The organism is Streptomyces sp. NBC_00829 (assembly GCF_045161795.1).
Lineage (GTDB): Bacteria > Actinomycetota > Actinomycetes > Streptomycetales > Streptomycetaceae > Streptomyces.
In genome coordinates, this window is sequence record NZ_CP108867.1 from 1603703 (window position 1) to 1719045 (window position 115343).

Sequence of the window (115343 nt, forward strand, 5' to 3'; positions counted from 1 at the left end):
GCAGTCTGACCGGGAGCGCACACGCACTTCTTTCCCGGAGGACATCTCTCATGACCGATCTGGTCATTCGCGCGCTCGACGAGAGCGACGCGGAACTCTTCGACGCCCTGCCCGATCCGCTCGGCGTGGGCCGCGCGCTGGCCCGGGCCACCCATCGGCCCGAGTGGAAGCGGGTCGCGCTGCGCGACGGCAAGGTCGTCGCGCGGGCCGCCTGGTGGGGCGGTCCGGACGACGAAACCCCCGTCAACATCAACTGGTTCGATGTCGCCGAGGGCGAGGAGGACGCCGGTGCCGAGCTGCTGCGCACCTCCCCGTACCACGTCGAGTACGAACTGATCCTGCCCCCGGGCTGGCGTCAGGACCCGGTCGCCTCGGCGGCCGGCGAGGCGAGGATCCGGGCCGCTCAAGCGGCCGGGATGACGCGCTTCGTAGAGCGATTCCAGTACCGCTGGACGACCGGGTGCGGGCTGCCGCGGCGGCCGGGACGGCTGGAGTTCCGTCCCGACCCCGACGACATGGTGTTCTTCGAGGCGCTGCGCCGCATCCACTCCGTGACGCTCGACGCGCACGCCCTGCACGCCATCGCCGCATCGGGTGTGGACAAGGCCGCTCAGGAGGAGCTGGACTTCTTCCACTGGTGCCCGTCGCCGCGCGAGTGGTGGCAGCTGGCGTACACGCCGGGCGGTGAACTGGTCGGAGTGCACATCCCGGCACACAATCCGTCGGGGCCGTGCGTCGGCTTCATCGGGGTCGTGCCGGAGCAGCGCGGCCACGGCTATGCGTACGACCTGCTCGCGGAGTGCACGCACTTCCTGGCCCGACGGGGCGCGGAGTTCATCGCGGGCGCCACCGATCAGGGCAACTTCCCGATGGCTGCGAACTTCACGAAGGCGGGCCATCGAGTCGTGCAGGAACGGATCCACTTCCGGCCCCGACCCCGGGATTGATCCAGCTCGGGGGGTGTCCGTAAGCTCCGGACACCCCCGAGCTGATGGCGAGCCGCCCATGACGGAACAAGAGCTGCACTCCGGGCCACAGGTCCGTGTCGGCGGTGGCTGGATATCGGGCCTCATGCTCGCCAACCTCGGACTGTTCATGGCGTTTCTCACCCCGGTCCAGGTGTTGCTGGCCGAGCAGATCGACACGATCGCCCCTTCGGGGAAAGAGCTCGCGCTCAGCCTGGCCACCGGTTCGGGGGCTCTGGTCGCCGTGCTCGCCAACCCGCTGGCGGGCGCGCTCTCGGACCGTACCGGCAGCCGCTTCGGCCGCCGTCACCCCTGGATTCTGGGCGGGGCGGCGGCCGGAGCGGCCGGGCTCGTGGTCACTTCGGCGCAGACCACCGTGGTGGGTGTGACGCTCGGCTGGTGTCTGGCGCAGGCGGGCCTGAACGCGATGCTCGCCGGTTCCAACGCGGTCGTGCCCGACCAGGTGCCGGTCGAACAGCGGGCCTCGGTCTCCGGGTTCATCGGCATACCCATGACGCTCGGGCTGGTCGTGGGGGCGCTGCTGGTGACGATGGTCGTGACGGGGACGTCGGCGGGCTATCTGCTGCTGGCCGCGCTCACCGTGCTCTGCGCGCTGCCGTTCGTGCTGATGACGGACGACCCCCACGTCCCGCCGTCCGCACGGGACGCGACGCGGCTCACCGACTTCTGGGTGAGCCCCCGGGCGCACCCGGACTTCGGCTGGGCCTGGGTGACCCGGTTCCTGGTGATGCTCGGCAATTCGATCGGCACGCTCTATCTGCTGTATTTCCTGAAAGACGCGGTGCACTACGCCAATCCCGACGAGGGCGTGCTGATCCTGACGCTGCTCTACACGGCGGGCGTGGTGGTGACGGCGGTCGCGGGCGGGCGGGTGTCGGACCGGTCGGGGCGGCGCAGGGCGCTCGTCTCCGTCGGTTCGGCGGTGATGGCGGCGTCCACTTTGCTGCTCGCGTTCTGGCACACCTGGCCGGTGGCGATGGGAGCCGCGCTGCTGCTGGGGCTCGGCTTCGGGGTGTACATCGCGGTCGACCAGGCGCTGATCACCCAGGTCCTGCCGCGCGCCGGGGACCGCGCGAAGGATCTGGGCGTCATCAACATCGCCAACTCCGCCCCGCAGGTGCTCGGCCCGGTGCTCGCCGCGCCGATCGTGGCGTACGCGGGCGGATACGCCGGGCTCTATCTCACCGCCGCGGCGGTGACCGCCCTGGGCGGCGTGCTGGTGTGGAGGATCCGCTCAGTTCCCTGACTTCTGGGCGGCGATGGCGTCCCGGTACCAGGCGTACGAAGCCTTGGGTGTGCGCTCCAGCGTCTCGTAGTCGACATGGACGAGACCGAAGCGCTGCGACGACCCCTCGACCCACTCGATGTTGTCGGTCAGGGACCAGGTGAAGTAGCCGCGTACATCGACTCCCGCGCCGATCGCCTCGTGCAGGGCGCGCAGATGGCCGTCGAGGAAGTCGATGCGCCGCCGGTCGTCGAGTCCGTCGTACGAGCAGCCGTTCTCGGTGATGAAGACCGGTGGCAGCCGGTCCCCGAACCGTTCCTTCAGCAGCACGAGCTGCTCCCGCAGTCCGTCGGGCACGACCGCCCAGCCGAAGTCGGTCCGCTGTTCGCTCTGTGTCTCGCGCACTCCGAAGGGAAGTTCGGCGGGAAGTCCGACGCCTGCGAAGGTGCCGAGCGCGTCCTGCGAGGGGGCGCCGACGAGCATCGGCTGGTAGTAGTTCACGCCGTACCAGTCGAGCGGAGCGGAGATGACGGCGAGGTCCTCGGCGACGGGGCCGGGCATGAGGGCGGCGAAGTTCTCGTCCGGGTAGCGCCCGGTGAGGATCGGGTCGGCGAACATCCAGTTGGTGATCGTGTCGTACAGCTCGGCGCCGAACCGGTCCTCCTCGCTCGTCCCCGCGGTCCGCACGGGCGAGTGCGAGACGGCCGGCCCGATGTTCGACGCTCCCGCGGCGCGCAGCGCCTGGACCGCCAGACCGTGTGCGAGCAGCTGGTGGTGGGCGGCGGGCAGCGCGTCGAAGAGGAGCTGCTTGCCGGGCGCGTGCTCGCCGAGGGCGTATCCGAGCAGGGTGACCTCGGCCGGTTCGTTGATGGTGATCCACATCGGTACGCGGTCGGCGAGCCGCTCACCGACGACCGCGGCGTACTCGGCGAAGCGGGCCGCGGTGTCCCGGGCGAGCCAGCCGCCGGCGTCGTCCAGCGGCAGCGGCGTGTCCCAGTGGTAGAGGGTGGGCGCGGGTGCGATGCCGTGGGCGCACAGCTCGTCGACGAGGCGGTCGTAGAAGTCGAGCCCGGCGGCGTTGACGGGGCCGCTGCCGCCGGGAATCACCCGCGGCCAGCTGACCGAGAAGCGGAAGGCGTCGGCGCCGAGCCCGGCGAGCAGGGCGACGTCCTCGCGGTAGCGGGCGTGGAAGCCGGTGCCGCGCGAGGCGTCGGCACCGTCCTTGATCCGTCCCTGTGCGGCGAAGGCGTCCCAGCCGGAGGGGCCCTTGCCGTCGGTGTCGGCGGCTCCCTCGGTCTGGAAGGCGGAGGCGGACGCGCCCCAGAGGAAACCGGACGGGAAGGCGGGCAGCGGCGGCAGCGGCGTCGACATGGCTCGTGACTTTAATGGCCCGAGGTGACCGCTTCTAGACCTCGATCTTGCCAGGATGGGGACGGCATCGACGACGCGCATCGACGACGAGGGGACCGCCAGTGCTGTTCGAGGTATGGGCACCGCAGGCCGAGGACCGGGTCACGCTGTGGCTTCAGGACGGGGAGCGGCCCATGAGGCGCGCCGAGGGGCGTCCGGGCTGGTGGAGCGCCGAGGCGGTGGCGGAAGACGGCGCGCGGTACGGCTTCGCGCTGGACGGCGGGCCCGTGCTGCCCGATCCGCGCTCGCGCCGGCAGCCGGACGGGCCGGACGGGACGAGTGCCGTGGTCGACCAGGGCGCGTACACATGGCGGCACGAGTGGGCGGGCCGGGGGCTGCGCGGCGCGGTGTTGTACGAGCTCCATGTCGGCACGTTCACCGACGAGGGCACGCTGGACGCTGCGGCCCGACGGCTGGGCGAGCTGGCCGAGCTGGGGATCACCCATGTCGAACTGATGCCGCTGTGTCCCTTCCCCGGTGTGCACGGATGGGGGTACGAGGGCGTGTCGCTGTGGGCTGTCCATGAGCCGTACGGCGGTCCGGAGGCGCTCAGGCGCTTTGTCGACACGGCACACGGCGAGGGCCTCGGCGTCGTCCTGGACGTGGTCCACAACCACCTCGGCCCGTCCGGGAACCATCTGCCCTCCTTCGGCCCGTACTTCACCGACACCCACCACACGCCCTGGGGCTCCGCGGTCAATCTGGACGCGCCCGGCTCGGACGAGGTGCGCGCGTATCTGCTGGGCAGCGCGCTGGCCTGGCTGCGCGACCACCGACTCGACGGGCTGCGCCTCGACGCCGTGCATGCGCTGGCCGACACCCGGGCGCTGACCTTCCTGGAGGAGCTCTCCGCCGCCGTCGACACACTCTCCGCCGAGCTGGGGCGGCCGCTGTTCCTGATCGCCGAGTCGGATCTGTGCGACCCGCGGACGACCGGACCCCGCGAGGCGGGCGGCCTCGGTCTGCACGCGCAGTGGAACGACGACTTCCACCACGCCCTGCACACCGCGCTGACCGGCGAGTCGCAGGGCTACTACGCCGACTTCGCGGCCGCTCCCGTGGCGGCCGTCGCCAGGACCCTCACCCACGGCTTCTTCCACGACGGCACCTATTCGAGCTTCCGCGGCCGTACGCACGGCCGCCCCCTCGATGTGACGACGACGCCGGCGCACCGCTTCCTCGGCTACGCCCAGACGCACGACCAGATCGGCAACCGCGCGCTCGGCGACCGGCTCTCCGCCACGCTCTCCCCCGGGCTGCTGGCGTGCGCGGCGGCGCTGGTGCTGTGCGGGCCGTTCACGCCGATGCTGTTCATGGGCGAGGAGTGGGGAGCCCGTACCCCCTGGCAGTTCTTCACCGACCACACCGACGCGGAGCTGGCCGAGGCGGTACGCAACGGCAGACGGCGGGAGTTCGCGGCACACGGGTGGGCGGCGGAGGAGATCCCCGACCCGCAGGACCCGGCGACGAGAGGACGTTCGTGTCTGGACCGCTCCGAGCGGGAGCGGGAGCCGCACGCCCGGCTGCTGGCCTGGCACCGCGAGCTGATCGCGCTGCGCCGTACACAGCCCGACCTGGCGGATCCCGACCTCGCCGCGGTGAAGGTGGCATACGACGAGCAGGCGCGCTGGCTGACCTTCCGGCGCGGGGATCTGCGGGTCGCGGTCAATCTGGCGAAGGAACCCGCGGAGATTCCGCTGGGCGGAGGCGGGCGGGTGCTCGCGGCGTGGGAGCCGGTCCAACCGCCGCGGGCGGACGGCGTGTTGCGCCTTCCGCCCGAGTCGTGCGTGGTCCTGACGGACGGCTGACGCACCCGGCTCCGCCCCGGACCCAGCTCCTCGGTCGCCGAAGTGGCGTGACTGGGGCGGGACCCGCTGGGGTCTTTCGTCTGGATCAGGCCGGGCTCGCCGATCCGGCCTGATCCAAACGGAAGACCCTAGTCGACGATCGCCATCGCGCGCGATGTCGTGTTCAGACGGCGCCCTCCGTCCTCGGTAACCGTCACGATGTCCTCGATCCGCACTCCGAACCGGCCCGGCAGATAGATCCCCGGCTCCACCGAGAAGCACATTCCGGGCACCAGAAGCCGCTCCTCGCCCTCGATCATGTAGGGCGGCTCGTGCGTGGTGACGCCGATGCCGTGACCGGTGCGGTGGATGAACAGGTCGCCGTACCCGGCCTCGTCGATGATCTCGCGGGCCGCCCGGTCGATCTCCTGGCAGGCCGCGCCCGGCTTGACCGCCTCCACCCCGGCGCGCTGCGCCTCCTGGACGACGTCGTGGATGTGCTGCTCTGCGGGGGACGGCTCGCCCACATGGACCGTACGGGAGGTGTCCGATCCGTAGCCGTGCTTGAGGCCGCCGAAGTCGAGGACCACCATGTCACCCGGCTCGATGGTGCGTTCGCCGGCCTCGTGGTGGGGGTTGGCGCCGTTGGGCCCCGAGCCGACGACCGTGAAGTCGACCTGGGAGTGACCGAACTGCTTGAGCAGCGCGGCGAGATCGGCCGCGACGTCCGTTTCCCTGCGGCCCGCGAAGCGGACCTTGAGGATCTCCTCGTACGTCGCGTCGGCGGCCTCGCCCGCCGCGGCGAGGCGCTCCAGTTCGGGCGCGTCCTTCACCGCCCGCAGCATGGGCAGTGCCTCGGTCAGCGATACGTACGAGGTCTGCGGGAGCTGTTTCTGGAGGCCGAGCAGATGCATCGCCCAGGCGTTGTCGCTGACACCGAAGCGGCCGGTGATGTCGAGGAGCGGGGCGGCGACGGCGTAGGGGTCCGCGCCGTCGGTCCAGTCCCGCAGGGTGAGCGCGGACCCGCCTGGGGCCTCCTCGGCGTCGGGGGCCTCCAGCTTCGGCACCACGAGGACCGGGTCCCGGCCCGCCGAGAGGAAGAGGAGGGTGAGCCGCTCGGTGACCGCGGGCCGGTAGCCGGTGAGGTACATCAGGTCGGGGCCGGGAGCGACGAGCACTCCCGCGAGTCCGGCGTCGGCGGCGGATTCGGCGGCGCGGGCCATCCTGGCCCGGTAGTCGTCGGCGGTGAAGGGCGCGGGTGTGGTGGCCATGGGCCCATACTGCCCGCGGCCCGGGAGGCGCGCGAGTCAGTTCTCGTCGTCCTCCACGAGCCGCTCCAGCAGCTCCTGGAACTCCTCGCCGACCACGATCCGCAGCCCCTCGCCGTCCTCCTCGTGGTCGCTGAGCTGGGTGAGCGTGCCGTCGCGCCACCAGTAGACATAGGGGCTGATGGCACCGGGGGTGTCTTCGTAGCCGGATGCCGCGAACGAGGCCATCGCGTTGAGTGCCGGGATCACACCGGTGTCGTGAATGGCGTGGAAGGCCAGCTGATGGCGGAAGGGCATGGCCACCAGCGCACCGTCGGCCGGCAGTTGCTCGCCGGTCACCTGGCGTACGACGCTCTCCAGGGCCAGGACCCGGCTTGCGGTGTAGAAGGAGTCGCCGAGGACCACCTCGAAGAGCGTGCCGTCGGCGTCCTTGACGCTTTCGTGTGCCTCGACGGGCAGTCCCCGGAGGTTGTACAGCGCCTGGTCGCGCAGGTATTGGAGGTCGCCCAGGGGTTCCAGGGCCTCGTCGGTGAGCATCATGACGCTCTCGGGGAGGTCGAGCGCGATGATCTCGTACAGGCCGGGGGCGAGGGAGCGGGCGTAGGCGAAGTTCGCCGGGTTGAAGCCGTCGCCCACGACCCTTGGGTAGAGCTGCGCGCGGATCTGCTCGGTCGGCAGGGTGTCCAGCGCGGAGGGGGCGTCCATGGTGCGCAGGACCATCCCGACGTGCTGGTGGACCAGTTCGGGCCAGGCACGCGGCCCGCGGTCGTCGTTGTGGCACACGGCGGCGAGATTGGCCAGTCCGAACTGGCGGCCCGCGCTGTCGGCGACCACGTCCGCGTAGACCGTCACCTCAAGGCCCCGCTCGGCGAAGGCCTCCCGGACCCCGGCGCGGAAGCGGGTGCCCTCGTCGGCCGAGAAGAAGGCGAACTCGGGGTCCCGGGGCGCGTCGCGTCCGTCACGCTTCGGGTCTCGCCGGAACAGCCCCACGTCATCCCGCCTTCCGTCGGTCTGTCCAGGACCATGAGCGTACAGACCATGCCCCGTGTCGACGGCTCGCACTCCGGATGGGGCCGGCCAACTGCCCGGCGGCGCCTCGCGGCATGAGCGGCTACGGCGACTGCGTGACCACGAAGTCGGCGCGGTCGCGTCCGCGGGCGACGAGCCGGGCGTTGCGTTCGTCCGATTCATGGACCCAGCGCTCGGCGTACGGGCGCTGCTTGCCGAACCGCACATGCCGGTCGACCAGTCGGCGGATGCGGACGTCGTCGTCGAGCTCCAGGTACCAGGCCTCGTCGAGGAGCGGCCGGATCCGCGCCCAGGGGCCTTCGTCGTGGAGGAGGTAGTTGCCCTCGGTGACGACGAGGGGGACGCCGGGGTCGACGGGGATGCTGCCGGCCACGGCCTCTTCCAGGGTGCGGTCGAATGCGGGCGCGTAGACCGTCTCTCCCGGCGTGGGCGCACGCAGCCGGGCGAGCAGGCCGGCGTATCCGGCCGCGTCGAAGGTGTCGGGCGCGCCCTTGCGCTGCTCACGGCCGAGGCGCCGGAGCTCGGCCTGAGCGAGGTGGAAGCCGTCCATGGGCACGAGGACGGCGAGCCCGTCGAGGGAGTCGACGAGGTGGGCGGCGAGGGTCGACTTCCCGGCGCCCGGGGCTCCCGCGATGCCCAGGACGAGGCGACGCCCCTGGGCGGCCAGGGCATGGGCGCGGAACAGCAGGTGCGGCGGGTACGTCGGGGGCGGCGGCGCATGCATGGTGCGCATTCTCGCATCACGTTGATCCGCCCGAGTCATACGTATAACTTAATCCCCATGTCGTTCATCGCCCTGGTCACCCTCGTCGTCCGTGACTACGACGAGGCCATCGCCTTCTATACCGACGCCCTCGGATTCGAGCTGGTCGAGGACACCGACCGCGGCGATGGCAGCCGCTGGGTGGTGGTCCGCCCGCGCGGCGCGGACCACGGCACGGCGCTTCTGCTCGCCCGCGCCGCCGACGGGGACCAGCGTGCGAGCGTGGGCGCGCAGACCGGCGGCCGGGTGGGCTTCTTCCTGCACACCGGGGACTTCGCGGCCGACCACGCCCGGATGACGGCGGCGGGCGTGCGCTTCCTGGAGGAGCCGCGGCACGAGACGTATGGCTCGGTGGCGGTCTTCGAGGACCTGTACGGGAACCGGTGGGATCTGCTGCAGCCGAAGTGACCCGCCCACGCCCTTGGGCGCGCCCTCTCGGTATCGCCGAGCCGGCATCGCCGCCGATCTCGCCCGGCCAACCTGCTCTGAGGGTTCTACGATCAGTACAGACAGAAGGCGGGCGGTAGGCCGTCATGTCGACCTGCCGCCGCCTCCGCTGAGAGGAGGCGGACATGAAGACGTCGCTACAGCGGTCCGCGATCTTCACGAGTGCGGCCGTGCTGCTCCTGGCGGCCTTCGGCACGAGTGGCAACGCCACGTCATCGGCCCCGGGGAAGGACGACGACGGCGAGCTCAAGCTGGGTTACGTTCTCCCGGAGACGGGGCAGCTCGCCTTTCTGGGGCCGCCCATGATCCAGTCGACGAATTTCGCGATCAAGACCATCAATGACGCCGGTGGTGTCCTCGGCAAGCCGATCCCGAAGGTGGTCGGTGCTGACGAGGCAGGTCAGGAGGCCGTGGCGGCCCAGTCGGCGGACCGTGTGCTGAACTCGGGTGTCGATGCGCTCATCGGTGCCGCAGCATCCGGAATGTCGCTGGCCATCATCGACCGGGTGACCGGTGAAGGTGTCGTCCAGTGCTCGGGTTCCAATACTGCACCGACCTTCACCGACTACGACGACGGCGGCTTCTACTTCCGCACGGCGCCGAGCGACGCGCTCCAGGGACCCATCCTGGCGAAGACCATCCAGGAGGACGGCCACAAGCGGGTGGCCCTGATCGCGCGTGCCGACGACTACGGAAAGGGGCTGCTGGACTCCACCAAGAAGGCGCTGGAGGACGGCGGCGCCACCGTGACGCTCGCCGAGACGTACGACACGAAGGCCACCAACTACGACCAGATCGTCCAGCGGGCCAAGGACTCGAATCCGGATGCCACCGTGGTGATCGCCTTCGAGGAGGGCGCACAGATCCTCCAAGGCATGATCGAGGCAGGAATCGGGCCCGCGCAGAAGGGTGTGTACGGAGCCGACGGGCTGCGCAGCGAGGAACTGCCCGCCCTCGTCGCCCCGGGCAAGCCCGCCACGCTCGCCGGGATGAAGGGGACGGCTCCGGCATCGGCGTCCAATCCGGAGTACGTGAAGGCGTTGAAGGCCTACGCGCCGACGCTGAAGGAGCTGCAGTTCGCACCGCAGACCTTTGACTGCGTGACGACCATCGCGCTCGCCGCGGAGCAGGCCGGTTCGGACGACCCCGGCAAGTTCGTCGACGAGATGATCGCGGTCACGAAGGACGGCGAGAAGTGCACGACGTTCGCCGCCTGCAAGAAGCTGATCGCCGATGGCAAGGACATCGACTACGACGGAGTGAGCGGAGCGCTCGACTTCACCGACGCCGGTGAGCCCGGCCAGGCGACGATCGAGGTGTACACGTACAACGACAAGGGGCAGCTGCAAACCGTGAAGACCGAGGTGAGCAAGGGTCAGGAGTGAGAGAGGAAACGGGAGTTCAGCGCACGCGGGCGAGGGTCCCGAGATACAACTCGATCACCTTCTCGTCGTGCAGCAGAGCCATACCGGTACCGGTGTGGGCGTTGCGGCCCTGGTCGAGGACGTAGCCACGGGCGCAGATCTGCAGGCACCTGCGGGCGTTCTGCTCGACCATGAGCACGGCGACGCCCGCGCCGTTGATCTCCTTCACCCGCTCGAACACCTGGTCCTGGAAGATCGGGGAGAGCCCCGCCGACGGCTCGTCGAGCAGCAGCACCTCCGGCTCCATCATCAGTGCCCGGGCCATGGCGAGCATCTGCCGCTCACCGCCGGACATCGAGCCTGCCTTCTGCTTCCGGCGGGCGGCCAGCAGGGGGAAGATCTCCTCCACCGCCGCGGTCCGCCGTGCGAATCCCTTGGGCCGCAGGTAGATGCCCATGCGCAGGTTCTCCTCCACGGTCAGCGCGGGGAAGACGTTCTGCAGCTGCGGCACATACCCCACGCCCCGGCGGACCAGCTCGTGCGCGGGCCGGTTGGTGACGTCCTCGCCGTGCAGTCGCACGGTCCCGCCGCGCACGCGCAGCAGGCCGAAGACCGTCTTGATCAGAGTCGACTTGCCGGCGCCGTTGGGGCCGATGACGCCGACCAGCTCGCGGGAACGCACCTCGACGCTGCAGCCGCGCAGCACATCGACGCCCGGTACATATCCGGCGACGATCGCGTCGGCCACCAGTACGGGCCCGTCCACGGGCCCCTTTCCGTTCTCGGGCATGGACTCACGCCTCCTCGCCCCTCGCTTCGGGTTCGTCGTGCCGCTTGCCGAGGTAGGCATCCACGACCGCACGGTTCTTGCCGATCGTGTACGGCGGTCCCTCGGCCACGAGGCGGCCGCCCGCCATGACGGCCACCCAGTCGCTGATGCCCATCACCACGTCCATGTCGTGCTCGACGAAGCACACGGTCAGCCCCTCGTCGCGCAGCTCGGTGATGTGGCCGAGCAGCGACTGGGTCAGTGCCGGGTTCACCCCGGCCATCGGCTCGTCGAGCAGGAGCATGACGGGTCGGGTCATCAACGCGCGGGCCAGTTCGAGCAGTTTGCGCTGGCCGCCGGAGAGGGTGCCCGCGTACTCGTCACGCAGCTTGGTGAGCCGGAAGCGGTTCAACAACTCGTCGGCCCGTGCCTTGATCTCCCGCTCCTGCCCGCGCCACAGCGGCCGCAGCAGGGCGGGCAACAGCCGCTCGCCGCGCTGCTCGGTCGCCGCGAGCAGCATGTTCTCCAGCACGGTGAGCCGGGCGGGGGTCCGGGTGAGCTGGAACGTACGGACCAGTCCGCGCCGGGCGATCCCGTGCGGCGGACGCCCCGCGAGCGGCTGCCCTTCGAACGACCACTCACCGCCGTCGGCCCGGTCGAACCCGCTCACCAGGTTGAACAGCGTTGTCTTGCCTGCCCCGTTGGGCCCGATCAGGGCCGTGATGGTCCCGCGCTGCACCTCCAGATGGTCGACCTCAACGGCGACGAGGCCGCCGAAGGTGCGGGTCACACCGTCCAGGACGAGCAGCGGGTCGGGCTTGCGCACACCGGGCACGGGCTCGGGCTCCGGCACCGATGGCGGCTCGGGCTCAGGCGGGGACGAGGGCGAGGGCGTGTCAGCGTCCACTGAGCAGCATCTCCTTCCGGCTGCCGAGGATCCCCTGCGGTCTGAACGCCATGAGGAGGATCAGTGCGAGCCCGACCAGGGCAAAGCGGACGGCACCGATCTCCGATGTGCTGATGAACGAGATGTGGCCGGCGTCGATGGCCTGGCGCAGTGCGCTGTCGATGAAGGAGAGCACGAACCAGAAGAGGATCGAGCCGACGACCGGGCCGAGGATCGTCCCGGCGCCGCCCAGCACAAGCAGGGTGTAGAGGAAGAAGGTGACAGCCGGATCGAAGCTGTCCGCGCTCACCGACTGCACTTGTATGGCCTGCAGTATTCCGGCGACCGCGCCGAGCACACCGCCCAGCGCGAGGCTCGTCATCTTGTACGCGTACACGTTCTTGCCGAGGCTGCGTGCGGCGGTCTCGTCGTCGCGGATGGAGCGGATGACCCGGCCCCAGGGGCTGTGGATCAGCAGGGCGAGCAGCAACCCGATGATCACCACCAGGCTCCAGGCGATGATCATCACCCACAGGTCCCGGGCGCTGAACTTTACCGTCCAGAAGCCGTACGAGCCCCGCGGGATGGGGTTCAGATCGTAGAAGTCATTGGCGAACCGCTGGAGCCCGTACACACCACCGGTGGTCGGCTCGGCCCAGCTGGACCGGTAGAACAGCCGTAGCGTCTCCCCCGCGGCGATGGTGGTGATCGCGAGATAGTCGGCGCGCAGCCGCAGGGTCGGCAGGCCGAGCAGCAGGGCCAGCACGATCGCGGAGGCCAGTCCGACCAGGATGCCGAGCCACATCGAGCCGCCCCAGGTCGCGACGGTGATCGCGAGCCCGTAGCCGCCGACGAGCATGAAGCCGACCTGGCCGAAGTTCAGCAGCCCGGTGTAGCCGAAGTGCAGGTTGAGGCCCATGGCGGCGATCACGTAGATGGCGGCGATGGGGCCGATGCCGGACCGGATGGCGTCGGAGAGGATCGTGTCGAAGTCCATGGCTCACCACCCCTCAACCGATGCGTTCCCGGTGGCCGAGGATGCCCTGCGGCCGGATGAGCAGAACGATGATGAGCGTGAGCAGCGCCCACGCGTACTGCAGGTCGACGGGGAACCAGAGCGTGGACAGCTGGGCGACGATGCCGATGACGAGGCTGCCCACCATCGCGCCGTACGCGGAGCCGAGGCCGCCGAGGATGACTCCGGCGAACATCAGCAGCAGCAGCTTGAAGCCCATGTCCCAGGTGACGATCTCGACCAGTCCGAAGAACACCCCGCCGAGGCCGGCGAGCGCACCGCCGAGCATCCAGACCACCGACACGACCCGCTGCACATCGATGCCGGAGGCCTCGGCGAGGTCGCGGTTCTCGGAGACGGCCCGGATGGCCGTGCCGATCCGGGTCCGCTGGAGCAGCGCGGCGACACCGAGCAGGGTCGCCACCGCGAGCAGGGTGACGGTGAGATCCCGTGGGGTGATGCCCACCGGGCCGAGGTCGTACGCCTTCTGGATGTCGTACTGGGCAAAGGAACCGGGCCGGGTTCCGTACAGCACGAGCACGATGTGCCGCAGCAGCAGTGACAGTCCGATCGTGACGATGAACATGTTGATCAGACCCGTGCCGCGGGCGCGCAGCGGCCGCCAGAGGCCACGGTCGACGAGGGCGCCCAGCGCGGCTCCGCCTGCCACGGCGATGATCGCGGCGGGCACCAGATGCCAGCCCGGACCGGACGCCGAGACATTCAGGAAGAACGCGAACGTGGCGCCGATCGTCACGAACTCGCCGTGCGCGAAGTTGATCAGGTGGATGGTCCCGAAGATCAGCGAGAGTCCGACCGCGCAGATCGCGATGATGACGCCGAACTGGATTCCGTCGATCAGAGCCTGCAGGAAGCGCGCACCGAACCCCGGGCCGTGCTGTACCTCCTCGTCCTGCGCCGACGCGGATGCCGCAGGCAGCATCACAAGGTACAGGGCGAGTGACGGGACCAACAGCCGCTGATAGCGCATGGCAGATTCCGGTGTCCCGGGCGAGACTTTGTTACTCAGTGTAAGCACAGTCTGGGGTGCCCGGCATGCGCACATCACCAGCTCAGTGAGCGCAGGGAGGAGAAACATCCGATGTCAATTGCCCTCGAAGGGCGCGGATCGCGCCATTACACCTCACCTGGACGACCGCGTCACACCTCACCTGGACGACCGCGTCCTGCGCGAGGTCATCCACCCGGTCCTCACCCGGGCCGTCACGTACTACGCCCGCCATCTCACCGAAGGAGCCGACGGCAGGCTGCATCTGCGCGATGACGCCGAACACCATGCACCGCGAGGGTTCCGGCTTCGCGCTGGAGAGCCCGGTCAGCGCCGCCCAGTCGCTGCTGGACATGCTGAGCCAGAGCCATGGCGGGGTGGTCAAGGTGTTCCCGGCCGTCTCGGGGACCTGGGCGGACGCGTCGGTCTCCAAGCTCCGCACCCAGGGGGCGTTTCTCGTCGACACCTCGCGCAGGGCGGGCCGCACGGAGACGTGCGGACACGACCCAGGCGCGGCGGTCCCTTCCGGCGTCAGCCCTCGTCGGGCGTCAGCCTCAGCGAGATGCTGTTGATGCAGTACCGCTGGTCGGTCGGGGTCGGATACCCCTCGCCCTCGAAGACGTGCCCCAGATGCGATCCGCAGCGCGCACAGCGCACCTCGGTGCGGACCACGCCATGGCTGCGGTCCGCGATCAGTTCGACGGCGTCCGTGTCCTTGGGGTCGTAGAAGGACGGCCAGCCGCAGTGCGACGCGAACTTCGTGTCGGAACGGAAGAGTTCGGCGCCGCACGCCCGGCAGGAGTACACGCCCTCCGTCTTGGTGTCCGTGTACTCACCGACGAAGGCGGGCTCGGTGCCGGCCTGCCGCAGTACCTGGTACTCGGCGTCGGACAGCTCCGCGCGCCACTGCTCGTCCGGCTTTTCGACGTCGTACGACATGGATACCGCTCCCTCAGCTCGACAGGCGGGCCAGGATCGCCGGACCGAGGTCCGTGACGTCGCCCGCGCCCATGGTGAGAACGAGATCACCGGGCTTCGCCATTCCCGCGACGGCGTCGGGGACGGTCGACTTGTCGTGGACCGCCGTGACGTCGGCGCCCGCCGCCTTCGCCGCGTCGATGATCAGGGCGCTGGTGATGCCCGGGATCGGGTCCTCACGGGCGGGGTAGATGTCCAGGACCACGGAGGCGTCGGCGAGCGCCAGGGCCCGGCCCATCTCCTTGCCCAGCTCCTGGGTGCGCGAGAACAGGTGCGGCTGGAAGACGACGAGGAGCCGCGCGTCGGCCGCGGCCCCGCGCATCGCTTCGAGGTCGGCGGTCATCTCGGTCGGGTGATGGGCGTAGGAGTCGATGACCTGGACGCCCGCGGCCTCGCCCTTGAGCTGGAGGCGGCGCTTGACGCCGGTGTACGTGCCGATCGCCGAGGCGAGGTTGTGGGCCGGGATGCCGAGGGCGACGCCCGCGGCGAGCGCGGCCACGGCGTTGTGGGCGTAGTGGCTGCCGGGGACGGAGACCGTGAAGGTCAGGAACCGGCCGTTCAGCAGGACCGTGACCTCGCTGGTCAGACCGCGCGGGGTGACCTTGTGGACGCGGATGTCCGCGTCCTTGGAGTCTCCGTACGTCACGACGTTCAGGGACGAGAGGTCGCGCACGCGCCTGGTGAGCTCCACCGCGCCGGGCTGGTCGGCCGAGATCACCAGGGTGCCGCCGGGGACGACCTTGCCGACGAAGGTCTCGAAGGAGTCGTAGATCTCCTCCATCGAGGCGTAGTTGGCGTGGTGGTCCAGCTCGACGTTGAGAACGATCGCGACCTCGGGGTCGTACTTCTGGAAGCTGCGGTCGCTCTCGTCGGCCTCGGCGACGAAGATCTCGCCCCCGCCGTGGCGGGCGTTGGTCCCCGGCCCTTCGAGATCGCCTCCGATGGCGTACGAGGGATCCAGGCCCAGCTCGGTCAGCGCCACGGCCAGCATGGAGGTGGTGGTCGTCTTGCCGTGGGTGCCGGCCACGGCGATCGAGCGGAGACCGGTCATCAGGGAGGCCAGGGCGTCGGCTCGGTGGACTACGGGGACGGACAGCTCGGCGGCACGGGCCAGTTCGGGGTTGTCCGCGCGGATGGCGCTGGAGACGACGACACAGCTCGCGTCGGAGGCCAGGTGCCCGGCCGCGTGCCCGATGTGGACGGTGGCGCCCAGCTCGCGCAGGGCCTCGGCCGTCAGCGACTCCTTGGCGTCGCTGCCCGCGACCTTCGCGCCGCGCTGGGCGAGGATCTTCGCGATGCCCGACATTCCGGCGCCGCCGATGCCGATGAAGTGCGGGCGGTCCATGGCGCTAGGGACGGCGGGTGCCATGCGTGTGTCTCCCCAAGATGTACGAGTACGTGCGAGGCCCCAGCCTATTCGCTGTGCGCGAAGAGCTTGAGCACCGGGACGCCGACCCTGTGACGGGCCCTGGAGGCCCAGTCCCGGTGGAAGAACTCCTCCACATAGTGCGGCGCGGTCAGCACGATCACCTCGTCGGCGTCCGCCTCGTCCACCGCGGTCTTCAGCCGGTCCAGCGGATGGTCCTCGATGACCTGGCCCTTGGCCTGGCAGCCCGCCGCCCGCAGGGCGGCGAGCGAGTGTTCCAGGGCCAGCCGGGCGGGAGCCTCGGCGTCCTTTCCCTCGGGCTCGTCGCCCTCGCGCACAGCCTCCTTCAGCTCGCCGAGTGCGACGTCGTCGATGGCGCGCAGCAGTACATCGGCCTGGTCCCCGCGAGGCTGCATCAGCACGACGAAGGAGACGCCCTCGGCGCCGTGCAGAGTGGTGACGAATTCCACGTCTTCGGACGTCAGGGGCTTCTCGATCATCAAAACGCTTGTGAACACGGCAGGAGCCCTTCTGCGGAAACCATCCTTCCCCGTGCCCGCACGGGGTCTGCGAGTGTAAGTGTGCCCGTCGGCAGCCAACCGGAACGACACATTCCGCCCATTGTCAGATGCGACGGTAGCGGGTGAAAAGGAACCCTGCCTCCTCCAGCACCGACGCCAGCGCGAACCTTTCCGGAACGGCCAGAGCGGGTCCGCCGGCGATCCTCTGGGCGTCCCCCGCCGTCAGCGTCGGCGACAGGGTCAGACAGAGCTCGTCAAGGACGCCGGCCGCCACGAACTGCCCCAGAAGGCGGGGTCCGCCCTCGGTCAGCAGCCGCGTCATGCCCCGCTCCGCCAGCGCCCGCACCGCCCGGGGCGGCTCCACGCCGGAGCCGTCCCCGGCGATCACCACCTCAGCGCCCGCCTTCTCCGCCTCACGCACCCGGTCCGGGGGCGCCGCCGCCCCGGTCAGCACCAGGGTCGGCACCAGCGGCTCGGCGAACAGCGGCCGCGAGAAGTCCAGGTCGAGGGAGGCACTGACGACGGCGATCGCGGGTGCGGGGCCCTGGCCCGCCGCCCGTCGCCGCTCGGCGAAGACGTCCCGTGCGCGGGCGGGACGGTAGCCCTCGAGCCGGACCGTTTCGGCTCCGACCAGGACCACGTCGGCGAGCCCGCGCAAGGTGCCGAAGATCCGCATGTCCGTGTCGGAGGAGATCGGCTGTGAGCGGCCCTCGTGCTGGGCCGCCCCGTCCAGCGAGGACACCATGTTCGCCCGCAGCCAGGCCCGGCCGGCTCCCCCGGCCCGGTCCGCTCCGGGATCCGCCCCGTCCGCATCACCGCCTCCGGCCGCCGGATACGCATAGGCGTCGGCCAGCTCGTCCAGGGACCACTCGCGGCCCTCGTCGGCTGTCTGGTCGGTCACAGGGAACAGACGTCGCATGCCGTGCAGTCTTCCACGGCCCTTACAGTTGGGAACTGTGTCGACCAGTGCCATAACAGAAGCGGCCCCGCTGTCCCTGTGCGCCCGCGCGCCGCATGTCCCCGCCGACCGGCTGGTCGCGGAGATGGTGCCGCCGCCGCGCTTCGACTCCGTACGCTTCGACACGTACGTCCCCGACCCGAACCAGCCCAGCCAGCGCGAGGCCGTCACGGTCCTCGGCGGCTTCGCGGCGGGCCTCGGCGGCGCGCACGCGAGCGGCTCCGGGCGGCGCAGGTGGTTCGCCAGGAAGCCCGCGGCCCCCGCCGGCCCGCGCGGCGTCTACCTCGACGGCGGTTACGGCGTCGGCAAGACGCATCTGCTCGCCTCCCTGTGGCACGCCACTCCGGCGGAACCCGCGCTCAAGGCCTTCGGCACCTTTGTGGAGCTGACGAATCTGGTCGGCGCCCTCGGCTTCCAGCAGACCGTGCGGACGCTGAGCGGTCACCGACTCCTGTGCATCGACGAATTCGAGCTCGACGACCCGGGCGACACCGTCCTCGTCTCCACGCTCCTCGGAAAGCTGGTCGACGCGGGCGTGGCACTGGCGGCCACGTCCAACACGCTGCCCGGCAAGCTCGGCGAGGGCCGGTTCGCCGCCGCCGACTTCCTCCGCGAGATCCAGGGGCTCTCCGCGCACTTCCGCCCGCTGCGGATCGACGGCGAGGACTACCGCCACCGGGGACTGCCCGAGGCCCCTCCCCCGTACTCCGAGGAGCAGGTCACCAAGGCCGCGTACGCCACCGAGGGCGCGTCCCTCGACGACTTCCCGCGCCTGCTGGAGCATCTCGCCAGGGTGCACCCGAGTCGGTACGGCGCGCTCACGGACGGTCTGCGCGCGGTCTGCCTCACCGATGTCCAGCCCGTCCCGGACCAGTCGACGGCGCTGCGGCTCGTCGTGCTGGCGGACCGGCTGTACGACCGCGAGGTGCCGGTGCTGGCGTCGGGTCTGCCCTTCGACCGGCTGTTCAGCGAAGAAATGCTGAACGGCGGCTACCGCAAGAAGTACTTCCGGGCGATCTCCCGGCTGACTGCCCTGGCCCGGGACGCGAAGGGGCTTGTGGAGCAGTAGGTTTGGGGGTTGCGGGGGCCCAAGGCCCCCTTTAGCCACCAGAAGGGAAACACCATGGCCACCACGCGCACGGCGCACACGGTCTGGGAAGGCGAGCTGCTCAAGGGCTCCGGCACGGTCACGCTCGACTCGTCCGGAATCGGCAGCTACCCCGTCAACTGGCCGTCCCGCGCCGAGCAGGCCAACGGCAAGACCAGCCCGGAGGAGCTCATCGCGGCAGCCCACTCCAGTTGCTTCTCCATGGCGCTCTCGCACGGTCTGGCCGGCGCCGGCACGCCTCCCACCCGGCTGGAGACGAAGGCCGATGTGACCTTCCAGCCCGGTGAGGGCATCACGGGCATCCACCTCACCGTTCAGGGCGAGGTTCCCGGTCTCGACGCGGACGGATTCGCCTCGGCCGCCGAGGATGCCAAGAAGAACTGCCCGGTGAGCCAGGCGCTGACGGGCACGACGATCACCCTGACCGCCACCCTCGTCTGACGAGCCGGCCTGCGCCGTGTCGGACCGGGGCGTCACCACGCGCCGGCGGCTCCACAGCGCGAAGCCCGGCCCCGTCCGCGAGGACGAGGCCGGGCACGCCCGGCGGCCGATGGGGTCCTGAGCCGCCGATTCCTGATCCGACCCGCCGATTCCTGATCCGACCCGCCGATGCGCGGCCGGAGCGGCCGCGGGACCCGACTACTCGATGACGAGCTCGACCGGCAGGTTTCCGCGCGTCGCCTTGGAGTACGGGCAGTAGGCGTGGGTCTTCTCCAGCAGCTCGCGGCCCGCCTCACCCTGGAGGTGGTCGGGAAGCTCGACGCGCATGACGACCGAGAGACCGAAGCCGCCGTCGGTGTCCTTGCCGATGCTGACCTCGGCGGTCACCGAGGCGTCCTTGACGTCGATCTTCTCCTGGCGGCCTATGGCACCCATGGCGCTGGCGAAGCAGGCGGCGTACCCGGCGGCGAAGAGCTGCTCGGGGTTGGTGCCCTGGCCGTTGCCACCGAGGGCCGCGGGGAAGGCGAGCGGCAGGTCGATGTGACCGTCGGAGCTGACGGCACGGCCTTCGCGGCCGTTGGCGGTGGCGACAGCGGTGTAGAGCGCGTCCATGAGTTGCATCCCTCTTCGTCCGTGGGGAACCGATGCCATAACTACAGCACACAATTAAATTGCACACAACTCAGTGATGCGCGGGTATGCTGTCTCCATGGAGAAGAAGACGCTGACCAGCGTGCCGGACGAGGACTTCCTCCGCCTGGACCACCAGATCTGCTTCTCGCTGCACGCCGCGTCCCGCGCCTTCAACGGCGTCTACCGGACGGCGCTGAAGGATCTGAATCTCACCTATCCCCAGTACTTGGTGATGCTGGTGCTCTGGGAGCACGGCGAGCTGCCGGTGAAGCGGATCGGCGAGCATCTGCGCCTGGACTCGGGAACCCTGTCGCCGCTGCTCAAGCGTCTGGAGGCGGCGGGGTACGTGGAGCGCAGGCGCAGTTGTGAGGACGAGCGCTCCGTCACCGCCCGGCCCACCGCCGCGGGCGCCGCGCTTCGCGAACAGGCCCTGGGCGTGCCGCGCCGGATCGCGGAGGCGACCGGGATGCCGCTGGAGCGGATCCGTGAGCTGCGCGCGGACCTTGAGAGGCTGACCGCCACGCTGGACGGCACGGGGCCGGACCCGTCGGACTGCGCCTCCGCCGACGACTGACGGGGGCGCGGGGGCGCCGGGAAACGGCTGAGCCCCGAGCATCCGCCGATGCCCGGGGCTTGGAGCCTGTGCTCTGCGAGCGTCAGGGCTACTGGGCGCCGCCGTAGCCGGCGCCGTCGTCCTGACCGGCACCGGCTGCCGCGCCCGCGCCGTCGTCACCGGCGCCCTGGCCGGCACCGTTGCCATAGCCGCCGCCGTCCTGACCGGCACCGCCGGCCTTGCCGCCGTCGCCCTGACCGGCACCGCCGGCCTTGCCGCCGTCGCCCTGGCCGCCGTTCTCCGCGCCGCCGTTGTACTTGCCGCCGTCGCCCTGGCCGCCGTTCTCCGCGCCGCCGTTGCCCGCGCCGCCGTTCTCCGCGCCGCCGTTCTCCGCGCCGCCGTTCTCCGCGCCGCCGTTCTCCGCGCCGCCGTTCTCCGCGCCGCCGTTCTTCTGGCCGCCGTTCTCCGCGCCGCCGTTGCCCTGGCCGCCGTTCTTCTGGCCGCCGTTCTCAGCGCCGCCGTTCTCAGCGCCGCCATTGCCCGCGCCGCCATTGCCCGCGCCGCCGTCGCCGTCGCCGATCTTGGCATCGACCGCCTTCAGCGCCGTCGTCACCGGCTGGAAGAACGTCACGCCACCCCTGGTGCAGTCGCCGCTGCCGCCGGAGGTGAGACCGAGCGCGCTCCCGTCCTGGGTGAACAGCGGGCCGCCGCTGTCACCGCCCTCCGCGCAGACATCGGTCTGGATGACCCCCGTGACGGAGCCCTCCCGGTAGTTCACGGTGGCGTCGAGCCCGGTGACCTTGCCGCCCTTGACGCCGGTGGTGCTGCCCGTGCGGGAGACCTCCTGGCCGACCGTGGCTTCGGCGGCCTGTTTGATGTCCACCGTCTTCCCGCCCAAGTCGACCGTGCTCGCGACCTGCTTCTTCGGGTCGTCGTACTTGACGAGCGCGAAGTCGCCGTCGCCCGGGAAGGTCGACTTCTCGACCGTGGCGGTGGGCTGGCTGCTCGCGTCCTCGGCCCACTTCTTCTCGTCGACAACGCAGTGGCCCGCGGTCAGGAAGCCGGGGCTGCCGTCCTTGGTGGTCACGTTGAAGCCGAGGGAACAGCGCGGGCGGCGTTGGGCCTCCGGGCTGCCGCCGAAGATGGCCTCGCCGCCCACCGCGAAGGGCTTGAACGTGCCCTCGGACTTCTGGATCCGGGCCATGCCGCCGCCCAGGGACTCCACTGTCGACTCGAGTGTGTCCCAGCGCCCGCCGGTGACCGTACTGTCCGCCGTCACGAGGATCTGGTTGGTCTTGGGGTCGACGGCCCAGGCCGTGCCCGGGATGGTGGCCTTCTCGGCAAGGGTGCCTGCGGCGGCCTTCAGCTCCTTGGTGCTGTTCTCGACGTTGCGTGCCACCGCTCCGGCCTTTTTGACCTCGATGACGTTGTCGTCGTCACCGCCGACGACATTGACGACCAACTGTTGCTTGTCGGCGTCGTAATACGCTCCGCCGTACGAGTCGCCGAGCTTCTCGCCCAGCTCCTGGACGAGTGGCGCCGCCAGCGACGCACTCAACTTCTTGGGGGCCGACCTGGCCTCGGATCCGGATCCGGGCTGGGAAGCGTTGGCGTTCGGCAGCAGGATGGCAGCCGCTGCGACGCCGACCGCTCCGGCTCCCGCAAGGATTGCCTTCCGCTTTGATATTCGCCTGTGACTCAACTCGCCGCCTCCTGTAGGGGGGTATGGAGACCGGTTGCCGACGGAAACCGGGGGACGCGTCCGCCCCTAGGTACGGATGGGGCGCGAGTTGTACTCAACCCCGGACCGGAAAAAGTCTGCGGACGCTCTCCAAGTGAGGTTCCTAAGAGGCCAGTTGGGCGCCGCAACGACTGCAATAACGTGCGGAAACGTCTTCTGCAGGGCGGTCGCAGCCCGGGCAGATCCGGTTGAGGAGACATGCCGCCTCGCCACCTTCGGACCCGGCTGCGCTGCGGATGGCGAGCCCCGGACGGCGGCTGTGAACGGTCACGTACACGAGTCCCTTCTCATCGGCGAACAGTGAACGCCGGGTGCCACGCGGCAGCCAGGCCACATTCCCCGCTTCCAGCGACTGTTGCCCGTCCTCCGTTTCCAGCCGTCCGCCACCGTTCAGCACACACAGAAGGACATCGAGATCGGGTTCCGAATGACTGGCGACCCGGGTGCCGGGCGGTATGCGGATGATGTTCGCGTCGAGCTGCCGCCCACTCTCGGAGAGTCGCCACAGCGCCCCTCCCCGGTCGTCCGGCACATCGTCGAGCAGCTCCGCGACACGGGCGAGCACGCCGGCCGCTGCCGCTGGGGGTTGAGCCATGTCGTTCCTTTCACATGCTTCCCTCACGAAGGACCCGTCCGGCAGGCAGGCGTGCGGTGTTGAGCCGCATCACCGTGCCGGTGCCGCTCCCGAGCAGAGACCCGCAGTCGGCAGGGCCCTCCGCCCGGGCATCATTGCACAGTGCAAAAGATGAAGAGCGGAGATCCGCGGCTCTTCCTCAGAGTCCGCTAGTCGGACTCCGGCCGGAGTCCGGAGACGGAGGCGGCCGGTGCGCCGTCCCTTCCCGCGGAGGCGTCATGACCGGGGTGGTACTGCGGAATTCCCGCGGTCACCTGACTCGTCGTCGGATGGTCACCGCTGCTGCGCAGCACGAGAGCGACGGTGACGGCGGTCGCGGTGAGCACCGCCTTGGCCCACATCGGGGCCCTGGGCCGTGCTGCGCGTCGGACAGAACGCTTGACATCTCCCGGTTTCGGCGTTGTTGAGGTGTTCCTTCGTCTCGCCGGGAGCTGGTTTGTGGCGTCGGCACGGCGCGCAGGTGGAATACGCGGGCCACGGTCCGGGTGTTCAAAGGCGGTCTCGGCCGTGGGGCCGATCGTGGAGCACGGTAGAAAGGGGACATGGACGAGCAGAGGCATCCCGTTGACGGGATGGACGACGTGGAGGCCGTGACCCGTGCGGTTCTCACCGCGTCGCGGCTGCTCGTCGCCTTGTCCGCGCGCTCACTCGGCTCGGTCGAGGACCGGGTGACGCTCCCCCAGTTCCGGCTGCTGGTGGTGCTGTCCACGCACGGCGCCGCCAAGCTCGTCGTGCTCGCGGAGCGGCTCGCGGTGAGCCCGTCGACGGCCATGCGGATGGTGGACCGGCTGATCGGCGTCGGCCTGGTGGACCGCCAGATCAATGAGGAGAACAGGCGCGAGACGGTGCTGCGGCTGACGCCGGAGGGCATACGCATCGTCGACGAGGTGACGGCCAGGCGCCGCCAGGAGGTCGCGGGGATCGTCGAGCGGCTGGCGCCCGAGCAGCGCGCGGCCCTGATCGCGGCGCTGACCGCCTTCACCGAGGCGGGCGGTGAGCCGGACGTCTCGTCCCCGCCGGCGGAACTCCATCCGCTGGGCTGGTCCGGCGGAAGGTAGCCCCGACACGGGAGCGCCGCGCACTGATAGTCGTACTGATCGGATATTTTCCGTCAGTGATCACCTATGTGCGCGGAGTGGCGGTCTCGGCCTTTGCGGGTGCCCTGCTCGTCGGCTGTGCCGACACCCCGGGGGCCGGAAACGGCATCACCGGGTCCGGTCGCGGCACCACCGCCTCCTCCAGCGGGACGGCGGCGGCAGCCGCCCCCAAACCCGGCAAGCCACTGACGGACAAGGTGAACAAGGCCCCCACCGTGGCGCCCGGACCCGGTGGCCTCACCCCCGTCTTCGAGCGCGCCTCCTCGACGGACCGCAGAACGGTCGCGCTCACCTTCGACGCCGACATGACCGCGGATCAGGGTCCGCGGGCCGCGCACGGCGAGCACTTCGACAACCCCGCCCTCATCGACGCCCTGCGCAGGCTGCGGGTCCCGTCGACCGTCTTCATGACCGGCCGCTGGGCGGAGGAGTACCCCGCGCAAGCCAAGGAGATCGGCAACGACCCGCTCTTCGAGATCGCCAACCACTCGTACAGCCACTACGCCTTCGCGTCGCCCTGCTACGGCCTGCCGCTGGTCGGGAGCGACGGCATGCGCGGGGACGTGGACCGCGCGTTCAGCGCGTTCAAGCGGGCGGGGGCGCGCAATGTCGTGCCGTACTTCCGCTTCCCCGGCGGCTGCTACAACGACGCGGCCCTGCGCGCCATCGCGCCGTCGAAGGTGACCGCGGTCCAGTGGGACGTCGTCAGCGGGGACGCCTTCGCGACCGATGCCGACGCGGTCGCCGAGCAGGTGCTCACTCGGGTCGGGCCGGGCTCGCTGGTGGTCATGCACTGCACGCGCAGCGCGGCCCCGGTCACGGAGCAGGCCGTCCGGCGGATCGTTCCGGAACTGCGCAGGCGCGGCTACCGCTTCGTGAAGGTCTCGGAGCTGATGCGGGGCTAGACCCCAGGGATGTCGGATATACCGGAGTTCTGCAGATCCGTAGGCCTGCAGAGCCGTGAACCTGTAGACCTGTCAGTCGCGGGTCCGGTCCCCCCTTGCTAGCCCGAGCAGGCCGCGCGCTGCGCCTCGTGCCATGCGCAGACCGGGCAGAGCGTCACGCCCTTGACCGACTCCGGATACTCCGTCGGCTTCCGGCACAGCACGCACTCGGCGAACGGCGGTCCACCGGCCACCGTCGGAGCGGGGACCGGTGTCGCACGGTACGACTCGTCCATGCGTACGAGACTAGTTGGCCGACGCCTTCTGCGGGGTCAGCTCGCTGGGGCGCACGATCACAAAGCCCTCACCCTGGAGCATCAGCTGGACGGCCTCGCCCGAGCCGCCGCGGATCATCGAGCCGATGGACTGCGAGCGATGCAGCGAGGTGTTGAGCCGGGTACTCCAGCCGACGACGGCGTCGGTGTCGACGTAGACGGGCTGTTGCGCGGTGACGGGTATCACTATCGGGTTGCCCTCACAGATCACGGCGAGCTTGCCGTACCCCGTGAAGACGCTGTTGAAGATGCCGCCGCCGGTCATGCCGGCGCCCTTCACCGTCTTGATCTCGTACGACAGCGAGGAGTCGAAGCAGAGCACATTGCGGCCGTTGATGGTGAGCGCGTCGCCCTGGTCGATGTCGACGATGAAGCAGTTCTGAGCCTCGTGGGCGAACCACGCCTCGCCCTGTCCGCGCACGGCCATGAGCGCGAGCCCCTCGCCGGTGACGGCGCGCTTGAGCATGCCGCCGATGCCCTGGCCCTTGCGCTCGAACTGGAGATTGCCGCGGAAGGCGACCATCGATCCCTGCCGCGCGTGCATCTCGCCGTTGACGGCGTACTTGATCGACTTGGCGTTCTGCAGGGTCATTCCGGGGACGGTTGCCTGCTGTGCCATGTTCTCGGAGGCGAAGAGATCACTTTTCATGGGGTGCATCGTGGCCCGGAGCTATCCGTTCCGCCAAGAATCCGGCCAGGGCGGGACGGAGGAGGCTGGCAGACTGACCGGGTGAGCAGCGAAGAAACCCGTCCCGACAGCCCCTTCGAGCACGAGAGCACCCTGCGCGACGCATCCCCGCAGTACGTCCTGCCGCTGGTGGTCCACATCGAGAAGGCCCAACCTCCGGCCCGTACCGACGCGCTGGAGACCGCGGCACGCGCGGTGCTCCACATCCTGAGCGACGAGCGCTCTCTCGGGGAGGGCGAATGGGCGCAGGCGATGCGGGACTGGCAGGACGCCCGTATCCGCAAGGTGGTCCGCAGGGCGCGCGGCGCGGAGTGGCGCAAGGCCGCGGCCCTGCCGGGGATCACGGTGACGGGCTCGGCGGCCGAGGTCCGGGTGTTTCCGCCCGTCCCGCTCGACGGCTGGCCGAAGGAGCTGGCCAAGCTCCAGGTCTCGGGCACCGATCTGGACGATCCCGAGCCGCCATCAGCACCCGACCTCACGGGTCCGGTTCTGTGGCTGAGCCCGGATCTCGACATGTCGGCGGGCAAGGCCATGGCGCAGGCCGGACACGGCGCGCAGCTGGCGTGGTGGGAGCTGCCGGAGGCGAACCGGAAGGCGTGGCACGACGCGGGTTTTCCGCTCTCCGTGCGCACCGCGGAGCCCGTGGAGTGGAAGAAACTCACGGTCAGCGGCCTGCCGGTGGTCCGGGACGCGGGATTCACGGAGATCGCTCCGGGGTCCTGCACGGTAGTTGCGGATCATCCCTCGCTGCGCGGTTGAACATCCGGGCCCCCGCCTACGTACCTGTCGGTACCGCCGATTAAGTTGAACCTTTCATTCAGTCGGCGGTTGGTGGCGTGTAACGCATCGGCTCTGGAGGCACATTGTTGCGGCGCATCAACGGGACGGCACTCATCATCGCGGCACTCGTCGCCACGGTGGGAGCGCTCGCCTTTCCCGTCTGGTCATATGCGGACCGTTCTGGTACCGGTCAGGACAACCTCAATGCCTCGAGCGTGGCAACCCAGTGGGGCCCGCTCACGGCCACGGACCGGGATTTCCTGGTGAAGGTGCGGCTGGCGGGGCTCTGGGAGCTCCCTGCGGGGCAGCAGGCGATCGAGCGTGCGCCCACCAAGGCGATCAAGGACACGGGTGATCACCTGGTCGTCGGCCACACCGACCTCGACAAGAGGGCACGCGATGTGGCGGCAAAGCTCGGAGTCGAGCTGCCGAACCAGCCCAACGAGATGCAGCAGGGCTGGCTGCAGGAACTGTCGGCGGCGACCGGCAAGGACTACGAGTACAAGTTCGCGAATCTGCTGCGCAACGCGCACGGCAAGGTCTTCGCGCTGATCGCCGAGGTCCGGCACACCACGCGGAACAGCCTGATCCGCCAGCTGGCGACGGACGCGAACCAGACGGTCCTCGACCACATCACCATGCTGGAGGCGACCGGACTGGTCGACTTCGACTCCATTGCGAACGGTGCCGCGAGCGGGGCCACGGCCAGCCCGACCGGCCCGCCGCCGCCGAACGGCAACCTGCCACCGCAGCCGGCGCCGGCGTCGCCGTCCGGGGACCAGTCGTTCACCTCGCAGCCGTCGACGCAGCCCGGAGCACCGACGGCGATCAACACGAACCGTCCGTGACGCGGTTCCGCCGGAGCCCGGCGGAAGCCGGCACAATCCGGCCAGGCCCGGCGGAACCTCAAATCATCCTCTGAACGTCCCCTCCTCTGGATTGACCGCGGTCCGGCGGGGCCATAGGCCCTGCACGCACCGTCACACGGCGCAGAGGAGGGGACCCATGGAACTCGGTATCGGTATCGGCTGGCGCCCGGAGATCGCGGACGCGGTGGAGGAACTGCCAGGCGTCGACTGGGTCGAGGTCGTCGCGGAGAACGTCTGCCCGGGCCATCTGCCCGCCGCGCTCACCCGGCTGCGCTCGCGCGGCACCCGGATCATCCCGCATGGCGTCTCTCTCGGCCTGGGCGGTGCGGACCGCCCCTCGCGGCAGCGCCTCGCCGACCTGGCGGAGCGGGCGACGGCGCTCGGTGCGCCGCTGGTCACGGAGCACATTGCGTTCGTACGGGCCGGAGGCCCGCTCACCGCGTCCCCGCAGCTGGAAGCGGGCCACCTGCTGCCCGTGCCGCGGACCTGGGACGCGCTGAAGGTCCTCTGCGAGAACGTCCGTATCGCGCAGGACTCGCTGCCGGTGCCGCTGGCGCTGGAGAACATAGCGGCGCTGATCTCCTGGCCGGGTGAAGAGCTCACGGAGGGCCAGTTCCTGGCGGAACTGGTCGAACGCACCGGCGTGGGCCTGCTGATCGACGTGGCCAACCTCCACACGAACCATGTGAACCGCGGCGAGGATCCGGCGAAGGCGCTGGACGAACTCCCCGTCGAGGCAATCGCGTACGTCCATGTGGCAGGCGGGATCGAGCGCGACGGTATCTGGCACGACACCCACGCCCACCCGGTGACCCAGCCGGTCCTGGACATCCTCACGGAACTGCGCTCACGAGTGTCCCCGCCCGGGGTCCTGCTGGAACGGGACGACGACTTCCCGCCGAAGGACGAGCTGGCGGCGGAGCTGGAGACGATCCGCGCGACGGTGACGATCCGTACGCCGGTGACGATCTCTGCACCTGCGGCATCGCACGCGCCGATCCCAGGAGCCCGCGGCGACAAGACGCCAAACGCCCGTCCCCCGGCCGACATCGACGCGTGCGAAGAAAGCCCCTCCCCTGCCCTGTCGCTGAAAGGCGCGGCCGGGACAGAAGGCTGCCCCTCCCGGGAACGCGTCGCGCTCGCCCAGGCCGCACTGCTGTCCGCCCTCGTCGCCGGGACCCCCGTCCCCGAAGGCTTCGCATCGCGGCGTCTGGGCGTCCAGAGCCGCGCCCTCGCCGCCAAGCGGGCCGATGTCGTCGCCAAGGTCGCTCCCGAGCTGCCGCAGATCCTGGGCCGTGGATACCGCGACGCGTTCCTCGCGTACGCCAAATCCCGTCCCATGAAGTCCGGCTACCGCCGCGACGCACTCGACTTCGCGGAGCACCTGCTCGTCGCGGGGCGTCCCGACGACGACAGTGCCCGCCGGCTGCTGACCCGCTGGTGGGAGGAGCGTGCCGCGCCGCACCCGCCGCGCCGTGCCACCCGCTTCGTCCGCGCGGCGCGTGCCGCTCTCGTCGGGAGATGAATCCGATGGTCGTCCTCGTCGTACTCGTCTATCTCGCCGTCGCCGCGTCCTCCGTCGCGCTGCTCCTGCGGTCGTCCGGCCGCTCCGCCCACGCCGGTCCCGTCCAGCACTTCTACGAGGCCGCCTTCCTCAGCGGCGGCCCGGCCAGGGTCGTGGACTCTGCGCTCGCGGAGCTCCACGCGGACGGCCGGATCGTCATCGGCGGACCGGGAATCGTCTCCGTACGCCACCCGCTGGCCCACGACCCCGTCGACCGCGCGGTGTTCGACCAGCTTGCCGCCGCCCCGACCGGAGCGCTGCACACCCTGCGCCGTGAGGTCATGCGGCACCCCGCCGTGCAGGAGATCGGCGACGACCTCGCCGCCCGCGGCCTGATGACGCCGCCCGGCGAGAACCGCGGTCCGAGGAGGTGGGGCTGTGCCCTGGCGCTGGTGTGCGTACTCGCCCTCCCCGCCACCTTCATCGTGGCCATCGCCACCCTCGTCGAGACCGAAGGGGACAGCTCCAGTCTGCAATTTTTGGGCATGATCTTTCCGGCACTGGTGGCGGGGGTCGTGATCGGGCTCGTGGTGTCGGCCCGTGCCCGGCGCCGGATCACCACGGCGGGACGGGACGCTTTGAGGGTGTACCGCACGCAGTACGCCACCCTCTGCTCGGCGGGGCATCTCGTCGCCCTGAACGGACTGCGAGCCGTGCCCGACCCCGCGCTCCAGGCGCAGCTGACTGCGGCGGCACGCACGCCGGGCACCAGCAGCCACAGCAGTTCGGGGTCGTCGGACTACGTTGCCCTCTGGTGCGCGGGGGCATCCCCGGGATCCGGCTGCGGGGGCTCCAGCTGTGGCAGCAGCACGGGATCCGGCTGCGCTTCCTCCGGCGGGTCCAGCTGCGGGTCTTCGAGCGGGTCCAGCTGCGGTGGCTCCTCGGGCGGGTCCAGCTGCGGATCTTCGAGCGGCTCCAGCTGCGGTGGTGGCGGAGGCTGCGGCAGCAGCAGCTGAAGCCCGCCTCGGCGGCCGAGGCGGGCTCCCGCCCACCCCTGTGACCCGGCACTTCCCCCAACACCCCACAGGATCATCGCAGAGCCGACTAGCGTGCGGACCGCGTGCGGACCCGTACGCAGGAGGCACTATGCGTTTCCTGACCGGCACCGGCCTGATCGTCGCCGCTCTGACGACGACCGCGGCGGCGATCCTGTTTCCCGTCTGGTCGTACGACGACCGCTCCGGAACCCCCGAGGCCAACCTCAGGGCCGGTTCCGTCGCCACGCCCTGGGGCCCGCTCTCCGCCGCGGACCGCGACTTCATCGTCCGGGTCAGACTCGCCGGGCTGTGGGAGCTCCCGGCGGGTCAGCAGGCCGTCGGCCGCGCCCCGAGCGTCGCCGTGAAGGCGGCAGGGGAGCATCTCGTCGAGGGCCACACCTACCTCGACGCCCGTGTCCGCGAGGTCGCGGCCCGGCTGAACATGGAGTTGCCGAACCAGCCGACGGCTCAACAGCGCGGATGGCTGAAGGAGTTCACCGAGGCGAGCGGCCGGGAGTACGAGATCGCGTTCGCCAACATCCTGCGCCGCGCGCACGGCAGGGTCTTCTCCCTGGTGGCGGACATCCGCAACAGCACCCGCAACTCCCTGGTGCGCGCGCTCGCCGACGACGCCAACACGACCGTGCTCGACCACATCAGAGTCCTGGAGGCGACCGGTCTCATCGACTACGACGCCATCGCCGAGGGCTCCGCGGCGACCGCGAGCCCCACCGGACCACCGCCGCCCGCTCCCGGGGCGGTACCGCCGCCGGCCGAGGCCGTCACCCCCACCCCTGCCCCGTCGTATCCGCTGCCGCCCGCGACCTCCCGGCCACGCTCCAGCATCACGAACCAGTAACGCCCCCTGTCCGCATGGCGAACAAGCCGTGGCGCAGGCGAGGAGGTCTCGCGTAGAACTCGGCCATGCTCTGGGTCCTCTTCCTCCTGGTGGCCTGGGCCGCGGCCGCCGTCAGCTGCGCCCGGCTCTGCCTCGCCGCCTTCGACGCATCGCGCCCCGACCCCGAAGGAACGGACCGGGAGCGCTCATTGAGCCTGTACGAGGCGGCCTTCCTGGCGGGCGGCCCGCACCGGGTCGCGGAGCTCACGCTCGTCGCGATGCACCGGCGCCGCCGGCTGCTGCTCGCCCACACCGGATGGGCCACGGTCGTCGACCCGGAGGGCCAGGACGACCTGGAGCGCTCGGTCATCGGCGCGATAGGGCCGACGGGCCAGGCCCGCACAGGGGCGGTCCGCTCCGAAGCGTCCGCCACCGACGCGGTACGTGCCCTTGCCGACCGGCTCGTCCGCGCCGGGCTCGCCGTCCCGGACAACTGCCGTACAGGAGTCGCGTACGCCGTCCGCGCCGTCCAGGGCGCGACGGTGCTCGTCGTGGCGATGGCAGCCGCGGCCCTTTCGATGGTCCCTGGGGGCCGGACCGCCACAGCCGCCACCGTCCTCGGCTGGTTCGCGCTCCCCCTGCTGCTCACCGTCGGCTGTCTGGCCATCGCTCGCATCGAGGTGCATCCGTACTCCCGTTGGGCCTCGCCCGCCGGTCAGCGCCTGCTCCGTGCGCTCTCCCCCAGGGACACGCTCACCGCCGTCGCCGTGCGCGGGGTCCGTGCGCTGGACGATCCGGCGCTGCGGGCTGCGCTGTCGAAGGGCCGCACGGCGCATCGGAGTCAATGACCCCGACACCGGACACCGGTCCTTTACTTCGTCCGTCACCGCACCAAGGATCCCTTTCGTCCCGTGGCCCAACGGCCGCCGTCGTACGAAGGGAACACGATGAGAGCAGTGGCGATGTACGGGGCCGTGGCGGGCCTCGGTTCCCTGGTCGTCTCCGCGTCGGCCGTCGCCCCGGCCGGCGGCACGAGCACCACCGACGCCGAGTCGTACGGGGTGACCATCGCCGCCGAGCGCGCCGAGGCCGCGGGAATCGTCTTCGGTACCTGTCCCAAGGCCGAGATGCTGCCCTCCCCGGTCCAGTGCGGCACGGTCACGGTTCCGCTCGACTACGCCGAGCCGTCGGGACGGCAGATCTCGCTGACCGTCAGCCGCGCCAGGGCGAGCGGGAAGCCGGAGGAGTACCAGGGAGCCTTCGTCTACAACCCCGGTGGCCCCGGCGCGTCCAGCATGTACTTCCCGCTGGCCGCCGCGCTCCCCGAGTGGAAGCGCATTGCCGGGGCGTACGACATCGTCGGCTACGCCCCGCGCGGTGTCGCCCGCTCGGCTCCGCTGTCGTGCGAGGACCCGGCCGGCTTCATCAAGGCGCCGAGTCCCGCGCCGGTGCATCCGTCGCCCGCGTACAAACTGGAGCGGATCGCGCAGGCGAAGGCGTACGCACAGGGCTGCGCCCGCAGGACCGGTCCGGCGCTTCGCCACTACACCTCGCTCAACAACGCCCGTGACCTGGATGTGCTGCGGGCTGCGCTCGGCCAGCCCCGTCTCACCTTCATGGGCGCCTCGTACGGCACCTATTTCGGCGCGCTGTACGCGACACTCTTCCCCTCGCACGTGCGCCGCATGGTCTTCGACTCGGCGGTCGACCCCTCACCCGGCCAGATCTGGTACCGCAGCAATCTGGACCAGTCGTTCGCCTTCGAGAGCCGCTGGGCCGACTTCCGCGCCTGGGTCGCCAAGCACGACGCGACGTACCACCTGGGGGCCACGCCCGACGCGGTGTCGCGCAGCTACGAGAAGGCGCGCGCCCGGCTCGCGCTCCGGCCGGCGGGCGGGAAGGTCGGCCCCGGTGAGCTGCACGCGGCGTTCCTCGGGGCGGGCTACTACGACGACTACTGGACCCTGCGCGCCACCGCGCTGTCGGAGTATCTGAAGGGCAACGAGAAGCCGCTGATCAGTCAGGCCGCCCCCAGGCCGGAGGCGGCCCGGAGCGCGGAGAACGCCGGCGCGGTCTACACCGCCGTGGAGTGCAACGACGCTCCCTGGCCCACCGAGTGGGAGGTCTGGGACCGCGACAACACCGATCTCGCGAGCGTCGCCCCCTTCGAGACCTGGGACAACGCCTGGATGAATCTGCCGTGCGCCTACTGGCAGACGCCCCGGCAGGAGCCGCTGGACGTACGCACATGGCCGGGCGCTCTGCCGCCGACGCTGATCCTGGCGGCCGAACGGGACGCGGCGACTCCGTACGAAGGGGCGCGCGAGCTGGCCCGGCGGCTGAGCGGCTCCGTGCTGATCACCGAGGAGGACGCCGGTACGCACGGCATCGGGGGCGGCGGCAACGAGTGCGTCAACGCCTACCTGGAGGACTATCTGCTGCGAGGTGAGACGCCGGTGCGGCGCGCGTCGTGCGCGCCGCACCCGGAGCCGGACCCGGTGTCGCTGGAGCGGAGTGCGGCCACGCCGAAGCTGCCCCACGCCGTCTGATCTTCCGGGTCTGAGACGGCCGGGTCCGCAACGCGGGGCCGGCCGTCATGCTGCGGACTCAGGCGAGTCCGGCCACCAGTTCCGCGACCGACTTGCGGCGGCCCGTGTAGAACGGAACCTCTTCGCGCACGTGCATGCGGGCCTCGGAAGCGCGCAGATGACGCATCAGGTCGACGATGCGGTGCAGCTCGTCGGCCTCGAAGGCGAGGATCCACTCGTAGTCGCCGAGCGAGAACGAGGCGACCGTGTTGGCGCGCACATCGGGAAAGCCGCGGGCCATCTTGCCGTGGTCGGCGAGCATCCGGCGGCGGTCCTCGTCCGGCAGCAGGTACCAGTCGTAGGAACGCACGAAGGGGTAGACGCTGACATAGTCGCGCGGCGTCTCGTCGGCCAGGAAGGCCGGGATGTGCGACTTGTTGAACTCGGCGGGGCGGTGCAGCGCCATGTTGGACCACACCGGCTCCAGCACGCGGCCCAGCCGGGTGCGCCGGAAGAGGTTGTACGCCTCCTGGAGCTCGTCGGCGGTCTCGGCGTGCCACCAGACCATGACGTCCGCGTCGGCGCGCAGCCCGGACACGTCGTAGGTGCCCCGGACGGTGACGTCCTCCGCGGCGAGCTGGTCGAACAGCTCCTGGACCTCGTCCGCGTAACCGGCGCGGTCGTCGGGAAGGAGGTCGCGCAGCTTGAAGACGGACCACAGGGTGTAGCGGACGACCTCGTTGAGGTCCTTCGCCCTCTTCCCCGCGTTGGGAGTCTTTTCCGGTGCAGTCATGAGGCTATTCTCCCGCGTCGTCCGCAGTGCCCCGCACCAGGGTGGACGTGGCGATGATCTCGTCGGCCGCACGCTGCGCGCTCGCGATGCAGGCCGGGATGCCGACCCCGTCGTAGGCGGCGCCGCAGACCCTGAGACCCGGCAGTTTCGCGACCTCCTCACGGATCCGGGCGACGCGCGCCAGATGCCCGACGGGGTACTGCGGCAGCCCGCCGATCCACCGGGTCACATCGGTCGCCACGGGCCGGGCGGCGAGCCCGGTTGCGTCGCCGAGGTCGTGCAGCGACACGCCGACGAGCTCGGCGTCGTCGCGGTGCAGATGCTCTTCCTCGCCGTAGCGGCCGATCGAGGTGCGCAGGACGAACAGGTCGGAGGAACCCTCGTCCACCCAGCCCCACTTGCGGGTGGAGAACGTGGACGCCTTGATGGTGCGGCCGTCGACGGGCGGCACGAGGAAGCCGCTGGCGTCCGGGATCGCGGCGAGGTCGGCGCGCCGGAAGGCCATGGTGACCAGCGTCATCGAGGCGTACTCGATCTGGCCGAGCTCGGCGGCGGCGGCCGGGCACTCGGCGGCCAGCAGCGCGGAGGCGGACCAGGCGGGGGCGGCGAGCACCACGGCGTCGGCGGCGAGGACGCGCCGGTCGGTGCGGATCTCCCAGCCGTCGGATGTACGGGTCAGGCCGAGGACGGGCGTGTCCGTCAGGATCTCGCCGCCCCGGGCTCGTACGGCGTCGGCGACGGCCACCGGCAGCTGCCCGACTCCGCCCTCGATCCCCATGAAGACGGGCCCGGCCGCCTGCTGCGCGGCGGCCTGCGCCTGGATCTCCCGTACTCCTTCGAGCAGCGAGTGATGGGCCTTCGCCGCCTCGAACAGCCGGGGGACGGCCGCGCGCATGGAGATGCGGTAGGCGTCGCCCGCGTACACCCCGCCGAGCAGCGGTTCGACGAGCCGGTCGACGACCTCGCGGCCGAGACGCTCGGCGACATACGCGCCGACGGCGACGTCGTCGCCGATCTCGGCGGGCGGTAGCTCGCGCTCCTGCCCGATACGGGCGACCCCCTCCGGGGAGAGCAGCCCGGCGAGGGCTCCCGCGTCACCCGGAACGCCCATGACGTGGCCCTTGGGCATGGGCCGCAGGGCGTCGCGCGTCCAGACCGACGCCGAGGTCGTCGCGGGGGGCTGGAGGCGGTCGGCAAGACCGACGGCACGGGCCAGTTCGACGGCTTCGGGGCGCCGGGCGAGCATCGACTCGGCGCCGAGATCGACGGGCGCGCCCTCGATCTCACCGGCCTGGAGCTTGCCGCCCAGCCGGTCGGTGGCCTCCAGCAGGGTGACGCGCGCCCCGGAGGCGAGCAGCCGGTGCGCGGCCGCGAGGCCGGCGATGCCGCCCCCGATGACGACCACATGACCCGTGGGTGTGTCCGCGTTCATGACTCCCACTCTCTCAAACCCCGTACCGAGTCCTGACCGTGACCGCTTCGGGACCGGAAACGGCAACCGGCACCACGGCACCGCACGTCGAACCGGCACCATCCACCACTCACCACCTGTCACCGGGGGGCCTGTATGCGTGCACGTCGTACGTTCGCGGCACTGTTCCTGACCGCCTCACTCGCGCTCGCGGGGTGCAGCGGTGCATCCGACACATCAGGCGCGGACGACAAGTCCATGGCCGAGCCCGCGGCCCAGGAGGGCAAGGGCGGCGGCTACCGGGCCGACGCGGAGTCCGGCGCCGGGTCGGGCGCCGCGCAGACCCGGCCGAAGGAGCCCGCCTCCCTGGTGGGCTCCCACGTCATCCGCACGGCCGATCTGAAGGTCGAGGTCAAGGACGCCCCCAAGGCCCTGGCGGCGGCGCGCAGGACGGCTGCGGACGCCGGCGGTCATGTCGCCAACGAGAGCACCGAGCGGATCGATGACACGCATGTGACCTCGCGCGTGGTGCTCCGCGTACCGCAGGAGAAGTACGAGGCGGTCCTGAGCGAACTGGCGGGGGCGGGAAAGCTGATCTCCCGCAAGGCCGACGCCAAGGACGTCACCGACCAGGTGGTCGACGTCGAGAGCCGGACAGCGACGCAGCGGGCGAGCGTGAACCGCGTACGGGCGCTGATGGACCGGGCCACCAAGCTCAGCGACGTGGTGGCGCTGGAGGGACAACTGAGCAGTCTTGAGGCGCAGTTGGAGTCGCTGCTCGCGCAGCGGGCCGCACTCAGGGACCGGACGACGCTGGCCACGATCACCCTGTCGCTCTCCGAGAGCGAGGAAAGCGGCAAGGAGTCGCAGGACGACGGTCCGGGCTTCCTGGACGCGCTCGGCGGCGGCTGGAACGCGCTGGTCGCGACGGCGCGGTGGATCGGGGTGGCGATCGGCGCGGTGGCTCCGTTCGCGGCGGTGCTGGCGACCCTGTACGCGCTGTGGCGCTGGGTGGTGCGGCCCCGGCTGCCCCGGCGCCCGGACGCCTCGGCACCCGCGCCCGCGCCCGGTCCAGGTTCCGTTCCCGGTCCTGGCCAGGACTGAACGGCCGTTCCCCCGTAGCGTGTTCCCATGGCGATGGAGCGACTGGTGGTCATCGGGGGCGATGCGGCGGGCATGTCCGCCGCATCGCAGGCACGCCGGCTCAAGGGCCCGGACGAGCTGGAGATCGTCGCGTTCGAACGCGGGCACTTCAGCTCGTACTCGGCCTGTGGGATTCCGTACTGGGTCGGCGGTGACGTTCCCGAGCGCGAGGACCTGATCGCCCGTACGCCCGGGGAGCACCGCGAACGGGCGATCGACCTGCGGATGCGCACGGAAGTGACAGAGATCGACCCGGCGGGCGGGCGGGTGCGCGCGCGGGACCTGGAGAGCGGCGCGGAGGCGTGGACGGGCTTCGACAAACTGGTCGTCGCGACGGGCGCGCGGCCGGTCCGCCCGCCGCTGCCCGGCATCGACGCGGCGGGCGTGCACGGGGTGCAGACGCTCGACGACGGCCAGATGCTCATCGACACGCTCAAGCGGACGGAAGGACGGCGGGCCGTCGTCGTGGGCGCGGGCTACATCGGCGTCGAGATGGCGGAGGCTCTGCTGAACCGCGGCTTCGCGGTGACCGTCCTCAACCGCGGCGAGCAGCCGATGGCCACCCTCGACCCGGACATGGGCCGTCTGGTCCACGAGGCGATGGACGGCCTGGGCATCACGACGGTGGCCGGGGCCGAGGTCACCAAGATCCTCACGGGCGGGGAGGGCCGGGTGCGGGCGGTGGCGACCGAGGATGCGCAGTACCCGGCGGACGTCGTGGTCCTCGGCATCGGCGTCGAGCCGGAGACCACGCTCGCCGGGGCGGCCGGCCTGCCGCTCGGCGAGCACGGCGGGCTGCTCACCGATCTGTCGATGCGGGTCCGCGGCCAGGAGAACATCTGGGCGGGCGGCGACTGCGTGGAGGTCCTCGACCTGATCTCGGGCCGCGAGCGCCATGTCGCGCTGGGCACGCACGCCAACAAGCACGGCCAGATCATCGGCGCGAACGTGGGCGGCGGGTACGGGGTGTTCCCGGGTGTGGTCGGCACGGCGGTCAGCAAGGTCTGCGATCTGGAGATCGCCCGCAGCGGTCTGCGCGAGAAGGACGCGCGGGCGGTGGGACTGCAGTACGTCACGGCCACGATCGAGTCGACGAACAGCGCGGGCTACTACCCCGGCGCGGCGCCGATGACGGTGAAGATGCTCGCGGAGCGCCGCACGGGCCGGCTGCTCGGTGTCCAGATCGTCGGGGCGCAGGGGGCGGCCAAGCGGGTCGACATCGCGGCAGTCGCCCTGACGGCGGGCATGACGGTGGAGCAGATGACGATGCTGGACCTCGGTTACGCCCCGCCGTTCTCACCTGTCTGGGACCCGGTGCTGGTGGCGGCGCGCAGGGCGGTGACGGCAGTCCGCGAGGCGGGCGCGTGAGCCCGCGGCCGGCCTGTTCCCCGCCCCGTCCCTTTGGGTGACCGCAGGGCCGGGACGCAGCCCCGGTTCAGGAAGGGCGGCCGGGGCAGACCCCCGCTACCGCGCCGTCCGCTCGTGCACGTACTCCACCAACCCCGTCAGCGCATCCGGGTCCGTCGTGGGCAGCACCCCGTGCCCCAGGTTGAACACGTGCCCCTCCAGTCCACGAGCCGCCGCGAGCACCTCGTCCGTCTTCGTCTCCACGGCCTTCCGCGAGGAGAACAGCACCGCCGGGTCCAGGTTGCCTTGGAGCGCCTTGCCGGGACCCACCCGGCGCGCGGCCTCGTCCAGCGGGACGCGCCAGTCGACGCCGACGACGTCCGCGCCCGCCTCGCCCATCAGCCCGAGCAGTTCGCCGGTGCCGACGCCGAAGTGGATGCGCGGCACCCCGTACGAGGCCACCGCGTCGAAGACCTTGGCCGAGGCCGGCATCACCGAGCGCCGGTAGTCGGCGGGCGCGAGCGCGCCCACCCACGAGTCGAAGAGCTGCACGGCGCTCGCGCCCGCCTCGATCTGCACCTTGAGGAAGGCGGAGGTGATCTCCGCGAGGCGGTCGAGCAGATCGGCCCACAGCTGCGGGTCGCCGTACATCAGCGCCTTGGTGTGCTCGTGGTTGCGTGAGGGGCCGCCTTCGACGAGGTAGCTCGCGAGGGTGAAAGGCGCTCCGGCGAATCCGATGAGCGGAGTCGCACCGAGTTCGCCGGTGAGGAGCCCGATCGCCTCGGTGACGTACCAGACGTCTTCGGGCGTGAGGTCGCGCAGGCGGTCCAGGTCGGCGCGGGTGCGGATCGGCTCGGCGACGACCGGACCGACGCCCGGCTTGATGTCGAGGTCGACGCCGATGGCCTTCAGGGGGACGACGATGTCGCTGAAGTAGATCGCGGCGTCGACCTTGTGGCGGCGCACCGGCTGCAGCGTGATCTCGGTGACGAGCTCGGGCCGCATGCACGAGTCGAGCATCGGAACGCCCTCGCGCACCTTGAGGTATTCCGGAAGCGAGCGCCCCGCCTGACGCATGAACCAGACCGGCGTGTGCGGCACCGGCTCACGCCTGCACGCCTTGAGAAAGGCGGAGTCGTACGTCTTGGTCGGCTGGCCCGAGGGGCGGTCGTTGGCGCTCACGCCCCAAATCTTCGCATGTACGCAAGAAGTGGCTGCCCCGGGCCGGGTGTCCCTCCCTGCACGAAGCTCCCGTTCCGCCTACTCTTCCCCGCATGGCTGCGGCTCAGGGACATTTTTCCGATCATTCCAACAGCGCTGACGAGACGGACAGCGCGGAGGGGAGTGCCGTCCCGCGCGTGTTCCGGCAGGCGGTCGACGCGCTACGGGCGGCGCGGCTCCGGCCGGAGGTCGAGGTGGATCCGACGCGCCCGCCGCAGCGGCTCGCCCCGCACGCGTACGCCCTGGAGGCGGCGGTCGTCGAGGGCGAAGACGATCTTGCCGACGGACGACTGGTGCTGCTGCACGATCCGGCAGGCCACGAGGCCTGGAAGGGCACGTTCCGTCTGGTGACGCTGGTGCGCGCGGAGCTGGAACCGGAGATGGCCGCCGATCCGCTGCTTCCCGAGGTCTGCTGGTCGTGGCTGACGGGGTCGCTGGAGGCGCGTGGTCTCTCGTACGGGGAGGCGAGCGGCACCGTCACCCGTGCGGGGTCTCACTATTTCGGAGGACTCTCCGAGCGCCTTCCGGCGACGCAGATCGAGATCCGTGCGTCATGGACACCCCGCGAGGGCCGGGGCGGTGTTCCCGACTCCGCGGCACACCTTGCCGCCTGGTGCGATCTGCTCTGCCAGGTCGCGGGGCTGCCACCGGCACCGGGCATCGGGACGGAGGGGGCGACGGGCGTGGTCTCCCTCCCGCAGCGCCGTGGACCGCAACAGCCCTGACTTCACCTCCGGGTACGGCCCGGGACACTGAGCGCGGGATGCGCGGATTCGCGCCCGCGGCTTCACTCGTGCGCCCGCTCACGGCAGTTCGCTCGTAGGATGATCGATCACTCGTCCGAATTGCACCAATTGTTACTCACCAAATCGTGATCATTCTCTAAAGGCGGACGGGTTCGCTGCCGAAGAGGTCTGTGACCCTAACTGCACGGTTCGCCCCGGCTTCATCCCCGAGCCGGCTCCGTCCCGCACCTTCCCCCAGGAGGCCTGGTGTCCGTTCTTCTCGAGCAGCCCGCAAGCCTGGTCGCCTACCGCCCGAACAAGCCGACGGCCATGGTCGTCGTGGCCGACCCGCGCGTCCGCTCCACCGTCACCCGCCACCTGTGGGCCCTCGGAGTGCGTGACGTCATCGAGGCGTCGTCCATCGCGGAGGCCCGTCCCCGCGTCGGCAACCCGCGCGACATCTGCGTTGCCGACGTCCACCTGCCCGACGGTTCCGGGCTGACCCTCCTGTCCGAGACCCGAGCAGCGGGCTGGCCGAACGGCCTCGCCCTTTCCGCAGCCGACGACATCGGCGCCGTGCGCAACGCCCTCGCGGGCGGAGTCAAGGGCTATGTCGTCACCGGCACCCGTACCAACATCGGCCACCCCACCCGTCCCGGCGCCGCCCCCATCGGCGCCGCGGCCAGCAGGATGCACCGCCGCCCCCCGGGCGCCCCGAGCCACCCGGGCGGCTACCGCGAGCTCTCCGGCCGAGAGGTCGAGGTGCTCCGCCTGGTCGCCGAGGGCCAGTCCAACAAGGCCATCGGCGTCTCGATGGGCCTGTCCGCGCTGACCGTCAAGAGCCACCTCGCCCGTATCGCACGCAAGCTCGGCACGGGCGACCGCGCCGGGATGGTCGCCGTGGCTCTGCGCACCGGCATCATCCACTGACCCCACCGCTTTTCTTTCGCGCCCGTCGACGGAACGTTCCGTCGACGGGCGCCGTCCGTTCACAGATACCCTTGACACGTGACCGACGCCCAAGAGACCGCAGCAGAGACCGCACTGCGAACCACCGGGGGCGCTCCCCCGGACGACGTCGAACCGGCGCCGATTCCTTTGCTGGAGCCCCGTGAAGGCATTCCTCCGGTGGTCGCCGACGACGCCGCGCTGGCCGAGGTGATCGCCGCCTTCGCGGCGGGCACCGGCCCCGTGGCGGTCGACGCCGAACGTGCCTCCGGCTACCGGTACGGCCAGCGGGCCTATCTCGTACAGCTGCGCCGCGAGGGCGCGGGGAGTGCGCTGATCGACCCGGTCGGCTGCCCCGACCTCTCGGAGCTCGGTGAGGTGCTCTCCGACACCGAGTGGATTCTGCACGCGGCCACCCAGGATCTCCCCTGCCTGCGCGAAATAGGCATGGTCCCCACCCGGCTCTTCGACACCGAGCTGGCCGGGCGGCTCGCGGGCTTCCCTCGGGTGGGACTCGGCGCGATGGTCGAGTCCGTCCTCGGATACGCCTTGGAGAAGGGCCACTCCGCGGTCGACTGGTCCACCCGCCCGCTGCCCGAGCCGTGGCTTCGCTACGCCGCGCTCGATGTGGAGCTGCTGATCGATCTGCGCGACGCGCTGGAGAAGGAGCTGGCCCGGCAGGGAAAGCTGGAGTGGGCGCGCGAGGAGTTCGACGCGATCGCCTCCGCCCCGCCCGCTCCCCCGCGCAAGGACCCCTGGCGCCGCACGTCCGGGATGCACAAGGTGCGCCGCCGCCGTCAGATGGCCGTCGTACGGGAGCTGTGGACGGCCCGGGACAAGGTCGCTCAGCGGCGTGATGTGTCACCGGGCAAGGTGCTGAGCGACGTCGCGATCGTCGAGGCCGCGCTCGCCGTGCCGGCGACCGTGCAGGCCCTGACCGCGCTGCCCGGATTCGGTCACCGCATGGGCAGGCGGCAGCTGGAGCAGTGGCAGTCGGCCGTCGACCGCGCCAAGGCGCTGCCGGACACCGAGCTCCCGCAGCCCGGCCAGCCGCTGAACGGTCCCCCGCCCCCGCGCTCGTGGGCGGACAAGGACCCGGCCGCCGCGGCACGGCTCTCCGCGGCGCGTGCGGCGGTGTCCTCGCTCGCCGAGGAGCTCAACATGCCGCAGGAGAACCTGATCACCCCGGACACGGTCCGCCGGGTGTGCTGGGAGCCGCCGGCCGAACCGACGGCCGCGGCCGTCTCCGAGGCGCTGGCGGGACACGGCGCGCGGCCGTGGCAGATCGAGCAGGTGGCGCCGCTGCTGACCCGCGCTCTCGCGGCGACACCGGCCTGACGGGGAGCGCTGCTCGACCGCCGGACGGGCTCGCACCGGCCCCCGGCGGTCGGCGCGCGGGGTCCGGGCACACAGCCACGGTGTGTGACCTTCACCGCTCCCGACGCTGGGACTGGGCATGCGGGTTACCCGCAAGTAGCATGAGCGGAGGAAGCGCGCGCTTAGGCGCGCCCCGCAGCAGTGCCACCCGCACCCTGGAGGAGAGCCAACGTGCCTCGTACCGTCAGGGACGTCGTCTTCGTCGACGGCGTCCGCACCCCGTTCGGCAAGGCGGGCCCGAAGGGCATTTACCACGAGACCCGGGCCGACGATCTCGTCGTGAAGGCGATCCGGGAGCTGCTGCGACGCAACCCGGACCTCGACCCCCAGAAGATCGACGAGGTCGCCATCGCCGCGACCACCCAGATCGGCGACCAGGGTCTGACCCTCGGCCGCACGGCGGGCATCCTCGCGGGTCTGCCCCAGTCCGTACCGGGCTACTCCATCGACCGCATGTGCGCCGGCGCCCTGACCGCCGTGACCGCGGTCGCGGGCGGCGTGGCCTTCGGTGCGTACGACGTCGCCATCGCCGGTGGCGTCGAGCACATGGGCCGCCACCCCATGGGTGAGGGTGTCGACCCGAACCCGCGGTTCGTCTCGGAGAAGCTGGTCGACGAGTCCGCCCTGTTCATGGGCATGACCGCCGAGAACCTGCACGACCGCTACCCGCACATCACCAAGCAGCGCGCCGACGAGTACGCCGTGCGCTCGCAGGAGAAGGCCGCGAAGGCGTACGCCAACGGCAAGATCCAGCAGGACCTGGTGCCGGTGTCGGTGCGCCGCACGAACCCCGAGGCGGGCGAGACCGGTTGGGGTCTGGTCACCGCCGACGAGCCGATGCGTCCGGGCACGACCCTGGAGAACCTCTCCGCCCTCAAGACGCCGTTCCGTGTGCACGGCCGCGTCACCGCCGGAAACGCCGCCGGCCTCAACGACGGTGCCACCGCGTCCCTCATCGCCTCCGAGGACTTCGCGCGCGAGAACAACCTGCCGGTCAAGATGCGCCTCGTCTCGTACGCCTTCGCCGGCGTCGAGCCCGAGGTGATGGGCTACGGCCCGATCCCGGCGACCGAGAAGGCCCTCGCCAAGGCGGGCCTGTCGATCGAGGACATCAACCTCTTCGAGATCAACGAGGCGTTCGCCGTCCAGGTGCTGGCACTCCTCGACCACTACGGCATCGCCGACGACGACCCCCGCGTCAACCAGTACGGCGGCGCGATCGCCTTCGGTCACCCGCTCGCCTCCTCCGGCGTCCGGCTGATGACGCAGCTGGCCCGCCAGTTCGAGGAGCAGCCGCACGTCCGCTACGGCCTGACCACCATGTGTGTCGGCTTCGGCATGGGCGCGACGGTCATCTGGGAGAACCCGCACTTCGACGGAGGCACCAAGTGAGCACCACCACTGAGCTGCTGAAGGGCGCGGCCGAGCTGTTCCCGGACGAGGTCGTCACACAGGCGCACGTGCGCCACCTCGACCTCCCTGCGGGCGCGGGCCGCTTCGCCCTCATCACACTGGACAACGGCCTGGACCACACCAAGCCGACCACCTTCGGCCCCCAGTCGCTGGCGAACCTGAACGCCGCTCTCGACCAGGTCGAGAAGGAGGCCGGCGAGGGTTCGGTCGTCGGCGTCGGTATCACCGGCAAGCCGTTCATCTTCGCCGTGGGCGCCGACCTCAAGGGCGTCGAGCTGCTCAAGCAGCACTCCGACGCGCTCGCCATCGGCAAGGGCGGCCACGACGTCTTCAAGCGGCTCTCCGCGCTCGCGGTGCCGACCTTCGCGTACTACAACGGTGCGGCGATGGGCGGCGGCGTCGAGGTCGGTCTGCACTGCTCGTACCGCACCGTCTCGAAGGCGATCCCGGCCTTCTCGCTGCCCGAGGTCTTCCTCGGTCTCGTCCCGGGCTGGGGCGGCTGCGCCCTGCTGCCGAACCTGATCGGCGCGGACCGCGCGGTCTCGGTGATCGTCGAGAACTCGCTCAACCAGAACAGGCAGCTCAAGGGCGCGCAGGTCTTCGAGCTCGGGATCGCCGACGCGATCTTCGAGGGCGCGGACTTCCTGGAGCAGTCGCTCATCTGGACGGCGTCCGTCCTCAAGGGCGAGACCGTGGTCGCCCGTCCCGAGGTCGACCGCGGCGAGGCCTGGGACCAGGCCGTCGAGCGCGGCCGTGCCTTCGCCGACTCCAAGGTGCACGGTGCGGCCCCGGCCGCCTACCGCGCGCTGGAGATCATCGCCGCCGCCAAGGACGGTGACCTTCAGGCAGGCTTCGACGCCGAGGACACCGCTCTCGCGGACCTGATCATGGGCGGCGAGCTGCGCAGCGGCATCTACGCCTTCAACCTGGTCCAGAAGCGCGGCAAGCGCCCGGCCGGTGCCCCGGGCAAGGACCTGGCCCGTCCGGTCACCAAGGTCGGCGTCGTCGGCGCGGGCCTGATGGCCTCGCAGCTGGCGCTGCTCTTCCTGCGCCGCCTTGAGGTGCCGGTCGTGCTGACCGACATCGACCAGGAGCGTGTCGACAAGGGTGTGGACTACGTCCACGCCGAGATCGACAAGCTCCTCTCGAAGTCCCGTATCAACCAGGACAAGGCCAACCGTCTCAAGGCCCTGGTCACCGGTGTGCTGGACAAGGCCGAGGGCTTCTCCGACGCCGACTTCATCATCGAGGCCGTCTTCGAGGAGATCGGCGTCAAGCAGCAGGTGTTCGCCGAGGTCGAGGCCGTCGCCCCGGCGCACGCGATCCTCGCCACCAACACCTCTTCGCTGTCGGTCACCGAGATGGCCTCCAAGCTCCAGCACCCGGAGCGCGTGGTCGGCTTCCACTTCTTCAACCCGGTCGCGATTCTCCCGCTGTTGGAGATCGTCCGCGGTGAGAAGACGGACGACGCCGCCCTCGCCACCGCCTTCGGTGTGGCGAAGAAGCTGAAGAAGACCGCCGTGCTGACCAAGGACGCCCCTGCCTTCGTGGTCAACCGCATCCTGACCCGCTTCATGGGCGAGATCCAGAACGTCATCGACGAGGGCACCCCGGTCGAGGTGGCCGAGAAGGCCGTCGAGCCGCTGGGTCTGCCGATGTCGCCGCTGGTCCTCCTGGAGCTGGTCGGCCCGGCCATCGGCCTGCATGTCTCCGAGACCCTCAACCGGTCCTTCCCGGACCGTTTCACGGTCTCCGAGAACCTGGCCGCGGTCGTCAAGGCGGGCAAGCGCGGCTTCTACGTCTACTCCGCGGAGAACAACTTCAAGCCGGAGCTGGACCCGGAGGTCGCCGCCCTCCTCAAGCAGGGCGATGTCGTCCTCACCGAGGAGCAGACCCGCGAGCGCGTGCTCGACGCGGTGGCGCAGGAGATCGGTCTGATGCTGGAGGAGGGTGTCGTGGCCGAGGCCCAGGACATCGACCTCTGCCTGATCACCGGCGCGGGCTGGCCCTTCCACCTGGGCGGCATCACGCCGTACCTGGACCGTGAGGGCGTCTCCCAGCGGGTGAACGGCAAGCCGTTCCTGGCGCGGGGCGTGGCGAGCGTCCCGGCGTAACGCGGACCCATCACGGCAAGCGGCCCCGGCACCGGGAAGGTGCCGGGGCCGCTTGTCCGTCTCGCGGTGCCGGGGACCTGCGTCACCCGGCTGCGGGGGCCGGTCAGATCCGGATCCAGGCCTCCATGGCCAGTCCGGGCTCGTTCGTCTTCTGACGCGTGAGGCGCAGCGAGCCGTCCGCCGCGAACGCGGCGAGCACCACGCGTCCGCGCGCGTCCACGGCGAGCGCGGGAGCCCCGACGCACGCCTCTCCGGTGCCGGTCCACACCGCACCCGCCGATTCGGTCTCGGTGGGATAGGCGGCGAGCGCCGGCCGGCCGTCGGTGTCACGGTGGGCCATCAGCGTGCAGTCGTGTCCGTCCACGGCCGCCCGCAGCAGGGAGACGGGGCCGGAGCCCGACGCGCCGCCCAGCGGCTCGGGAACGCTGTCCTGGCGCCACGCCTGTACCTCGCCGGACTTCTCGTCGCGCCAGAAGAAGGTGAGCCGGTCCTCGCCGGTGGCTACGGCGGACACGGAGCCGTCCTGGACGTGCGAGGGGATGTCCCCGTCCCGGGTGAACAGCGGCTGGTCGCCGTCCTGTACCCACCGCATCACCGACTCGCGGGCGGGCGCGAGGACCTCCGCGCGGCCCCCGTCCGCCGCGCCGGCGGCCAGCCGGCCGTGAGCTCCGCTGCCCTTGAGGTCCGCCCAGGGCTTCCACGCTCCGGTGGAGGTCTGGCTGCGGGCGCACACTCCACCGCCGACGTTGCGGACGAAGACATGGACGTTGCCCCCGCCGTCGACGACCGCGGCCGGACGTCCTATCTGGACGGCGAGCTTCCAGTCGTTCGGATAGGGGGTGCCCAGGGGCTGCCACTCCTTGACCGGGCGTCCCGTCTGGTACTGGATGGCGTGGACGATGTCCGTACGGACCTCGTCACCGCCGCCGACGGGTGTCTGCCGTACGCCGAAGAAGTGCACATAGCCGTCGGCCCCCTGGGCGACGGCGAGGAACGGCTGGAGTCCCTCGGCCCTGGCGACCAGCTCGGGGCCCGTCCAGTCCGGCCCACCGGGCATGGTCTCGGTCCAGCGCAGGACACCACCCAGAGCCGGTGCGTACGCCGTGAGGCGGTCGTCCTTGCCCCGCAGCAGCCAGCCGGTGGCGGTCGGGCCGCCGTCCTCAGCCGTGCTGACCGGGTTCGGGATGTGCTGCCGGTTCCGCTCTGCCGTGGGAACCTCGCGGGTCTGGCCCGCCTGCCGCTTCGATCTCCGCGCAGGCCCCAACGCCATGGCTCACCGGCCACCTTTCCTGATGAGAACCGCGCTCGGCGGCCGCATACAACGCTCCATGAAGTCCTGCGACAATAACACCCGGCGGGTCGGCTAATTCCTGGGGATTTCCGGTGCGAACACTCATGATCGTTGACGCCGCGAATGTAGTCGGTTCGGTGCCCGACGGCTGGTGGCGCGACCGGCGCGGAGCGGCGACGCGGCTGCGGGACAGACTCGTCGGTATCGCCTCCGACGGGGCGCCGGGGCATCCGGGTCCGGTCGAGGTCGTGCTGGTCGTGGAGGGTGCCGCACGCGGCGTCGGGAGCGTGCCTGGCGTGCGGGTCGAATCCGCGCGGGGCAGCGGTGACGACCTGATCGCGGAGCTTGCGTGCGGGCGCGAGGAGGGCCGCGACTGCGTGGTGGTCACGGCGGACCGAGAGCTCAGGCGACGGGTCGAGGCGTGCGGCGCCCGGTGCGTGGGACCGCGGACCGTGTGGCCGGCGACGCGCGTTCCGGAGGCTTGACGGTCTCACCCGGAAGAGGACACGGCGCACGGCCCCGCGGATCCTGACGAGCGGATCTGCCGGGCCGTGCGGAGCCGGGGCCGGTGACTCATGGCCCTAGTACTCGGCGTCGGCGCCCGCGCGCCCGAGGCGGCTGTGGCCCCTGCCGTACAGGAAGTACACGACCAAGCCGATGAGCATCCAGACGGCGAAGCGGAGCCAGGTCTCGCCCGGCAGGTTCAGCATCAGCCACAGCGAGGCGGCGATCGAGATGATCGGGACCACCGGCACCCACGGGGTGCGGAACGCGCGGTGCAGATCGGGCCGGGTGCGGCGCAGGACCATGACGCCGAGGGCGACGACGACGAACGCAAAGAGCGTGCCGATGTTCACCAGGGTCGCCAGTTCGTTGATGCTGGTGAATCCCGAGATAACGGCAATGATCACGCCGAGGAGGATGGTCGGGCGGTAGGGAGTCTTGAACTTCGGGTGCGTGACCGAGAAGAAGCGCGGCAGCAGGCCGTCGCGGCTCATCGCGAAGAACACGCGGGTCTGGCCGAGCAGAAGGATCAGACACACGGTGGTGAGACCCACGGCGGCGCCGAAGCTGATCACGCCCGCGTAGAAGGGATGCCCGACGGACTTGAAGGCGTCCGCAAGGGGGGCGCTGATGGACAGTTTGGTGTAGTGCTGCATACCCGTCACCACGAGCGCGACGGCGACGTAGAGGATGGTGCAGATCAGGAGCGAGCCGAGGATGCCCCGGGGCATGTCGCGCTGCGGGGTCTTGGTCTCCTCGGCCGCCGTCGCCACCACGTCGAAGCCGATGAAGGCGAAGAAGACGACGGACGCGGCGGTGAAGATGCCCATGACACCGAAGTTGGTGGCGTCGTAGCCGAAGATCAGCTGGACCATCGGGGAGTCTTCCCAGCCTGCTCCGCCCGGCGGGGTCACCGCGTCCGGGATGAAGGGCGAGTAGTTGTCTCCGACGATGAAGAACAGGCCCGCGATGATCACGATCATGACCACCGTGACCTTGATGGCCACCACGATCGCGGTGATGCGTGCGGACAGCTTCATGCCGAGCACCAGGATCGCCGTCAGCACCAGGACCAGCAGGAAGGCCAGGAGGTCGAAGGTGCCGTCGGGCGCGTCCGGCCCTTCCAGAGCCGCTGGCAGATGCCAGCTGACGTTGTCCATCAAGGAGCGCACATAGCCGGACCAGCCGACCGCGACAACGGCCGTACCGAGCGCGAACTCAAGGACGAGGTCCCAGCCGATGATCCAGGCCGGCATCTCGCCGATGGACGCATACGCGAAGGTGTAGGCCGATCCGGCCGCCGGGACGGTGGAGGCGAACTCCGCGTAGCACAGCGCAGCGAGCGCACACACGATTCCGGCGGCGACGAAGGCCAGAGCGGTGGCCGGCCCCGCGTTCTCCTTGGCAACCTTTCCGGTGAGCACGAAGATGCCGGTACCGATGATGACACCGACGCCGAAGACGGTCAGGTCCCATGCGGACAGGGACTTCTTCAGCGCATGCTCGGGTTCTTCCGTGTCTCGGATCGACTGCTCGACCGTCTTGGTCCGGAACAGGCCGCCTCCGGCTGGCCCTGTGTCCTGCTGCGTACTCACCGGCGTTACCTCCACGCACTCGTCGTGACGCCATGATTGGGACACTGACGGCCCGACAGGGCTCCGTACGGGTGGATTTCACGCGAATGGGCCGGTCGGACCACCCATACAGGGTGACCCACCGGCCCATCGAGGGCTGCAGGTCAGTCGCGCACGGGCTCCACGGCCGGGCTCACGAAGCGGCCGTCCAGCTTGGAGACGAGGCCCGTCACCTGGCGGGCGATGTCCGGGGCCGTCAGGCCGATCTCCGCCATGACCTCCTTGCGGGAGGCGTGGTCGAGGAAGCGCGGCGGGATGCCGAAGTCGCGCAGCGGCACGTCCACGCCCGCGTCGCGCAGCGCCTGGGAGACGGCGGAACCGACGCCGCCGACCCGGCTGTTGTCCTCGACGGTGACGACGACCCGGTGCCGCTCGGCGAGCGGCGCGAGCGCCTCGTCGACCGGCTTGACCCAGCGTGGGTCGACGACCGTGGCCGAGATGCCCTGCGCCTGGAGCAGATCCGCAATCTCCAGGCACATCGGGGCGAGTGCGCCGACGGAGACGAGCAGGACGTCCGTCAGGGGGCCTCCCATGCCCGCAGGGCCATGGGGGAGTTCCGCTGCGGCCTCGCGCAGGACGTCCATGCCGCCGACCCTGCCCACGGCCTTCACCGCGGGGCCGACCGCGCCCTTGGAGAAGCGCACCACGGTCGGCGCGTCGTCCACCTCGACGGCCTCGCGCAGTTGGGCGCGGACCTGGTCGGCGTCGCGCGGCGCGGCGATCCGCAGCCCGGGGACGACCTGAAGGATCGACATGTCCCACATGCCGTTGTGGGAGGCGCCGTCGGTGCCGGTGACGCCCGCGCGGTCGAGTACGAAGGTGACACCGCACTTGTGGAGCGCCACGTCCATCAGCACCTGGTCGAAGGCACGGTTGAGGAAGGTGGCGTAGACGGCGAAGACGGGGTGCAGTCCGCCGGTCGCGAGGCCGGCGGCGGAGACCGCGCCGTGCTGCTCGGCGATGCCGACGTCGTAGACCCGGTCGGGGAACGCCTTGGCGAACTTGTCGAGGCCGACCGGCTGGAGCATCGCCGCTGTGATGGCGACGAGGTCCTTGCGCTCCTTGCCGAGCTCGACCATCTCCTCGCCGAAGACGGAGGTCCAGTCGAGGCCCGAGGTGGAGATCGGTAGGCCGGTGTCCGGGTGGATCTTGCCGACGGCGTGGAAGCGGTCCGCCTCGTCCTGGAGGGCGGGCTGGTAGCCGCGGCCCTTCTCGGTGAGGCAGTGGACGATGACGGGGCCGCCGAAGCGCTTGGCGCGGGCGAGGGCGGACTCCAGGGCCTCGATGTCGTGGCCGTCGATGGGGCCGACGTACTTGAGTCCGAGATCCTCGAACATGCCCTGCGGAGCGATGAAGTCCTTCAGGCCCTTCTTGGCGCCGTGGAGGGTCTCGTAGAGCGGCTTCCCGAGGACCGGGGTGCGCTCCAGGAACTCCTTGCCGCGGGCCAGGAAGCGCTCGTAGCCGTCCGTCGTGCGCAGGGTCGCGAGGTGGTTGGCGAGGCCGCCGATGGTGGGCGCGTACGAGCGCTCGTTGTCGTTGACGACAATCACCAGGGGACGGTCCTTGGCGGCCGCGATGTTGTTCAGCGCCTCCCAGGCCATGCCGCCGGTGAGCGCTCCGTCGCCGATGACGGCGACGACGTGGTCGTCCTTCTTCAGCACCTCGTTCGCCTTGGCGAGGCCGTCGGCCCAGCCGAGGACGGTCGAGGCGTGGGAGTTCTCGATGATGTCGTGCGCGGACTCGGCACGCGCGGGGTAGCCGGACAGGCCGCCCTTCATCTTCAGCTTCGAGAAGTCCTGGCGGCCTGTCAGCAGCTTGTGCACATAGCTCTGGTGGCCCGTGTCGAAGAGGACCTTGTCCTTCGGAGAGTCGAAGACACGATGCAGGGCGATGGTCAGCTCCACCACACCGAGGTTCGGTCCGAGGTGGCCGCCGGTCTTGGAGACCGCGTCCACGAGGAAGGTCCTGATCTCGGCGGCCAGCAGGTCCAGCTGCTCCGGGCTGAGCCTGTCCAGATCGCGCGGTCCCGTGATGCGGGTCAGCAGGGCCACCCGTGCCTCCTTGCAGTTGAGCGGTCTAGCGTGCCGGTCTGCCGAGTCTAATCTTCCGCCTGGGAGCGCGGTCATCGGGCGGTGCGATCTACGTCACGCAATCGGGTGAACACGCAGAGGTGCCCGGCACCGCGAACGGTGCCGGGCACGTCTGGTGAGGCGCGGTCAGGCGCGACCAGCGGTCTTCTGGGTCTTGCGGGTGACGGAGTCGATCACCACGGTCGCCAGCAGAACACCACCGGTGATCATGTACTGGATCGGCGTGGCGATGCCTTCCAGCGCCAGTCCGTACTGGATGGAGACGATCACCATGACACCGAGCAGGGCGTTCCAGGTACGTCCACGGCCACCGAAGAGGCTGGTGCCACCGATGACGGCCGCCGCGATGACGTTCATCAGCAGGTCGCCGGCGCCGGCGCTCTGGTTGGCCGCGGCGATCTTGGACGCCCAGAACAGACCGCCGATGGCGGCGAACGTTCCGGCGATCGCGAAGACCGAGATCCGGACCGCCGTGACGTTGATACCGGCACGGCGGGAGGCCTCGACGCTGCCGCCGAGCGCGAAGATCTTCCGGCCGTAGGTGGTACGGCGGAGGAGGAAGTCCGTCACCACCAGGACCACCAGGAACAGGACCAGCGCCAGCGGCAGGCCCTTGTACTGGTTGAACATGACCGCGGCGGCGAAGGCGATCACGGCGAGCAGAACCGAGCGCACCACGATGTCGACGAGCGGCCGGGACGGAATGCCGGCGGCCTCACGACGGCGGGCGTCGAAGAAGGCCGAGAGGAAGAACCCGGCCACGGCGACCGCCGCCAGGGCGTAGGCGGCCGCGACGTCCGTGAAGTAGTACGTGGTCAGCTTGCCGACCACGCCGTCGCTGTCCAGGTTGATGGTGCCGTTGTCACCGAGCAGCTGGAGCATGAAGCCCAGCCAGAAGAGCAGACCGGCCAGCGTGACGGCGAACGCGGGCGCCCCGATCCGGGCGAAGAAGAAGCCGTGGACGGCACCGATGGCCGCGCCGCTCGCGATCGCGATGATGACCGCGAGCCACTCGTTCATGCCGTGGGTGACCGTCAGTACCGCGACGAGGGCGCCGGAGACACCGCTGACGGAGCCGACCGACAGGTCGATCTCACCGAGCAGCAGCACGAAGATGATGCCGACGGCCATCATGCCGGTGGCGACCATCGCGACGGCGATGTTGCTCAGGTTCTGCGCGGAGAGGAAGTTCGAGTTCAGGCTCTGGAACACCACGGCGATGATGATCAGACCGATCACCACCGGGATCGAGCCCAGGTCGCCGGAGTGCAGCTTGCGCTTGAACTCCGAGATGTAGCCGGCGAAGCCCTGCTCGCGCACGAGCAGCCGGGGGTCGACCGCGGTGACCGCGTCGTGCGCGGCCTCCGGGTTGACGACGGGCGCGTCGGAGTGTGCGGAGGTCTTGTCGATGCTCACTTCTGAACCTCCGTGGTGCGCGCCGCACGACGGGTCACGGCGTTGTCCGTGGCACCGGTGATGGCGGAGATGATCTCTTCCTGCGAGGTGGACCTGACCTCGAACACGCCGTTGTTCCGGCCGAGGCGCAGGACGGCCACCTTGTCGGCGACGGCCTTCACATCGGCCATGTTGTGGCTGATGAGGATGACCGCGTGGCCGCGCTCGCGGAGCCGCTCGACGAGGTCGAGAACCTGTGCGGTCTGCTCGACACCGAGGGCCGCGGTGGGCTCGTCGAGGATGACCAGCTTGGGCTCACCGAGCATGGAACGGGCGATGGCCACCGTCTGGCGCTGACCGCCGGAGAGCGAGGCGATCGGAATGCGCACGCTGGGGATGCGGATCGACAGCGTGTCGAGGAGCTCGCGGGCGCGGCGCTCCATCTCGACCTCGTTGAGGATGCCGCGCTTGCGGACCTCCCGGCCGAGGTAGAGGTTGCCGACGACATCGATGTTGTCGCACAGCGCGAGGTCCTGGTAGACGGTCGCGATGCCCAGGTTCTGGGCGTCGTGCGGCCGGTTGATCTGGACCTTCTTGCCGTCCCACTCGATGACGCCCTCATCGATGGGATGCACGCCGGCGATCGTCTTGACCAGCGTGGACTTGCCGGCGCCGTTGTCGCCTACGAGGGCGACCACTTCGCCGGCATGGACCTCAAGCTCTACATCGGTGAGCGCCTGAACGGCACCGAATCGCTTGGAGACCCCGCGCAACGCCAGCACGGGCGTAGCGGACACGTGAACCATCTCCTTCGCCGCCTGACCGGCGGGGATGCCGCGCCGGGAGAACGGGCGCGGTGGTTGAGCAGAAGCAAATGAAGGGAGAAGCGTTTCTGCCCGGTGCTCCGCCCCGGTAGCGGGGGCTGAAGAGGGAGCGGAGCACCGGACAGGGCCTCAGGGGTGAGTAGGTCCCGTAAGGCTTGGGGGACCTACTTCAGGCCGAGCGCGTCGCAGGCGGCCTTGTACTTCGGGGTGCAGATCTCGGCGACGGTGTAGACGCCGTCCTTGATCACCGTGTCGTTGATGTTGGCCTTGGTCAGGGAGACGACCGGGACGAGCACCGACGGGACACCCTTCGTGGTGGGGCTGTCGACCTTCTCCTTGGCGACGGAGTCGAGCTTCTCGCCCTTGGCGAGCTTCACGGCCATCTCGGCGGCGGCAGCGGCCTCCGGCGCGTACGGCTTGTAGACGCTCATGAACTGCTCACCCGCGACGATCCGCTGCACGCCCGCGAGCTCGGCGTCCTGGCCGGTGACCGGCGGGAGCTTGGCGAAGCCGCCGGCCTTGAGGGCGGTGATGATGCCGCCCGCCATGCCGTCGTTGGCGGAGTAGACACCGATGATCTTGTCCTTGCCGAGGGCCGCGATCGCGGCCTCCATGTTGGCGTTGGCGTTCTCCGGCTTCCACTCCTTGGTGTCGTACTCCTTGCCGACGGTCACCTTGCCGTCGAGCTCGGCGTGCGCACCCTTCTTGAAGAGCGCGGCGTTCGGGTCGGTGACCGCGCCGTTCATCATGACGATCTGGCCGCCCTTGGCGTTCGCGCCGAGCGCGCCGACGAGCGCCTTGCCCTGGACGTGGCCGACCTCTTCGTTGTCGAAGGAGGTGTAGCCGTCGATCGGGCCCTCGGCCAGACGGTCGAACGCGACGACGGGGATGCCCGCCTCCTTGGCCTTCTTCACCGAGCCGGCGATGGCCTTGGAGTCCACCGAGTCGACGATGAGCGCGTTCACCTTGTTGGTGATCATCGTGTCGACCTGCTGGTTCTGCAGCGTCGCGTCCTGCTTGGCGTTGGCGTAGATGACCTTGGCCTTGCCGTTGGTCAGCTCGCTGATCTTCTTCTCGATGAGCGGCTTGTCGAACTTCTCGTAACGAGCGGTCTGGTTCTCGGGGAGAAGGAGACCGATGGTGATGTCGTCGCCCTTGGCGGCGCCGCTCTCCTTCGTCTTGTCGCCGGACTCCTTGGCGCTGCCACAGGCGGCGAGAGAGACGGCCATGGTGGTGGCGGCTACGGCTACGGCGGCACGACGCATACGCGTGTTCATCTTCGAAAACCTCCCTGACGAGGCCGCGTCGCTGCGGCCGAGGTGGCTGGAAGTCAACTCGGCCCCGGTGCCAGCGTCAAGGAGTAAATCCTTAACGAGATGACAACGGTGCCATTCGTTATCTAAGTGAAGACAGGTGCCCCGGCCGGGAGGGGACTGTCCAAAAGGGTTGAATCGCCCATTTCGCTGAGAGCGAGGGCCAGTGACCCCAGCACTTCGGCACGCCCCCCGAGCGCCCCCGGAAGGACGGACAGCTGACGCGCCGCACTGGGAATCGCGTAACGGGAAACCGACTCCCTGATCGGTCCGAGAACCAATTCTCCCGCTTCGGCAAGATTTCCGCCCAGCACGACTCGACTGGGATTGAGTAGATTGCACAGATTGGCCACACCGCTGCCGATATGGCGCCCTACGTCGGCGATGACCCGGCGGCAGCCGGGGTCGCCCTCGCGGGCCAGCTGGACCATGCGCTCCATGGTCAGATCGGCGCCATGACTGGACTGGAGCAACGGCAGCACGTAACGGGCGGCGGTGAAGGTCTCCAGGCAGCCTCGGTTTCCGCAGCGGCAGACCGGCCCCGACTCGTCCAGGGTGATGTGCCCGATCTCGCCGGCCGTGCCTCCAGGGCCCCGGTAGATCTGTCCGTCGATCACCAGACCGGCGCCCACACCGCTGGCGACCTTGATGTACGCGAGATCCCGGACACCGCGGCCACTGCCCCAGACCAACTCGCCCAGGGCGCCGAGGTTGGCGTCGTTGTCGACGTACACGGGCACCCCGAGACGCCCGGAAAGCTCCTCGCTGGGATTGATCCCGCTCCAGCCCGGCAGGATCGAGGTCGAGCCGAGAGTCCCGGACTCCACGTCGATCGGGCCCGGCACGCCGAGTCCGACGCCGATCACCTTGTCCCGGCCGATGCCGGTCGCCGCGATCAGCCGGGTGACCAGCTGTTCGGCCCGGTCGAAGCCCTCGGCGGAGGAGGCGTCCACGTCGAGCGGCTCGGACTCCTCCGCGAGCACCTGGTGGGCGAGGTTGCCCACGGCGACCCGCAGATGGGTGTGGCCGAAGTCGACGCCGATCACGACGCCCGCGTCGCCGCTGAGGGAGACGCTCCGAGCCCGTCGGCCGCCCGCGGAGGTGGGCGTGACCTCGACGGTCCCGCCGTCCTTCAGTTCACGAACGATATTGGAGACCGTGGCCGCGGAGAGACCCGTACTCCTCGCGATCTCCGCCTGGGTGAGCGAGCCCGCCATACGGACGGCGCGCACGACCCGTTCTAGGTTGGCCCGGTGCAGAGACGTCTGCGATCCCGGAGTCTCCATTGACTCATCCACTCCTGCCCCCGGTGGGCGGCGCGACGGCCGCCCCCGGCCGGGGCCACGGCATGCAACCCCGACGTTTCTCCAACTTGTGAACTCTAAGCTCAACTCTCGGGCCTTATTCCGTCAAGACCTTGAGCGGAGCCAACAGCCGGAGACGACAGCCGGGACACGAGCGCCCATCGCGACCCCGCGGGCCTCGATCGGGCGTTCAGGTGCTACCGGGCACCGTCCAGCACGGCATTGGCCCGCTCGGTGACCAGGGTCAGCACACGGCCCGCGGTCGCGAGGTCCTCGCGCGGGAGATCGCCGTAGATCCGCGCGGTGAGTTCGCCCACGGCCGCCCGGATCGTCCCGTTCAGTGTCCGCCCTGCTTCCGTGAGCCGCAGCCGGGACGGGCTCACCGGGCACCGACTCCAGCAGCTCGGACGCGGCGAGCTCGCCGACGACCGCCAGGGCCGCCGCTTCGTCGATCTTCAGGCCGCCGGTCAGCCGGGCCAGCAGAGCGTCGCGCTCGACGGCCTCGCCACCGTCCGCAGCGGCGTTCAGCGCCACGGTCTGCTGGAAGGTCGCGCCGGTACGGGAGAGGGCCGTCTCCAGGACGGCCCGCGTCGCGTAGTGGGCCTGCCCTATGACCTGGCCGTTGAGGGAGGGTGCGGTGGACATGACTACTCCTTGATCGAGGGATCGGGAGAGGAGAGATCGAGTGGCGTGTCGAGAAGGAGCGCCAGTTCGCGGGCGAACACCTCGGTGCGCCGCCCTTCGAGGCCACCCAGGGGTTCCAGGAGCTGGTCGAGGAGCTGCCGGACGACCCCGATCGCCCGGCGGGTGACCTCCTGCCCCTGCGGGGTTAGCGCCAGCTGGACCGCGCGGGTGTCCGCGGGATCCCGCAGCCGCTCCACGAGGCCGGCGGCCTCCAGGGCACGGGCCAGCTTCGAGACATAGAGCGCTTCGAGGCCGGTGTGGTCGGCGAGCTGCCGCTGACTGGGCCTGAGCCCGGACCGCTGCATGCCGTACAGCGACCCGACCAGTGAGTACTGCGCGTGGGTGAGACCGAGCGGCGCCACGGCCCGGTCGACGGCGACCCGCCATTTCGTCGACAGGCGCCAGAGCAGGAAGCCGGGCGTCGGGCCTTCGTTAGTTGAACTCATGAGTAATACAGTACATAGCGACTATATACATGGCTACTATCACAGGAAAGAAGGGGTCGGCATCCGAGGTCCGGGCCCGGCCCCTGGGGGAGCCGGGCCCTGTCCCCTACTTCAGCGCTCCGGCGGTCAGACCCGCGACCACCTGGCGCTGGAAGATGACGTACGCCGCGAGCACCGGCAGCATCGCCATCACCAGACCGGCGAAGAGGCCGGACCAGTCCCCCTTGTAGCCCTGACTGACGGCGAGCTCCACCAGACCCTGCGAGAGCACCTTCTTGTCCGGGTCGGTGTTGAGCACCGTGGGCAGCATGTACTGGTTCCACTGACCGAGGAAGTTGAAGATGCCGACGCTGATCAGGCCCGGCTTCGCCATCGGCAGCATCACCTGGAAGAACGTCCGGGTGTGCGAGGCCCCGTCGATCAGCGCCGCCTCCGCCACCGACGTCGGCAGCGTACGGAAGAAGGCGGTGAGGAAGAAGACGGTGAACGGCAGCGAGTAGGCGATGTAGACCAGGATCAGACCGTGCAGCGTGTTGAGCAGGGCGATGTTGTTCAGCACATAGAACAGCGGCACCAGCGCCAGCATGATGGGGAAGCTCATTCCTCCGATGAAGAGGAAGTAGATGAAGCGGTTCCCGGGAAAGTCGAAGCGCGCCAGGACGTACGCGGCCATCGAGCCGAAGACCAGGGTGCCGACGAGCGAGCCGCCCACCACCAGAACGGTGTTGAGGAAGTAGTCGCTCATATGGGCCTGCCCCCAGGCGCGCGACCAGTTGTCCCAGTGCAGCGCGTCGGGCAGCGACCACGGGGAGGTGAAGATGGCCTTGTCGGACTTGAACGAGGTCATCACCGCCCAGAGCAGCGGCAGGACGACCATGATCGCCCAGATGACGAGCACACCGTGGGAGAAGACGTTGAGGACCCCGCCCTCGCTCTTGGGCGCCCTGGCGGGCGGCGGGTCCGTCTTCACTGCGGGCGGGCGGCCTTCAACAACGCCGGCGGGCGGGATGTCAGTGGTCTTCATCGTCAGTACTCCAGCCGCTCGCGCCGGCCCAGCCGCATCACGACGGCCGCGAAGGCCAGCGTGACCACGAGCAGGGCGACACCGATCGTGGTCGCGTATGCCGCCTGCCCGTCACGGAACGCCGTTTGGTAGACGTACAGCGTCAGCACCGTGGTCGAGTAGTCGGGCCCGCCGGGGCCCACGGTCATGATCTGGACGACCGCGAAGGACTCCGCCCCGAGGGCCAGAATTCCCATGTAGACCCAGCCCGACTGCACGGTGTCCCACAGGAGCGGCAGGGTGATCCGGAAGAATGTGGTGAAGCGGTTGGCGCCGTCGAGCAGCGCGGCCTCGTAGAAGTCCTTGGGGATGGAGGCCATACCCGCCGAGAAAAGCACGACGAAGAATCCGACCGTGCTCCAGACCAGCACGGCCATGACGCACCAGAGCGCGAGATCGGGGTCGCCGAGCCATTCAGGCTGGAGATCGTCGAGGCCGACGGCTTTCAACGCTCCGTTGATCGCGCCGTCATTGGGGTTGTACGCGAACTGGAACAGCAGGGCGACGATCGCGATCGACAGTACCTGGGGGAAGAAGTACGCGATCTTGTAGAAGGACGAACCGCGCACGCCGGCGATGGCGGCGCCCTTTCGGCGCCGCCCGCCGACATTGAGCATGAATGCGAAGAACAGCGCGAGGCTGAGTGTCACCAGCGGCAGCAGCAGCGCGAACCACAGACTGTGCTGCAACGACTTCCAGAAGATGTCGTCGTCCAGCATCCGACTGTAATTGTCGAAGCCGACCATCTTGAAGTCCGGGCTCAGGCCTGTCCAGTCCGTGAACGAGTAGTAGATGGACTGGACGAACGGCCAGATGACGAAGATTGCGTACAACGCCAAGGGGACTGACAAAAACCCCACAATGAACCGGTACTTGCCGTGTTGCATGGTTACCGACCCCGATCTTCCGGCGAATGCCGCCGCTGGTGACGCCTGCTCACTGGTGCTTGTAGTGCTTGATCGACTGGTCCTTGGCCGCGGCGTCGGCAAAGCCCTGGATCTTCTTGATGGTCTCCGCGGGGGTCGCGCGGCCGGCCATCATCTCGCCGAGTCCGGCGACACCGATCTGCTCCTTCTGGAGCTTCACGTACCAGTCCTGAAGACGCGGGTTCACCACGTTGTCGCCGGCCTTCTTGAGCGCGTCGACGCCGGACTGCATCGCCGTCGACAGGGTGAGGCCCTCGGTACCGCCGTTGAACGCCGTCAGCGACTTCACCTGCTGCGTGAAGCTCTTCGAGGATGCCTCGCTGAGCATGATGCGCAGCTGCTCCATGCCGCCCTCGGCGTTCTTCGCCTTGGCCGGGACGACGAAGGGCTCGCCGCCGGAGGCCCAGATGGTGCCGAACGGCAGTTTGTCGGACTTGTCGAGGCTGGAGGGCGCGGACACCATCATCTTGAAGTCCTTGGGCGTGGTCTTCGCCGCCTCGTTCTCCACCCAGGAGCCGTTGGGGATGAAGAGCGCCTTGCCCTGGGTCCAGGCCGTCTGGGACTGGATGTGGTCGATGCCGGGCGTTCCCTTGAGGATGTAGCCCTTCTTGAAGAGCTCGTAGTACGCCTCGAACGCGGCCTTGACGGCCGGGTGCTCCCAGGCCTTGGGCTCCAGGTTGTCGATCGCGTCGAGGACCTCGCGGCCGCCGATCTTGGCGATGAAGGGGTACAGGGAGAACGGCAGGTAGTAGGGGTACTTGCCCGCGTAGGTCCAGCCGGCGATGCCCTGCTTCTTCGCCTTCTCGCACAGGGCCAGCATCTCGTCCCAGGTCTCCGGGTACGTGGCGTCGAGCTTCTCCAGGGCCGTCTGGGAGTACCACACGCCGTACACCGTGTAGGCGTAGTAGAGGATCCAGACCGGGTCGCCGTCGAACTGACCCATCTCGACGATGCCGGGGCGCAGGGTGTCGCGCACCTTCTTGTTGGGGTCGTCGATGGAGGGAGCGTCCAGCAGCGGGGTGAGGTCGGCGAGCTGCTTCTTGCCGACCAGGACGCCCATGTCCATCTGCTGGGCACCGGAGTTGTCGATCAGGTCCGGCGGGGTTCCACCATTGAAGCGGGGCTGAAGTTCCGACTGGATCTTCTGCGTGGCGCGGTGCTTGACCTTGGGGGCCTTGGGGAAGGCCTCCTGGTACTTCTTCTCCGCGTCGAGTGCGTACTGCTGTCCGAAACCGCCGTCGAAGATGACGACCTCGAGCTGCGCCGTCTCGTTGACGCCAAGAGGGTTCTTGGCGGTCTTCTTGCCCTTGTCGACCTTCTGGTCGCCGCCGCTGTCGCTGCTCGCACAGGCGGAAAGGAAGCCCATCGACGGGACGGTGATCAAACCGAGCGCGGCAGACCGCTTGATCAGATCACGACGGCCGAGGCCCTCATTGTTGCGGGCGGAGGTGGATCCCATGCTCAAGTCCTCGCCTTCTCCAGGACTCAGGCGGTGTACCGGTCGCCCGTCCTTCTCGCCTCAGGCGAAGGGCCCCGCCACCGCGGTCAGTTGCTGTGTCTTCCCGGGGGGAAACTCAGTGAAGCTTGGGTCGTGCACGGTCGGCAGCGGGAACCGATCTTCCGCGGCCGGCGGTGACGCACATTCGCCCGGCCACCGTCCCTCGTCCCCCCTGACCCGCCTTGTGGAACAGCTATGCGGACGTCGACAGGTATAGTCCACTTCCGGCCGGGGGAGCAAGATCGAAAGCAACTTTGGACGGCAGTCTTTCCCGAGTTGAGACCTCGCGGATACCTGAGCCCCGTGCGCGCCCATCCGATCACAGCATTCTTCGCGGAACGGCAGAAATCGACCGCCGGGCATCGCCAACACCCTTGACACCGAATGGCACTTGCCTCCCTACTAGAGCCTGCGCAACGCGCCTGACAACGTTGTCTATCGCGGCTTCAACTGCAGGAAAGGCCCCGGGATGCAGCCCAGACCCCGACCTCGACAGAGACAATTCCACGCGGCAGCCCTGGTGGCTGCCGCTTCCCTGCTCGTTCTGACGGCCCAGTCCGCGGCCGTCGCCGTGCCAGTGCCGTCCGCCCAATACCCCTCCGCGGACCGGGAATTCCACTCGTCCTTCGAGGCAGACGAGCCCCAGCCCGACTGGCGCAACACCGTGGACGTCGGCGCCGACGGAGAAAAACGCTCATCCGGCGTCGATGGCGGATTCTCCAGCGGGATACCCGGCAATGTCACCGACAAGGTGATAGAGCTGCGCGCCAGCGGCGAGAACACCGGAGCGGGGGAGACCAAGGAGAGTCTGGTCGATCTTCAGCCGGGCACAAAATGGCTCACTTTCGAACCGACCGCCTGGGTCGAGTTCGACACCGACAGCCCGATCAAGGTTGTCACCTACGCGCTGACCTCGGCGAACGATGCCGCCGAGCGCGACCCGAAGGACTGGACCCTCAAGGGCTCGGCCGACGGCAAGGAGTGGAAGGTCCTGGACACCCGTCAGGGCCAGACCTTCGAGAAGCGCTTCCAGACCAAGACGTACGACATCGCCGACGGGGCGAATGCCACGGCGTACTCGCACTACCGTCTGGAGATCGCCAAGAACAACGGCGCGGACATAACCCAGCTCGCCGATGTCCAGTTCTCCAACGGGGACACCAGCACGCCGACACCCGACGACATGCGCAGTCTTGTCGACCGGGGTCCGGGCGGCTCCCCCACCGCCAAGGCGAATGCCGGATTCACCGGAAAGCGTGCCCTGCACTACGCGGGCACCCATAAGGCGGAGGGCCGGGCGTACTCGTACAACAAGGTCTTCGACGTCAACACGGCCGTGCGCCGGGACACCGAGCTCGCCTACCGGATCTTCCCCTCGCTGCCGGAGACGGATCTCGCCTACCCGGCCACCCATGTGTCCGTGGACCTCGCCTTCACCGACGGCACCTATCTGAGTGATCTGAGCGCCCTCGACTCGCACGGTGGGCTGTTGACCCCGCAGGGGCAGGCCGCCGCCAAGCGCCTGTACGTCAACCAGTGGAACCAGGTGTCCTCCCGGATCGGCTCGGTCGCGGCCGGAAAGACGGTCGACCGGATCCTGGTGGCGTACGACTCCCCCAAGGGCTCGGCGAAGTTCCAGGGCTGGATCGACGACATCTCGCTCGCGCCGAAGGCCCCCGAGAAGCGGTACTCCCACCTCTCGGACTACGCGTCGACGATCCGCGGCACCAACTCCAGCGGCTCGTTCTCACGCGGCAACAACTTCCCCGCGACCGCCGTCCCGCACGGCTTCAACTTCTGGACCCCGGTGACCAGCGCCGGCTCCAAGAGCTGGCTGTACGAGTACGCGCGCGGCAACAACGCGAACAATCTGCCGACCCTGCAGTCCTTCAGCGCCAGCCATGAGCCGAGCCCGTGGATGGGCGACCGCCAGACCTTCCAGGTGATGCCGTCGGCCGCGTCCGGCACTCCGGACACGGACCGGGTCAAGAGGGCGCTGCCCTTCCGGCACGAGAAGGAGACCGCCCGTCCGCACTACTACGGGGTCACCTTCGAGAACGGCCTCAAGGCCGAGATCGCCCCGGCCGACCACGCGGCGATGATGCGCTTCGCCTATCCCGGCAACGACACGAGCGTCATCTTCGACAACGTCACCAAGGAAGGCGGCCTGAGTCTCGACCCGGCCACCAGTTCCTTCACCGGCTTCTCGGACGTCAAGAGCGGACTGTCCACGGGCGCCACCCGCATGTTCGTGTACGGCGTCTTCGACGCGCCGGTCACCGCGTCCGGCTCCGAGGGTGTCAGCGGCCATCTCCGCTTCGACGCGGGCAAGGACCGCACGGTCAATCTGCGTCTGGCCACGTCTCTCATCAGCGTCGACCAGGCGAAGAAGAACCTTGACGTCGAGATCCCGCGGGGCACCCGCTTCGAGCGGGTGAAGGACCGGGCCCAGGACGCCTGGGACGACCTGCTCGGCAAGGTCGAGGTCGAGGGCGCGAACCGCGACCAGCTGACCACGCTCTACTCCAGCCTGTACCGGCTGTACCTCTATCCCAACTCCGGCTTCGAGAACACGGGCACGAAGTCGCGCCCCAGGCATCAGTACGCGAGCCCGTTCTCGCCGATGACCGGGCCCGACACCCCGACCCGTACCGGCGCGAAGATCGTCGACGGAAAGGTGTACGTCAACAACGGCTTCTGGGACACCTACCGCACGACGTGGCCCGCGTACTCCTTCCTCACGCCGAAGAAGGCGGGCGAGCTGGTGGACGGCTTCGTCCAGCAGTACAAGGACGGCGGCTGGATCTCCCGCTGGTCCTCGCCCGGCTATGCCGATCTGATGACCGGCACCAGCTCGGACGTGGCCTTCGCCGACGCTTACGTCAAGGGCGTGCACTTCGACGCCGAGGCGGCGTACGAGGCGGCGCTGAAGAACGCAACGGTCGTGCCGCCCACCTCCGGCGTCGGCCGCAAGGGCATGGAGACCTCGCCGTTCCGCGGCTATGCCTCCACCGAGACCCATGAGGGACTGTCCTGGTCGCTGGAGGGCTACCTCAACGACTACGGCCTCGCGAAGATGGGCCAGGCGCTCCACAAGAAGACCGGGAAGGCCCGCTACCAGGAGGAGTCGGAGTACTTCCTCAACCGGGCCCGGAACTACGTCTCGCTCTTCGACTCCAAGGCCGGCTTCTTCCAGGGCCGTGATCTGAAGGGCGACTGGCGGGTCCCGTCCGGCCAGTACGACCCGCGGGTGTGGGGCTACGACTACACCGAGACCAATGGCTGGGGTTATGCGTTCACCGCGCCCCAGGACAGCCGCGGACTCGCCAATCTCTACGGAGGCCGCCCGGAGCTCGGCAAGAAGCTCGACGCCTACTTCTCCACACCGGAGACGGCGTCACCGGAGCTGGTCGGCTCGTACGGCAGCGTCATCCACGAGATGACCGAGGCCCGCGATGTGCGGATGGGCATGTACGGCCACTCCAACCAGGTCGCCCACCACGTCCCCTACATGTACAACGCGGCCTCGCAGCCCTGGAAGACCCAGGAGAAGGTGCGCGAGGTGCTCTCCCGCCTCTACACCGGCAGCGAGATCGGGCAGGGCTACCACGGCGACGAGGACAACGGCGAGCAGTCGGCCTGGTACCTCTTCTCCTCGCTCGGCTTCTATCCGCTGGTGATGGGCAGCGGTGAGTACGCGATCGGGTCGCCGCTGTTCACCAAGGCGACGGTCCATCTGGAGAACGGCCGCGATCTGGTGGTCAAGGCTCCCCGTAACAGCGCGAAGAACATCTACGTGCAGGGTCTGAAGGTGAACGGCAGGTCGTGGAACTCCACCGCTCTGCCGCACGGCCTGATCGCCCGCGGCGGCACGCTGGAGTTCTCCATGGGCCCGAAGCCGTCCTCGTGGGGCACGGGCAAGAACGCCGCCCCTGTCTCCATCACCCAGGACGACAAGGCGCCCTCGCCCCGGCACGATGCGATCACGGCGAGCGGTCCGCTCTTCGACAACGCCTCCGCGACGGAGGCCACGTTCGAGACGGTGGACCTGCCGGTGCCGTCCGGAACGCGAGCGGTGCAGTACACGCTCACCTCGTCGGCGAAGGCCAAGGCCCCGGCCGGCTGGGTGTTGCAGGGCTCGCAGGACGGCACGGTCTGGAAGGACCTGGACAAGCGGTCCGGCCAGAGCTTCGCCTGGGACAGGCAGACCCGCGTCTTCACCGTGGGAAGGCCCGGCACCTATGCGAAGTACCGGCTGGTGGCGACGGGATCGGCGACGCTCGCGGAGGCCGAGCTGCTCTCCTGACATCGACGATTTCGTCACAGAGTGACACAGCCCCGCACTCGGTTCGCCGGGTGCGGGGTTGTTTGCACCTTCTGCGACCGCTAGGGAGGCCTTGCCTCCACTTCAAACCGATTGACTGGTAAAGAGATTGTGCAAGGATCTCGTTGATCCAGCGTTGACCCTCATGAGGTTCATCGCGCCTCATCATTCACATGGAGAAAATACGTGGCCAATCTTCCCGGCCGTAAGCGCGGGCGCGGCATGTCGCGTCTCGCCGTAGCAGCCATAGCCGCTGCCCTGGTCGGCACGTCCGCCGGGGCCGCCGTGGCCGACACCCCGGTACCGGCACCGCTGAAGAGCGCCGACATCGCCGCCGCCGCTGTGGCCGAGCCGTCGAACGCGCCCGCCGCGGCGCAGGCCGGCTCCACCCCCGTGTTCCTGCTCTGGGGTGTGGACAAGAACACCAACGGTTACGTCTACGGCCCGAGCGGCACCGGTGGCTTCGCCACCCGCTCCTTCGTGGACAGTGGCTGGAACGGGATCAAGCTCGCCGCCGCGATCGACCTCAACGCCGACGGCGAGTCCGACGGCGCCTGGACCTGGGACACTTCGGGTCACGTCGCCTTCGCGGACGACACGCAGTCCAAGCTGGTCGGCAGCGGCTGGAACATCTACAACACGGTCCTGACCCCGAGCAACCTCGGCGGCACCTCGACCGACGACGTCCTCGCCCGCGACAGCGCCGGTGTGCTCTGGCTCTACAAGGGCAACAGCAACGGCACCCTGACCGCGCGTGTGAAGGTCGGCTCCGGCTGGAACATCTACACGCACATCACCGGCAAGGGCGACCTGTCCGGTGACGGCCGCGCCGACCTCGTCGTCAAGGACTCGGCCGGCGTTCTGTGGCTGTACAAGGGCACCGGCAACGCCACCGCCCCGTTCAGCGCCCGCACCAAGGTCGGTTCCGGCTGGAACATCTACAACAAGATCATCGCCAACGGTGACCTGAACCTGGACGGCCGCGCGGACGTCGTCGCGCGCGACGCCGCGGGCGTTCTGTGGCTGTACAAGGGCACCGGCAACGCCGCCGCCCCGTTCAGCGCCCGCACCAAGGTCGGCTCGGGCTTCAACATCTACAACAAGCTGTTCTGATCCGGCTTCGGGTCCGAGCGCCGATCGGGTAGCTGATCGACCGGCTCGCAGTCATACGGAAGGGCCGCACCCCGTCACCTTGGGGTGCGGCCCTTCTGCCGTACTCAGTTGCGGATCAGGTTCCGCAGCACGTACTGCATGATGCCGCCGTTGCGGTAGTAGTCGGCCTCACCCGGGGTGTCGATGCGGACGACCGCGTCGAACTCCACACCCGTGCCGGTGGTGACCTTGACCGTGCGCGGCGTGGTGCCGTTGTTCAGCTCGGTCACGCCGGTGAAGGAGAAGCTCTCCTCGCCGGTCAGGCCGAGGGACTCGGCAGTAGCGCCCTCCGGGAACTGCAGGGGCAGGACGCCCATGCCGATGAGGTTCGAGCGGTGGATGCGCTCGTACGACTCGGCGATGACGGCCTTGACGCCGAGCAGCGCGGTGCCCTTGGCCGCCCAGTCGCGGGACGAGCCCGAGCCGTACTCCTTGCCCGCCAGGATCACCAGCGGAACGCCGGCGGCCTGGTAGTTCTGGGAGGCGTCGTAGATGAAGGAGACCGGGCCGCCCTCGACGGTGAAGTCGCGGGTGTAGCCGCCTTCGGTGCCCGGCGCGATCTGGTTGCGCAGGCGGATGTTGGCGAACGTGCCGCGGATCATGACCTCGTGGTTGCCACGGCGCGAGCCGTAGGAGTTGAAGTCGCGGCGCTCGACGCCGTGCTCCGTGAGGTACTGGCCCGCCGGGGTGTCGGCCTTGATCGCACCGGCCGGGGAGATGTGGTCGGTGGTGACCGAGTCGCCCAGCTTGGCCAGCACGCGTGCGTCGGCGATATCGGAGACCGGGGTGGTCTCCATCGTCATGCCCTCGAAGTACGGAGGCTTGCGCACGTAGGTGGACTGCGGGTCCCACTCGAAGGTGTTGCCCGTCGGGATCGGCAGCGCCTGCCACTGGGCGTCGCCCGCGAAGACGTCCTGGTAGGACTTGTTGAACATGTCCTCGCCGATGGCGTTGGCGACGACGTCGTTGACCTCGGCCTCGGTCGGCCAGATGTCCTGGAGGAAGACCGGCTTGCCGTCCTGGTCCGTGCCCAGGGCGTCCCTGGTGATGTCCACCTTCATGGAGCCCGCGAGGGCGTACGCGACGACCAGCGGCGGGGAGGCCAGGTAGTTCATCTTGACGTCGGGGTTGATCCGGCCCTCGAAGTTACGGTTGCCGGAGAGCACCGAAGTGACCGCGAGGTCGTGCTCGTTGACCGCCTTGGAGACCTCCTCCGGCAGCGGGCCGGAGTTGCCGATGCAGGTGGTGCAGCCGTAGCCGACGAGGTTGAAGCCCACCTTGTCGAGGTAGGGGGTCAGACCCGCCTTGTCGAAGTAGTCGGTGACGACCTTGGAGCCCGGGGCGAGCGTGGTCTTGACCCACGGCTTGCGGGTCAGGCCCTTCTCGACCGCCTTCTTGGCCACCAGCGCGGCGGCGACCATGACATACGGGTTGGAGGTGTTGGTGCAGGAGGTGATCGCGGCGACGGTGACGGCGCCGTGGTCGATCTCGTAGGTCGAGCCGTCGGGGGCCGTGACGAGGGTCGGGCGGCTCGGCGCACCGTTGGGGTGGATGGCCGGGGCGTCGGAAGCCGGGAAGGACTCCTTGCCCGCCTCGTCCACCTCGTCCACGTAGTTGCGCACGTCCTGCGAGAACTGCCGGGCCGCGTCGGCGAGGACGATACGGTCCTGCGGACGCTTCGGGCCGGCGATCGAGGGGACGACGGTGGAGAGGTCGAGCTCCAGCTTCTCGGAGAAGTCGGGCTCTGCGGCCGGGTCGAGCCAGAGGCCCTGCTCCTTGGCGTACGCCTCGACGAGCGCGAGCTGCTGCTCGCTGCGGCCGGTCAGCTTCAGGTACTTGATGGTCTCGTCGTCGATCGGGAAGATCGCGGCGGTGGAGCCGAACTCCGGCGACATGTTGCCGATGGTGGCGCGGTTGGCGAGGCTCGTCGCGGCCACACCCTCGCCGTAGAACTCGACGAACTTGCCGACGACGCCGTGCTTGCGCAGCATCTCGGTGATCGTGAGCACGAGGTCGGTGGCGGTCGTGCCGGGCTTCAGCTCGCCGGTCAGCTTGAAGCCGACGACGCGCGGGATGAGCATGGAGACCGGCTGGCCGAGCATCGCGGCCTCGGCCTCGATGCCGCCGACGCCCCAGCCCAGGACACCGAGGCCGTTGACCATGGTGGTGTGCGAGTCGGTGCCGACGAGGGTGTCGGGGTACGCCTGGCCACCGCGGACCATGACCGTGCGGGCCAGGTGCTCGATGTTCACCTGGTGCACGATGCCGGTGCCCGGGGGGACGACCTTGAACTCGTCGAAGGCGGTCTGGCCCCAGCGCAGGAACTGGTAGCGCTCCTTGTTGCGGCCGTACTCCAGCTCGACGTTCTGGGCGAAGGCGTCGTTGGTGCCGAACTTGTCGGCGATGACGGAGTGGTCGATGACCAGCTCGGCCGGGGCCAGCGGATTGATCTTCGCCGGGTCGCCGCCGAGCTCCTTCACGGCCTCACGCATCGTGGCAAGGTCCACGACGCAGGGAACACCGGTGAAGTCCTGCATGATCACGCGAGCCGGCGTGAACTGGATCTCCTGGCTCGGCTGAGCCTGGGAGTCCCAGCTGCCGAGAGCCCGGATGTGGTCGGCGGTGATGTTCGCGCCGTCCTCGGTGCGGAGCAGGTTCTCCAGCAGCACCTTCAGGCTGTAAGGGAGGCGCGCGGAGCCCTCGACCTTGTCCAGCTTGAAGATTTCGTACGACTCGTCACCCACGCGCAGCGTGCTGCGGGCGTCGAAGCTGTTCGCCGACACGACAGTCTCCTTCATCAATGTGCGCGTACCTACCGCAATGCTGCCGCCACGGCTCCTCGCCGATCCGCTAAGGTAAGACTTAGTTAGGTAACCCTTACCGGGTGGCGGCTGCGGTACGCCTTCGGCAGATATCTCGATGTCGAGATAACTCTAGTACATGACCGCTGCCGGGTCATGCCCGGACCTCGGCCATGCCCTCTCCCTCCGCCCGGCGGCGCCTGCGTTCCACGGGTAACCCGGTTGCTCCGCCCCGAACGAGATTGCCAGGGTCAGGCCATGCCCATCGTCTCCGCGCGTGACGGAACCGAGCTCGCCTGTCACGAGTTCGGAGACGGTCCTCCACTCCTCTGCCTGCCCGGAGGCCCGCAGGACTCCGTAATTCGCCGGGCTGCTCCCGAACGCCGAGCTCGTCGTCCGGCCCCGAGTCGGACACTTCCCGTGGCTCGACGACGCGGAACGGTTCGTGGCGACCACCACGGCACTCCTGGGATGAATCCGGCGTTCCCGGGATGAACCACCGCCCGGCCGACGTTGGCGCCACCCCTGCGGAAGAACACGGGCCAACGCCCGTACGGCGGCATCCGGATTGCCCGGCCTCCGCGCCCGGCTCAGTATCGGATCATGTTCAGCGGAGCGCATGTGATCCTCTACAGCCGGGACGCGGATGCCGACCGGGACTTCGTCAAGGACGTGTTCGGCTTCGCCCATGTCGACGCCGGGCATGGCTGGCTCATCTTCAAGCTGCCGCCGGCGGAGATCGCCGTCCATCCGACGGGCCATCAGCCGAAGACCGAGTTCTATCTGATGTGCGACGACCTGGAGGGGACCCTCGCGCAACTCCGGGAACGCGGGGTCGAGATCACACAGGCTCCGAGCGACCAGGGGTGGGGTGTGCTGGCCGCCGTGCGGATGCCGAGCGGCGCCGAACTCCCCCTGTACCAACCGCGACACCCGACCGCCCACAGCCTCTCACCCTGATGGCTCACCCCTATACGATCACATCTCATATCTGAGATAGCCTGCCGCCATGGCAGACGACTACCTCGTACGCATCGGCAAGCTCATCCGTGACGCCCGTCAGCATCGGGGCTGGACACAGACGCAGCTCGCCGAGGCGCTCGGCACCAGCCAGAGCGCCGTGAACCGCATCGAGCGCGGAAACCAGAACATCAGTCTTGAGATGATCGCGCGCATCGGTGAGGCGCTCGACAGTGAGATCGTTTCGCTCGGGTACGCCGGGCCCATGCACCTCCGGGTGGTCGGTGGACGCCGGCTGTCCGGCGCCATCGACGTCAAGACGAGCAAGAACGCCTGTGTCGCGCTGCTCTGCGGCTCGCTGCTCAACAAGGGCCGTACGGTGCTGCGTCGCGTCGCCCGCATCGAAGAGGTCTTCCGGCTGCTGGAGGTGCTCAACTCCATCGGCGTGCGCACCCGCTGGATCAACGAAGGCGTCGACCTGGAGATCGTGCCGCCCGCGCAGCTCGACATGGACGCCATCGACGAGGACGCCGCACGCCGGACCCGCTCGATCATCATGTTCCTCGGCCCGCTGCTGCACCGGATGGACACCTTCCGGCTGCCGTACGCGGGCGGCTGCGACCTCGGCACCAGGACGATCGAGCCGCATATGATCGCGCTGCGCCGCTTCGGGCTGGACATCACGGCGACCGAGGGCCTGTACCACGCGAAGGTGGAGCGCACCACGACTCCGGACCGCCCGATCGTCCTGACCGAACGCGGCGACACCGTGACCGAGAACGCGCTGCTGGCCGCCGCCCGGCACGACGGCGTGACCGTCATCCGCAACGCGTCCTCCAACTACATGGTCCAGGACCTCTGTTTCTTCCTGGAGGCGCTGGGCGTCAAGGTGGAAGGCGTCGGTACGACGACGCTGACCGTGCACGGCGTCCCGACCATCGACGTGGACGTCGACTACTCCCCCTCCGAGGACCCGGTCGAGGCGATGAGCCTTGTGGCGGCGGCGGTCGTCACGGAGTCGGAGCTGACGATCCGCCGCGTACCGATCGAGTTCATGGAGATCGAGCTCGCGGTGCTGGAGGAGATGGGCCTCGACCACGACCGCTCGGCGGAGTACGCGGCCGACAACGGCCGAACCCGGCTGGTGGATCTGACGGTGCGCCCCTCCAAGCTGGAGGCGCCGATCGACAAGATCCATCCCATGCCCTTCCCCGGCCTGAACATCGACAACGTCCCGTTCTTCGCGGCGATCGCGGCAGCCGCTCAGGGCAAGACGCTGATCCACGACTGGGTCTACGACAACCGCGCGATCTATCTCACGGACCTCAACCGCCTGGGCGGCCGGCTCCAACTCCTCGACCCCCACCGGGTCCTGGTGGAGGGCCCCACCCGCTGGCGCGCGGCCGAGATGATGTGCCCGCCGGCGCTGCGGCCCGCGGTGGTGGTGCTGCTCGCGATGATGGCGGCGGAGGGCACGTCCGTCCTGCGCAATGTGTATGTGATCAACCGGGGGTACGAGGAGTTGGCGGAACGGCTCAACTCGGTGGGGGCGCAGATCGAGATCTTCCGGGACATCTGAGACGTCATCGGGTCAGAAGGCTTCTCTCCGGGCAGCCTTCTCCCCGGCCGGGCCGGAGAAGGCCGTCGGCCGTGTCACCTCCTCGGCGGAAACCATGGCCGACGGCCTTCGTAGGATCCCGGCGCCTTCACGGGATTGAGTTCATCGGCTCAGCCGCCTTCCCCGTCCGGCGGGCTGCGGAAGCGAGCGGCCATGATCGCGACGTCGTCCTCGGCATGCGCCGCGTCGAGCTCGCTCAGAACTCCGTCAACCAGACCTTCCAGCGTGCCGCCAGGGTCGGCGTGGACCCGGGCCAGACGGGCGAGCGAGATGTCGATGTCCTCGCCGCGGCGTTCGACGAGGCCGTCCGTGAACATGAGCAGCGTGTCCCCGGGGTCGAGCTCGCGGGAAGTGATGTCGTATCCGCCCACGCCCGTGCCGAGCGGTGGGCCGACCGGGAGCTGGACCAGGTCCGCGGTGCCGTCGCGGCTGAAGACGGCCGGCGGGAGATGACCCGCGCTGGCAAAGGTGGCGAGTCCCCGCGCGGGATCCACCCGGACGAGCAGGCAGGCGGCGGGGCGGCGGTCGGCGGCACCGGCGATGTCCTGGTCCAGGCGGCGCAGCACCCGGTGCGGCGGGACGTCGGCTGCCGCGACGTCGCGCAGCGCCGCGCGGTAGGTGTTCATGTCGACCGCGGCCTCCACACCGTGCCCCATCACATCGCCCATCACGAGCAGCGTCCGCCCGAAGTGCAGACGTACGGTCTCGAACCAGTCCCCGCCGACAAGGTCGCCCGAGCCGGCGGGCAGATAGCGCGTGGCCAGCTCGAGGTTCGGGTGCGGCAGCCCGGGATCGGTGAGGAGGGCGCGCTGCAGCTCGACCGCGGTCCGCTGTGCCTGGCCGAACAGCCGGGCATGCTCGATCGCCACGGCCGCCCGTCGCGCCGCCGACCGGGTGATCAGCACGTCACGGTCGCCGAAGCGGCCTCGCGCGCGGGCGACGAGCACCGCACCCAGTACACGGTCATGGAGGGTGAGCGGTACCGCCAGCCTGCCTTCGTCGAGGACGGTCCGCCCGTGCAGGACGCCACACGGCGGGCGGGCGGGAAGCAACTCGGCGTGACCCGCAACGGCGGCGCGCCGCGTACCGGGTCCTTCGGAGGCCTGGGGTTCCCTGGGCAGCAGGTCGACGGCCGCGGCGTCGGCCGGTCCGGCGGCGAGGAAGCTCACCAGTTCCCGGCAGGTGGTCCTCTCGTCGAGGGTCGTCCCGATCCGCGCGGCGGCCTCGGCGAGGCGGACCCGGTCGACGGGTGTGAAGGTCTCGACGAGAAGCCCCACCAGGCCGGTGACCTCTCCGTGGATGGTCAGCCGCTGCCAGGTGCAGCGGCTGACCGGGGTGAGGTTCGTACGGGAGTGCCCGTCGGCGAGCACGGCCGCAAGGAGGGGCGCCGGACCGACGCTCGACTGGGCCCGGTGGCTGACGGTACGGCCCTCCAGTCCCTCGCGCTCCTCCCCCGAGACACGGCAGTAGACGGGATCCGCGAAGAGGTATCTCAGGTCCGTGCCGAGGACGGCGAGCCCCACCGAGGCTCCGGCCCGGGCGGCGGTGTCCCCGGATCCGGCCTGGGCCGGAGAGTGCCGGGCCCCTGCTTCCGCGCGGGTTTCCCAGGCTCCGGCCGGGGCCGGAGAGTCCCCGAGTCCGTCCGGCGAGTCGGCACGCACACCTTCACCTCCTCCCGCACCGGCGATGCCCTCAGTTTCGTGCTCCGGCCGCTCAGCCGCATCACGGGCCCCGCCCCGGACAAGGCGAGGCCCGCACCCTCACGGGAGTGCGGGCCGAGCGTGCGAGGCGCCCTCAGGGCTGCCCAGGCGTGACTCCGCCCTTGAGGCGTTCCAGGTCCGAGGGCCGCACCTGGATGGCCAGGAGGGCGATCACCGCCGCGATCACCGTGAAGATGGCGGCCACGATGAAGGCCGCGGAGACTCCGGAGGTGAGCACCTCGTCGCTGAAGGGTTTGGGGAGCACCCCGGTGCGCTGGAAGCGCAGCCGCTCCACCGGGGTGGCCTGGGCCATGAAGAGCGCGATCTGGTCCTCGGCCTCGTTGCGGCTGGCCGTGCCGAATGTCGTGACCAGAATGGACAGGCCGAGCGAACCGCCCACCTGCTGCGTGGCGTTGAGCATGCCGGATGCCGCGCCGGTCTCGTGCGTGGGTACTCCGGAGACGGCCATCAGCGTCAGCGAGACGAAGTTCATGCCCATGCCGAGGCTGAAGATGAGCATCGGCCCCAGGATGCTGCCCAGATAGGTGGAGTGGACATCGGTCAGGGTCAGCCAGGACAGTCCGGCCGCCGCGAGGATCGAGCCGGTCACCATGAAGGGCTTCGGGCCGTATCTGGGAAGCAGTTGGGAGGCGATGCCCGCGCCGACCGCGATGACGGCGCTCACCGGGAGGAAGGCGAGACCGGCCTCGAGCGGGCTGAAGCCGAGCACGTTCTGCACGAAGAGCGTGAGGAAGAAGAACATGCCGAAGATGGCGGCCGCGAGGCTGAGCATGATGCCGTAGGTGCCCGAGCGGTTTCGGTCGGCGAACATGTGAAGGGGGGTGATCGGCTGCTTGGAACGCCGCTCGACCATGACGAAGGTGGTGAGCAGGACCACCGCGGCCCCGAAGGAAGCGAGCGTGAGCGGATCGCGCCAGCCCTCCTGTGCGGCCCGGATGAAGCCGTAGACCAGCGCCACCATGCCGAGGGTCGACGTCAGTGCGCCGGCGAAGTCGAAGTTGCCCGGATGGCGTTCGGACTCCTTGATGTGACGGGGCGTCGCCACCGCGATGAGCAGGGCGATCGGAACATTGACGAAGAACACCCAGCGCCAGTCGAGCCATTCGACGAGGATGCCGCCCGCGAGCAGCCCGATCGCGCCGCCGCCGGCGGAGACCGCGGCGAAGACACCGAACGCCCGGTTGCGTTCCGGGCCTTCGGTGAAAGTCGTCGTGATCAGTGCGAGCGCGGTGGGCGAGGCGATGGCCCCGCCGACGCCCTGGAGGGCCCTCGATGCAAGCAACTGGCCTTCGTTCTGTGACAGACCGCCGAGCAGGGAGGCAAGCGCGAAGAGCAGTACGCCGAAGATGAAGACCCTCCGCCGGCCGAGGATGTCACCGGCGCGGCCACCGAGGAGGAGCAGGCCGCCGAAGGTGAGCGTATAGGCGTTGACCACCCAGGACAGGCTGGTGGTGGAGAAGTCCAGCGCGCTCTGGATGTGCGGGAGGGCGATGTTCACGATGGTGATGTCGAGAACCACCATCAACTGACAGGAAGCGATGACGAGGAGGGCAATCCCATCGCCACCGCCCTTCTTCTTCGTGGCGGTGGACTGCGAGGCGGGTGCCGGCTGCGGGGTCGTCATGGCGCATCGAGCCCTCACACGAGGGACAGCGGACGGTTTTGTCCACTAAAAAAAGGTAAACCCGCCGCTGGGCCGCCACCAGTCGATCAAGCCCCTCGGCCCGAGGTCTCCGCGACGGAGTCGCGCACCGCCGTGACCAGGGCTTCCGGCTGATCCTCGGCGATGGGCGTGCAGCTGTCCTCGGCCTCCAGCAGCCGCCCCCGGGGCAGCAGTTCGGCCGGCCGGCCGTCGGGCTCGCGCGGCATCGTCCAGTCCCGCGTAGTGGAGACGACGAGCGCGGGACGGTCGAGTTTCCACAGTCCCTTCGGCCGCCTCAGGAGTCCGGTCCATGCCCGGGTCCGCCTGGACGAGCCTGCCGACCGCCGCCCGGGTCCGCACCGGTCAGGGGAGAACGGCCGTTCCATCCAGCTCCACCAGGGCTTCCTCGTCCCACAGCCGCACCACCCCGATCACCGCCATCGCGGGATAGTCACGCCCGGCCAACCGCCGCCAGATGCGGCCCAGTTCATGGGCGTGCGCGCGATAGCCGTCGACATCGGTGGCGTAGACCGTGACCCGGGCGAGGTCCTGCGGCGCGCCACCCGCGGCCGCGAGAGCGGCCAGCAGATTCGCGAGCGCCGTCTCGAACTGCTCGGGGAGCGTCGCCCCGACGACCTTTCCGCCGGTGTCCAGTGCGGTCTGTCCGGCCAGGAACACCAGCCGGGAGCCGGTGGCCGTGACGGCGTGCGAAAAGCCGGTGGGCGGGGACAGCTCGGCCGGGTTGTGACGGTGCAGGCTCATACGTGGGGCTCCTCGGCGCTCACTGCGTACAGCTCCTTGGCGATGATCGTGCGCTGGACTTCGGTCGCGCCCTCGTAGATGCGGGGTGCGCGCACCTCCCGGTACAGATGTTCCAGCAGATGACCGCGCTGGAGGGCCCGGGCGCCGTGCAGCTGGACGGCGGCGTCCACGACGTACTGCGCGGTCTCCGTCGCCAGCAGTTTCGCCATGGCGGACCGCTTCGGCACGTCGGAGGCCCCTTCGTCGTACGCGGCGGCCGCGGCATAGACCAGCAGGCGGGCCGCCTCGGTGCGGGTGGCCATCTCGGCGACCTGGTGGGCGACGGACTGGAGGTCCTTGAGCGGTCCGCCGAAGGCGGTGCGGTGCGTGGTGTGCTCGACGGCCGCGTCCAGGGCGGCCTGGGCCATGCCCACGGCGAAGGCACCGACGCTGGGCCGGAAGAGGTTCAGGGTGTTCATCGCGACACGGAAGCCCCGGTCCACTTCGCCCAGTACGTCGTCCGGGGTCACCGGCACATCGGCGAAGGTCAGCGCGCCGATGGGGTGGGGCGAGAGCATCTCCAGCGCGGTCCCGGTCAGCCCCGCGCGGTCGGCGGGGACGAGGAAGGCGGTCACGCCACGCGCGCCGGCCCCCTGGGTCGTACGCGCGAAGACGGTGTAGAAGTCGGCCTCGGGGGCGTTGGAGATCCAGCGTTTCTCACCGCTCAGCCGCCAGCCTTCTCCGTCCGGCACGGCCTTCAGGGCGAGGGCGGCGGCGTCCGAACCGGCCTCCGGCTCGCTGAGGGCGAAGGCGGCAACGGCGCGCCCCACGATCACCTCGGGGAGCCAGCGCTCCTGCTGGGCCGCGGTACCCGCCTGGACGAGCGGGTAGCTCCCCAGTCCCTGGAGGGCAAGGGCGGTCTCTGCCTCCGTGCAGCCGTGGGCGAGGGACTCACGCAGCAGGCACAGCTCCAACGCCCCGGCTCCGAACAGTCTGCCCAGCAGCCCCAGTTCCCCGAGAGCGGTCACCAGGGGGCGGTTGACCCTGCCAGGTTCACCCTGCTCCGCGAGCGGCCGCAGCTGCTCGGCGGCCAGGGTGCGCACCTGCGCACACCAGGCAGTTTGTACCGGATCGAGCGAGAATACGGGCATTCGTGCCCCCATTTCGTACCGGCCTGAGTCCCGGGAGTATCCCCGGGAAAAAGGACAGTATCGCGGACCGTTGACTGTCGTCATCTTCACGATACGCTCGATGCGCGACCCCACCACGAGAAGGGGGCGAACCATGGAGCTGTCACCGTCGGCCCACCACGACACCTTCGCGCGCGACCATCTCCCGCCTGCCGGGCAGTGGCCGGAACTCCTCTTCGAGCTGCCCGGACTGGACTATCCGGAGCGGCTCAACTGCGGGGCCGAGCTGCTGGACGGCACGATCCGACGCCTCGGCACCGACCGGCCCGTCTTCCGTACCGGAGGCGGCGAGATCTGGACGTACGGAGAACTGCGCGACCAGGTCGACCGGATCGCGCATGTCCTGACCTCGGAGCTGGGAGTGGTGCCCGGGAACCGGGTCCTGCTGCGCGGCCCCACGACTCCCTGGCTCGCGGCCTGCTGGCTGGCCGTGATGAAGGCGGGAGCGGTGGCCGTCACCGTCCTGGCCCAGCAGCGCGCCAAGGAGCTGGCAACGGTCTGCGAGATCGCCGCCGTCGGCCATGCCCTGTGCGACATCCGCTCGCTCGACGACCTGGCCAAGGCCGAGGTGCCGGGGCTGCGGATCACGGCGTACGGCGGCGACTCCCCCGACGATCTGCTGCGGCAGGCCGCGGCAGCGCCCGCGGAGCCGTACGAGGCGGCAGCGACCGCCGCGGACGATGTCGCCCTGATCGCCTTCACATCGGGCACGACCGGCCGTCCCAAGGGGTGTATGCACTTCCACCGGGACGTGCTGGCCGTCGCGGACACCTTCTCCGCCCAGGTGCTGCGGCCGGAGCCCGACGACGTCTTCGCGGGCAGCCCCCCGCTGGGCTTCACCTTCGGCCTCGGCGGTCTGGTGATCTTCCCGATGAGGGCGGGGGCCTCGTCACTGCTCCTCGAACAGGCGGGCCCCACCCAGCTGTTGCCCGCGATCGCCAGGCACCGGGTGTCGGTGCTGTTCACCGCGCCGACCGCGTACCGCGTGATGCTCGACAGCATCGACTCGCACGACACCGGATCGCTCAGGCGCTGTGTGTCGGCCGGCGAGAATCTGCCCGCGGCCACCTGGCGGGCCTGGCAGGAGCGGACCGGGCTGCGCATCATCAACGGCATCGGCGCGACCGAGCTGCTGCACATCTTCATCTCGGCCGCGGACGACACGATCCGGCCGGGCACCACGGGCATTCCGGTGCCGGGATGGCAGGCGCGCGTGGTCGACCGCGCGGGCCGTCCCGTGCCGGACGGTGAGCCGGGGCTGCTGGCCGTGCGCGGCCCGGTGGGCTGCCGTTATCTGACGGACTCCCGCCAACTGGAGTATGTGCGCGACGGCTGGAACGTCACCGGTGACACATATGCACGTGAACCCGACGGCTACTTCCGCTACGTCGCCCGCGCCGATGACATGATCATCTCGGCCGGGTACAACATCGCGGGGCCGGAGGTCGAGGACGCGCTCCTGCACCACCCGGATGTGGCCGAGGCAGCGGTCGTCGGCCGCGAGGACGAACTGCGCGGCCAGATCGCGGTGGCGTACGTCGTCCTGCGCGAGGGCGTACCGAACGGCGAGGAAACCGCCGTCGCACTCACCGAGGCGGTCAAGGCGCGACTGACCCCCTACAAGTGCCCGCGTGAGATCGTCTTCCTGGACGCGCTTCCGCGCACCCCCACCGGCAAGCTGCAGCGCTTCCGCCTGCGGGCTCTAAAGTGATCACGTGGCCGAGCAGCACACTCCCCGTTCCCTGATCGTCACCCTGTACGGCGCGTACGGACGCGAACGGCCGGGACCTCTCCCCGTGGCCGAACTCATCCGCCTGCTGGCGGTGCTCGGCGTCGACGCGCCGTCCGTGCGCTCCTCGGTCTCCCGGCTCAAGCGCCGGGGCCTCCTCGTCCCCGAACGCACCTTCGACGGCGCGGCCGGCTACGCCCTGTCGGCCGACGCACGCCAGCTGCTCGACGACGGCGACCGCCGGATCTACGCCCACCAGTCCCCTCTGCTGTCCGAGGGCTGGGTGCTCGCGGTCTTCTCGGTGCCCGAGGCCGAGCGCCACAAGCGCCATCTGCTGCGCTCACGGCTGGCCCGGCTGGGATTCGGCTCGGCGGCCCCGGGGGTGTGGATCGCCCCGGCACGGCTGCACGAGGAGACCCGGCACACCTTGCGCCGTCTGCAGCTCGACCCGTATGTCGAGCTGTTCCGCGGCGAGCACCTCGGCTTCGCGGCAACGGCCGAGGCGGTGGCGCGCTGGTGGGACCTGGGGGCCATTGCCAAGGAGCACGAGGAGTTCCTCGATCTGCACGAGCGGGTGCTGCGGAGCTGGGAGGCACGCGAGGAGGTGCCGGCGCAGGACGCGTACCGGGACTATCTCCCGGCGCTGGACTCCTGGCGGCGGCTGCCGTACATCGATCCGGGACTGCCCGCCGAACTACTGCCTCGGGGATGGCCCGGAGAACGGTCGGCGGAGGTATTCGCGCGGCTGCACGCGCTGCTGAAGGACGCGGGAGCGGCGTTCGTGCAACCGTGACCGGCGCGCCCGCGTCACGCCGCGACGCCCGGAGGGGATCGCGGCCCGGGACCGCCGGATACGCCACAGCGGACCGCACCCCGATCCGTGCCGGGGCCACGAGTGTCCGAGCCTGTCGCCCGCAGTTGCTCCACGGTGGCGCCCCATCCGCCCTGCCACTCGTCATCGAGGCCGTATGGCTGGTCGAGCGGGAGGTCGGTGATCTCGGAGGCGTAGTCGTGGCTGATGACGATCTCCTCGACCTGTTGCGCGACCGCGCGTTCATCGAGCCGACCGGCCAGGCAGTCTGTGGAGATGTTCCGGAAGACCGTCGTTACGGCTTCGAGGGTGCCCGGAAGGGAGTCGACGCCCATCTCGGCCGGAACAGCGGGCATCAGGTCATCGAGGGCCCGGGTATCGCGGCCGTTGAGTCCGGCCACCTCGCGGAGGGCTTCGCCGTCGTGGCCGTCGGCCAGCCACTGCACCGCCCACCCGGGGGTCCGCGCGGACACCCGGCCGAGCACGAACCGGGCGGCAACACTATCGCTGCGGATGCGGTATCCCTGCCCCGACTGCTGCAGCAGGGCGGAGTCCGGGGCGCCCTTCTCCACGGGAGTCAGGCGCACCGGCTCGGCCAGCGCCGGTGAGGTCACGGTCACCTGGCTCCACCCGGCGGGCATGCCTGCGATGCCGACCCCAACGAACGAGCCGACCTCTGTCGTGGAGTGGTCGCCGAAGAACACCAGCCGGGGACCGGCCGGCGAGCTCGGCGACGCGGCAGGCACTGTTTCAGCGCAACACTTCGAGTCTGGGGCGTCCGGGGCCGGCGTTGCTCCAAGAAGCGGAAGAGTCACGGCAACGGCGACAGCTGCGGTGTGGGCTACTCGGCGGAACACGGTTCCCCTTGGTCAAGACTGGCTGTTCGAGCAGGTCTGTTCGCCCACCCGACATACGAGAGTGTGCGGGAGCCCCTGAGGTTCACCCGCACACCGTGGCCGTGGCCACGGTGTGCGGCCAGAGGCCGCACACATGCCCCCGGGCAACGGGTGGTGACGGGTGAGCGCGCTTGCGAGGGGGCCGAGCCGTCGACTGCCGCGCCAGCAAGGTGGCCCCCACAAGGCGTTGCCTCTCTCGTTCGGCCTGGCCTGCCTCGTGCAGGGCGCGCCGTCCGGTCTCGACCCACCGCGCGGTCGATGCCGCCTCAACCGGCAGGCTGGCCACTGACGGCGCCCGCCTCGGGTTTCCCGAGACGGGCGCTGTCGCTGCACTCTCCGGCCGCCCGTTTCAGATGTACTCGGCCAACTGCTGGGCTTGCAGCGTGCCGTTCAGGAGCGACACAACGATACGATGTCGCCTATCCGATAGCCGGCCGGCTGCGATGGCTCGCAGCGCGGGCCGTAAACAAGCCGACGGAAACCAGCCTGCTCAGGGAGTTGCTGCTCAGCGCGCAGTTGCTACTGCTACGACTTGACGGAGTAGATAGGTGAGCAGCGCTGCCAGCCGCCCTTGCCCACACAAACCCAGAACGTGTAGCTCCTGCCTTCGGGCAGATCGCCGGTTGTGGTGGCGGTGTAGGGGGCATTGTGGCCGCGGGTGGTCGCTTCGCGTACGGGGTTGGTGCCGAGGTAGGCGGAGATGCCGTATCCGTCGGGTGTGGGGTCGACTGCCTGGAGTTTGTCTCCGTTGGCGGTCCAGTACGCCGTGCCGGCCAGTCGGCCGTCGACGTACACAACGACCGAGCGGGAGCCGTCGCTCTGCTGGTTGCTTGCGGCGAACCGAACGGTGGGGTCTGCTGCGAACGCGGGGCCCGCGCCTGCTGTCATTGCTCCGCCCGCCACGATGGTTGCTGCGAGCACTGCTGCGGCGCGCCTGCGTATGGACGTCTTCATGTTCCCCCTCGCTGATGGTTGGTCAGTCAGACCAAGATCATATCGCTGATCGAACCTGCGTACGATCGTAATTCAGCCTGACAGAACGGGTGTTGGCCGAAGATGGCGTGTCTTGATCAGCGCGTGCGATCAGCACTCTCACGGAGATGCGTGCGCCCTGTGGCGTTGCCGCTGGTGAGGAAAGAGAGCAGCCCGGCACGCCGTGGTCCAAGCATGAGCACAGGCGCCTGCTCATCGGGCCCCCAGCACATCGATGGTGGAGCACTGATGCCGGCTGGCACGCATGCCTGGGGGCGCCAGTGGATCACCGAAGTGCGGATGCGAAACTTTTCACATGGGTTACTTCCGTGATTCCCGAGCCGCTGTGCCGACCGCGTTGATTGCTGCAGGTGTGTTCCTGCTGGCCAGCTGCGATGACGGCGGCAAGTCCGGAGGTGGTGGGAGCACTAATTTCGTCGCGGGCAATGGCGGCATCTCCACCGTTCCCCGCAGCGAGCGCCAGCCCGCTCATGAGCTCAAGGGCGAGACACTCGGCAGGAAGCAGCTTGATGTTGCCGACCTCAAGGGCAAGGTCGTCGTGATGAACGTCTGGGGCTCGTGGTGCCCGCCCTGCCGCGCGGAAGCCCCCTCCTTCGCAAAAGTCGCCGAAGAAACGAAAGCCAAGGGGGTGGAGTTCGTCGGCATCAACACCCGGGACACGCAACGCAGTCCAGCCATCGCCTTCGAAAACGACTACGGCCTCAAGTACCCGAGCCTGTACGACCCGATCGGGAAACTGATCATCAACGGCTTCCCCAAAGGCAGCCTGAACCCGCAGACCATCCCCTCCACGATCATCCTCGACCGGGACGGCAAGATCGCAGCCCGCGCGCTGAAAGCGCTCAACGAAGAGGACCTCCGCAAGCTGATCGACCCACTGATCGCGGAGAAGTGAGCCGATGCAGTTCCTTGCCCAAGCCCCTGGGGCATACGACACAGTCGCCGACGGCACCCTCCTCCTTGCGCTGCCCATCGCGCTGCTCGCCGGGCTCGTGTCCTTCTTCTCACCCTGCGTGTTGCCGCTCGTGCCGGGCTACCTCTCCTACGTCACCGGGGTCACCGGCACCGACTTGGCATCCGCCCGCCGCGGGCGGATGGTCGCTGGCGCCTCCCTCTTCGTCCTGGGGTTCACCGCCGTCTTCGTCTCCGGCGGCGCCCTGTTCGGCTACTTCGGCTCCACACTCCAAGAACACCGGCAGGCCCTTTCCAAGGTCCTCGGCGTACTGATGATCCTGCTGGGCGTCTTCTTCATGGGCCTGATGCCCTGGCTGACCCAGCGCGAGTTCCGCCTCCACAAACGACCTGTATCCGGGCTCGTAGGCGCCCCCCTACTCGGAGCGCTGTTCGGCATCGGATGGACCCCGTGCATCGGGCCCACGCTCTCGGCAGTGACGTTCCTCGCGGCGAACGAAGCCAGCGCAGGCCGCGGAGCACTGCTGACCGTCGCCTACTGCCTCGGACTCGGATTGCCGTTCGTCCTGGCGGCAGTAGCCTTCCGTAAAGCCCTCGGCACGTTCACCTGGATCAAAGAACGATACGCGTGGGTGATGCGCATCGGCGGAGCCATGATGATCACAACCGGCCTGCTGCTGCTCACCGGCGCATGGGACAGCATGATCCAGTCGATGCAAGTCTGGTCGAACGGCTTCGCCGTCAGCATCTGACATCTGCCTCGCACAGTTATTCAGGGCAGGCGACAGTGCCCCACCGTCGGCCCTCCACGCCGCTATAGATGACTGGCGGCCTGACCCGGCCGCGGTCCGGGGCACCGCGCGGTGCGGCCCCAGGCCAGATCAGTTAGGCGCCCGCACTCCACCGCGTGACGCGCCTTGTAGTCCTGCCGGTCGAAAGCCGGCGGGCGGCCGCCGTCGCGGCCGCGGCGCTTGCGGTTGCGGATCTGGTCGGCCGGCTCGGGGATCGTGCACCGGATCCCGCGTCTGCGCAGGTAAGCACGGTTGGCGCGCGAGGAGTACGCCTTGTCTCCCCGCACGCGCAGGGGTCTGCGCCTGGGGCGTCCACCACCCGGCCTGGGCACCCGGATGGCTTCGAGGACCGGCTCGAACTGCGGGCTGTCGCCCCGGTGGCCTGCCGTGACCAGCAGCGACAACGGCTTCTGGCCCTGCTCGCACGCCAGATGGATCTTCGTGGTGAACCCGCCCTCAGCTCAGAGTGAGCCGGGGCCTGGGCGCGTCCGTGCGGCCGGCCGGGGGCTTGCGGCTGCCCGCCCTGAGGGGGACGGGCCAGATTGCACCCGGTCCGGCGTAGTCCTGCTCCGCCGCCGCGTGCAGGGTCCAGTGGGGGTCGTAGAGGTGCGGCCTGGCCAGTGCGCAGAGGTCCGCGCGGCCCGCCAGCAGCAGCGAGTTGACATCGTCCCAGGACGAGATCGCGCCGACGGCGATGACGGGGATGCCGAGTGCGTTGCGGATCCGGTCGGCGTACGGGGTCTGGTAGGAGCGGCCGTACTCCGGCTGTTCGTCGGGCACGACCTGGCCCGTGGAGACGTCGATGGCGTCGGCACCGTGCGCGGCGAAAGCGCGGGCGATCTCGACCGCGTCCTCGCCGGTGGTGCCGCCCGGGGCCCAGTCGGTGGCCGAGACGCGGACGGTCATCGGCCGCTCGTCCGGCCAGATCTCGCGCACGGTGTCGAAGACTTCGAGGGGGAAGCGGAGCCGGTTCTCGAGGGATCCCCCGTACGCGTCGGTCCGCTCGTTGGTGAGCGGCGAAAGGAAGCCGGACAGCAGATAGCCGTGGGCACAGTGCAGTTCGAGCAGGTCGAAACCGCAGTCGGCGGCGCGGCGGGTCGCAGCGGCGAACTGTTCGCGTATCCCGGTCAGTCCGGCGCGGTCGAGGGCGTGCGGAACCTGGTTGACACCCGCGCGGTACGGCAGCGGTGACGCGGCGGACAGGGGCCAGTTCCCCTCGTCCAGCGGCTGGTCGATACCGTCCCACATGAGTCTGGTCGATCCCTTGCGCCCCGAGTGGCCGAGCTGGACACCGATCGCGGTGCCGGGAGCGTGGCGGTGCACGAAGTCCGTGACACGGCTCCAGGCAGCCGCCTGTTCAGGACTGTAGAGGCCCGTACAGCCGGGGGTGATACGGCCTTCGGCGCTCACACAGACCATCTCGGTCATCACCAGGCCAGCGCCACCGAGCGCACGCGCGCCCAGGTGGACCAGATGAAAGTCTCCGGGGATGCCGTCCTCGGCGGAGTACATGTCCATCGGCGAGACGACGACCCGGTTGCGCAGGGTCAGTCCACGCAGGTGGAAGGGGGTGAACATCGGCGGTGTGGCGGGCGGGCAGCCGAAGTCGCGCTCGACGGCGTCGGTGAACGCGGCGTCCCGCAACCGCAGATTGTCGTGGGTGACCCGGCGGCTGCGGGTGAGCAGATTGAAGGCGAACTGCCGGGCCGGCTGGTCGAGGTAGCTGCCGAGGTCCTCGAACCAGCGCAGACTGGCGGCGGCAGCGCGCTGCGTGGACTCGACGACCGGGCGGCGCTCCTTCTCGTACGCGGCGAGCGCCTCTTCGAGGCCCGGCTGCTCCTCGATGCAGGCGGCGAGTGCGAGAGCGTCCTCGACGGCGAGTTTGGTGCCGGAGCCGATGGAGAAGTGCGCGGTGTGGGCGGCGTCGCCGAGGAGCACCGTGTTGCCGTGCGACCAGCGGTCGTTGACGACGGTACGGAAAGCGGTCCAGGCCGAGTTGTTGCCGTGCAGCGGGCGACCGCCGAGGGCATCGGCGAAGATCTTGGCGCATCTGTCGGTGGACTCCTGCTCATCGCAGAGGTCGAGACCGGCGGCCCGCCAGACCTCCTCGCGCATCTCGACGATGACGGTGCTGGCGTCGCGTGCGAAGGGGTAGCCGTGCAGCTGCATCGTGCCGTGCTCGGTCTCGGCGATCTCGAAGCGGAAGGCGTCGAAGGCGAAGTCGGCGGCGAGCCAGATGTAGCGGCAGCGGTGCGTGGTGATGTGCGGCGCGAAAGCGTCGGCGGGCGCCTCGCGGGTGAGGCTGTGCACCCCGTCGGCGGCGATGACCAGGTCGTACGCGGCGGCGAGTTCGGCGGCGGGCGGCGCCGCGGTGCGGATGCGGAGATCCACGCCGAGGGAGGCGCAGCGTTCGTGGAGGATCTCCAGCAGCCGACGGCGGCCGAGGGCGGCGAAGCCGTGGCCGCCGGAGGTGAGGGTGCGACCGCGGTGGACGATGTCGATGTCGTCCCAGCGTACGAACTCCTCTTGGAGCGCACGGTAGATGACAGGGTCGGCGTGCTCGATCCCCCCGAGGGTCTCGTCGGAGAGGACGACTCCGAAGCCGAAGGTGTCGTCGGGGGCGCCGCGCTCCCAGAGGGCTATCTCACGGGCGGGGTCGAGCCGCTTGAGCAGCGCGGCGGCATACAGGCCGCCGGGGCCGCCGCCGATGACGGCGATGCGCAGCGGCCGACCGGGCACCGGCACGCGGCCGGGCCGTGCCGCGCCCTTGGGGGACACGCCGCCCGTGGGAGCTTCGCCGTACGCCGGGCCCACGCCGAGCACGCGAGGCTCCTCGCCCACCGGAGCCTCGCCCGGTACGGGACCTGCACCGTGCGGGCGCCCCTCGTCGTGCACCGGAGCCTTGCCCTGTGCCGGGGGCATGGTCAGCGTCCCTGCCACTTCGGTGCGCGCTTCTCCGTGAACGCGGCATGGAACTCCGCGTAGTCCTCGCCGTTCATCAGCAGCGCCTGCGTCGCCGCGTCCAGCTCCACCGACGCGGCCAGCGGCATGTCCAGTTCGGCCGTAAGCAGCGCCTTCGTCTGGGCGTGGGCGAGCGCCGGGCCGTCCGCGAGGCGGCGGGCCAGCTCGGCCGCCCGCTCGTCCGCCCGGCCCTCTTCGGCCAGTTCGCTGATCAGGCCGATGCGTTCGGCCTCGGGAGCCCGGACCGGGTCGCCGAGCATCAGCAGCCGGGTGGCATGGCCGAGGCCGACAACCCTGGGCAGCAGATACGCCGCCCCCATGTCACCGCCCGACAGACCCACCCTGGTGAAGAGGAAGGCGAAACGGGCGGATGGGTCCGCGATCCGGAAGTCCGCGGCCAGCGCGAGCACCGCACCGGCTCCCGCAGCGACGCCGTGCACCGCAGCGATCACCGGGAAGGGGCACTCGCGCAGGGCTCTCACGACCTGTCCGGTCATCCGGTTGAAGTCCAGGAGCTCGGCGGTGTCCATGGAGAGGGTCGCACCGATGATCTCGTCGACGTCACCGCCGGAGCAGAACCCGCGCCCCTCGCCGGCCAGCACCAGGGCCCGTACGGACCGCTCCCGCGACAGCTCGGCGAGCAGATCTCGCAGATCGGCGTAGGCCCCGAAGGTGAGCGCGTTGAGCTTCTCGGGGCGGGCGAGGGTGACGGTCGCGACTCCTTCGTCCGTCGTCAGCCGCAGATGGCGCCAGCGCTCGGTGCGGTGCGCGGAGCCGGAAAAGGGGCTCATGGAGTGTGGCCTCCTTCGGCGGGGCGGACTACTGCCTGTCTTCGAAGCTATCACTCATCCGTGACTCTCGTCACGAGTGCGCGATACTTGGTTTTGTGGCCGACTTGTACCGAGGCAAACACCCCGTATCGGCCGTGGTACAGGTCCTCCCCAAGTCCGGCCGTGGCCTTCGTTCACCGGCTCGCGCTTCGTAGGGTCGACCGCACGACCCACTTCCGAACGGAACCCTCCGCCGTGCTCGAAGCATCCGGCCCCGCCTCATGGCGCATCGCCCTGCCGCACACGACGGCCGCGGTGCCCATCGCCCGCGCCCTGATCCGCACGGCGCTGGCGGACATCGAGGCGTCGGCGGACAGCGACACGGCCGAGTTGCTCACGGCGGAGCTCGTCGCCAACGCGGTGGAGCACACCCTGGGCGAAAGCCCCATCGAGCTGGTGGTGGAGCTGCTGCCGACGGGCTGTCAGGTGGAGGTCCACGACGGCGACCCGGCCCCGCCGCGCGATCTTTGCCTGCCCGCCTCCGCTTCCGCGCCCGATCTCTGGCAGGAGCACGGCCGGGGGCTGCTGTTGATACGGGAACTGAGCACGGCCTGCGGGCACCGGCCGACCGCCGGGGGCAAGGCGGTGTGGTTCACCCTGCCGTCGCGGAGCTGACCGGCACAACGAAAGCGGGGCCCGAGCCCTGAGGCCCGAACCCCGCTCGCCGGCGTCGGGTCTACGCCTTCCGGACTCCGCAGAGCGTGGCCACCAGGACCGCCTTGATCGTGTGCATGCGGTTCTCCGCCTCGTCGAAGACGACGGAGTGGTCCGACTCGAACACCTCGTCGCTGACTTCGAGCTCGGTCAGACCGTGCCTCTCGTGGATCTCGCGGCCGACGGTGGTCCCGAGGTCGTGGAAGGCGGGCAGGCAGTGCAGGAACTTCACGCCCGCGTTGCCGGTGGCGCGGAGCACGTCCATGGTCACCGCGTACGGGCCGAGCAGCGCTATCCGCTCGTCCCACACCTCCTTCGGCTCGCCCATCGAGACCCAGACGTCGGTGGCGACGAAGTCGGCCCCGCGCACACCCTCGGTAACGTCCTCGGTGAGCGTGACGCGGGCGCCGGAGACCTTGGCCAGCCCGCGCGCCAGGGCCACGATCGTATCGTCGGGCCAGAGCAGCTGCGGCGCCACGATCCGCACGTCCATGCCCAGCAGCGCGCCCGTGACCAGGTAGGAGTTGCCCATGTTGTAGCGGGCGTCACCCAGATAGGCGTACGCGACCTGGTCCAGCGGCTTGTCGGTGTGCTCCGTCATCGTCAGCACGTCGGCGAGCATCTGGGTGGGGTGCCACTCGTCGGTGAGCCCGTTGTAGACGGGGACCCCGGCATGCGCGGCGAGCTCCTCCACGACACCCTGGCCGTGTCCGCGGTACTCGATGGCGTCGTACATCCGGCCGAGGACGCGCGCGGTGTCCTTCACCGACTCCTTGTGGCCGATCTGCGAACCGACGGGGTCGAGGTAGGTCGTCGCGGCGCCCTGGTCCGCCGCCGCGACCTCGAAGGCGCAGCGCGTGCGGGTGGAGGTCTTCTCGAAGATCAGGGCGATGTTCCTGCCCCGCAGCCGCGGCACCTCGGCTCCCGCCCGCTTGGCGGCCTTGAGCTCGGCCGCCAGATCGACGAGGCCGCGGAACTCCTCTGCGGTGAAGTCCAGCTCCTTGAGGAAGTGGCGGCCTTCGAGATGTATCGCCATGGTGGCTGCTCCTGGGTCGCGAACGCGATGACCGTGGAAGTCTATACGAGCGCCTGCATTGCTATACAGGCGCCCCACGGGCATCGTTGTACCGGCACGGAGCACCCCGATCCCCGCTAGACAGCCTCCCGTTCGACCGGGCAGCTCATACAGCGGGGGCCTCCTCTGCCCCGGCCCAGTTCACTACCCGGGATCTCGATGACCTCGATGCCCTGCTTGCGCAAATGGGTGTTTGTTGTGACATTGCGCTCGTAGGCGACGACGACGCCCGGCTCCACGGCGAGCACATTGCAACCGTCGTCCCACTGTTCGCGCTCCGCCGAGTGCACGTCCTGGGTCGCCGTGAGCACCCGGATCTCCTGCATGCCGAGCGCGGCCGCGATCGCACTGTGCATGTGCTCGGGCGGATGGTCGGTGACCTTGAGAGCCTGGCTCCCCTCGGCCGGTTCGATGGTGTAGGAGCGGAGCATGCCGAGTCCGGCGTACTGGGTGAAGGTGTCGCGGTCGACCATCGTCATCACGGTGTCGAGGTGCATGAGGGCCCGCCGCTTGGGCATGTCGAGCGCCACGATCGTCCGGGCCGAGCCCGCCGCGAACATTCCTCGCGCCAGCATCTCCACGGCCTGCGGGGTGGTGCGCTCGCTCATGCCGATCAGCACCGCGCCATTGCCGATGACCAGGACGTCACCGCCCTCGATGGTGGACGGGTAGTCGTCCTGCCCCTCCGACCAGTGGTGGAAATCGCCGGCCCGCGGGCCGGTGAAGTGCGGATGGTGTTTGTAGATCGCCTCGAAGTGAACGGTCTCGCGCTGGCGGGCCGGCCAGCGCATGGCGTTGATGGAGACCCCGTCGTAGATCCAGGCGGAGGTGTCGCGGGTGAAGAGGTGATTGGGCAGCGGGCGCAGGAGGAAGTCGTCCAGGTCCATCACATGGAAGCGGACCGAGGTCGGCTCGGTGTGACCGGCGAGGAACTCCCGCTTGGTCATCCCGCCGACCAGCGCCTCGACCAGGTCGGACGTGGCCAGTTGGTCGAAGGCCGAGCGGAGGTGACCGGTGGCGAGCGGGCCATACTCCTTCTCGTCGAAGACCCGGTCCAGGACCAGCTTTCTGGCCTCCGGGATCTCCAGCGACTCGCACAGCAGGTCGCCGAAGAGGTGCACCTCGACACCCCGGTCGCGCAGCACGTCCGCGAAGCCGTCGTGCTCCTGGCGCGCACGGCGCACCCAGAGCACATCGTCGAAGAGCAGGGCGTCCTTGTTGCTCGGGGTGAGGCGCTTCAGCTCAAGATCTGGCCGGTGCAGTATGACCTGGCGCAGCCGCCCGGTCTCGGAGTCGACGTGGAATCCCATGTCCCCATCCTGACCTCGTGAGCCCCGGTTCACCCGGTGAATGCCCGGAGCTTCTCCTGTCGCATCCCGCACTGCACAGCTTCGCGCACCGCATCGGCAGCCGGATCGTACAGATCCAGGTCGCCGAACTGCGGAGGGGCGCCCGCTCCACACCTGCCCGGATCGGTCTCCGGTCTCCTCCCACGCGCATACGGCTCCCGCCGGCCGTGGAGCCGCCGCGGCGGGGACGCGCCCCCTGCCGAGTCGAGAGGCAGGGGGCGCGGTCCGGCCGACGTGCCTCCCGAGCTTGCCGACCGGAGTCCGGCGGGCCCGGCCGGTGGTGTTGCCGGGCGCGGGGCACCGGCGCGGACGGGCGTCGTGACGGCGAGCGTCACGAACCGGCTGTGTGACTTTCGGTGGAACCGGTCCGTCGATAACGCCCGGCGCCACGGCTGTTGGCCGCCCTGCACGCGTCGTCGACGGGCTCGCGCCTGCGCAGGTGGCGCTGATAGGCGGCACGCGTTCCGCAGGGGGCGAGCTCCCTGGCCGGGCGGCCGGCGGGCATTCGATCGGTTGCGTCGGATGCGGGCGGGGGATGCTGCTGCCTTTTCCGTTCGTGCTCAAGGGCGTATCGCTGCGCTCCGGTGAGAGCGGCGATGATGCCCACGCGGTCGCACTTCGGCAGGCCTTCCTCGCAGCGCAGTACGGCGGCCCGGCAGTCGTCGAGCACCGGACAGGCGGTGCAGATCGCCACGGCCCGGCCCCGGGTCCTGCCGGAGAACCACAGATCGCCGTCCTTGTCCCGGCAGGCGGCACTCAGCTCCCATGGCCTGATGGTCATGTCCACTCCGCCGGATGAGACCAGGCTGCCGAGGGACGCGCGTACGGGCGCGATCCGCGTGCGTTCGGCGGCCTCATCGGCCCTGGCCGATCCGGGCGCCTGCCGATGCGGGGCGATCCGTGGACGGCGCCATGTCGCGGACCGGAGTGAGGGGGCCCACGAACGCCGCGACGTTCGCGAGCGAGCACCGTTCCGGGCGGGCGCCCAGCGACATCAACGGCATTCCGTCGTGCGCACGGTGTCCCCGGCAGTGCCAGATGTCGCCGTGGGCGTCGCGCTGGGGCAGTGCCAGGTCGAACACGTTCCGGCCGAGCTTGAACAGGTGTGCCACCGGACCGGTCGCCGCCCTGTGCCCTTCCGGGTGAACGTCGTAGGCAACCACCGACAGCCGGACCCCGTTCCGGTGGCCCTCCCCGGTGAGGACATAGGGCAGCGGGTGCTCGCCCTCGTCCGTGATCCCGAAGTACGCGCGCCACCGCGCCCACTGGTGCGGCTCCGCGATATGAAGCACGATGCGCACCCGGTTCCCCTCGGCGTGGACGCCCTGGAAGTCCGGGTGCCGTCCGATCCGCCGCTCGACGGCCACGGCGATGCGCCCGGCCCGTCGGCACACCGCGTCCCAGGCGAGCGCCGCTCGCTCCAGCTCCGTCGCGGCCACGAGGTGGGTCAGGTTCCTGGTCACCCGGCCACCCTCACAGCGTGGGAGCGCAGCCTCTGCATGGCGCGGAAGGTGAGTGTCTTGACCGCGGCGACGGACCTGCCCATCTCATGGGCCGTTTCCTCGGCCGACAGCCCGTTGATGAAACGGAGCTCCACACAGTGGCGCTGATACGGGTTGAGTGTGCGCAGGGCGCTGCGGACCGCCTCGTGGGCGTCGATCGCCTCCAGCCTGCGCAGGGCGGAGGATTCGGCGCTGCGGTCGCACAACCCCGTCTCCTGGAATTCGGCGACCAGGGTCTCCAGCCGGGTACGGCTGTGCCGTGTGTCGTCCAGGTGCAGATTCCTGGCGATGGTGAGCAGCCAGGCGGCGAACTCGGATCCCTGCCAGGCGAAGCTGCTCATGCGGCGCAACGCGCGGACGAAGACTTCCTGGGTGAGGTCCTCGGCCAGGTGTCGGTTCCGTGTGCGGAAGAAGAGAAAGCGGTACACGAGCCGGTGGTGTTCGCGGTACAGGGCGGCGAACGCCTCGCGATCACCGGCGCGGGCCCGCGCGACTAACGCGGGTTCCGGGCCTCCCGGCGGGCCGATAGGACGGTTGGCCTGTTCGGGCACGGCATGAACTCCTTTGGCTCCATGGAGTGGTGACGGTGGATGAGTGCCGGTCCGGTCGCGCGCCACCCTCATATTCAGTATTCATGTAGATGTAGATTCCACCGCCGTGCGATGTCGCCCGTTTATGTGTGCGGCGGCATCTGCAGTCTTCATGTAGATGTAGATTCTGTCAAGGGACGGCAGTGTGCGGACCACACGACGGGGGCGCACATGCGCACGTCGAGCGCCCGGGGCACTCCGCCTCGCACCTGTGGAGAGGCCTTCGATCTGCAATCTACTTGCGCATGTAGATGCCGATGGTCGATCCTCGGGCATGTGAGCAGCGACCAGAACCATGGCGGTGAACCAGGGCCCGGCGACGACGGCGTCCGCGAGGGTGAGGACCTGGCGGCTCTGCTCGAACGCCTGCTGGCGAAGGCCCCGGGGAAGACCCAGAAGGACTTGGCCACGGAAGCCGGCATCTCGTACCCGACGCTCAACGCATGGATGAACCGCACCCGCGGAACCTCCCGCGTCGACCCGGAGAAACTTCGGGCCATGGTCGATGTGTTCCGTCGCTGGGGCGTGAGGACCGCACCCCGAGAGTTCTTCGCGGCCGTCGGCCGACCTGTGCCCGGTCCCAGCCAGGATGAGCGGGAAGCCAAGCTGCTGAGGCTCTACCGTCAACTGCCGGAGGCCCGTCAGCGTGCGCTTGTCCAGGACGCCGAGGCAATGCTCCAGGTCAGCCGGACCATCTGACGCTGACGCACTCTTCCGGGGGGTCGAGGTGTCCCCACCTCTGAACAGCGCCATCAGGCGTCACTGAATATGCCAAACACCCCTGAGGTTCACGTAGTCACCGGTACCATCAGTCACCCGCTGACCTCCCGGAGCGGATCACTTCACGATGTCGTGCATCCCCTGGGGAGATACCTGTGTGCATCCGCATTGCTGTCGCCGAAGATCTGCCGGAGATCGCCGTCTGGGATCCGGACGAGGTCAGTATTCTTGTCGCCAGGGGCGTCCAAGTGCACGTAGTCATCAGAGAGTTGCACGCCATCCTGACGATCGATCTGAGCGCTCCGGCCGCACCGGGCGGCGCCCTGCTGTGCTTCTGCGGCACACGTCTGGAACTGCCGCAGGAACTCGCCCCCTTGGCCGCCGACGTCGCCGAGGCGGGCTGAAACCGCCACGGCCAGGGAAGCCTCGTGCCCAGCGCCGGGGCCGACTGTGCCCTGATCGAGGCCGACACCGGGGCCGACTGCCCTCCCGCACGCCTTGCCGAGGTCGATCGCACAGTGCCGCGCCGTCGTCTGTCACACGCCTTGGCGCTCAGATTCCCGCAGGCCATCGCTGACGGCTGACGGCTGACGGCACCGTGACCGCCAAGACCTGCCGCGCCACACACACGACACCTGACGGTGGCTCCCCGTGCTGTGCTCCTGGCGATACCCGGGTCCTGGGCCACGGCCGACGCGTGCACGCCCGCACCTCCCGCTCCTGCCTCGGTTCCCGGCGCCGAGCGGGAGGAAGCACGCCTCCCGCTCGGGAGCAGCCTTCGGGACGCGGCGTCCCTCCCGCTCACAGCCGGGGGTCGACCGGCTCCGACTCCAGTGCCAGCACGGCGAAGACCGCTTCGTGGATCCGCCACAGTGGTTCACCGTCGGCCAGCCGGTCCAGGGCTTCGAGCCCCAGCGCGTACTCCCGCAGCGCCAGCGAACGCTTGTGGTTCAGGAACCGGTTGCGCAGCCGCTCCAGGTTCTCCGGGCGGGTGTACTCGGGACCGTAGATGATCCGCAGGTACTCGCGGCCACGGACCTTGATGCCCGGCTGCACGAGGCGGCCCTTCCCGTCCCGCGCCAGCGCCTGGAGCGGCTTGACGACCATGCCTTCGCCGCCTCTGCCGGTCATCTCCAGCCACCAGTCGACCCCGGCGCCGACGGACGCGTCGTCACCCGTCTCGACGATCAGGCGCCGGGTGACCTGGAGCAGTCCGGTGGGGTCGTGCTCCACCAGCCGGTCCAGCCAGGCCAGTTGCTCATCGTGCCGCACGGACGCGAGCGAACGCCCCTGCACGGCGAGGATCTGGAAGGGAGCCAGCCGCACCCCTTCCAGGCCCTCGGTCGTCCAGCAGTAGCGGCGGTACGCCTCGGTGAACGCGGCGGCGTCGGCCGACCGGTCGCGCTGCTTGGCCAGCAGTGCCTCCATGGGGACGCCACGCGCGACCGCCTCTTCGAGCGCTGCCGTGGCGCCGGGGAAGACAGCGCCGGAGGCGGCGCCGACCGCCGCGTACTGCGAGCGCAGCAGCCCGGACGCCTTCAGCGACCACGGCATCAGTTCGGCGTCCAGCAGCAGCCAGTCGGTGTCGAGTTCCTGCCAGAGCCCAGCCTCGGTGACGGCTGCCCGCAGCCGGTCCAGGATCTCCTCGGTGACTGCGCCGTCGTCGAAGAAGGGCCGCCCGGTGCGGGTGTGCAGCGCGCCCGTCGGTCCGTCGACCCCGAACCGATCGCGGGCGGCTCCGGCGTCGCGGCAGACGAGTGCCACCGCCCGCGAACCCATGTGCTTCTCCTCGCACACGACCTTGGCGACGCCGTCCGCGCGGTACTGCGCGAAGGCTTCGGCCGGGTGCTCCAAGTACCCCTCGACCTGTGAAGTCGCGGTCGGGGACATGGTCGGGGGCAGATAGGCGAGCATCCGCGGGTCGACCGCGAAACGGCTCATGACTTCGAGCGCCGCCGCGGCGTTCTCCTCGCGCACACCGATGCGGGCCATGTGACGGGTCTCCACGACCCGACGACCCTGTACGTCGGCGAGGTCGAGCGGCCTGCCTTCCCTGCCGCCCGGGGCCTCGGTGCCGAGCGGCTTGACCGGTTCGTACCAGACCTTCTCGGCCGGTACATCGACCAGTTCACGCTCGGGCCAGCGCAGAGCGGTCATCTTGCCGCCGAAGACCGCTCCGGTGTCCAGGCAGATGGTGTTGTTGATCCATGAGGTGTTGGGCACGGGTGTGTGGCCGTAGACCACAGCGGCACGCCCTCGGTAGTCCTCCGCCCAGGGGTAGCGCACGGGCAGGCCGAACTCGTCGGTCTCGCCGGTGGTGTCGCCGTACAGCGCGTGTGAGCGAACCCGCCCCGACGTGCGCCCGTGGTACTTCTCGGGCAGGCCGGCGTGGCAGACGACGAGTTTGCCCTCATCGAGGACGTAGTGGCTGACGAGGCCGTCGATGAACTCCCTCACCTGCCCGCGGAAGGCGTCGTCCTCCTTCTCCAGCTGCTCGATGGTCTCGGCCAGGCCGTGCGTGTGCTGGACGTTGCGGCCCTTGAGCCAGCGTCCGAGCTTGTTCTCGTGGTTGCCCGGCACACACAGTGCGTTGCCGGAGGCGACCATGCTCATCACCCGGCGCAGGACGCCGGGGCTGTCCGGTCCCCGGTCGACGAGGTCACCGACGAACACGGCGGTCCGGCCTTCAGGGTGTGCCCCGTCCACATAGCCGAGCTTGGCCAGCAGGGTCTCCAGCTCGGAACTGCAGCCATGGATGTCGCCGATGATGTCGAAGGGCCCTGTCAGGTGGGTGAGGTCGTTGTAGCGGCGCTCCAGGACGACCTCGGCCGCGTCGGCCTCCTCCACGCCGCGCAGGATGTGCACCTTGCGGAACCCTTCGCGCTCCAGCCCGCGCAGCGAGCGGCGCAGCTCGCGGCGGTGGCGCTGGATGACATGGCGCGGCATACCGGCCCGGTCGGGGCGCACGGCATTGCGCTCGGCGCACACCTCCTCGGGCATGTCCAGGACGATGGCGATCGGCAGCACGTCGTACTGGCGGGCCAGCCGCACCAGCTGCCGTCGGCTCTCCGGCTGCACGCTGGTCGCGTCGACGACGGTCAGTCGCCCGGCCGCGAGCCGCTTGCCCGCGATGTAGTGCAGCACGTCGAAGGCGTCGCCGCTCGCGCTCTGGTCGTTCTCGTCGTCGGCGACGAGGCCGCGGCAGAAATCCGAGGAGATGACCTCGGTGGGCTTGAAGTGCTTACGGGCAAAGGTGGACTTGCCCGATCCGGTGGCGCCGATGAGGACGACGAGGGACAGGTCGGTCACCGGGAGCGTGCGCTTATCCGGTTCGGTGGTCTCACGGATGGTGGTCATGCGGCCTTCGCCTCCTTCGCGGACTCGGTTCCGCTCCTGGTCTTCTCGGTGCTGTGGTTGCCGTCGCTCTTGTGGTCGCCGTCCGTCCTGTCTGTGCTCTCCGTGCTGTCCGTACGGTCGAGTCTGGTGAACACGGCCATCTGGGTGGGCGGTCCGACCTCGGGGTCGTCGGGCCCCACGGCGACGAAGGCGACGCCGTAACCGTCCCGTTCACCCACGGCGTGCGCCCATGCCCGGAACTCTGCCCGCGTCCATTCGAAGCGGTGGTCGCCGTGGCGCACATGCCCGGCGGGCAGGGTCTCCCAGCGGACGTTGTACTCGACGTTCGGCGTGGTCACGATCACGGTCCCGGGCCTCGCGGCCCCGAACACCGCGTACTCCAGCGCGGGCAGCCTCGGCAGGTCGAGGTGCTCGATGACCTCACTGAGCACGGCGGCGTCATAGCCCGTGAGGCGCTTGTCCGTGTAGGTGAGCGAGCCCTGGAGCAGCTTGACGCGCGCGGCTTGGCGCTCCCCCATACGGTCCAGCTTCAGCCTGCGCCCGGCGATCGTCAGCGCACGCACGGACACGTCCACGCCCACGATCTCGGTGAAGCGCACGTCCTTCAGCAACGCCTGTACCAACTGGCCCTGTCCGCAGCCCAGATCGAGCACCCGGCTCGCACCCGCTCCGCGGAGCGCCTCAAGAATCGCCTCCCGCCGCTGTCCGGCGAGCGGCACCGGCTTCTCCTCGGTGTCCGTCGTCTCGTCCACGGCATTGTCGACGTCCTCGACCTGGAGGTCGTCGGCCTCGGCGAGCCTGACCAGCTCCAGTCGCTCCATGGCCTGCCGGGTCAGCCCCCAGCGGCGGGAGAGATAGCGGCTGGTGATCAGCTTCTGCTCGGGATGCTCGGCCAGCCAGCCCTCGCCCGCCCGCAGCAGCTTGTCCACCTCGTCGGGTGCGACCCAGTAGTGCTTGGCGTCGTCGAGCACCGGCAGCAGGATGTACAGCTGCCGCAGTGCGTCGGCGAGCCGCAGCTCCCCCTCCAGCGTCAGCTGTACATAGCGCGAGTCGCCCCATTCGGGGAACCGCGGGTCCAGGGCGACGGGCTCGGCCTCGACGGATGCCCAGCCCAGCGGCCCGAAGAGGTTGCGTACCAGTTCGGCCCCCCCGCGCGCGGGCAGTGCGGGCACCTCGATGCGCAGTGGCATGGGCTTCTCGGCCCGAGCGGGCAGCGCCGCGCACACACCCCGCAGGGCGCTCTTGAAGACACCGCTCAGCGCGACGGCCAACAGCGAGGACGCGGCGTAGGGGCGGTCGTTGACGTACTGGGCGAGCGCCGAATCGGGCGCGCCGCCGCGGCCCTTGCCCTTGCCTCGCCTGACCAGTGCCACGGGATCCACCTCCAGCAGCAGCGCGGCCGTGCAGCGCTCGGCGGACGCCTCGGGGTAGAAGACATGCGCCGTGCCGTGCGAGGTGGAGAACGTCTGCGCCTTGTCGGGATGCTTGTGCAGCAGAAAACCGAGGTCGGTGGCGGGACGCTCTGGGGTGCCGGTAGTACTGATCGTCAGGAACACCCGTCCGAGTATGGCCGTATTCCCCCGCCCCGACCAGGGAATTCCTCCTGAGCTGCGCCGGCTGCCAGGGCAGCGGCGAGCCGGGTGATGTGCCCCGGCCCGACCCGGCAGCAGCCGCCGACCAGCCGGGCCCCCGCTGTCTGCCAGGCGCGGGTCCGCCGCGGGTCGTAGGTGGCACCGCCGCGCCACGTGCGCGCGTCGGCGTCCCACTTCTCGCCGCTGTTCGGATAGACGACCACCGGCTTGCCCGTCGTCGCCGCGAGCTCCACCGCGCGGTCCGCGTCCGCGGGCTCGCAGCAGTTCACCCCGACGGCGATCACCTGGTCCCGTCTCTCGGCCAGGGCGAAGGCAGAGGTCAGCTCCTGGCCGGCCCGGGTGCGTCCGCCCGTGATGCTGTAGGAGAGCCAGACGGGCACACCGCATCCGTCGGCCGCCCGCAGCAGCGCCTCCGCCTCGTCCGTGTCGGGAACGGTCTCCAGGGCGAGGACATCCGGACCCGCCGCGGCCAGAGCCTCGATCCGCGGCCGGTGGAAGCGCTCCAGGTCCCGCACCGACAGTCCGTACCGGCCGCGGTACTCGCTGCCGTCCGCGAGTATCGCGCCGTACGGCCCCACCGAGGCCGCGACCCACACCTCCCGGGGGCTCGACTCGCCTGCGGCGCGGGCCAGTTCGACGCTGCGTGCCAGCAGTCCGGCGGCCTGCGTTCTGTCGAGTCCGCGGCGCGCGAAACCCTCGAAGGTGGCCTGATAGCTGGAGGTGATCAGCACCTGCGCGCCCGCCCGTACATATGCCGAGTGTGCCGCCGCGATCTGATCGGGACCGTCGGAGAGCAGACGGGCCGACCAGAGCTCGTCGGACAGGTCGCAGCCCTGCGCCTCCAGCTGATTGGAGAGGCCACCGTCGAGTACGACGACTCCATCCGCGAGCGCGGCCGCGAGGGGACGGGCGGGACGCACGGCGATCAGCTCAGCTGGGACTGGACCTGGGCCGAGATCAGCTCCAGGTGTTCCAGGTCGTCGAGGTCCAGGATCTGGAGGTAGATCCGGGACGCGCCGATCTCGCCGTACCGCCCGATCTTGTCGACCACTTCGTCGGGCGAGCCGGCCAGGCCGTTCGCCTTCAGCTCCTCCACCTCCCGTCCGATGGCGGCTGCGCGGCGGGCCACCTCGGCGTCGTCCCTGCCCACGCAGACGACGAGGGCGTTGGAGTACACCAGGCCGTCCGCCCCGCGCCCGGCGGCCTCGGCGGTTTCCCGGACCCGGCCGAACTGCCGCTCGCTGTCCTCGATCGAGGCGAACGGGATGTTGAACTCGTCGGCGTACTGGGCGGCCAGCCGCGGGGTACGGCGCGCCCCATGACCGCCGATCAGTACCGGAACCTTCCCCGCGACCGGCTTGGGCAGCGCGGGCGAATCGGCGAGCTGGTAGTGCACGCCGTCGTACGAGAACGTCTTGTCGATGTCCGTGCCCCACAGTCCGGTAATGATCGCCAGTTGCTCCTCCAGCCTCGCGAACCTCTCCTTGGGGAACGGAATGCCGTACGCCTTGTGCTCGTCCTCGAACCAGCCCGCCCCGAGGCCCAGCTCCACCCGGCCGCCCGACATCTGGTCGACCTGGGCGACCTGGATGGCCAGCACGCCCGGAAGCCGGAAGGTGCCCGCGGTCATCAGGGTGCCGAGGCGGATCCGCTCGGTCTCACGGGCCAGCCCCGCCAGGGTGATCCAGGCGTCGGTCGGACCGGGCAGACCGTCGGCGGACCCCATGGCGACGTAGTGGTCGGAGCGGAAGAAGGCGTCGAATCCAAGGTCCTCCGTGGCCTTGGCAACAGTCAGCAGGGTGTCGTAGCTCGCCCCTTGCTGGGGCTCGGTGAAGATTCGAAGATCCATGCATCCATCCTGCACCTTCGAACGGGTGTAAACCCCACCGTCCTCGCCAGGCCCGCACCGACCCGGTCGGGTGAAAACCGCCGGTCCGGCCGGGGACGGCCGGCACCCCCCCGGGACAGGCTGCCGTGCACGTGAACCACCGCGGCTCCTGCCGAGCTCTCCGCTGTCATGCCGGACCCGCCGCCGAGTCCACCACGTCCACGGAGTCCATGGACTCCACAGTCCCCGCGGCGCCCACCTGGCCGGTGGGGCCGGCGGGCTGCGGTGCACCGGACCTGGCCGACGGCTCCGGCACACCGAACTGCTCCCATCCGGCGGCATACACCGGATCACCTCTGCCCCGGACGGGGTCGGGAGGTCTCCCGGCATCCCGCACCGCCAGCCGACGCAGCATTCCCCGCACGCGGTCGCTCGCCTCGTCCGCAGCGTCTATCGCCTCGATGCACTGCCAGTACAGCCCCTCGTCATCGGTGCCGCACGCGACCCCGACCAGGGCCATACCCACATCGCCCAGCAGGACGCCCAGGCCGAGCAGCGTCACCCTCGGATCTCCCACGTCGGACAACTGCGCGGCTCTCACCCCGCCGCTGCGCACCATCGGGTGGTCGAGCACCCCGCAGCCGCTTCCGCCGATCTCACTGAGCCCTCGTGCCTCACCTCTCAACTCCGGCGGACCGTAGGCCGCCAGCCTGCTTCCGATCGCCTGGGCGAGGGCCTGGGCCTGCCAGGCCTCCGCCACGATGTCCGGCACAGCCCGGCTCTGAGCCAAGGCGTGCCGGCTGATGATGATGAGTCGCTCCGCTTCCATGTACGCCGCCCCCGTTCGTACGACTTACTGCCCACTCAGTTCATTACCCAGAGTGAAAGCTCTTGAGCCTGAACGCCAGGGGAATTCGGAAATCTGTGGACACCAAGGCCGTTGTGAATAACTGGCCAACTCCATAGAGTGACGAAACCCTCCGGGGTGGATCACTGGACGATCACCGGAGCCGTCCGGGTCACTTCACGGGGAAGCGAATCTCGTTCCGGTCGATCTTGTCGGAGAGCGCACGCAGCACATCGACGCCGAGCACCTCGCAGAACTGCAGCAGGTACGCCAGCACATCCGCGACCTCGTCACGCACCCGATGGGCGGACTCCTCCCCGTCCATCACCCGTGCCGACTGCTCGGGAGTCAACCACTGGAAGATCTCCACCAGTTCGGATGCCTCCACGCTCAGCGCGACCGCCAGATTCTTCGGCGTGTGGTACGGCTCCCAGCCCCGCGCCGCCGCGAATTCGGTCAGCCTGCGCTGCAATCCCGCCACATCGAGTCCGTCATCTCTCGTCACGGCACCAGGTCTACCACCGTCACACCGTCCACCCCACGCGCGCAGGACGCATCGGCGACGGCTCCCACCAGCCGGATATGGCCCCGTGCACACATCTCCGCGCCCAGTGCCATCAGTTGGCGCGCCTGCCTGCGGTCCAGACAGCGGTCGAAGCCGTCCGCGAGAACCGTGAGCGCCTGGTAGGCCGACGGCACCTCGGCAGCCTGGTCCACGGCGAGCACCCCCGGGCCGGTGAGCAGCACCAGAGCCAGCGCCAGATACCTCAACTCCCCCTCACCGAGCCGCCCCACGGGCGTCGCGTCCCTCCCCTGGCCGCGGCCCAGCAGCGCCCGCACCGTCCCGTCGTCCAGTTCCTCCACCGCCAGGTCCTCCACCGTGCCCGCGCAGCCCACCCGTGCGGCGGCGGCGAGCCGGGCATGCCGTTTGGCGCATTCGTCCCGCGTGCGGTGCAGCACCGCGGCGAGGTTGTCGCAGCCCCGGCTCAGCCTGCCCTCCCCCGTCGCGACCGGCCGGCGCATCCGGTGCGGCTGCGGGTCGCAGGCGAAGACCGAGCGCAGCGCGACGACGACCTGTTCGGCGGCGGCCAGGACCTGTAACTGTCCCTGCGTCTTGCCCGCGACCCGCAGGGGCAGCAGGGCGGTGCCGAGCCGGTCGTCCGGCAGGGGCGCCCTCGTCACGGCCACGGCTCCCGCCGTGTGCCAGGCGGCCTGGACCGAGGACCGGCCGGGATCGCGGAGGGCGGTGCTCAGCAGGGTCTGCCCACCGCCGGTCAACCGCTCACCGACGACCCGCAGTTCGGGCTCGGCCTGGACCGCGAGGTCGAGCTGTACGGGTCCGGCCGGCCCGTCGACGGTGCAGCCGATCCTGAATCCACGCCGGCCCTGGCGATCGGCCTCCGCCCGCTCCGGCACACAGCCCACGGGGTCGGGGAAGACGCTGTCGAGTTCCTCGCCCGCGCCCAGTCGCGCAAGCGCCTCGTAGGCCTGCAGGGCACTGGATTTTCCGCTTCCGCTCGCCCCCGCGAAGATCGTCAGGGGGCCGAGGGGAAGAGTCGCGCCCCGGTGGGTCCTGAAGGCGGAGAGCCGCAGTTCGGTCACCGTCGGGCGAGCGCCGGAGACGCCGCCGATGGGGGCGTTCGTGCTGGTGAGCCGGGGGGTCGAGTCGTCGAGCAGAGTGTTCGCGTCCATGGGGCGGACGGTACGCAGCGCAAAACGCGACGAACCGTTCCGCCTTCACGACCTTCCTACGAACGGGGGACTGCGGCCGCCGCGATCCCCTCGACCTCGGTGCCGACCGGGGCGAGCAGGAAGACATTGCGGTCGACCCGGTGCATCCCGCTGCCGAGGCCGAAGACGACGCCGCTGCTGAAGTCCAGGATGCGCTTGGCCACATCGCTCTCCGCGCCGGTGAGGTCGAGCAGCACCGGGATCTGGGCGACGAGATACTCGGCGACCTCGCGCGCGTCGGCGAACACCTGGACGCGCAGCACGACGAAACGACGCTGCTTGGCCTCCGCGTAGTCCTGGGGGACGGTCCGGTGGTCGACCCTCGACGGCCACTCGTTACGGCTTCGCAGCGGAACGACCTGGGCCAAGCCCTCCCACTGCTCGTCGGTGACGTCGTACCTCTCGTACCTACTCATGCGCCCATTCTCGCGCCCCTCACCCGTTCGGCCCAACAGCGACACGGGCGAGTCGTCCGCGGATCGGCGCGGGACCGGGATCAGCCGGCGGCGGGACCGGGGGCCAGGCCGTCGGCGACCAGGCCGGCGAAGACCGCGTCCCGCAGGGCCTCCACGGCTGACAGGGGGCGGACCATGACGGTGAACTCCTTGATCCGGCCAGTCTCGTCGAACTGCAGCAGGTCGATGCCGTGGATCTCCTTGCCGTTGACGACGGCCCGGAAGACCAGGATCTCCGAGGGGGCCTCCTCCGCCGCGTCGGCGGTTCCGGCCGCTCCCTCCAGCCGCCCGACGTAGCGGAAGTCCTCGAAGGTGCGCAGCAGAACCCCGAGCAGGCCGAGCACCATCGGCCTGCCTTCGAAGGGGGTGAACTTCACCGGGCTGTAGAGGCGGATGTCCTCGGTGAACAGCCCGTCCAGCAGGCTGAGATCCCGCTTCTCCACGGCGGCGCGAAAGCGTGCGGCGGTCTCCATGGCTCCTCCAGATGCTGATGCCGGATGCTCACCCCGGCGCCTGCTCATACTCATGAATATGACTAGTCACTTTCTTGAGTATCACGGGGAGGGCGACGAGGGGAAGGGGAGGAGGACCGGGGAAGGAGGAGGGACGAGAAATGGGGACAGCCCCGGGGTAAGGGGGCCGCTCCCGGGCGGAGAAACACGCGCACTCCGGGATCAGGGCTGCCCGGAGTCCGTCTGGGCCTGCACCAGCAACTCGCCCGCGGCGGTGCGGTAGTAGAGCACGGAGCGTCCGGCACGCCGTCGCCCGATCAGGCGCGCGTCGTGCAGAACCTTGAGGTGCCGCCCCACCGATCCCAGCCCCTGGCCGGTCAACGCCACCAGCTGCGTGGTGCTGCTGGGGGTGCCGAGCAGGACGAGAACCCCTGCACGGGCCGTTCCCAGCAGCCTCCCGAGTGCTTCGGGCACCGGCACCCTGTCCGCCTCGGCGAGCACGTCCGAGCACGGGTACACCGCGGCACAGCGCCGCGTACCGTCCCAGGAGACCCAGCCATGGCGAGGCGTGACGGGGACGAACAGCAGTTGGGTTCCGCTCAGTTCACGCGGCGGATGGTCGGGCGTGCTGATCTGGAGGTGACTCTCCCCGAGCCGGCGCATTCCCGGGCGCATGCCGTCCAGCACCGCGCCCCAGCCGCCCTGGCTCAACTGCCCGGTGCGCGCGACGATGTCGGCCTCGATGATCCGTCGGCGTCGCGGCCAGTCGGGCAGGACGGTCTGCGTCCACACCCAATCGAGCAGGTTCGCGGCCCGTTCCGGCAGATCGGATCTGCGCAACTGGGCGGGGAGCGGCCCGCCGGAGGAAACCTCGATGTGCGCGCGGGCGTCCTCGGCCGGGGTCGCGCGTATCCGTTCGAGCTCCTCACCGAAGGCCCGGTCGCCGTCGCCGGGCGGTGTGGGGGTGAGGAAGCCGGCTGTCCAGCTGCGGCCGAGCGCCGCCCGGATCAGCGCGGCCGTGACCGGGTCGCCCGCCAGCAGCTTCCGGTAGGCGGGCCGGTGGGCGTCGAGCCAGGCACGTTCACCGGGGTGTGTGGCCGTCCCCTTCTCCAGGGACATCAGACTGGCCACGGCCTCGGCAGAGGCGGAGACAACGAACCTGCTCCCCGCGAGCGTGTCCGCGTCGACCTGCCACAACCCCATGGTTTCGCCTCCCCGCGAAACGGTGACGTCCGTGCGACACGGACGCCGATGCTCTCGCCATGCGTACCTGCCGAGATCTCGTGCGAGCACCGGAGTTCACCCCGCTGTTCGCGACTGCTCCGTACAGGTCACCGCCAAGCCGGTGGGCGACCTTGTGCCGGGCAGCCTTGTCTACGCCGTGACCGGGTCACCTCTGTTCTCGGCCCTCAGTATGTTCGGGCCCTCCCGCGCGCAGATCGATGGGGCGGCCATGCTTCTTTCACAGGCGCCGCACACCGGCGCCGCACTCATCCGACGGCCGCGGCCGTCGAGAAGGTGTGGCCGTCGGTCCGAAGGGGGTCTCGGAGGAGTACCTCGCCCGCAGGGCAGTGGGACGGAGAAGGTCACGGCCTGACGGGCCGTACGACGGAGTCCGGCACCGCGGTCCGCGGTGCCGGACTCCCTCATGATGGCGTCGGCTACTGCGCCGCACCCCAGCGGGCCGGGGCCATCTGCTTGGACATGATGGTGATCAGTTCGTAGGCCGCGTGGGACGCGGCCACCGAGGTGATGTCGGCGTGGTCGTACGCCGGGGCGACCTCCACGATGTCGGCGGAGACCAGCTCACAGTCGGCGAGCCCGCGCAGGATCTCCAGGAGTTCACGGGAGGTCAGTCCGCCGGCCTCGGGAGTGCCGGTGCCCGGGGCGTGGGCCGGGTCGAGGACGTCGATGTCTATGGAGATGTAGAAGGGCCGGTCGCCAACGCGCTCGCGCAACTACTGGGCCACCTCGTCCACACCGCGCCGCAGTGCAGCGTCCGGTCGGTCTCGGCCGGCGGGACCGGCGGGGTCACCCCGTTGGGGTGGTCGGTCATGGTGCGATCAGCGCCTTTCCAATGGGTACGGCGGCCGGACGGCCCCGGCCGGACCGCGCGGGCTTTCAGGGGCGCCGCGCGTGGCCGGACGGGTCCGACGTGCGGGGGTGCGCACGGGCCGGGTCTGTCACGTCGGGGGGTTGCCGTGCTTGCGTGAGGGCAGGTCGGCGTGCTTCGTGCGGAGCATGGCGAGGGAGCGGATGAGCACCTCACGCGTCTCGGACGGGTCGATGACGTCGTCGACCAGACCGCGCTCCGCGGCGTAGTACGGGTGCATCAGCTCGGCCTTGTACTCCTTGACCATGCGCACCCGCATCGCCTCGGGGTCCTCGGCCTCCGCGATCTGCCTGCGGAAGATGACATTGGCGGCACCCTCGGCGCCCATCACCGCAATCTCGTTGGTCGGCCACGCGTACGTCAGGTCCGCACCGATGGACTGCGAGTCCATGACGATGTAGGCACCGCCGTACGCCTTGCGCAGGATCAGCGAGATCCTGGGCACGGTCGCGTTGCAGTACGCGTAGAGCAGCTTCGCTCCGTGCCGGATGATTCCACCGTGCTCCTGGTCGACACCCGGCAGGAAACCGGGGACGTCCAAAAGAGTGATGATCGGGATGTTGAAGGCGTCGCACATCTGCACGAAGCGCGCGGCCTTCTCGGAGGCTTCGATGTCCAGGACACCCGCCAGGGACTGCGGCTGGTTGGCGACGATGCCGACCACCTGACCGTCGAGCCGGGCCAGGGCACAGATGATGTTGCGGGCCCACCGCTCGTGGATCTCGAGGTAGTCGCCGTCATCGACGAGCTCCTCGATCACCTTGTGCATGTCGTACGGACGGTTGCCGTCCGCCGGCACCAGATCCAGGAGCACGTCGGAACGGCGGTCCGCCGGGTCCTCGGCCTGGACGGTCGGGGGGTTCTCACGGTTGTTGGACGGCAGCATCGCCAGCAGGTAACGCACCTCGGCGATGCAGGTCTCCTCGTCGTCGTACGCGAAGTGCGCCACACCACTGGTCTCGGCGTGCACATCCGCACCGCCGAGACCGTTCTGCGTGATCTCCTCACCGGTGACCGCCTTCACGACGTCCGGACCGGTGATGAACATCTGCGAGGTCTCACGGACCATGAACACGAAGTCCGTCAGCGCCGGACTGTAGGCCGCACCACCCGCACACGGACCCAGCATCACACTGATCTGCGGAATCACACCCGACGCCCGCGTGTTCCGCTGGAAGATCCCGCCGTACCCCGCAAGGGCCGAGACACCCTCCTGGATCCGCGCACCCGCACCATCGTTCAACGACACCAGCGGCGCACCCGCCGAAATCGCCATGTCCATGATCTTATGGATCTTCGTCGCATGGGCCTCACCCAGCGCACCACCGAAGATCCGGAAATCATGCGCGTACACAAAGACCGTACGGCCCTCCACCGTGCCCCAGCCGGTGATCACACCATCCGTGTACGGCTTCTTCGCCTCCAGGCCGAACCCGGAAGCCCGGTGCCGCCGCAACTGCTCGACCTCCCGGAACGAACCCGCATCCAGCAGCAGCCCGATCCGCTCCCGAGCAGTCAGCTTGCCCTTCGCATGCTGCGCCTGCGTCGCCCGCTCACTCGGCCCATGCACCGCCTGTTCACGAACAGCGTGCAGCTCGGCCACTTTCCCGATGACGGTCGTCGGGCCCCCGTGTGCGGGGGCACTCTCCTGGGTCGTCGTCATGCGCCATCTCCACCCCGGCCCGGCGATGCGGGCGGCTCTGCGGTCCAATGCGCCTCAACGGCTCACATCAGGCCATTCAAACGAGCGGCGCAATGAGTTCTCCACCATCACCTACCCCTAATCTTCACGCGACCACCCCTAGAACGAGAACGGTCGCAATACGGCCAGGTCATCGCCAAGATGCTCGGCGGCCGGCGTCTCTTGAGGTTTCTCTGAGGTTCCTTCTCCTTTCGTGCCACCAGGGGCACATGACCAGCCACGATCGATGCCACCCGGCAACCGACTGTTCATTTGGTCGAGTTACTTGTGCAACAGATTGACGTGGCACTGCAATGACATGCACACAATCGACGGCCGAGACGTTGGTACAGTTCCAACGGACCGCCGAACGGGAAGAACTGGAGTGTCGTCCAGCCTGGAGTGAGCGCCGTGAATTCCCTGGCGGTCCTTGGGCGTTGACAACACTTCCCGTGCGTGCAGGAACGGGGAGAATGGCCATGTTGCGGGAATAACTCCCGACGTGGGCCATTTCACATCGCATCGGGGAGGCTTTTGCAGCTGTGTTGGTGGAGCGGGATGAACAGATCGGAAGACTGACCTCCTTCATATCCGGCGTCGCCTCCGGCACAGCGCCCGGGACCGCCTCCGGGACCGGCCGGATCGCCGTGATCAGCGGGCCTGTGGCATCGGGCAAGACAGCACTCCTCCATCGCGTACTGGAACTGACGGCCGATACGGGCCCACACCTCCTCAGCGCCGTCACCTCACCCGCGGAACAAGCAATTCCGTTCGGCGTCGTGGAGCAATTGCTGCGCGACGCGCCCCAACCCGCAGTCGGCCGCCTGCCCCTGCACACACCGCTCGGGCACAGAGCGGCCGCAGAAACGGAATCGGATCCGGAGCCGGTTCCCGCCGAGGTGCTCGTGGCCTTTCATGCCCAGCTCGCCGGACTCCGCGCGCAGGGGCCGGTCCTGATCGCCGTCGACGATGTGCAGTACGCCGACCCGCAGTCGTTGCGCTGTCTCGCCTACGCGCTGCGCCGTGCCCCCTCCTGCGGCCCCGCCCTGTCGCTGATGGTGACGCGCGGCCCCGAGGGGGACGGCGCACCACCGCGGGTGCTGGAGGAACTGCTGTACCAGCTGGGGGGGTTACATATCCGGCTGAACCACCTGAGCGTCGACGGTGTGGACCGGCTGCTCGCCGCCCATGCCCGTGACGCCGGTACAGAGGTGTCCGCGGGCGGGAGCGTGCCCGCCGCCCCGTCGGCCGCCTCCCTGCACATGGCGACCGGCGGCAACCCCCTGCTCGTCCAGGGGCTCCTCGAAGACCATCTCGGTCAGCAGGGACTGTCCGCTGCCGACGGGAACACGGTGGACCGCTCGCGCGCACCCGTCGCCGCCGACGGTCCGGACGATCCGACCGGCATCGACGCGGCGGACCCGCTGGGCACTCCGAACGCGCCGGACGGCCTGAGCGACACCTGCCTGGGCATGGCCACGGACATGGACATCGACCCGGCGGAACACATACCCGCGGCGGACCCGGCGTCGGCGGAGGGCGAGGGCGGCCTCGACATGCCGCCCCACGCGGGCGAGCAGTTTCTGCAGAGCGGGCTGATCTGTGTGCACCGCTCGGGCGCCGACGGCCTGCGCGTCGCCCAGGGCATCGCCCTGTTGGGCTGCGCCGGATCGCTGTCGCTGCTCGCCCGCCTGGTCGAGGTCGAGGAGCGGACGGTGGCCCAGGTGGTGACCGCGCTCGGTGACACCGGGGTTCTGGACGGCGACAGGTTCCGGCACGGGGGCGTACGCAAGGCGGTGGCGGAGAGCCTGGCCGACGACGCGGTGACACGCCTGCGGCAGCGCGCGGCACGCCTGCTGTACGAGGACGGAGCGGCACCGCTGGTCGTCGCCGCCCAGCTGCTCGGCCATGAGATGCGCGCCCCCGACGAGGAGTGGGTGCCGCGGGTGCTGAGCGAGGCTGCGCGTGCGGCGCTGGCGATGCAGCGGGTCGGGTTCGCGGTGCGCTGTCTGCGGATGGCGGAGAGCTGCTGCCGGGACGAGACGGAGCGGATGCTGCTGCGGGCGACCCTGGCCAAGTTCATCTGGCGGGTCAAACCATCGGCCTGGGCGCAGCAGCTGCGATCGCTGCTCGGGGCGGTACGGGACGGTCTGCTGCCGCCCGCCGACACCCTGCAGCTGGTCTGCGATCTGCTGTGGAACGGCTGGGTGGACGACGCGGCCACGGCGATCCGCCAGGTCGTCGACGTGCCGCCCGATTCCCCCGACGCCCCGCTCGCCTCCGAACTGCGCGCGCTGCGCATGGCGCTGGCCAGTACGTATCCGACGGTGCTCGAACGGATCGGCGACGGCCTGACCCCGGCACACGGCGGCGGGGAGCGGCCTCCGGCGGCGGAGGAGAGCCGGCTGACCGCCGCGCGGGTGCTGCACGGAGTGCTGAGCGGCAGCGCAGGCGCGCACGAGGACGAGGGGACCCGCGATCCGGCGGAGGAGGACTTCGCCGACAGCGCGGAGCGGATGCTGACCAGCACGCGGCTGACGGAGGAGACCCACCTCGGGATGCGTGCGTGTCTGCTGGCTCTGCTGTACGCGGACCGGCTGGGCACGGCCACGCTGTGGGCCGACCGGCTGCTGGTGGAGGCCACGCACCGCAGCGCACCGGGATGGACAGCGGTTCTGCGGGCGATGCGCGCGCACATGTCGCTGCGCCGCGGCCACTTGGAACAGGCCCGGCGGCTTGCGGAGCAGGCTCTGGAGCAGTTGCCGCCACACGGCTGGGGCGTGGGCATCGGCATGCCGCTGTCGGCGCTCATCGAGGCACGGACCGCGATGGGCGATCACGAGGCGGCGGCGGAGCTGGTGGACCGCCCGGTTCCCGATGAGATGCTCACGACGCGCTATGGGCTGCACTATCTGTACGCGCGCGGCAGGCACCAGCTGGCCACCGGACGCCAGCACGCCGCGCTGACCGACTTCGCGGCCTGCGGCGAGCTGATGCGTCGCTGGAGCATGGACCGTTCGGCACTGGCTCCCTGGCGGGTCGGCGCCGCGGAGGCCTCGCTCGCCCTGGGCGGCCGCGAACAGGCGGAACGTCTTGCGCGGGAGCAGCTCGCCGGGGACGCAGGACATCGGGTGCGCGGACTCGCGCTGCGCGTGCTCGCGGCGGCCCGTCCGCTCCGCGAGCGTCCCGCGCTGCTCGCGGAGGCGGTCGCGCTCCTTCAGGAGGACGGCGACTGGTACGAGCTGGCGCGGGCGCTCACCGATCTCGGGCAGGCGTACAAGCAGCTCGGCGACCCGGTCCAGGGCAAGGTGCACACCCGCAGGGCGTGGCGGATCGCCGAGGGCTGCGGGGCCCGGGAGCTGTACCGCTCCGTGCAGCCGAGCCAGCCCTCGCAGCCGCGCTCCGCCGCACCGGCGAGTGCCGTAGGCCCGCAGTCCGTGTCGGTGTCATCGCTGACGGACGCGGAGCGCAGGGTGGCGGCGCTGGCCGCCCACGGTTACACCAATCGGGAGATCGGGGCCAAGCTTTTCATCACCGTCAGCACTGTCGAGCAGCATCTGACCCGGGTATACCGGAAGATCAACATCACGCACCGTCAGGACCTTCCGGTCAGTTTGGACATCGATGTCGCACACACCGCCTGACCCCACCACCCCGACCACTCCCGCCCCGGCTCCGGAAACAGGACCCCGGCTGCTCGCGGTGAGCGATCTGCACATCGGGATGGCCGACAACCGGCCCATCACCGAGTCGCTGCGCCCCTCCCACAAGGACGACTGGCTGATCGTGGCCGGGGACGTCGGCGAGATGACCGAGGACATCGAGTGGGCGCTGCGCCTGTTGGCGGGGCGATTCGCCAAGGTCGTGTGGACGCCGGGCAACCATGAGTTGTGGACCCCGCGCGAGGACACGGTGCAACTGCGTGGCGAGGAGCGCTACCGGCACCTGGTGGAGATGTGCCGGGGGCTGGGCGTGGTCACACCCGAGGACCCCTGGCCTGTGTGGCAGGGGCCCGGTGGGCCGGTCGCCGTCGCTCCGCTCTTCCTGCTGTACGACTACACGTTCCGGGTGGCGGGCACCTCGACCAAGGAGGAGTCGCTGGCGCGCGCGCACGAGGCGGGCGTGGTGTGCACGGACGAGTATCTGCTCCACCCCGATCCGTACCCCGGCCGGGACGACTGGTGCCGGGCCCGGGTCGCCGCGACCCGGAGGCGGCTGGTGGCGCACGATCCGTCGGTGCCCCTGGTACTGGTCAACCACTTCCCGCTGGTGCGCGAACCCACCGATGTGCTGTGGCACCCGGAGTTCGCGCAGTGGTGCGGCACGGTGCTGACCGCCGACTGGCACCGCAGGTTCACCACGGCCGCCGTGGTGTACGGACATCTGCACATCCCCAGGACCACCTGGTACGACGGCGTGCGGTTCGAGGAGGTGTCGATCGGCTATCCGCGCGAGTGGCGCCGGCGCGGCCATCCCAAGGGCCTGCTGCGGCAGATCCTGCCCTACACCCCGCAGCCCGGGACCGGCACGAGGAACAACCCGCAGGAGGCACGCGCATGATCGAGCAACTGCTCCCCGAAGGGGCGGTCTCGAGCGACGTCTTCGGGCCGGACGGCTCCGCGACGCTCTATCCGGAGGAGGCGGCGCTCGTCGCCCGCACGACGGATCTGCGTCGCGAGGAGTTCACCACCGTACGGGCGTGCGCCCGGCGGGCCCTGGCCGCGCTGGGGCTGCCGCCGGCTCCCGTACTGCCCGGGGTGCGCAATGTGCCCCAGTGGCCGCGGGGCGTGGTCGGCAGCATGACCCACTGCGCCGACTACCGGGCCGCCGTGCTGGCACGGGACACCGACCTGGCGATGATCGGAATCGACGCCGAGCCCGATCTGCCGCTGCCCGAAGGGGTGCTGGAGTCGATCGCGCTGCCGCGCGAGCTGGCCTGGGTGCGGTCGGGGGGCGTCGGGGAGCGGCTGTGCCGGGACCGTCTGCTGTTCAGTGCGAAGGAAGCGGTCTACAAGACCTGGTATCCGCTGCTGGGCACCGAACTGGACTTCGACGACGCCGACATCTCCTTCCGTCACGAGGTCGGCGAGGACGGTCGGCCGCACGGCACGTTCACGGCACGAATTCTGCGTCCGCAGCCCGGTCCCGACGGGCGGATGATGAACGGATTCACCGGACGCTGGCTGTCCGACCGCGGCATTGTCGTGACCGCGATCACTTTGCCCGCCTATCGCGTGGCGACCACGGTGTAAAGCCGTCCGGCCACGGCCCGTTACCAGGGTGAATAGGGGTTGTCGCGTCAACTGCCGGTAAATAGCGTGGGATTACCGGCACGACTGCGTACGGCCGCTTTGATGCCCCGCCTTCCGGGGCCCGGCTCGACGCCGCGATTTCCGGCTCCGCTCGGAATGTCTCCGGTTTCCCTGGAAGCGATGTCGAATCGGCCCGAGAGGTTTTCCAGATGACGTCTGTCAGCCCGGCTCCCACCACCATGCTCGTGCCCGACTTCCCGTTCTCCTACGACGGCTGGCTGCGCCATCCGGCCGGGCTCGGCTGCCTTCCCCCGGAGCGCGCCGGTACGCCGGTGGCCGTGGTCGGCGGTGGAATGGCGGGGATGACCGCCGCGTACGAACTGATGCGGCTGGGCCTGCGCCCGGTCGTGTACGAGGCGGAGCAGTTGGGCGGGCGGATGCGTTCGGTGCCCTTCCCCGGGCAGCCCGGCCGCGTGGCGGAGATGGGCGCGATGCGCTTCCCGCTCTCCGCGCGCTCGCTGTTCCACTACATCGATCTGCTGGGGCTGCGCACCAGCCCCTTCCCCAACCCGCTGGCGGCAAGCACCCCGAGCACCCTCGTCGACCTGGGCGGCGAACGGCACACGGCCCAGGTCATGGACCAACTCCCCGACATCTACCAGGATGTGGCCGCGGCCTGGGAGAAGGCCCTCCAGGAGCGAGCCGAGCTGGCCACCATGCGGGACGCCATCCAGCGGCGCGACGTCGAGACGCTGAAACAGATATGGAACCGGCTGGTCAGGGAGTTCGACGACCAGTCCTTCTACGGGTTCCTCGCCACCAGTTCGGCCTTCCAGTCGTTCCGGCACCGGGAGGTCTTCGGGCAGGTGGGGTTCGGCACCGGCGGCTGGGACACCGACTTCCCCAACTCGCTCCTCGAAATCCTGCGCGTGGTCTACACCGAGGCGGACGACAACCAGGTCGCCATCGACGGCGGCTCCCAGCAGGTACCGCGCGGACTGTGGGAGCACCGGCCGCAGGACTGCGCGCACTGGCCCGCCGGCACGTCCCTCGCCTCCCTGCACGGCGGCACGGCCCGGCCACGGGTGCGCGGGGTCGCCAGGGACGGAGACGGCTTCCTCGTCACCGACGCCGAGGGGCACCGGGAGCGTTTCGCGGCGGTGGTGTACACGCCGCACGTGTGGACCCTGCTGAACCGCGTCCAGTGCGATCCGGCGCTGCTGACGGCACCGCTGTGGACCGCGGTCGAGCGCACCCACTACATGGGCGCGTCCAAGCTGTTCGTCCTGGCGGACCGTCCGTTCTGGCACGACACGGACCCGCGCACCGGCCGTCCGGTGATGAGCATGACGCTCACCGACCGGATGCCGCGCGGGGTGTATCTCTTCGACGACGGGCCGGACCGCCCCGGCGTGATGTGCCTGTCGTACACCTGGAACGACGACTCCTTGAAGATGGCGACGCTGAGCCCGGCCGAGCGGCTCGACGTGCTGCTGGAGAAGCTCGGCGCGATCTATCCCGGGGTCGACATCCGTTCCCATGTCATCGGTGATCCGATCACCATCACCTGGGAGAGCGAGCCGCATTTCATGGGCGCGTTCAAGTCGAATCTGCCGGGCCAGTACCGCTACCAGCGGCGGCTGTTCACCCAGTTCATGCAGCGTGGCCTGCCACGGGGGGAGCGTGGCTTCTTCCTGTGCGGCGACGATGTGTCCTGGACGGCGGGCTTCGCGGAGGGCGCTGTCACCACGGCGCTGAACGCGGTGTGGGGTGTGGTGGACCACCTGGGCGGAGCGACGCATCAGGACAACCCGGGTCCCGGTGACCTCTTCGACGCGCTGGCTCCCGTCGACCTTCCCTACGACGGCTGAGAAGCGCCCCGACAGGCCGGTGGCGCCCCACATCTCGGTAGGGGCGCCATCGGCCTGTCCGGGGCCGGGAACTACTCGGCCGCCAGCCGCGTCAGCTCCTTCTTGTCCGGCTTGCCGTTGCGGTTGAGCGGGAACTGCTCCAGGACGACGACCTTGTTGGGCTGCTCGAAGGCGGGCAGCAGCGCACACAGCCGCTCCCGCCAGTAGGCGGCGTCCCGCTGCTCGTCGTCCTCGACGAAGAAGACCAACTGGGAGCCGCGCAGTTCGTCGGGGAGGGGCACGATCCGGGTGGGGCAGCCCTCGGCGGCGACCTTCCGCTCGATGAGTTCGGGGTACAGCGTGTAGCCCATGCGGTGCACCGCGAACTTGCGTCCCAGGACGTGGAGGTTGCCGTCCGCGTCGAGGTGGCCGAGGTCGCCCGTGCGCTGCCAGCCGGTGGCAGCGGGCACGATGGCACCGTCGTCGGCTATCTGCCCTTCGAGCGCGTCGGGGGTGTCGACCTCGATCTCGCCCGGCTGCCCGGCGGGCAGCTCCCGGCCGTCCTCGTCGACGATCCTCAGCGAGATGCCCTCCATGGCGCGCCCGCAGGAGACCGGGTTGTCGAGCGTGGCGAAGGAGATGTTGTTCAGCTCCGTCGAACCGTAGCTGTCGAGCAGCGGCAGGCCGAACTCCTGGAGGTAACTCTCCACCAGCGGCGCGTCGAGCGGGGCCGCGCCGACACAGAACATCCGGGTACGGGCCAGGTGCGCGCGCAGCGCCGGCTTTCTGGTCACCAGGCCCAGGATGCTGCGGTAGCTGGAGGGAGTGGCGTCGATGACCGTGGTGCCCGAGTCGCGGGCCATGCGCAGCGCGCGGTCCAGGCGGCGGTAGGGGGCGATCACCAGGGAGCAGCGGGTGAGCCAGGCGATGAGCACCATCGACAGGCCGTACTGGTGGGCGAAGGGCAGCAGCGGCATCAGGACGTCGTCGGGGCGGTGGCCGACCTGGTGGGCGTTGCGCCGCAGGTTGGCCAGGAACTTGCCGCCGGACTTCACCACGCCCTTGGGTGATCCGGTGGAGCCAGAGGTCCACATGATGAGCCCGTCGGACAGCTCACCCCAGGCGTCGAACGACAGGGCGCGGCCGGCGGGCCGGCGTCCCGCGGTGGCGACCATGAGCTCGTACAGGTGGATGGGGTCGGCGTCCTGGTCGATGGGGGTCTCGTCGTCGACGAAGGTGACCTTGACGCCGGTGCGCAGCGCGATCCGGCGGGTCTCCTCCATGTGCTCCTGCTGGTCGACGAGGACG

General features: G+C 69.8%; 100 protein-coding genes and 3 pseudogenes (1 of these 103 cut by a window edge). 40 read left to right on the top strand and 63 right to left on the bottom strand.

What is annotated here, in order from left to right:
- Nucleotides 1-50 precede the first annotated feature (50 nt).
- Nucleotides 51-947, top strand: a complete 897-nt coding sequence (locus tag OG293_RS06970) for a GNAT family N-acetyltransferase (protein WP_405997887.1) — start codon at nt 51-53, stop codon at nt 945-947.
- Between the two features lie 58 nt (nt 948-1005).
- The gene (locus OG293_RS06975) at nt 1006-2232 is read left to right on the top strand and encodes an MFS transporter (protein ID WP_405997888.1); all 1227 of its coding nucleotides are present in this window, start codon (nt 1006-1008) and stop codon (nt 2230-2232) included.
- Here the strand turns inward: OG293_RS06975 and OG293_RS06980 are convergent.
- Nucleotides 2221-3582 (bottom strand): GH1 family beta-glucosidase, encoded by a 1362-nt coding sequence (locus tag OG293_RS06980; protein ID WP_405997889.1) that lies wholly within the window; start codon nt 3580-3582, stop codon nt 2221-2223. The genes OG293_RS06975 and OG293_RS06980 overlap by 12 nt on opposite strands.
- 101 nt (nt 3583-3683) lie before the next feature.
- Between OG293_RS06980 and treZ the strand changes: the two genes are divergently transcribed.
- Complete coding sequence (gene treZ, locus OG293_RS06985) at nt 3684-5429, top strand: malto-oligosyltrehalose trehalohydrolase (protein ID WP_405997890.1); 1746 nt, start codon at nt 3684-3686, stop codon at nt 5427-5429.
- Nucleotides 5430-5557: 128 nt separating this feature from the next.
- On the opposite strand, the gene OG293_RS06990 is transcribed toward treZ, so the two are convergent.
- The 3 genes from OG293_RS06990 to OG293_RS07000 form a co-directional block, all read right to left on the bottom strand.
- Nucleotides 5558-6679, bottom strand: a complete 1122-nt coding sequence (locus OG293_RS06990; protein ID WP_405997891.1) for an aminopeptidase P family protein — start codon at nt 6677-6679, stop codon at nt 5558-5560.
- A 36-nt stretch (nt 6680-6715) separates the two neighbouring features.
- On the bottom strand, nt 6716-7666 hold the full coding sequence (locus tag OG293_RS06995; protein WP_405997892.1) for a hypothetical protein: 951 nt from the start codon (nt 7664-7666) through the stop codon (nt 6716-6718).
- Between the two features lie 121 nt (nt 7667-7787).
- Nucleotides 7788-8429 carry a nucleoside/nucleotide kinase family protein gene (locus OG293_RS07000; protein ID WP_406003527.1) on the bottom strand — a complete coding sequence of 214 codons (642 nt, stop codon included), beginning with the start codon at nt 8427-8429 and terminating at the stop codon, nt 7788-7790.
- A 57-nt stretch (nt 8430-8486) separates the two neighbouring features.
- Between OG293_RS07000 and OG293_RS07005 the strand changes: the two genes are divergently transcribed.
- Entirely contained in the window at nt 8487-8876 is a 390-nt protein-coding gene (locus tag OG293_RS07005) for a VOC family protein (protein WP_405997893.1), read from the top strand.
- A 164-nt stretch (nt 8877-9040) separates the two neighbouring features.
- Nucleotides 9041-10300, top strand: a complete 1260-nt coding sequence (locus tag OG293_RS07010; RefSeq protein WP_405997894.1) for an ABC transporter substrate-binding protein — start codon at nt 9041-9043, stop codon at nt 10298-10300.
- A gap of 16 nt (nt 10301-10316) precedes the next feature.
- On the opposite strand, the gene OG293_RS07015 is transcribed toward OG293_RS07010, so the two are convergent.
- From OG293_RS07015 to OG293_RS07055, 9 genes are all read right to left on the bottom strand, one after another.
- Nucleotides 10317-11069, bottom strand: coding sequence for an ABC transporter ATP-binding protein (locus tag OG293_RS07015; protein ID WP_405997895.1), 753 nt, complete (start codon nt 11067-11069; stop codon nt 10317-10319).
- Between the two features lie 4 nt (nt 11070-11073).
- The gene (locus OG293_RS07020; RefSeq protein ID WP_405997896.1) at nt 11074-11955 is read right to left on the bottom strand and encodes an ABC transporter ATP-binding protein; all 882 of its coding nucleotides are present in this window, start codon (nt 11953-11955) and stop codon (nt 11074-11076) included.
- Nucleotides 11945-12931: a branched-chain amino acid ABC transporter permease gene (locus OG293_RS07025; RefSeq protein ID WP_405997897.1), complete on the bottom strand. Its 987-nt coding sequence runs from the start codon at nt 12929-12931 to the stop codon at nt 11945-11947. Before OG293_RS07025 ends, OG293_RS07020 begins: the two co-directional genes overlap by 11 nt.
- A 13-nt stretch (nt 12932-12944) precedes the next feature.
- Nucleotides 12945-13940 carry a branched-chain amino acid ABC transporter permease gene (locus OG293_RS07030; RefSeq protein ID WP_405997898.1) on the bottom strand — a complete coding sequence of 332 codons (996 nt, stop codon included), beginning with the start codon at nt 13938-13940 and terminating at the stop codon, nt 12945-12947.
- Nucleotides 13941-14022: 82 nt separating this feature from the next.
- The gene (locus OG293_RS07035; protein WP_405997899.1) at nt 14023-14424 is read right to left on the bottom strand and encodes a hypothetical protein; all 402 of its coding nucleotides are present in this window, start codon (nt 14422-14424) and stop codon (nt 14023-14025) included.
- A gap of 65 nt (nt 14425-14489) precedes the next feature.
- Nucleotides 14490-14897: a peptide-methionine (R)-S-oxide reductase MsrB gene (gene msrB / locus OG293_RS07040; RefSeq protein WP_405997900.1), complete on the bottom strand. Its 408-nt coding sequence runs from the start codon at nt 14895-14897 to the stop codon at nt 14490-14492.
- A gap of 13 nt (nt 14898-14910) precedes the next feature.
- Nucleotides 14911-16305: a UDP-N-acetylmuramate--L-alanine ligase gene (murC, locus tag OG293_RS07045; protein ID WP_405997901.1), complete on the bottom strand. Its 1395-nt coding sequence runs from the start codon at nt 16303-16305 to the stop codon at nt 14911-14913.
- A gap of 44 nt (nt 16306-16349) precedes the next feature.
- On the bottom strand, nt 16350-16820 hold the full coding sequence (locus OG293_RS07050; RefSeq protein WP_405997902.1) for an indole-3-glycerol phosphate synthase: 471 nt from the start codon (nt 16818-16820) through the stop codon (nt 16350-16352).
- A gap of 106 nt (nt 16821-16926) precedes the next feature.
- Nucleotides 16927-17742, bottom strand: a complete 816-nt coding sequence (locus tag OG293_RS07055; protein ID WP_405997903.1) for a pyrimidine reductase family protein — start codon at nt 17740-17742, stop codon at nt 16927-16929.
- Here OG293_RS07055 and zapE point away from each other — a divergent pair.
- The gene (zapE, locus tag OG293_RS07060; protein WP_405997904.1) at nt 17741-18850 is read left to right on the top strand and encodes a cell division protein ZapE; all 1110 of its coding nucleotides are present in this window, start codon (nt 17741-17743) and stop codon (nt 18848-18850) included. The genes OG293_RS07055 and zapE overlap by 2 nt on opposite strands.
- A gap of 54 nt (nt 18851-18904) precedes the next feature.
- Nucleotides 18905-19330 (top strand): OsmC family protein, encoded by a 426-nt coding sequence (locus tag OG293_RS07065; protein ID WP_405997905.1) that lies wholly within the window; start codon nt 18905-18907, stop codon nt 19328-19330.
- A 198-nt stretch (nt 19331-19528) separates the two neighbouring features.
- Here OG293_RS07065 and OG293_RS07070 read toward each other — a convergent pair whose 3' ends face one another.
- The gene (locus tag OG293_RS07070) at nt 19529-19942 is read right to left on the bottom strand and encodes an organic hydroperoxide resistance protein (protein ID WP_406003528.1); all 414 of its coding nucleotides are present in this window, start codon (nt 19940-19942) and stop codon (nt 19529-19531) included.
- 97 nt (nt 19943-20039) lie between these two features.
- Between OG293_RS07070 and OG293_RS07075 the strand changes: the two genes are divergently transcribed.
- The gene (locus OG293_RS07075; RefSeq protein WP_405997906.1) at nt 20040-20537 is read left to right on the top strand and encodes a MarR family winged helix-turn-helix transcriptional regulator; all 498 of its coding nucleotides are present in this window, start codon (nt 20040-20042) and stop codon (nt 20535-20537) included.
- Nucleotides 20538-20625: 88 nt separating this feature from the next.
- Here the strand turns inward: OG293_RS07075 and OG293_RS07080 are convergent, their stop codons facing one another.
- The 3 genes from OG293_RS07080 to OG293_RS07090 form a co-directional block, all read right to left on the bottom strand.
- Nucleotides 20626-22218 (bottom strand): S1 family peptidase, encoded by a 1593-nt coding sequence (locus OG293_RS07080; RefSeq protein WP_405997907.1) that lies wholly within the window; start codon nt 22216-22218, stop codon nt 20626-20628.
- A 142-nt stretch (nt 22219-22360) separates the two neighbouring features.
- Nucleotides 22361-22852: a cupin domain-containing protein gene (locus OG293_RS07085; protein ID WP_405997908.1), complete on the bottom strand. Its 492-nt coding sequence runs from the start codon at nt 22850-22852 to the stop codon at nt 22361-22363.
- A gap of 188 nt (nt 22853-23040) precedes the next feature.
- On the bottom strand, nt 23041-23232 hold the full coding sequence (locus tag OG293_RS07090; protein WP_405997909.1) for a hypothetical protein: 192 nt from the start codon (nt 23230-23232) through the stop codon (nt 23041-23043).
- Between the two features lie 201 nt (nt 23233-23433).
- Between OG293_RS07090 and OG293_RS07095 the strand changes: the two genes are divergently transcribed.
- Together OG293_RS07095 and OG293_RS07100 are read left to right on the top strand one after the other, a co-directional pair.
- Nucleotides 23434-23949, top strand: coding sequence for a MarR family winged helix-turn-helix transcriptional regulator (locus OG293_RS07095; protein ID WP_405997910.1), 516 nt, complete (start codon nt 23434-23436; stop codon nt 23947-23949).
- Between the two features lie 56 nt (nt 23950-24005).
- The gene (locus tag OG293_RS07100; RefSeq protein WP_405997911.1) at nt 24006-24893 is read left to right on the top strand and encodes a polysaccharide deacetylase family protein; all 888 of its coding nucleotides are present in this window, start codon (nt 24006-24008) and stop codon (nt 24891-24893) included.
- Between the two features lie 98 nt (nt 24894-24991).
- On the opposite strand, the gene OG293_RS07105 is transcribed toward OG293_RS07100, so the two are convergent.
- Nucleotides 24992-25168: a hypothetical protein gene (locus OG293_RS07105; protein WP_405997912.1), complete on the bottom strand. Its 177-nt coding sequence runs from the start codon at nt 25166-25168 to the stop codon at nt 24992-24994.
- Between the two features lie 10 nt (nt 25169-25178).
- Nucleotides 25179-25856 (bottom strand): AIM24 family protein, encoded by a 678-nt coding sequence (locus OG293_RS07110; RefSeq protein WP_405997913.1) that lies wholly within the window; start codon nt 25854-25856, stop codon nt 25179-25181.
- Nucleotides 25857-25937: 81 nt separating this feature from the next.
- On the opposite strand from OG293_RS07110, the gene OG293_RS07115 reads away from it, so the two are divergent.
- The 7 genes from OG293_RS07115 (at nt 25938) to OG293_RS07145 (ending at nt 33472) form a co-directional block, all read left to right on the top strand.
- A complete protein-coding gene (locus tag OG293_RS07115) occupies nt 25938-26654 on the top strand; it encodes a peptidyl-tRNA hydrolase (RefSeq protein ID WP_405997914.1) in 717 nt (238 codons plus the stop codon).
- Between the two features lie 107 nt (nt 26655-26761).
- On the top strand, nt 26762-27523 hold the full coding sequence (locus OG293_RS07120) for a DUF4142 domain-containing protein (RefSeq protein ID WP_405997915.1): 762 nt from the start codon (nt 26762-26764) through the stop codon (nt 27521-27523).
- 157 nt (nt 27524-27680) lie between these two features.
- Nucleotides 27681-29069 carry a DUF692 domain-containing protein gene (locus OG293_RS07125; protein ID WP_405997916.1) on the top strand — a complete coding sequence of 463 codons (1389 nt, stop codon included), beginning with the start codon at nt 27681-27683 and terminating at the stop codon, nt 29067-29069.
- A complete protein-coding gene (locus OG293_RS07130; protein WP_405997917.1) occupies nt 29066-30064 on the top strand; it encodes a TIGR04222 domain-containing membrane protein in 999 nt (332 codons plus the stop codon). Before OG293_RS07125 ends, OG293_RS07130 begins: the two co-directional genes overlap by 4 nt.
- Nucleotides 30065-30194: 130 nt before the next feature.
- A complete protein-coding gene (locus OG293_RS07135) occupies nt 30195-30944 on the top strand; it encodes a DUF4142 domain-containing protein (RefSeq protein ID WP_405997918.1) in 750 nt (249 codons plus the stop codon).
- Nucleotides 30945-31009: 65 nt separating this feature from the next.
- Complete coding sequence (locus OG293_RS07140) at nt 31010-31771, top strand: TIGR04222 domain-containing membrane protein (RefSeq protein ID WP_405997919.1); 762 nt, start codon at nt 31010-31012, stop codon at nt 31769-31771.
- A gap of 99 nt (nt 31772-31870) precedes the next feature.
- The gene (locus OG293_RS07145) at nt 31871-33472 is read left to right on the top strand and encodes an alpha/beta hydrolase (protein ID WP_405997920.1); all 1602 of its coding nucleotides are present in this window, start codon (nt 31871-31873) and stop codon (nt 33470-33472) included.
- 58 nt (nt 33473-33530) lie between these two features.
- Here the strand turns inward: OG293_RS07145 and hemQ are convergent, their stop codons facing one another.
- Both hemQ and hemG read right to left on the bottom strand, forming a co-directional pair.
- Nucleotides 33531-34244 (bottom strand): hydrogen peroxide-dependent heme synthase, encoded by a 714-nt coding sequence (hemQ, locus tag OG293_RS07150; RefSeq protein ID WP_405997921.1) that lies wholly within the window; start codon nt 34242-34244, stop codon nt 33531-33533.
- A gap of 4 nt (nt 34245-34248) precedes the next feature.
- On the bottom strand, nt 34249-35676 hold the full coding sequence (gene hemG / locus OG293_RS07155; protein ID WP_405997922.1) for a protoporphyrinogen oxidase: 1428 nt from the start codon (nt 35674-35676) through the stop codon (nt 34249-34251).
- Nucleotides 35677-35811: 135 nt separating this feature from the next.
- Here hemG and OG293_RS07160 point away from each other — a divergent pair, with 135 nt between their 5' ends.
- Nucleotides 35812-36759, top strand: coding sequence for a DUF4349 domain-containing protein (locus tag OG293_RS07160; protein ID WP_405997923.1), 948 nt, complete (start codon nt 35812-35814; stop codon nt 36757-36759).
- A gap of 33 nt (nt 36760-36792) precedes the next feature.
- Nucleotides 36793-38166, top strand: a complete 1374-nt coding sequence (locus OG293_RS07165) for an FAD-dependent oxidoreductase (RefSeq protein ID WP_406003529.1) — start codon at nt 36793-36795, stop codon at nt 38164-38166.
- A 96-nt stretch (nt 38167-38262) separates the two neighbouring features.
- On the opposite strand, the gene hemE is transcribed toward OG293_RS07165, so the two are convergent.
- Nucleotides 38263-39327: a uroporphyrinogen decarboxylase gene (gene hemE, locus OG293_RS07170; protein ID WP_405997924.1), complete on the bottom strand. Its 1065-nt coding sequence runs from the start codon at nt 39325-39327 to the stop codon at nt 38263-38265.
- A 92-nt stretch (nt 39328-39419) separates the two neighbouring features.
- Between hemE and OG293_RS07175 the strand changes: the two genes are divergently transcribed.
- The 5 genes from OG293_RS07175 to OG293_RS07195 all read left to right on the top strand — a co-directional run bounded on the left by OG293_RS07175 (nt 39420) and on the right by OG293_RS07195 (nt 45943).
- Nucleotides 39420-40091, top strand: coding sequence for a DUF3000 domain-containing protein (locus OG293_RS07175; protein ID WP_405997925.1), 672 nt, complete (start codon nt 39420-39422; stop codon nt 40089-40091).
- A gap of 267 nt (nt 40092-40358) precedes the next feature.
- The gene (locus tag OG293_RS07180) at nt 40359-41021 is read left to right on the top strand and encodes a LuxR C-terminal-related transcriptional regulator (protein ID WP_405997926.1); all 663 of its coding nucleotides are present in this window, start codon (nt 40359-40361) and stop codon (nt 41019-41021) included.
- Between the two features lie 78 nt (nt 41022-41099).
- Nucleotides 41100-42377: an HRDC domain-containing protein gene (locus OG293_RS07185; protein ID WP_405997927.1), complete on the top strand. Its 1278-nt coding sequence runs from the start codon at nt 41100-41102 to the stop codon at nt 42375-42377.
- Nucleotides 42378-42587: 210 nt separating this feature from the next.
- Complete coding sequence (locus OG293_RS07190; protein WP_405997928.1) at nt 42588-43808, top strand: thiolase family protein; 1221 nt, start codon at nt 42588-42590, stop codon at nt 43806-43808.
- A complete protein-coding gene (locus tag OG293_RS07195) occupies nt 43805-45943 on the top strand; it encodes a 3-hydroxyacyl-CoA dehydrogenase NAD-binding domain-containing protein (RefSeq protein ID WP_405997929.1) in 2139 nt (712 codons plus the stop codon). The genes OG293_RS07190 and OG293_RS07195 overlap by 4 nt, the downstream gene beginning before the upstream one ends.
- Nucleotides 45944-46046: 103 nt before the next feature.
- On the opposite strand, the gene OG293_RS07200 is transcribed toward OG293_RS07195, so the two are convergent.
- The gene (locus tag OG293_RS07200) at nt 46047-47213 is read right to left on the bottom strand and encodes a hypothetical protein (protein WP_405997930.1); all 1167 of its coding nucleotides are present in this window, start codon (nt 47211-47213) and stop codon (nt 46047-46049) included.
- A 125-nt stretch (nt 47214-47338) separates the two neighbouring features.
- Here OG293_RS07200 and OG293_RS07205 point away from each other — a divergent pair, with 125 nt between their 5' ends.
- The gene (locus tag OG293_RS07205; protein ID WP_405997931.1) at nt 47339-47719 is read left to right on the top strand and encodes an NTP pyrophosphohydrolase; all 381 of its coding nucleotides are present in this window, start codon (nt 47339-47341) and stop codon (nt 47717-47719) included.
- A gap of 96 nt (nt 47720-47815) precedes the next feature.
- On the opposite strand, the gene OG293_RS07210 is transcribed toward OG293_RS07205, so the two are convergent.
- The 11 genes from OG293_RS07210 to ngcE form a co-directional block, all read right to left on the bottom strand.
- The gene (locus OG293_RS07210; RefSeq protein WP_405997932.1) at nt 47816-49333 is read right to left on the bottom strand and encodes an amino acid permease; all 1518 of its coding nucleotides are present in this window, start codon (nt 49331-49333) and stop codon (nt 47816-47818) included.
- Nucleotides 49334-49476: 143 nt separating this feature from the next.
- Nucleotides 49477-51423 carry a 1-deoxy-D-xylulose-5-phosphate synthase gene (gene dxs / locus OG293_RS07215; RefSeq protein ID WP_405997933.1) on the bottom strand — a complete coding sequence of 649 codons (1947 nt, stop codon included), beginning with the start codon at nt 51421-51423 and terminating at the stop codon, nt 49477-49479.
- Nucleotides 51424-51588: 165 nt separating this feature from the next.
- Nucleotides 51589-52878, bottom strand: a complete 1290-nt coding sequence (locus OG293_RS07220; RefSeq protein ID WP_405997934.1) for a sugar ABC transporter permease — start codon at nt 52876-52878, stop codon at nt 51589-51591.
- Nucleotides 52875-53663, bottom strand: coding sequence for an ATP-binding cassette domain-containing protein (locus OG293_RS07225; protein WP_405997935.1), 789 nt, complete (start codon nt 53661-53663; stop codon nt 52875-52877). The genes OG293_RS07220 and OG293_RS07225 overlap by 4 nt, the downstream gene beginning before the upstream one ends.
- A gap of 182 nt (nt 53664-53845) precedes the next feature.
- Nucleotides 53846-54958, bottom strand: coding sequence for a substrate-binding domain-containing protein (locus tag OG293_RS07230; RefSeq protein WP_405997936.1), 1113 nt, complete (start codon nt 54956-54958; stop codon nt 53846-53848).
- A gap of 122 nt (nt 54959-55080) precedes the next feature.
- On the bottom strand, nt 55081-56280 hold the full coding sequence (locus OG293_RS07235; protein WP_405997937.1) for an ROK family protein: 1200 nt from the start codon (nt 56278-56280) through the stop codon (nt 55081-55083).
- Nucleotides 56281-56495: 215 nt separating this feature from the next.
- Entirely contained in the window at nt 56496-56681 is a 186-nt protein-coding gene (locus OG293_RS07240; RefSeq protein ID WP_405997938.1) for a hypothetical protein, read from the bottom strand.
- A gap of 264 nt (nt 56682-56945) precedes the next feature.
- On the bottom strand, nt 56946-57428 hold the full coding sequence (locus OG293_RS07245) for a MarR family winged helix-turn-helix transcriptional regulator (RefSeq protein WP_405997939.1): 483 nt from the start codon (nt 57426-57428) through the stop codon (nt 56946-56948).
- Nucleotides 57429-57534: 106 nt separating this feature from the next.
- Nucleotides 57535-58452 carry a carbohydrate ABC transporter permease gene (locus tag OG293_RS07250; RefSeq protein WP_405997940.1) on the bottom strand — a complete coding sequence of 306 codons (918 nt, stop codon included), beginning with the start codon at nt 58450-58452 and terminating at the stop codon, nt 57535-57537.
- A gap of 2 nt (nt 58453-58454) precedes the next feature.
- Nucleotides 58455-59378, bottom strand: a complete 924-nt coding sequence (locus tag OG293_RS07255; RefSeq protein WP_405997941.1) for a carbohydrate ABC transporter permease — start codon at nt 59376-59378, stop codon at nt 58455-58457.
- Nucleotides 59379-59427: 49 nt separating this feature from the next.
- Complete coding sequence (gene ngcE / locus OG293_RS07260; protein WP_405997942.1) at nt 59428-60876, bottom strand: N-acetylglucosamine/diacetylchitobiose ABC transporter substrate-binding protein; 1449 nt, start codon at nt 60874-60876, stop codon at nt 59428-59430.
- A gap of 508 nt (nt 60877-61384) precedes the next feature.
- Between ngcE and OG293_RS07265 the strand changes: the two genes are divergently transcribed.
- Complete coding sequence (locus OG293_RS07265; RefSeq protein ID WP_405997943.1) at nt 61385-65221, top strand: GH92 family glycosyl hydrolase; 3837 nt, start codon at nt 61385-61387, stop codon at nt 65219-65221.
- A gap of 204 nt (nt 65222-65425) precedes the next feature.
- Entirely contained in the window at nt 65426-66352 is a 927-nt protein-coding gene (locus tag OG293_RS07270; RefSeq protein ID WP_405997944.1) for an FG-GAP repeat domain-containing protein, read from the top strand.
- A 104-nt stretch (nt 66353-66456) separates the two neighbouring features.
- Here the strand turns inward: OG293_RS07270 and acnA are convergent, their stop codons facing one another.
- Nucleotides 66457-69174, bottom strand: coding sequence for an aconitate hydratase AcnA (acnA, locus tag OG293_RS07275; RefSeq protein WP_405997945.1), 2718 nt, complete (start codon nt 69172-69174; stop codon nt 66457-66459).
- A gap of 621 nt (nt 69175-69795) precedes the next feature.
- Between acnA and OG293_RS07280 the strand changes: the two genes are divergently transcribed.
- Both OG293_RS07280 and OG293_RS07285 read left to right on the top strand, forming a co-directional pair.
- A complete protein-coding gene (locus OG293_RS07280; RefSeq protein ID WP_405997946.1) occupies nt 69796-70152 on the top strand; it encodes a VOC family protein in 357 nt (118 codons plus the stop codon).
- Nucleotides 70153-70201: 49 nt separating this feature from the next.
- Nucleotides 70202-71731, top strand: coding sequence for a helix-turn-helix domain-containing protein (locus OG293_RS07285; RefSeq protein WP_405997947.1), 1530 nt, complete (start codon nt 70202-70204; stop codon nt 71729-71731).
- Nucleotides 71732-71880: 149 nt separating this feature from the next.
- Here the strand turns inward: OG293_RS07285 and OG293_RS07290 are convergent, their stop codons facing one another.
- The 5 genes from OG293_RS07290 to OG293_RS07310 form a co-directional block, all read right to left on the bottom strand.
- Entirely contained in the window at nt 71881-73431 is a 1551-nt protein-coding gene (locus OG293_RS07290) for a PP2C family protein-serine/threonine phosphatase (protein ID WP_405997948.1), read from the bottom strand.
- A 133-nt stretch (nt 73432-73564) separates the two neighbouring features.
- Complete coding sequence (locus OG293_RS07295) at nt 73565-75115, bottom strand: MFS transporter (RefSeq protein ID WP_405997949.1); 1551 nt, start codon at nt 75113-75115, stop codon at nt 73565-73567.
- An 86-nt stretch (nt 75116-75201) separates the two neighbouring features.
- Nucleotides 75202-75360, bottom strand: coding sequence for a hypothetical protein (locus OG293_RS07300; RefSeq protein WP_405997950.1), 159 nt, complete (start codon nt 75358-75360; stop codon nt 75202-75204).
- Nucleotides 75361-75496: 136 nt separating this feature from the next.
- Complete coding sequence (locus OG293_RS07305) at nt 75497-75895, bottom strand: RidA family protein (protein ID WP_405997951.1); 399 nt, start codon at nt 75893-75895, stop codon at nt 75497-75499.
- A complete protein-coding gene (locus tag OG293_RS07310) occupies nt 75892-77025 on the bottom strand; it encodes an acyl-CoA dehydrogenase family protein (protein WP_405997952.1) in 1134 nt (377 codons plus the stop codon). The genes OG293_RS07305 and OG293_RS07310 overlap by 4 nt, the downstream gene beginning before the upstream one ends.
- A gap of 133 nt (nt 77026-77158) precedes the next feature.
- On the opposite strand from OG293_RS07310, the gene OG293_RS07315 reads away from it, so the two are divergent.
- On the top strand, nt 77159-78775 hold the full coding sequence (locus tag OG293_RS07315) for an AMP-binding protein (protein ID WP_405997953.1): 1617 nt from the start codon (nt 77159-77161) through the stop codon (nt 78773-78775).
- A 4-nt stretch (nt 78776-78779) separates the two neighbouring features.
- The gene (locus OG293_RS07320) at nt 78780-79586 is read left to right on the top strand and encodes a PaaX family transcriptional regulator C-terminal domain-containing protein (RefSeq protein WP_405997954.1); all 807 of its coding nucleotides are present in this window, start codon (nt 78780-78782) and stop codon (nt 79584-79586) included.
- A gap of 14 nt (nt 79587-79600) precedes the next feature.
- Here the strand turns inward: OG293_RS07320 and OG293_RS07325 are convergent, their stop codons facing one another.
- Complete coding sequence (locus tag OG293_RS07325; protein ID WP_405997955.1) at nt 79601-80350, bottom strand: hypothetical protein; 750 nt, start codon at nt 80348-80350, stop codon at nt 79601-79603.
- A 675-nt stretch (nt 80351-81025) separates the two neighbouring features.
- Nucleotides 81026-81454, bottom strand: a complete 429-nt coding sequence (locus OG293_RS07330; protein WP_405997956.1) for a hypothetical protein — start codon at nt 81452-81454, stop codon at nt 81026-81028.
- Nucleotides 81455-81788: 334 nt separating this feature from the next.
- Between OG293_RS07330 and OG293_RS07335 the strand changes: the two genes are divergently transcribed.
- Together OG293_RS07335 and OG293_RS07340 are read left to right on the top strand one after the other, a co-directional pair.
- The gene (locus OG293_RS07335; protein WP_405997957.1) at nt 81789-82388 is read left to right on the top strand and encodes a TlpA family protein disulfide reductase; all 600 of its coding nucleotides are present in this window, start codon (nt 81789-81791) and stop codon (nt 82386-82388) included.
- A 4-nt stretch (nt 82389-82392) separates the two neighbouring features.
- On the top strand, nt 82393-83157 hold the full coding sequence (locus OG293_RS07340; RefSeq protein WP_405997958.1) for a cytochrome c biogenesis CcdA family protein: 765 nt from the start codon (nt 82393-82395) through the stop codon (nt 83155-83157).
- A 146-nt stretch (nt 83158-83303) separates the two neighbouring features.
- On the opposite strand, the pseudogene OG293_RS07345 reads toward OG293_RS07340, so the two are convergent.
- The 3 genes and pseudogenes from OG293_RS07345 to OG293_RS07355 form a co-directional block, all read right to left on the bottom strand.
- Nucleotides 83304-83657 (bottom strand): annotated as a pseudogene (locus OG293_RS07345) (transposase); the annotation flags it as partial.
- A complete protein-coding gene (locus OG293_RS07350; RefSeq protein ID WP_405997959.1) occupies nt 83653-86118 on the bottom strand; it encodes a bifunctional salicylyl-CoA 5-hydroxylase/oxidoreductase in 2466 nt (821 codons plus the stop codon). The gene OG293_RS07350 and the pseudogene OG293_RS07345, both read right to left, overlap by 5 nt.
- A 2-nt stretch (nt 86119-86120) precedes the next feature.
- Complete coding sequence (locus OG293_RS07355; RefSeq protein ID WP_405997960.1) at nt 86121-86948, bottom strand: enoyl-CoA hydratase family protein; 828 nt, start codon at nt 86946-86948, stop codon at nt 86121-86123.
- Nucleotides 86949-87182: 234 nt separating this feature from the next.
- On the opposite strand from OG293_RS07355, the gene OG293_RS07360 reads away from it, so the two are divergent.
- Complete coding sequence (locus OG293_RS07360) at nt 87183-87602, top strand: ATP-binding protein (RefSeq protein WP_405997961.1); 420 nt, start codon at nt 87183-87185, stop codon at nt 87600-87602.
- Between the two features lie 61 nt (nt 87603-87663).
- On the opposite strand, the gene argF is transcribed toward OG293_RS07360, so the two are convergent.
- From argF to OG293_RS07385, 5 genes are all read right to left on the bottom strand, one after another.
- Nucleotides 87664-88677: an ornithine carbamoyltransferase gene (gene argF, locus OG293_RS07365; RefSeq protein ID WP_405997962.1), complete on the bottom strand. Its 1014-nt coding sequence runs from the start codon at nt 88675-88677 to the stop codon at nt 87664-87666.
- A 116-nt stretch (nt 88678-88793) separates the two neighbouring features.
- Nucleotides 88794-90026 (bottom strand): arginine deiminase, encoded by a 1233-nt coding sequence (locus tag OG293_RS07370; RefSeq protein ID WP_405997963.1) that lies wholly within the window; start codon nt 90024-90026, stop codon nt 88794-88796.
- 370 nt (nt 90027-90396) lie between these two features.
- Complete coding sequence (locus OG293_RS07375) at nt 90397-90846, bottom strand: WhiB family transcriptional regulator (RefSeq protein WP_405997964.1); 450 nt, start codon at nt 90844-90846, stop codon at nt 90397-90399.
- A 73-nt stretch (nt 90847-90919) separates the two neighbouring features.
- A complete protein-coding gene (locus OG293_RS07380; protein WP_405997965.1) occupies nt 90920-91528 on the bottom strand; it encodes a BN159_2729 family protein in 609 nt (202 codons plus the stop codon).
- Entirely contained in the window at nt 91525-92118 is a 594-nt protein-coding gene (locus OG293_RS07385; protein WP_405997966.1) for a sigma-70 family RNA polymerase sigma factor, read from the bottom strand. Before OG293_RS07385 ends, OG293_RS07380 begins: the two co-directional genes overlap by 4 nt.
- Nucleotides 92119-92433: 315 nt before the next feature.
- On the opposite strand from OG293_RS07385, the gene OG293_RS07390 reads away from it, so the two are divergent.
- Nucleotides 92434-92856, top strand: coding sequence for a helix-turn-helix domain-containing protein (locus OG293_RS07390; RefSeq protein ID WP_405997967.1), 423 nt, complete (start codon nt 92434-92436; stop codon nt 92854-92856).
- Between the two features lie 176 nt (nt 92857-93032).
- Complete coding sequence (locus OG293_RS07395) at nt 93033-93281, top strand: hypothetical protein (protein ID WP_405997968.1); 249 nt, start codon at nt 93033-93035, stop codon at nt 93279-93281.
- A gap of 397 nt (nt 93282-93678) precedes the next feature.
- Here the strand turns inward: OG293_RS07395 and OG293_RS07400 are convergent, their stop codons facing one another.
- The 12 genes and pseudogenes from OG293_RS07400 to OG293_RS07455 form a co-directional block, all read right to left on the bottom strand.
- Entirely contained in the window at nt 93679-96234 is a 2556-nt protein-coding gene (locus OG293_RS07400; protein ID WP_405997969.1) for a polynucleotide kinase-phosphatase, read from the bottom strand.
- Nucleotides 96231-97790 carry a 3' terminal RNA ribose 2'-O-methyltransferase Hen1 gene (locus OG293_RS07405; RefSeq protein WP_405997970.1) on the bottom strand — a complete coding sequence of 520 codons (1560 nt, stop codon included), beginning with the start codon at nt 97788-97790 and terminating at the stop codon, nt 96231-96233. The genes OG293_RS07400 and OG293_RS07405 overlap by 4 nt, the downstream gene beginning before the upstream one ends.
- Nucleotides 97781-98746 carry a homocysteine S-methyltransferase gene (gene mmuM, locus OG293_RS07410; protein WP_405997971.1) on the bottom strand — a complete coding sequence of 322 codons (966 nt, stop codon included), beginning with the start codon at nt 98744-98746 and terminating at the stop codon, nt 97781-97783. Before mmuM ends, OG293_RS07405 begins: the two co-directional genes overlap by 10 nt.
- A gap of 5 nt (nt 98747-98751) precedes the next feature.
- Entirely contained in the window at nt 98752-99675 is a 924-nt protein-coding gene (locus OG293_RS07415) for an LLM class F420-dependent oxidoreductase (protein ID WP_405997972.1), read from the bottom strand.
- Between the two features lie 334 nt (nt 99676-100009).
- Nucleotides 100010-100483 (bottom strand): annotated as a pseudogene (locus OG293_RS07420) (DUF6099 family protein); the annotation flags it as partial.
- Nucleotides 100484-100673: 190 nt separating this feature from the next.
- The gene (locus OG293_RS07425) at nt 100674-101006 is read right to left on the bottom strand and encodes a nucleotide pyrophosphohydrolase (protein WP_405997973.1); all 333 of its coding nucleotides are present in this window, start codon (nt 101004-101006) and stop codon (nt 100674-100676) included.
- Nucleotides 101003-102193 carry an AAA family ATPase gene (locus OG293_RS07430; RefSeq protein ID WP_405997974.1) on the bottom strand — a complete coding sequence of 397 codons (1191 nt, stop codon included), beginning with the start codon at nt 102191-102193 and terminating at the stop codon, nt 101003-101005. Before OG293_RS07430 ends, OG293_RS07425 begins: the two co-directional genes overlap by 4 nt.
- A gap of 56 nt (nt 102194-102249) precedes the next feature.
- The gene (locus OG293_RS07435; RefSeq protein WP_405997975.1) at nt 102250-102648 is read right to left on the bottom strand and encodes a cell division protein SepF; all 399 of its coding nucleotides are present in this window, start codon (nt 102646-102648) and stop codon (nt 102250-102252) included.
- Between the two features lie 80 nt (nt 102649-102728).
- Complete coding sequence (locus tag OG293_RS07440; RefSeq protein ID WP_405997976.1) at nt 102729-103160, bottom strand: nuclear transport factor 2 family protein; 432 nt, start codon at nt 103158-103160, stop codon at nt 102729-102731.
- A 201-nt stretch (nt 103161-103361) separates the two neighbouring features.
- Nucleotides 103362-104342 carry an ArsR/SmtB family transcription factor gene (locus OG293_RS07445; protein WP_405997977.1) on the bottom strand — a complete coding sequence of 327 codons (981 nt, stop codon included), beginning with the start codon at nt 104340-104342 and terminating at the stop codon, nt 103362-103364.
- Between the two features lie 458 nt (nt 104343-104800).
- A pseudogene (locus OG293_RS07450) lies at nt 104801-105127 on the bottom strand (arginase family protein); the annotation flags it as partial.
- A gap of 195 nt (nt 105128-105322) precedes the next feature.
- Complete coding sequence (locus OG293_RS07455) at nt 105323-106915, bottom strand: acyl-CoA carboxylase subunit beta (RefSeq protein WP_405997978.1); 1593 nt, start codon at nt 106913-106915, stop codon at nt 105323-105325.
- A gap of 566 nt (nt 106916-107481) precedes the next feature.
- Here OG293_RS07455 and OG293_RS07460 point away from each other — a divergent pair.
- From OG293_RS07460 to OG293_RS07475, 4 genes are all read left to right on the top strand, one after another.
- Nucleotides 107482-110577 (top strand): AAA family ATPase, encoded by a 3096-nt coding sequence (locus tag OG293_RS07460; protein WP_405997979.1) that lies wholly within the window; start codon nt 107482-107484, stop codon nt 110575-110577.
- Entirely contained in the window at nt 110558-111493 is a 936-nt protein-coding gene (locus OG293_RS07465) for a metallophosphoesterase family protein (RefSeq protein WP_405997980.1), read from the top strand. The genes OG293_RS07460 and OG293_RS07465 overlap by 20 nt, the downstream gene beginning before the upstream one ends.
- Complete coding sequence (locus tag OG293_RS07470) at nt 111490-112185, top strand: 4'-phosphopantetheinyl transferase (protein WP_405997981.1); 696 nt, start codon at nt 111490-111492, stop codon at nt 112183-112185. The genes OG293_RS07465 and OG293_RS07470 overlap by 4 nt, the downstream gene beginning before the upstream one ends.
- Before the next feature lie 209 nt (nt 112186-112394).
- Nucleotides 112395-114056 carry a flavin monoamine oxidase family protein gene (locus tag OG293_RS07475; protein WP_405997982.1) on the top strand — a complete coding sequence of 554 codons (1662 nt, stop codon included), beginning with the start codon at nt 112395-112397 and terminating at the stop codon, nt 114054-114056.
- 71 nt (nt 114057-114127) lie between these two features.
- Here the strand turns inward: OG293_RS07475 and OG293_RS07480 are convergent, their stop codons facing one another.
- Nucleotides 114128-115343: the 3' portion of a class I adenylate-forming enzyme family protein gene (locus tag OG293_RS07480; RefSeq protein ID WP_405997983.1), read on the bottom strand. Its footprint extends 188 nt past the window's final position; 1216 of the gene's 1404 nt are visible here — the last part of the coding sequence; the start codon falls outside the window, past its right edge; it ends in the stop codon at nt 114128-114130.

What these genes read in the sequence shown, in the direction of transcription:
- OG293_RS07125 (WP_405997916.1), top strand. Translation starts at nt 27,681, where the DNA reads ATGGAACTCGGTATCGGTATCGGCTGGCGCCCGGAGATCGCGGACGCG.
- OG293_RS07200 (WP_405997930.1), bottom strand. Translation starts at nt 47,213, where the DNA reads ATGGCGTTGGGGCCTGCGCGGAGATCGAAGCGGCAGGCGGGCCAGACC.
- OG293_RS07145 (WP_405997920.1), top strand. Translation starts at nt 31,871, where the DNA reads ATGAGAGCAGTGGCGATGTACGGGGCCGTGGCGGGCCTCGGTTCCCTG.
- OG293_RS07205 (WP_405997931.1), top strand. Translation starts at nt 47,339, where the DNA reads ATGATCGTTGACGCCGCGAATGTAGTCGGTTCGGTGCCCGACGGCTGG.
- OG293_RS06980 (WP_405997889.1), bottom strand. Translation starts at nt 3,582, where the DNA reads ATGTCGACGCCGCTGCCGCCGCTGCCCGCCTTCCCGTCCGGTTTCCTC.
- OG293_RS07475 (WP_405997982.1), top strand. Translation starts at nt 112,395, where the DNA reads ATGACGTCTGTCAGCCCGGCTCCCACCACCATGCTCGTGCCCGACTTC.
- OG293_RS07430 (WP_405997974.1), bottom strand. Translation starts at nt 102,193, where the DNA reads ATGGACGCGAACACTCTGCTCGACGACTCGACCCCCCGGCTCACCAGC.
- OG293_RS06975 (WP_405997888.1), top strand. Translation starts at nt 1,006, where the DNA reads ATGACGGAACAAGAGCTGCACTCCGGGCCACAGGTCCGTGTCGGCGGT.
- OG293_RS07085 (WP_405997908.1), bottom strand. Translation starts at nt 22,852, where the DNA reads ATGGCTCAACCCCCAGCGGCAGCGGCCGGCGTGCTCGCCCGTGTCGCG.
- OG293_RS07110 (WP_405997913.1), bottom strand. Translation starts at nt 25,856, where the DNA reads ATGAAAAGTGATCTCTTCGCCTCCGAGAACATGGCACAGCAGGCAACC.
- OG293_RS07010 (WP_405997894.1), top strand. Translation starts at nt 9,041, where the DNA reads ATGAAGACGTCGCTACAGCGGTCCGCGATCTTCACGAGTGCGGCCGTG.
- OG293_RS07455 (WP_405997978.1), bottom strand. Translation starts at nt 106,915, where the DNA reads ATGACGACGACCCAGGAGAGTGCCCCCGCACACGGGGGCCCGACGACC.
- OG293_RS07175 (WP_405997925.1), top strand. Translation starts at nt 39,420, where the DNA reads ATGGCTGCGGCTCAGGGACATTTTTCCGATCATTCCAACAGCGCTGAC.
- OG293_RS07055 (WP_405997903.1), bottom strand. Translation starts at nt 17,742, where the DNA reads ATGCGACGTCTGTTCCCTGTGACCGACCAGACAGCCGACGAGGGCCGC.
- OG293_RS07025 (WP_405997897.1), bottom strand. Translation starts at nt 12,931, where the DNA reads ATGGACTTCGACACGATCCTCTCCGACGCCATCCGGTCCGGCATCGGC.
- OG293_RS07305 (WP_405997951.1), bottom strand. Translation starts at nt 75,895, where the DNA reads ATGAGCCTGCACCGTCACAACCCGGCCGAGCTGTCCCCGCCCACCGGC.
- OG293_RS07470 (WP_405997981.1), top strand. Translation starts at nt 111,490, where the DNA reads ATGATCGAGCAACTGCTCCCCGAAGGGGCGGTCTCGAGCGACGTCTTC.
- OG293_RS07160 (WP_405997923.1), top strand. Translation starts at nt 35,812, where the DNA reads ATGCGTGCACGTCGTACGTTCGCGGCACTGTTCCTGACCGCCTCACTC.
- OG293_RS07340 (WP_405997958.1), top strand. Translation starts at nt 82,393, where the DNA reads ATGCAGTTCCTTGCCCAAGCCCCTGGGGCATACGACACAGTCGCCGAC.
- OG293_RS07225 (WP_405997935.1), bottom strand. Translation starts at nt 53,663, where the DNA reads ATGGTTCACGTGTCCGCTACGCCCGTGCTGGCGTTGCGCGGGGTCTCC.
- OG293_RS07440 (WP_405997976.1), bottom strand. Translation starts at nt 103,160, where the DNA reads ATGGAGACCGCCGCACGCTTTCGCGCCGCCGTGGAGAAGCGGGATCTC.
- OG293_RS07370 (WP_405997963.1), bottom strand. Translation starts at nt 90,026, where the DNA reads ATGGGATTCCACGTCGACTCCGAGACCGGGCGGCTGCGCCAGGTCATA.
- hemG (WP_405997922.1), bottom strand. Translation starts at nt 35,676, where the DNA reads ATGAACGCGGACACACCCACGGGTCATGTGGTCGTCATCGGGGGCGGC.
- OG293_RS07465 (WP_405997980.1), top strand. Translation starts at nt 110,558, where the DNA reads ATGTCGCACACACCGCCTGACCCCACCACCCCGACCACTCCCGCCCCG.
- OG293_RS07415 (WP_405997972.1), bottom strand. Translation starts at nt 99,675, where the DNA reads ATGGATCTTCGAATCTTCACCGAGCCCCAGCAAGGGGCGAGCTACGAC.
- OG293_RS07015 (WP_405997895.1), bottom strand. Translation starts at nt 11,069, where the DNA reads ATGCCCGAGAACGGAAAGGGGCCCGTGGACGGGCCCGTACTGGTGGCC.
- OG293_RS07255 (WP_405997941.1), bottom strand. Translation starts at nt 59,378, where the DNA reads ATGCAACACGGCAAGTACCGGTTCATTGTGGGGTTTTTGTCAGTCCCC.
- OG293_RS07165 (WP_406003529.1), top strand. Translation starts at nt 36,793, where the DNA reads ATGGAGCGACTGGTGGTCATCGGGGGCGATGCGGCGGGCATGTCCGCC.
- OG293_RS07245 (WP_405997939.1), bottom strand. Translation starts at nt 57,428, where the DNA reads ATGAGTTCAACTAACGAAGGCCCGACGCCCGGCTTCCTGCTCTGGCGC.
- OG293_RS07065 (WP_405997905.1), top strand. Translation starts at nt 18,905, where the DNA reads ATGGCCACCACGCGCACGGCGCACACGGTCTGGGAAGGCGAGCTGCTC.
- OG293_RS07005 (WP_405997893.1), top strand. Translation starts at nt 8,487, where the DNA reads ATGTCGTTCATCGCCCTGGTCACCCTCGTCGTCCGTGACTACGACGAG.
- OG293_RS07000 (WP_406003527.1), bottom strand. Translation starts at nt 8,429, where the DNA reads ATGCATGCGCCGCCGCCCCCGACGTACCCGCCGCACCTGCTGTTCCGC.
- OG293_RS07400 (WP_405997969.1), bottom strand. Translation starts at nt 96,234, where the DNA reads ATGACCACCATCCGTGAGACCACCGAACCGGATAAGCGCACGCTCCCG.
- OG293_RS07375 (WP_405997964.1), bottom strand. Translation starts at nt 90,846, where the DNA reads ATGACCATCAGGCCATGGGAGCTGAGTGCCGCCTGCCGGGACAAGGAC.
- OG293_RS07285 (WP_405997947.1), top strand. Translation starts at nt 70,202, where the DNA reads ATGGCAGACGACTACCTCGTACGCATCGGCAAGCTCATCCGTGACGCC.
- OG293_RS06990 (WP_405997891.1), bottom strand. Translation starts at nt 6,679, where the DNA reads ATGGCCACCACACCCGCGCCCTTCACCGCCGACGACTACCGGGCCAGG.
- OG293_RS07335 (WP_405997957.1), top strand. Translation starts at nt 81,789, where the DNA reads ATGGGTTACTTCCGTGATTCCCGAGCCGCTGTGCCGACCGCGTTGATT.
- OG293_RS07105 (WP_405997912.1), bottom strand. Translation starts at nt 25,168, where the DNA reads ATGGACGAGTCGTACCGTGCGACACCGGTCCCCGCTCCGACGGTGGCC.
- OG293_RS07310 (WP_405997952.1), bottom strand. Translation starts at nt 77,025, where the DNA reads ATGCCCGTATTCTCGCTCGATCCGGTACAAACTGCCTGGTGTGCGCAG.
- OG293_RS07435 (WP_405997975.1), bottom strand. Translation starts at nt 102,648, where the DNA reads ATGAGTAGGTACGAGAGGTACGACGTCACCGACGAGCAGTGGGAGGGC.
- OG293_RS07280 (WP_405997946.1), top strand. Translation starts at nt 69,796, where the DNA reads ATGTTCAGCGGAGCGCATGTGATCCTCTACAGCCGGGACGCGGATGCC.
- hemQ (WP_405997921.1), bottom strand. Translation starts at nt 34,244, where the DNA reads ATGACTGCACCGGAAAAGACTCCCAACGCGGGGAAGAGGGCGAAGGAC.
- OG293_RS07075 (WP_405997906.1), top strand. Translation starts at nt 20,040, where the DNA reads ATGGAGAAGAAGACGCTGACCAGCGTGCCGGACGAGGACTTCCTCCGC.
- OG293_RS06970 (WP_405997887.1), top strand. Translation starts at nt 51, where the DNA reads ATGACCGATCTGGTCATTCGCGCGCTCGACGAGAGCGACGCGGAACTC.
- OG293_RS07330 (WP_405997956.1), bottom strand. Translation starts at nt 81,454, where the DNA reads ATGAAGACGTCCATACGCAGGCGCGCCGCAGCAGTGCTCGCAGCAACC.
- msrB (WP_405997900.1), bottom strand. Translation starts at nt 14,897, where the DNA reads ATGTCGTACGACGTCGAAAAGCCGGACGAGCAGTGGCGCGCGGAGCTG.
- murC (WP_405997901.1), bottom strand. Translation starts at nt 16,305, where the DNA reads ATGGCACCCGCCGTCCCTAGCGCCATGGACCGCCCGCACTTCATCGGC.
- zapE (WP_405997904.1), top strand. Translation starts at nt 17,741, where the DNA reads ATGCCGTGCAGTCTTCCACGGCCCTTACAGTTGGGAACTGTGTCGACC.
- OG293_RS07135 (WP_405997918.1), top strand. Translation starts at nt 30,195, where the DNA reads ATGCGTTTCCTGACCGGCACCGGCCTGATCGTCGCCGCTCTGACGACG.
- ngcE (WP_405997942.1), bottom strand. Translation starts at nt 60,876, where the DNA reads ATGGGATCCACCTCCGCCCGCAACAATGAGGGCCTCGGCCGTCGTGAT.
- OG293_RS07235 (WP_405997937.1), bottom strand. Translation starts at nt 56,280, where the DNA reads ATGGAGACTCCGGGATCGCAGACGTCTCTGCACCGGGCCAACCTAGAA.
- OG293_RS07095 (WP_405997910.1), top strand. Translation starts at nt 23,434, where the DNA reads ATGGACGAGCAGAGGCATCCCGTTGACGGGATGGACGACGTGGAGGCC.
- OG293_RS07445 (WP_405997977.1), bottom strand. Translation starts at nt 104,342, where the DNA reads ATGGGGTTGTGGCAGGTCGACGCGGACACGCTCGCGGGGAGCAGGTTC.
- OG293_RS07355 (WP_405997960.1), bottom strand. Translation starts at nt 86,948, where the DNA reads ATGAGCCCCTTTTCCGGCTCCGCGCACCGCACCGAGCGCTGGCGCCAT.
- OG293_RS07140 (WP_405997919.1), top strand. Translation starts at nt 31,010, where the DNA reads ATGCTCTGGGTCCTCTTCCTCCTGGTGGCCTGGGCCGCGGCCGCCGTC.
- OG293_RS07350 (WP_405997959.1), bottom strand. Translation starts at nt 86,118, where the DNA reads ATGCCCCCGGCACAGGGCAAGGCTCCGGTGCACGACGAGGGGCGCCCG.
- OG293_RS07230 (WP_405997936.1), bottom strand. Translation starts at nt 54,958, where the DNA reads ATGAACACGCGTATGCGTCGTGCCGCCGTAGCCGTAGCCGCCACCACC.
- OG293_RS07130 (WP_405997917.1), top strand. Translation starts at nt 29,066, where the DNA reads ATGAATCCGATGGTCGTCCTCGTCGTACTCGTCTATCTCGCCGTCGCC.
- OG293_RS07250 (WP_405997940.1), bottom strand. Translation starts at nt 58,452, where the DNA reads ATGAAGACCACTGACATCCCGCCCGCCGGCGTTGTTGAAGGCCGCCCG.
- OG293_RS07300 (WP_405997950.1), bottom strand. Translation starts at nt 75,360, where the DNA reads ATGCCGCGCGAGCCCGACGGCCGGCCGGCCGAACTGCTGCCCCGGGGG.
- OG293_RS07090 (WP_405997909.1), bottom strand. Translation starts at nt 23,232, where the DNA reads ATGTGGGCCAAGGCGGTGCTCACCGCGACCGCCGTCACCGTCGCTCTC.
- OG293_RS07030 (WP_405997898.1), bottom strand. Translation starts at nt 13,940, where the DNA reads ATGCGCTATCAGCGGCTGTTGGTCCCGTCACTCGCCCTGTACCTTGTG.
- OG293_RS07315 (WP_405997953.1), top strand. Translation starts at nt 77,159, where the DNA reads ATGGAGCTGTCACCGTCGGCCCACCACGACACCTTCGCGCGCGACCAT.
- OG293_RS07070 (WP_406003528.1), bottom strand. Translation starts at nt 19,942, where the DNA reads ATGGACGCGCTCTACACCGCTGTCGCCACCGCCAACGGCCGCGAAGGC.
- argF (WP_405997962.1), bottom strand. Translation starts at nt 88,677, where the DNA reads ATGGCGATACATCTCGAAGGCCGCCACTTCCTCAAGGAGCTGGACTTC.
- OG293_RS07265 (WP_405997943.1), top strand. Translation starts at nt 61,385, where the DNA reads ATGCAGCCCAGACCCCGACCTCGACAGAGACAATTCCACGCGGCAGCC.
- OG293_RS07295 (WP_405997949.1), bottom strand. Translation starts at nt 75,115, where the DNA reads ATGACGACCCCGCAGCCGGCACCCGCCTCGCAGTCCACCGCCACGAAG.